Source organism: Faecalibacterium sp. An122 (genome assembly GCF_002160895.1).
GTDB lineage: Bacteria > Bacillota > Clostridia > Oscillospirales > Ruminococcaceae > Faecalibacterium.
Map to the genome: position 1 here is coordinate 344,191 of NZ_NFLL01000001.1, position 84,372 is coordinate 428,562.

Consider the following 84,372-nt stretch of genomic DNA (forward strand, 5'->3'; position numbering starts at 1 on the left):
GCACAAATGCCCCAACTGCGGCGCACCCAACCCCGAATCCGCCACCCGGTGCAGCCACTGCGGTTATCTCTTTGGCAACGGCCAGACTCCCCCGCCCCGGGTGGATGCATCCCGTCAGGCCCAGCAGCCCGCCGGAGGCGGCTTCAACTACGCCCGCCTCTATCAGGAGGCCCAGGGCGGCACCTGGCAGTCCAGCGCAGCCAGCGCCGTGGAGCCCATCGACGGAATTTCCGGGGACGACTGGGCCACCTACATCGGCCCGGCCAGCCCCGCCTACCTGCGGGAATTTGCCCGGATGCAGCGGTACGGCCGCAAGAGCTCGGTCTGTTTCTCGGCCCTTCTGTTCGGCCCGCTGTATTTCTTCTACCGCAAAGCCTGGAAGCCGGCTTTCGCCTTCCTGGCGGTGGATCTGCTCCTGAACCTGCCCGCTCTGCTGGAACTGCTGGTCCTCAGCGAGAGTTCTCTCGCCCCCGCCATCAGCTCCTCCACCCTCATTCTGCTGGCGCAGATTGCATCCATCCTCAGCTTTGTGGTGATGGTTCTCAGCGGCATGTTCGCCAAGTATCTGTACCGCCGCTCCGCAGCGGAGCGCATCCGCCGCATCGAGGCTGAGTTCCCCGAGAAAGCCCAGCGGGAAGCTGTTCTGCGTGCCCAGGGCGGCGTCAGCTGGGCCGCTGTGGTGGGCGTGTTTACCGCAATGGTCGTGGCAGGCGCTCTGTTCAGCCTGCTGCTGGGCCCCAATGTTGAGGCAGTGACTTCTCTGCTGCTGTGATATCCATCCACTCAAATACCGAAGGAGGTCCCTTATGAAAGCCGTCAAAAAAGCTGTCATTCCTGCGGCCGGTCTGGGCACGCGGGTGCTGCCCGCCACCAAAGCCATGCCCAAGGGAATGCTGCCCATTGTAGACAAGCCCGCCATCCAGTATTTGGTGGAGGAGGCGGTCCGCTCCGGCATCACCGACATCCTGATTATTCTCAGCCGCGGCCAGACCATCATCGAAGATCACTTCGACCGCAGCCCCGAGCTGGAGGCCAAACTGGCTGCCCCCGGCAAGGAAAAAATGCTGGAGGAATGCCTCGGCATTGCCAACCTGGCCAACATCTATTTTGTCCGCCAGAAGCAGACCCTCGGTCTGGGCCACGCCGTAAGCATGGCGCAGCCCTTCACCGGAGACGATCCCTTTGTAGTCATCTATGGCGACGATGTCATCGTGGGCGAAGACCCCGTCTGTGCCCAGCTGATCCGCGCCTATGAGGCCTTTGGCCGTCCGGCTGCCGGCGTCTCGGCAGTGCCCTGGGAGGATGTGAGCCGCTATTGCAGCCTCAAGACCACCCCCATCCGGGACAACTACTTCTTTGTGGACGACATGATCGAGAAGCCCAAAAAGGGCCAGGAGTTCAGCAACTACTCCATTCTCGGCCGGGTGCTGCTGACTCCCGAGATCTATCCCCTGCTGGCGGCCACCAAGCCGGGCGCCGGCGGCGAAATCCAGCTGACCGACGCCATGGCTGAATTCGCCCGCACCAAGGGCGGCATGACCGCCGTGGAATTCACCGGCAAGCATTACGACATGGGCAACAAGCTCTGTGTGGTGCAGGCCCAGGTGGAAATGGCCCTTCAGCACCCCGAAATTGGCGAGGCCTTCCGGGCCTACCTCAAGGAGTTCTGCAAGACCCTGTGAGTGCCTGATTCTGTCGCAGATAGACAAAGCCCATCCCCGGGTCAGGGGATGGGCTTTTTTGCTGTCACTGCAAGCCACAGAAAAACGCCGCCCATCGTAAAACGGGCGGCGTTCATTGCTGATTTGCTGATTGTTTTGAACTGGGGTTGTGAGCGATTAGTCGCTGACGTAGGGCATCAGAGCAACGTGACGAGCACGCTTGATGGCCACGGTCAGGGCGCGCTGATGATAAGCGCAGGTGCCGGTCACACGGCGGGGAATGATCTTTGCACGCTCAGAAACATACTTGCGCAGGCGAGCAACATCCTTGTAATCGATCTCGTCAATACGATCGACGCAGAAGCTGCAGACCTTCTTGCGGCCGCGGCGCACGGGACGTGCGGGGCGAGAGCCTTCGTTCTTCTCAAAAGCCATTGCTGGTTTACCTCCTGTTTGAATTTTTCAGTCGAGATGGACGCTCAGAACGGCAGATCGTCGCTGTCGTCGATGACGGCGAAGTCATCGGTATCCCCTGCCGAATAGCTGGGGACCGCCTCAATGGAGGACGGACGGGCAGACGGAGCGTTCGAGCGGGGCTGGCTGGCAGGATATGCCGAGCCGCCTCCATTGGTTCCGGAGTTCTTGGGGCCGCCAAAGTTGATGTTGTTGGCCACGATCTCCACACCAGTGCGGTTGTTGCCGCTCTTGTCCTGGTACTGACGGGTCTGGATGCTGCCCTCAATGATGATCAGGCTGCCCTTCTGGAAGTATTTGCAGACGAAATCCGCCTGCTGGCGCCAGGCCACAACGTCCAGAAAATCGGTCTGACGCTGCTCACTCTGACGAGAGTAGCTGCGGTCGCATGCGATGCGGAACCGCGCCAGATTGATCCCGTTGGTGGTGGTGCGAAGCTCGGGGTCCGCCACCAGGCGGCCCATGATGACAACAACATTCAACATAAGACAGGACTCCTTGTACCCGGTGGAATTAGTCTTCCTTTGCAACGATCAGAGAGCGCATGACACCCTCGGTGATCTTGTACACACGGTCCAGCTCGGCGGGGAAGTCGGGCTCGCTGGTGAAGTTAATCACAGTGTAGACGCCCTCGTTCTCGTCGTTGATGGGGTATGCCAGACGGCGCTTGCCCCACTCGTCGATGGAATCGATCGTGCCGTTGGCCTCGATCAGGGTCTTGAACTTACCGACCAGAGCGGCGGTAGCCTCCTCGTCGAGGGTGGCGGTGGTAATCAGCATGGTTTCGTACTTTGCCATTTTTGTGCACCTCCTTTTGGACTTAAGGGCCTCCAATGAGGCCAAGGATCCGCAAAAGACCTTCTTTCGCGGGGCCGTCTTTACAGACAGCAACTTATTATACCAAGCTCAGGACAAATTGTCAATCACAATTTTCGGATTTTTGGGAATTATTTAAATCAATCCAATAGCGCTCCAGTTCTTCATCCCGGCCCGGCACAAAGACGGTGGATTCATAGACTCCGCCGTTGGCCAGAATGGTCTTTCGGCTGCCCACATTGTCGGTCCGGCAGCTGATCAGAACCTTTTCCAGGCCGATCTGCCGGCAAAACGGCAGGGTGTCCCGCAGCATCCGGGCGGCGTAGCCTTTCCTCCGCTCGGAGGGGCGGACCGAGTAGCCGATATGCCCGCCATAGGCGGCCAGAAAGCCATTGAACCTGTGCCGCACCTGGATGGTGCCCACCATCTTCCCATCCTCCGGCCGAATGTACAAAAACTGGGTGGAGCGCACCCAGTCCACCCCTTCCGGCAAGGGTCCATCGGTGTCCCAGGCCTGGCAGTAACGAACCCAGTCCATGGGGTCTTCCATCCGGCGCAGCGGACCGCAGCCATCCATCCGGCTGCCGGCGTCCAGGCATTCCCGGCGAAAGTCAGCGATGGCCTCAGCATACTCCGGAGCCGGCCGCACCAAAAGCATGGATTTCATCTTCTCCCCTCCCCTGTACGGTCCATTCTAACAGACCACGCCGCAAAAAGCAAGCCCCGCGCCAAAACGCAGGGCTCCCCTTCTTTATAAATAGGATATCTCAGAGCACACGGCCCGCCCCCTGTTCCCGCAGGGTGAGCAGATGGCAGCTGCCCGGGCCAAAAACGCCCTCCATGGCTGCACAATAGCGCTCCAGGCACTCTCTGGGCACAAAGGCCTGAATGGTGCCGGCAAAGCCGCCTCCCTGCATCCGCCATGCCCCGCCGGTTCCTTCCAGCAGATGCTGACTCAGGGCCAGGGCCACCGACAGCTCCTGCCGGGCGGGCGTGGAAGCACAGTAGACGTTCTGACACAGGGCAAATGAGGCATGGCCGCTCTCCCCCACCAAATGCAGAAAGCGGCCGAACTGCCCGGCCCGCAACGCGCGGTCCTCGGCCAGGGTACGGGCGTTTTCCTCAAAGAAATGCATCGCCCGCAGGCAGGCCCGGTCTCCACAGGCTGCCCGCACCTCGGGCAGCCGGGCCCAAAATTCCGCTTCCCGCACTTCGCCCAGCACGTTGCAGCCAAAGCAGGCAGCCACTGCTTCCATCTCATGGCGGATGGCGGCAAATTCTGCGGTCAATTCGCTGTGACTGCCCCGGGTATCGGTGACACAAAGCACCATTCCGTCCGGCATCTGGCCTTTGGCCCGCAGTTTCTCCACCCGGGGCAACGCGGGATCTTCAAAGTCCGCAAAGATGACGCCGCCCAGAGCGCTGGCCAGCTGATCCAGCATCCCGCTGGGCTTGCCGAAATAGATATTCTCTGCATACTGTCCCAGCCGTGCCACCTGAATGGGGGTCAGGCCGCAGTCAAATTCCTCGTTCATCATGGCGCCCATCGCCATTTCAAAGGCCGCCGAGCTGGACAGTCCCGAGCCCCGCAGCACATCGCTGGTAGTATAGGCGTCGTAGCCGCCCACCTGCTTTCCCTGGGTGCGGAACCCTTCCGCCAGGCCGCGGATCAGGCTGGCCGAATGGGTGGACTCCGACGCCTGGGGATTGGGCTCATCCAGATCCACCACGTCCAGCTTGTTGAAGCCCCAGGACTTGACCCGGATATAGTTATCCTCGTTCCGGGCCACCACCCCAACCAGGTCCAGGTTCACCGCCGCCGCCAGGCCATAGCCGTGCTGATGATCGGTGTGATTGCCTCCCAGCTCAGCCCGGCCGGGCGCCGTGTACAAATGCACCTGCCGTCCCGGGCCAAAATAGCGCTCAAAGTCCGTCAGCGCCGCGCACCAGCGCGCTCGCTGCCGGGCCAGTACCGCCTCCGACGAACCATACAAGGTCCGCAGAAGATCGTCCCACACGCCCGCCGCTATTTCCTGCCGCCTCTGTGCGCTTGTCGCCATATGTACCCCCTATCTACGCATCTCACCGTGAAGGCCCGGACGAAAAGCCAGGCCGCAGACCGACTACTTGGATGCAGTGCCTGGCCCAAACAAAAACAACCGGGCCAGGCCCCGGGATCTTGCCTCTATTGTAGCTTACATGGCGGACATTTGCAATTTTATCCGATATCGGGGACATATTTTCGGCGTCAGGTCCAAAGATTCAGATGTACTTTTGTTGAATTTGCGCTGTCATCTATGGTATACTGGTATCATAACCCATCGGCGCGGTCGTTCCGCCCAAAAAGGAGGCTCCCTATGCCGGAAGTTTACAAGCAGTCGTTTAAACAAAATTATACCAACAACGTGGATCTTTCCGTCTTTAACTGCGGCTTGGAGCGCTGTGCACCGGGCCATACCTGGGGGCCCGGCATCCGGGACCACTACCTGATCCACCTGATTCTGGCGGGCAAGGGGACCTTCCAGACCGGCGGAAAAACCTGGGAACTCAGCCCCGGCGACATGTTTTTTGTCCAGCCCAACCAGCTGAACACCTACACCGCCGACATCCAGCAGCCCTGGGAATACTGCTGGGTGGGCTTCAACGGCATCAGTGCTCACAAGCTGGCCGCGCTGCTGCCCTTCTCGGACGAGCAGCCGGTGCACCATACCCAGCACCCGGAGGAAATGTACAGCGCGCTGGACAATATTTTCCGGGCCCGCGGGATGCGGGTGCAGGACGAGACGGCCATGGTGGGCTATCTGTACCTTTTCATCGCCGCCCTGATGGAGGAAACCAGCGAGCGCAAGCCCCACAACACCAACTCCTCCAGCCAGTATGTCCTGAATGCCATCAAGTACATCCAGTTCAACTATTCCCATGATATTTCCATTGACGACGTAGCCAAGAGCGTGGGTGTTTCCCGCAGCCATCTCTACCGTGTCTTTATGAGCAACGTGGGCAAAAGCCCCATCGACTACCTGACCGAATACCGCATCAATGAGGCCTGCAAGCTGCTGCGGGCGGGCACCTTATCCATCGCCGAAGTGGCTATTTCGGTGGGATTTTTCGATCAGTTCTATTTCTCGCGGGTGTTCAAGCGTGCCAAAGGCGTGCCGCCCAGCAAGTATCTGGCCGCACAGCAGGCAGAGGCCCAGTCCTCTGAGACCACCGATCCCGAATAACCGCGTTCAGCCGCCCTAGGAGGAACCATGCCTTTACAGAAAAATCAAATCATCACACTGTCCATCGAGCGGCTGTCCGGCGACGGCAGCGGCGTCGGCCATTGGGAGGGCGAAGCGGTTTTCGTGCCGAACACCGCTCCCGGCGACATCATCCGCGCACGAATCGTCAAAGACTGCAAACGGTATGCCTTCGGCATTGTGGAGAGCATCGAAACCGCCTCTCCCGACCGCATCCCGGTGGACTGCCCTGTGGCAGGGCCCTGCGGCGGGTGCAGCCTGCGGCACCTGAGTTATCAGGCGGAACTCAAGGCCAAGGAGGCCTCGGTAGCGGATGCGTTCCGCCGGATTGGCGGGCTGGATGTCCCCATCCAGCCCATTCTCCCCTCTCCCGAAGTGGACCGCTACCGCAACAAGGTACAGTATCCGGTAGGCCGCGACAAAAACGGGCATCTGTGCATCGGCTTTTATGCCGGGCGCAGTCACCGCATCGTTCCCTGTGAGGACTGCAAACTGCAGCCTTCTGTCCTCAACGAAATCGGCCGCACCCTGTGCAGCCTGCTGGAACAGTACGGCATCCAGCCCTACGATGAAGAAACCGGCAAAGGCCTGGTCCGCCACATCTTCCTGCGGCGCGGCGCCCACAGCGGCCAGATCATGGTTTGTCTAGTCTGCACCCGGCCCAAACTGCCCCACACCGACGAGATGGTGGAACAGCTTTGCGGCCGTTTTGCAGATATCGCCACGATTCTCATCAACGTCAACCGCGAAAAGACCAATGTGATCCTCGGCCTTGAGAATCACATTTTGTATGGGCCGGGCTACATTGAGGACACTTTGTGTCAGGTTCCGGTCCAGCTGGGGCCCCTTTCCTTCTATCAAGTCAATACCCCCGGCGCCGAGCAGCTCTACGCCGTGGCTGCCGCCTATGCCTCCCCCACCCCGGAGGATCTGCTTCTGGATCTCTACTGCGGCATGGGTACCATCGGCTTGTCCATGGCCGACCGCTGTCGGGAGCTGATCGGCGTTGAAATCATCCCCGAAGCCATCGAGAGTGCCAAAACCAACGCCGCCCGCATGGGTGCCGCCATTGCCGCCAAAAGCCGCTTTTTCTGCGGCGACGCCGGTGAAGCGGCCAGCCGCCTGGCCACCGAAGGGCTGGCCCCCGATATTATTGTTGTAGACCCTCCCCGCAAGGGCTGCGACCAGGCCACCCTGTCGGCCATCGTCCAGATGTCTCCCCGGCGTCTGGTCTACGTGAGCTGCAACCCCGCCACCGCTGCCCGCGACGCCGCCATTCTGGCTCAGTCCGGCTACCAGGTAGAAAAAGTGCAGCCGGTGGATATGTTCCCCAGGACGGGGCACGTGGAGACGGTAATTTCCCTTTCCCAACGAAACCCGGATGATCATATTGAGTTCAGCATCGAGCTGGACAATCTGGACACCACTCCTACGGAGACCAAAGCCACCTATCAGGCCATCAAAAACTACGTCAAGGAGCAGACCGGCCTGAACGTCACTCCCCTGTACATCGCCCAGGTCAAGCAGAAGTGTGGGATCACCGAGCGGGAGTGCTACAACAAGCCCAAGTCGGAGAATTCCAAGCAGCCCCAGTGCCCGCCGGAAAAGGAGAAGGCTATTCGGGAAGCGCTGAAGCACTTTCAGATGATTTAACGGCACATTTCAAAGCAAAGCGTCTGTGAACCCTTCCACTCTTACAGGGTATTTCACAGGCGCTTTGTTGCTATGGAGGGATTCTTCCCTAATCTCACAGTATACGAGAGCCAGTGATATAAAAACTTGTACTCTTATCAGGGGCCTTGTTGACTTGATATCCAAAAGATATATCTACACTCAAGGCGTGATCGTAAAGCAATCCCATTTATGTCTCGTTATCCATGCTATAGTAAAACTGTTTCATAAAAACTGACACTATAAGAAAGGAACGCTCTATGACTCATCTTGAAAACCGCTTTGAACAGGAAATGCTCACCATTTACTTCCTCGCCAAAAAAGAGTGCGGCTACAATGCCACAAGGTTTCTGCAATTGGTCAGCGAAAAAGGCGGCCTAGCTGCAGCAAAGCAACTGATCCGAAAAGAAGGCGGCACGGAAGGATTTGCCACTTTGTGGGAACATCACCGTCTGGATTTATCTGTTGAGGCCCACGTGCTCAAACCGGAATATGCGGATCTTTTCACCGAAGAAGAGCGCCGTATCTGCCAGGAACGCCTGGCACAATTCGGTTATAGGCCTGAGCTGTAAAGCCGTTGAACTTGAATTTATATTATATAAAAGGGCCTCGTATGCTTGACAGTCCATCAAATCCTTTTTACACTATAAATATAGTCCGATTAAAACCGGGCCGCGGCTGCTGTACAGCCTACATCTGATACCACGACAAGGAGTCAATTTATGCTTGAAAATGAACTGAAAAACAAAATCAACAGTCTCTGGGAAATCTTCTGGACAGGCGGTATTACCAACCCCCTGGATGTCGTGGAACAGATGACCTATTTGATGTTTATTCACGATCTGGACGCATCCGACAACCAGCGCGCCAAAGAAAGCGCCATGCTGGGCCTGCCTCACAAAAGCATTTTTGACGGTGAGGTTACCATCGGAGAACGGACCATTCCCGGCAATCAGCTGAAATGGTCGGTGTTTCATGATTTTCCCGCCGCACAAATGTACAGCGTCATGCAGGAATGGGTCTTCCCTTTTATTAAGGGTCTGCATTCCGACAAGGACAGCGCCTATGCCAAATACATGGGGGATGCCATTTTCAAAATCCCCACGCCCCTGATGTTGGATAAAATTGTCACCGCCATGGACGGCATCTATGAGGAATCCCATCAGGTTCAGAATGCCGATGTGCGGGGCGATATTTACGAATATCTGCTATCCAAGCTGTCCACCGCCGGCGTCAATGGCCAGTTCCGTACGCCGCGCCATATCATCCGCATGATGGTGGAAATGATGGCCCCTCAGCCGGATGAGATCATTTGCGACCCTGCCTGCGGCACCAGCGGCTTTTTGGTGGAGGCCGGCGCCTATCTCAAAGCGGAACACAAGGCCGATATCTTCTATGACCGTGCTAAAAAGGATCATTACATGAATCATATGTTCCATGGCTACGACATGGACCGCACCATGCTGCGGATCGGCGCCATGAACATGATGACCCACGGCATTGATAACCCGTCCATTGAGTACCGGGACAGTCTGTCCGATCAGAACACCGACCGGGAAGCCTATTCCCTGATTCTGGCCAATCCCCCTTTCAAGGGCAGCCTGGATGCCGATATCGTCTCGGCGGACCTGCTCAAGCTCTGCAAAACCAAAAAGACCGAGCTGCTGTTCCTGGCACTGTTTCTCCGTATGCTCAAGGTGGGCGGCCGGTGCGCCTGCATTGTGCCGGACGGCGTGCTGTTCGGTTCCTCCACCGCCCACAAGGCCATCCGCAAGGAAATCGTCGAAAATCACCGTCTGGAGGCGGTGATTTCGATGCCCAGCGGCGTTTTCAAGCCCTATGCAGGGGTGTCCACCGCCGTTCTGGTGTTCACCAAGACCGGCCACGGCGGCACGGATGACGTTTGGTTCTACGATATGAAGGCCGACGGTTTCTCGCTGGACGACAAGCGCACCGAGACCAAAGAGAATGACATCCCCGACATTGTCCAGCGGTTCCACAACCTGGCGGAGGAGCAGAACCGCGCCCGCACCGAGCAGTCGTTCCTGGTGTCCAAGGCGGAGATTGCCGCCAACGGCTACGACCTGTCCATCAACAAGTACAAGCAGGTGGAGTATGTGCCGGTGGAGTATCCCTCGACGGCCGAAATCATGGCCGACCTGCACGAGTTGGAAATGGACATCACCGCCGGACTGGCAGAACTGGAGGGGATGCTGTGATGGCGAGATTAGGAGATGTTTGCAAGAAAGCGTCATCAAACATAGCACAAAAGGATTTGGAAGGGCATCACGGTAAATATCCCATTTATGGAGCAAGTGGATTTATCTCGAATGTGGATTTTTATCAGCAAGAAGAACCTTATATTGCAGTTGTGAAAGATGGGGCTGGTATTGGACGAGTAATGAAATTGCCCGCAAAATCATCAGTCATCGGAACGCTGCAATATATTATCCCAAATGATACTGTAGATATCCAATATTTGGCTTACGCTATGGAGTACATGAATCTTTCAAAGTATTTCAGTGGTGCAACGATCCCTCATATTTATTTTAAGGATTATCAAAATGAAACACTGCCCCTTCCGTCTCTTAACGAACAGCGCCGCATTGCTGCCACCCTGGACAAAGTCACCGAACTGATCGCCAAGCGCCGCCAGCAGCTGGACAAGCTGGACGAGCTAGTCAAGGCAAAGTTTGTGGAGATGTTTGGGGACTCAGTAATAAATCCCAACGAATTGCCTTCGGTATCCCTTTCCAACCTTGCAAATATTGTATCAGGTATCACGAAAGGCAGAAAAACAAACGGAGAAGAGCTGTTTGAAGTTCCCTATATGGCAGTCTCTAACGTTAAATCCGGCTATATAGATTGGACGACTGTAAAAACAATAGGAGCAACAAAATCAGAAATTGAACAATACCATTTGAAGCCTTTTGATGTTCTCATGACTGAGGGTGGTGATCCTGACAAACTTGGACGCGGTGCGATTATAAAAAATCCCCCCGAAGACTGTATTCATCAAAACCATATTTTTCGAGTACGAGTGGACAGCTCACGTCTTCTGCCTCAGTATTTAGAAGAATATCTACAGCATCCAAAAGCAAAGAAATATTTTCTGGGTTGTGCCAAACAAACAACAGGTATTGCCAGCATCAACATGACACAGCTTCGGAATTTGCCTGTCTTGCTGCCAAGTTTGGAACAGCAAAAGAAGTTTTCTGATTTTGTAGAAAAAACAGATAAAATCAAATCTACTATCAGTTGCAGCCTTGAAAAGCTGAAAATGCTGAAGAAGGCGCTGATGCAGGAATATTTTGGGTGAGGTGTTTATATGCTAGAATGGTTTAATGCGCAAGATTCAACAATAAAAGGTGCAATTATCGGCCTTTGTAGCGCTGTACTAGTTGCAATAATAACAGGTGTTTTTTCACTCTTAGGGAAAAAAAGCGATTCAAAAAAATCATCTACCTATACAGTGAATCAAACTGCCACAGGCCAAAACAATACACAAATAGGTGTACAGAATAATTTTAAGGAGGAAGATAAATGATGGACGGTACAGCAAACTCCAATGTTGAAGTAAACCAAAGAACCGCATTTGGGAGCACAGCAACTCAAATTGGTCAGCAAAACAATTATTATGGCATTTCACCTGACCAAGCTTGTCAAATGGTTGTAGATTTGTTTATGCAAAATTTCCCGAAGCTTCAAGATATTGCAAGAGAAACTGCCGAAATCAGAGCAACAGAGCTTTGCAATGAAGCTATACAAAAAATTTCAAGCCATGGCATTCAAGATTTCAGTTCTTTTGCCGATCCTGATGTTCAATATATTCTATACGAGGCACAAAAAAATTATGCAAGATTTGGAACTTCAGAAATGTTAGAAAATCTTTCTGAATTAATTGCAAAAAGAGTAGAACATAACGACGATCTTGTTTTAAAAGTCGCAATAGACAAAGCCATTGAAATTGCTCCATTACTAAGTCAAGCGCAATTGAATTACTTGTCATTATTGTTTATTTACACTCGGACACAAACAAATACTATAAAAACCATCCAAGACCTTCAAGTGCAGTTTAATTATTATATTTCACTACTTGGAAAGGCAGATTTTAATTCTATATCATATTTAAATATGTTGGGCTGTTTACAACTCGGGTTACACGATATAATCGATCATCTTTCAAAAACTTATGGTTTTCCTAAAAATGAAGTAGAAAAAAATTGTCCAGAATTAATAAAAAATCTATCTGGTGATTATATGCCATCGCATATTGGAGTAATTCTAGCAATCACAAATTTGGAAGTTCAGAATGGTCCTAAATTGAATCCTCAAATATGGGTTAGGTAATGCCTGATGAGGTGGTTTCCATGACAAACTTTGATTTTCTCCTTTCCGACCCGCAGTTCGGCAGCTTTGCCCAGACGGCGGTGCTGGCGGAACGGGTCTTTGCCATCGACCCGGGGACCTGTGCGCTTCACTGCCGCCGGGCGATGGAGTTTGCCGTCAAATGGATGTACTCGGTGGATGAAGATCTGGTCAAGCCCTATGACGACCGGCTGGCCAGCCTGATGAGTACAGAGGAATTCCGCAAGGTGGTGGGCGAAGATTTGCGGCGGCGGATGAACTACATACGCCATATTGGCAACGATACCGCCCACAGTCAAAACCAGGTCACCCGGGATCAGGCTGCCCTCTGCCTGGAAAATCTCTATGATTTCATGGACTTTGTGGCCTGTTGCTACGGCCAGAGCTACACGCCGGGAACGTTTGACCCTGCTCTGCTGGAGGCCAGGCCGGAACCGGCAGCCCCCTCCCCTGCCCCGGCGCCTGAAATGGATCTGGCCGCCCTGATGGCCGAAAACCAGGCTCTGCGCCAGGAACTGACCGCCCGCCGGGCGGCCCAGCAGCCCAGCTACACCCCTAAACCGCTGGAACTGTCCGAGTACAAAACCCGAAAGCTCTATATTGATGTCCTGCTAAAAGATGCCGGATGGACCGAGGGCAAAGACTGGGTCAACGAGGTGGTTCTGCCCGGTATGCCCAACAACGCCGGCGAAGGGCGGGCGGACTATGTCCTGTACGATGATTCCCACCGCCCTATGGCTGTGATCGAAGCAAAACGGACCTGCGTGGACCCGGCCAAGGGCCGCCAGCAGGCCAAGCTGTATGCCGATATCCTGGAGCGGCAGAGCGCCCGCCGGCCGGTGATCTTCCTGACCAACGGCTTTGACATCTATCTCGATGATGGAGTCTGCTCCGAGCGGAAAGTGGCCGCTTTCTATTCCAAGCGGGATCTGGAAAAGCTGTTCAACCTCCGGGCCATGCGGACAAGTCTGTCCTCCATCGAAGTGAACCGCAGCATTGCCGGCCGCTGGTATCAGGAGGGGGCGATCAAAGCCACCTGTCAGGCCTTGCAGCAAAACCGCCGGAAAGCACTGTTGGTCATGGCCACCGGTTCCGGCAAAACCCGCACGGTGATTGCCCTGTGTGATGTTTTACTGCAGCACGGCTGGGTGAAAAACATTTTGTTCCTGGCAGACCGCAATTCGCTGGTAACCCAGGCTAAGCGGAGCTTTGTGAATCTGCTGCCTGACCTGTCGGTCACCAATCTCTGCGAGGAAAAAGACAACTACACCGCCCACTGCGTATTCTCCACCTATCAGACCATGATGAACTGCATCGACACGGTGAAGGACGACCAGGGCAAGCTGTTCACAGTTGGACACTTTGACCTTATGATCTGTGACGAGGCACACCGGTCCATTTATAATAAGTACCGTGATATCTTCAACTATTTTGATGCTCCGCTGGTGGGCCTGACCGCTACCCCAAAAGACGAGATTGACAAAAACACCTATGAGGTGTTTGAACTGCAAAACGGCATTCCCACCTATGGCTATGAACTGGCCCAGGCTGTCAAGGACAAGTTTCTGGTGGATTATCTCTCGGTGGAGAGCAAACTGAAGTTTCTGACGGAAGGCATCGCCTACGATGATCTTTCGCCGGAGGAAAAACAAGAGTATGAGGACACCTTTACCGATGAGGACGGCAATATGCCGGATCGAATTGAGTCCTCTGCCCTGAATGAGTGGCTGTTCAATGAAGATACCATCCGCAAAGCGCTGGCCCTTTTGATGGAGAAGGGCTTGAAAATCGACTACGGCGAAAAACTTGGCAAAACCATTCTCTTTGCCAAGAATCACCGGCATGCCGAGAAAATCCTTGCTGTCTTCAACAAGGAATATCCCCATCTGCCCGGCTATGCCAAGGTCATTGACAACTACATGACCTATGCACAAAGCGCCATCGACGAGTTTTCTGACCCGCAAAAACTGCCCCAGATTGCCATTTCGGTTGATATGCTGGACACCGGTATTGATGTGCCGGAAGTGCTGAATCTGGTCTTTTTCAAAAAGGTTATGAGCAAGGCAAAATTCTGGCAGATGATTGGCCGCGGCACCCGGCTTTGCCCGGCTCTTGTGGACGGCAAAGACAAGGATAAGTTTTATATTTTCGATCTGTGCGGGAACTTCGACTTCTTCCGCATGAAAAAGGACAAGGCTGTTCCTGGACAGATGGCCTTGCAGAGCGCTATTTTCTATTTAAAAGCGCAGATCATCTATAAACTGCAGGACCTGGCTTATCAGACTGCTGACCTGATCCCGTTCCGACAGAAATTGGTGGAAGAAATGCTCGCCAAAGTGCGCGAACTGGACCGGGAAAATTTTGCTGTTCGTCAACATCTGCGATATGTAGACAAATTTTCTGATCCCAACAGCTATCTCGCTCTTAGTTATGAGGACATGCTTCATCTAAAAGAAGAGGTTGCCCCGTTGCTGTTGCCCGACCAGGATGAGGCCAGCGCGGTTCGCTTTGACGCCCTATTATACGGGATTGAGCTAGCCTATCTTATAGGAAAGAAATATACCCGCGCACGCAAAGACCTCCATAAAAAAGTCACTGCCGTGGCCAGCGTCTCCACCATCCCCGAGGTTCGCGCCCAGTCCGAGCTGATGGAAAAAATCCTGCACACCGACTATTTGGATAATGCCGGCATCAATGAGTTTGAGCACATCCGAGAATCTCTCCGGGATCTAATGAAATACCTTCCCCATGACGGCAAAATCTACGATACCAACTTCACTGACAATTTTCTTTCCATCGAATGGAAAGAAGCCGAGCTAGAAAACGACGATCTGAAAAACTACAAAGCCAAAGCGGAATTTTATATTCGGCAGCACCAGGACAACCCTGCGGTTGCAAAGCTTCATTCCAATATTCCCCTGACGGAGCAGGACATTGCTGCGCTGGAAAAGGTTCTCTGGTGCGATATTGGTACACAACAGGATTATGAAGCCGAGTACGGCCAAAAACCCTTGGGTGAGTTCGTCCGCGAAATCGTTGGCATGGATATGAACGCCGCCAAAAACGCATTTGCTGAATATCTGGCCGGCGTTAATTTAGACAGCCGACAAATTTACTTTGTCAATCAAATTGTAGAATACATCGTCAAAAACGGCATCATGAAGGATTTGTCTGTTCTACAGGAACCTCCCTTTACTGATCAGGGAAGCGTTGTCGAGATCTTTACCGATCTGTCCATCTGGGCCAAAGTTAAAACAGCCATTGACCATATCAATGCTAATGCAGCAGCCTAATTAGGCTCTGAATCAACGGTTATGGTTGTCTTTTATAAATTTTTCACTCTCTACAACCATCAAAAAGCCCGGCAGACGATCGTAAACTCGCCTGTCGGGCTGATTTTTATCCTATTATGCCTTTGCCCTCACCTTATTAGTCAACTTTTCCTTTAGGTCATTTTCGAAAGCAAAGACCTCCTGCAAAAGTTGCTCCATGCCGGATAAAAGTGCATCATGATCCAGCGGATCGGGCAGCTGGAAATTACTGGTATGGAAAGGAGTACGCCACTGCCAATCGTTCACTTGGATGGGAGCTGGATAAAATTCGTTGATTTTATCGCACAACTCCAGGAAAGAATCTGGGGCGTTATGGGCATTGATGACAAAATTAATGCGAAGTTCGGCTCCTGTGGGATTGAGCAGCTCATAGAAATAATGGTTGGGTGTGCCCCAGCTGCTAGGGTTCTCCGGCAGGTCAGGCAGAATTCCACTCATGTCAGGGGTAGTAAATCGGATATAGCTGCGGCTGGAGCGGGCCAGATTCACCTGAATATCCTGCCGGTTAACAGCCCATTCCCGCAGGTCACCCACAATTTCCTCCATTTGTTTTTCCTTAGGTGTCAGTGGTTTCAGGATCGGCAGGAAGGCCGAACATAGTTTCTCACTCCACTCAGCATGGAACTTTGCCATCCGAGGCCAATCCTCAGGATGGTTAATGCTGACCCCTATCAAAGAATAACTAATCCAGGACATTTTGTTCTGATCGGCCCTATCCCAGTTCAGGGAAACGCCGACGGCGGACTCTATTTCACTTTTGTGTGCGGCGAGCTTGTCAAAATCCGCTTTGTTTTTGGTGCTATCCGAAGTTCCCAAACAGAAGCTCACACGAGCGCCATCAGCGTTGGCGATGCAAGCAATAGAATCACCGCTTATGCCAAAAAAGCCGGAAAGGCTATTGTAGGTGTTGGGCTTCACTCCGCTGAAGATACCCCGGCGGAGATTCTGTTTCTGAATTATGGGAAGAGCATAGGTCCAGTACCGAAGCCGCAGATCTGAGCGGGCGCTTTCGGCTGCCTGACCGCTGTCTGAATCCCGGAGATAAAAAATTAGGTCGTCGGGGTTCGCCTGATACAGAGCAAACAGTTTCCGTAGCAGACCGAGCTTGGTGGCAGTACTGGTGTTCTTTTCCATGTAGAGATGGTCGTCGATTTTCAGAGGCGTACGGAGTTTGTCAGAGTCAGCACTGACATAGCTGGAAAGATCCGAGTCGCTGTCGCGGGCAATCTGATACAGAACTGACTTATCCTTCTGATGCAAATATTTCGCCATATACTCAAACATATCTGTCCAGCTGGCCGCCGGCTGTTCCACAGTCTGGTAACTATACCTCTGAAGCACACGTCCCGTCAGATCTGCTTCTTCGTCATCCAGTGTGCAGGATTCCAGTTCCTGCTGGGCAGGGTGGTAATCAGTAGAGGGATACGACCAGATATTTCTGGCCTGCTCTACCATTTTCTGATTCCTTTCCTGCAGCTCGGCCAGCCCCCATTGATCTTTTTGGGCGATGCTCTGGTTCATCCGCAGGCCGCTGTTCTTATATCCTTTTTCAGCATCCCGTTTTTCCTGAAAGGTCTTGTTGCTCAAGTCAGGATTGTAGCCGGTCAGGGTTAGATTTGCCAGACGATGGAGCCACTCAGCATGAATTTGCGCATATTGGGGTCCTAGGACTTCGGTCCAGGCAGGAGTTAAATGCTGTGGCATAATGTGTTCAATGGTATACACATTGTTCGCCAGATGATTAAACACATCCTTGGTCTCAACAGTGCCGAAGTTTTCAAACCTCTCAAAGAGATAAGCCTTATATTTGCCTCGCATTTGGTAGACCTGTTTAGCAGACAAAGCGGCGGTAAATTCCTCATCATCCGGAAAACGCCCACTGTCCCGCTTGGACAGAAGCGCATAAATCAGCTTATCCACGTAGCAGTCTGTTGTTCCATCATAGCGCAGAATCTCCCGATTCAGATTCAGGAAAACTTTATTGAGGGCATTGGTGGGAACTTCGCAGATGTTCCGGCGGAACAGATAGTTCTCCACGATCCGAAAGACCTGGTAAACCTCCTGTTCATTGATCTTTCCTATTTTGTTCAACCGTAGCACTTCCATCAGGAAGGGCCGGGTGACAGTAATTTCCAGCCAATTCATCCGAGCCATGCACTGGTCTAGCTGTGCGGCTTCTTTCAAACCACTTTGGCCGGTGAGGAGTTTTTCATACAACCGGGCATACTCAGTCATATCGTTCAGCAGATTTTCTACCGGCTGATTACTCCCTTCGGCATAGCTCTTGAAATCTTGATACACTGCATTCAGTGAAGGTGTCAGCTGCCGCTTGACGCTCAAGTAATCCCGAACAAATGCGCTGACCTTTCCTCTGGTACACTGCTCGATTTTCAGCCAATAGTTGTTATACAGTTTGTCTTGCTCGCGAGGAGGCTGGTTCATCAGGACAAAATTCCGGATTTTATCCCCTTCGTTCAGTGCCAGACCGGTAGAGTTTAGGCTCTCGAAAATCAACTGGGCATTGTCGCCCCGTTCCAAATTAATGCAGATGACTTCCAACCGTCCAATGGCGCTGTAGAGATCATCCACCGACACTTCCTGCTTGCGCAGCATATCACAGAAAAACTGGTAGTTATGGGTCAGATTGGAGGAAAGATCGAAATCCTCTTCCTCACCAAACAGCCGCTTAAAGGCGTCGCTGTCCCCTTTCAGCAGCCGCATTTTGAACTTGTCCTCACCATGGGAGTACTTGGACAACAAGTAGCAATCCTGAATTTCATCGCAGAGGCTCGGGTCACTAGATACAATCTGCTGCTGCGCCAGAAGATTGCGGATGGCCAGTAAAAGCAAACTCACTGTGGTCAATCGCTGCTGGCCATCGATCACATAGTATTCAATTTTGCTGCCATTGCCTTCCACCGAACAGACGATGCTGCCGAAAAAGTGACTGGCCCGGCCTTGACGGGCAACCTTTTTCAAATCTTCATAGAGCTGGCGGCAGTTTTCCTGCTTCCAGTCATATTTGCGCTGATAGACTGGAATCACAAAATATTTTTTTCCGCCATCCATCCATTCCAGCAAATTGGCTTCTGAACCTTTCATGGAAAAGCCCCTTTCTGATTACAGGAATCATCAACAGTTATCTCTATTATATAACTTGAAAAGGTGTTTGTACATGATGGAATGAGAAGTTGTGCTGTTCTGCAAGAAATGTAGACTAGCTCTTGATAAACGATACGGCGGAGTGTGCTTCCTATTTGGGAATGATCCCAGCAAGTAAGGAAAGCCGTGACATAGAAACAGTATCGGTTGGTACAGATGCAACCGGTACTGGGGCTTTGAGTATTCGATCACTTATTTGGAATGCGAAAAGGCCGAGGTGATTCCAAAGAGGGGCTCCCCTCTTTGGCTCTGGGTTTCCAATAGGGGCGAGCAGCATCCCTGTTGGCACACGACTTTGGTTACAAAGTCTAGTGTGTTATACCTTTGTGCAGCAGACGGCAGCTGAGGGGAGCTATCTCGCTCCATTCCCTTGGCGCGAAAGGTGACCTCTACGAGGCAACGTGAGTGACAAAGAAAGGCTGGTAGTTTGTGCCCAAAAGCACAGACTGCCAGCCTTTTGCTGTCTGCGGAACAAAGGTATATAAATCCCCGCCGCAGCGGTCGTTTCAGATATGCGCTATTTTTTCTTTTTTAAATGTTTCTTTCTCTGGGGCATTCTAGGAAATCTTCCCCGCTGAGGAGTCCCGCTTTTCAGCAGCTCCGATTTCCGGCTGATCTGAATCAGCCAATGTTTTTCGGTTTCGGTCAATTTGGCATAAGGCAGTCGCAGTTCCTTGCAGAAAATCTTAATCCACTTCTGATCGCCGCCCTCTGTCCCGGAAAGTTCATCAAGATACTCTTTGAGGGAGACAGCAGAATCATCTGTGGCAGCACTCCCCTGGTCTCTGCTATGAGCCTCTTTCAATTCCTTCAGGATGCGCTCCACGTCTTCGCTGACCACCCGGGCAAAGTATTCATCCTCATCAATTTGAGCTGCCTTTAGGGTCAGTAAGGTATTATCCTCCTTGGGATGGTACTTCTCTATGATAGCTGTTCGGGCAGATTCCAACAAGGTGTTCAGATTACGAATCTGCATCGACACAACACCGTCCACATAGATCTCCATATCTGCCATAAGCCGGGAAAATTCAGGATGAACAATTAGCTCCGAGAGAAGTCGGTTGTTGATCTGCCCGCTGGTCAGGACTTCAATGGCTTGATCGCTCAGATGTAGGTCTGCCAGATTCGTGTCTACATGATCTTTGCTTTCTGTCAGCCCTAGCAGATACCCCATATCTACATGATATAGAGCTGCCAGTTTTTCCAGTGCATTCAGATTGACGTCTGGTTTCCTGTCGTTTTCATAGTTGCTGAGAGTTGACTTGACGATACCGGTCTGTTCGGCCACTTGTTCCAATGTCAGGTTATGCTCTCGCCTTAAATCTGTGAGCCGTTCTCCCGTGGTCAGTTTAATCTGCATCGATTCACCTCCTATTTCTTCCCATTTTATCATAATTTCTTCGTCGAATGGTGTAGAAATGCCTGTTCATCGGTATATTTTGTCTAAAACAGGTATCAATCAATGGTCACATCTTGGTAGACCCAACGGCAGCAAAAAACAGAGTACCTTCGTACTCTGTTCATGCATCTTCGCTGTATTCGATCAGTTGCCCAACATCGACTTTGAGGTACCAGCACAGCTTGCAGATCAGGCCAGCGTCCAAACGTTGGAAGTCATTCCGACAGTAACGGTTGAAATTGGAGCGAGGAATGTCCAGATCTTTGCAGATCTGATTTTTGGAGATGTTGCGTTCTTTCAGAATTCGTTCGATCTGAAAGGTCAATTTTCCATATCCCATGTCTGCACCCCTTTACTTTGATGAGTCAATTATATATAATGAGGCTATATTTAATAACTCACTATAAAGAGACTCACTAAATAATCATTCCCCAAAAAGAAAAGAGGTGGCCGTATGGGAAGGATTTGTACGTTTTTCGGACATCGAGATGCAGAACCTGCTACGCAAAGGCTAAAGCAGCTGATCCGAGAGCTGATTGAGAACCAGGATGTAACCACCTTTTGGTGCGGAGGATATGGGGCATTTGACCTGGCTGCGGCAGAAGCCGTTCACTGCCTGCAAAAAGAATATGAGCATATCAGTCTTATCTTAGTCCTTGCCTATCCCCTGCGGAAGCCGCTTCCTGCTTTGTATGACAGCTCTCTCTACCCACCTTTCTTGGAGGCGGTACCCAAAAAGCTGGCCATTATTAAACGCAACGAATGGATGGCCCAGAACTGCGATATTGCCGTCTGTTTGGTAGACCATTCTCATGGTGGAGCCTATTATGGATACCGGATTGCCCGATGCAACCAAAAAACAATTTATAATCTTGGCGGTCTCGGTACCAGCAATGTCAAAAACAAATGAAATCAATCGGTAATTCCACGCTTTTCCATAAGCGTGGAATTTTTGTTTTCAGAGGCCGTTTTCCAAATTTATGGAAAAATCAAGAAAGCGAAATTTTCCTGCTATAATAGCCTTCGCTGATAAGTGAATGACCGTCCTCACCGCCCAAACCGCGACGACCTCCACCCGGAGCGAGCGCCTGAAAGGGATGGCACAGCGCCCTCAGAAATGAGCGGTTGCCTGTCAGAAGCGATGAGGGAGACCGGCAAAGTCTTTTAAAAAAGGAGGTACGGAACAAAACGTTACGCACCTGGTTGGACCGGCCGAGCTCCAAATCCAAACACAAAAGTAGGTGTACCTCGCAACAGGGTATACCTACTCCTTCTATCAACACGATCCGACGAAGTACCGAATACTTGCCCATAAGGTACTAGAATAGCGAGATACAAATGAATCTTTTTAAAACTGTAAAGGAATCCGTCACTGTCAAGCAGGCTGCAGCCCTGTACGGTCTGCCTACCACGACCACCTGGATGGTTCGATGCCCTTTCCATGAGGACCATACTCCCAGCATGAAGCTGAACGACACCTATTACTACTGCTTCGGCTGCGGCGCCACCGGCGATGTCATCGACCTTACCGCCCAGTTGTTTGGCCTCAGCAGCTTCCAGGCAGCACGGAAGCTGGCCCAGGACTTCGGACTCAGCCCGGACAAGCCCCCATCCGGTGCAATCTCTCTGCCCAAGCCAGCCGCGGCTCCTTCAGACACTCTAAAAGAGGAAATCTTCTACTGTCTCAGGGTCCTTCACGACTACCGCGACCTGCTGACTCAGTGGCAGACAGAGTTCGCTCCCCTCTCCCCGGAGGAACCGCTGGACGAACGTTTTGTAGAGGCTCTGCACATGATGGCCGTTGTAGACGACCTCATTGATTGCCTGGCCTTCGGCCCTGCCTCCAAGAAGGTAGCCGCTGCCAAGCGCCTGCTGGATGGTCAGCTTCTGCCGATGGTCGAATCCCGCCTCAATACCCTGGACAGAGAGGAGGCTGCATGAAGAAAAATAAATACTGGCCCAGCTACAAGGACCCGGTCTGGCTGGAAGAAGGATTCCGGATCAACGAATCTGTTTTCTGTGAAACCTTCATTTCAACCCACAAAATTGTTTTCTGCAATGGTTTCTTTTTTACCGAAGATGGCCGGGTAACGGATGAGATGCCTCTGCGGAGTACCATCTACGCGGAACTGAAGGACTACGCCAGCAACAACGTAGCCCGCAAAGTGGGCAGCATTCTGGACCTTCTGAAGCTCTCCGCCCAGGTGGAGGACTTCCGGCCAGTCACCAACTGCATCCACCTGGCCAATGGTACCTTGAACTTGAACGGCAGTTTTCAGGAGGGTAAACCGGAAGTGGTCCGCAACCGGCTGCCGGTTCGGTACAATCCCAAAGCGACCCAGCCCACTCACTGGCTGCGGTTCCTGTCTGATCTGCTCTACCCGGAAGATATCCCAACCGTCCAGGAATTTATCGGGTACTGCCTCATCCCCAGCAATAAGGGACAGCGGATGATGGTAATCAAGGGACGGGGCGGCGAAGGCAAGAGTCAGATCGGCGTGGTGTTGTCCAGGCTGTTCGGCACCAATATGAAGGACGGCAGCATCGGCAAAATCTCCGAGAACCGTTTTGCTCGGGCCGATCTGGAGCACATCCTGCTCTGTGTGGATGACGATATGCGGATGGAAGCCCTGCGGCAGACCAACTACGTCAAATCCATTGTCACTGCCCAGGGGCAGATGGACCTGGAGCGTAAAGGTAAGCAGAGCTACCAGGGCTGGATGTATGCCCGTCTGCTGGCCTTCAGCAACGGAGATTTGCAAGCCCTGTACGACCGAAGCGACGGCTTCTACCGGCGGCAGCTGGTCCTGACCACCAAGGACAAGCCCGCCGACCGAGTGGATGACCCGGATATCGCCGAAAAGATGGCCGCCGAGGCCGAGGGGATTTTCCTGTGGGCCTTTGAGGGGTTGAAGCGTCTGGTCAGGAACGGCTTCAAGTTTACTGAGAGTGACCGCGCCCGGCAGAACCGGGAGCTGGTCAAGCGGGACAACAACAACTTCTTCGATTTCATGGAGGCCGAGGACTATATCCGGCTCAAGGCAGATGCCTGCATTAGCTCCAAAGACCTCTATACCATTTATAAGATGTGGTGTGAAGAGAACAACCTGGTAGCCCTGAAAGCCCGGAGCTTCAGCGATGCCGTGATTGCCAACCTGAAAAAATACAACCTGGAGCACACCAACAATGTCGCCAACTCGGCAGGCCGCCGCGTATGGGGCTATCTGGGAATTGAGGCACTTGTACGGCCTGAGATGCCCGCTTCCCCCTGGGGATAAAACTGTATATGGGAGAACTTGGCCTTTTCGCTATGTACGTATGTACGAGGCCCGTACAGACGCATCCGGCGAAAGGCTTCAAAGGGCGTAACCGTTTGTTACTCCCTTGAAGTGGTTGTGACCAAATTGGTCACAACCAAGTTAAAACGCTCCAAGTCAGATGGATGTCGTGCTTCGGAGCTGTTGACAAACTCTGAAATCTCGCTTTATCATCTGAACCATGGTACAATAAAGAAAAAACGAGTGTGAAGCGTATGATGAGACGAGACGGCAGCAAACAACTGAAAATGACCTTTTTGACGTTGGAGGAACTGATGCCGGAAAGTCATTTCCTTCGCAATTTGGAGCAGTGTGTGGATTTCAGCTTCATTTACGATATCGTTGAACCGCTATACGCCAAAGTGGGACGACCTTCCGTTGATCCTGTGCTTCTGGTAAAAATGCTCCTTTTGGGATACCTGTACGGTATTCCTTCTGAGCGGAAGCTGGAGCAGGAAGTTCGAATAAATATCGCTTTCCGTTGGTTTCTGGGAATCGACTTTGACGAGCCTGTTCCGGATCATTCTACCGTTTCTCAGCTTCGACGCCGAAAATTCGGGAAGACAACCCTGTTTCAAGATATTTTTGACGAAGTTGTCCGCAAATGTATGGCTGCTGGACTGGTATCAGGAAAGCTTCTGCTGACAGATTCTACACACATTCTTGCAAATGCGGCAAAGGAAAAACGGGAAGTTATCGAGGTTCCAGACACGCCTTCTGAGTATGTGAAAAAGCTGGACCGGGAAGCTCTGGAAGCAGGTCTGCTGGATGAAGCTGTCACATATCCAGAAAAGACCAAAACTATTATTAAGAGTACCACTGATCCGGAATCAGGACTTATGAATCGTCCAGGAAAACCCAACGCTTTCTGTTATCTGAACCACCAGACCAGTGATGCTGAATGTGGTATTATTACAGATGTTTTCGTTACGCCCGGGAATGTCAATGACTGCACACCTCATACCAGTCGACTGGAAACACAGATTGATAAGTTTGGCTTTAAAACAGAAGCCATCTGCGCGGATGCTGGTTATGACAACAGCGAAGTGTATGATGCCATGTTAAAGCGCGGGATTCGAACATATATTCCCAAAAAGAGAAAGCCCAACAATGCTTCTTCTCACACAACTGGCTTTGAACCGGAGGCGTTCAACTACAATTCAGAAAAAGATTTCTATGTCTGTCCACAAGGAAAAATATTGGAATATTCTTGTTATAGCAAGAAAAGCCAAAAGAAGAGATATCTGGCTGCAAAGAAAGACTGCAGCAGCTGTCCATGCCGACAACAGTGCATGGGTAATTCCAAAAATAGCCGCCTCATTGAGCGCCTGATGCATGAAGAAGCCAGGCAGGAGCAGATGAAAAATCTGAACACACCAGAATACTTTGCTGCACTGAGACTGCGGAAGATCTGGTGCGAAGGCAATTTCTCCCACCAGAAATCAGAGCACAATTTAAGGTGGACATACAAACGAGGCATTGAACGAGTAACCGAGCAATGCCTCTTGTCTGCATGCGCTATGAACTTAATACGACTGGTGTGAAGGCCGCAATCCGGCCTTTTTCTTTTGCGTGAAAACCTTCTTCTGAAGGGGCTGATGATCTTTTGGAGCCCTTTTGTCAACAGCTCCGCTTCACGACACCCTCATCCTGCCAGAAAGGGGTCGGCGAGTCACCGACCCATATTTTTATGATTGAAGTGGCTGTTCCCATTTTGGGAACGGCCAAAAACCTATATAAGAGGAAACTCGGCCTTTTTGCTATGTACGTATGTACAAGTTCTGTACGCACGTACATAGCGAAAACCCTAAAACGCACCATATACACGAATCCTTTACGACACTAAAGTGGTTGTGGACATTTTGTCCACAACCACACAGGTTTGTCCGAGTTGTCACGGCGACAACTCGGTTTTGATGGCACTGGACAAAATGTCCAGTGCCACCTCTTCTCGCAAGGAATCTTTAACGGTCTGAAGTAGGTGTGGACAAAATGTCCACATTCTTTTTATTGTATAACCTTTTCGGAAGTGCATCTGCTTTGGTCCGATCCTTGTAATCAAGTGGTCAAAATGGTGTGCACCCCGTCAAGAGGACAACGAAATAAATCAACAAAAATCATCTCAAGCTGCCTTCAAATAAAGGTCATGCTTTTCCATCGGTGTCAAAACGCCAAGGTTACGCTGGAGACGTTTCGTATTGTAATAATGGATATAACTGCGAATCATTTTCACCAGTCCAGTACGATTCGTGAAACGCTTTCCATAATAACGCTCTCGCTTCAAGATGCCCCAAAATCCTTCCATAGGGCCATTGTCAATGCAGCGGCCAACACGAGACATACTTTGTATCATGCCAGCATTGACCAACCGCTGGTAGAAGTATCGGTTGGTATACTGAAATCCACGGTCACTGTGGAAGATAGGATGCGCATCAGGATTGTTCTGGACTGCCTTTGCAAAAGTGTCGAACACAAGTTTGTTGTCGTTTGTATCCCGAATCACAAAGGAAACAATACGTCTGTCATATAAGTCAAGGATGGCGCTCAGATAAACTTTCTTAACTCTGGGACCTTCGTAATACTTGAATTCCGTCACATCTGTCAGCCACTTTTCGTTTGGCTTTTCTGCATGAAATTCCCGGTTCAAAATGTTTTCAGAGTAATGCTGTGGTGTCCTCGCATGTCTAGTGCAGCCTACCGGATGAAACTTAACGGTTGACTGGATTCCAAGACTGCGGCAGATTCGCAGAATGCGTTTGTCGTTGCTGTGGACATTGTGAAAGCGTTCCAGATCATCGTGGATCCGGCGATACCCTTTATCCGGGCTGTCCATGTGAATTTTTTCGATCAGCGAAGCAATATGCTTGTTTTCCTGAAACCTCTGGCTGGAATTTCCCGACTTCCATTTGTAATAGGCAGAAGGAGACACCGACAAGCAGCGGCAGGCTTCCCGAACGGAACCAAGATTGTCTGCCGTGCAGATGTGAATAGCTTCGTACTGCCGTTCCAGATGAAACTGTCTCAGCGATTCCCCCTTTCCAGTTCTTCCACTTTTTTTCGCAGTTCACATTCCAGTTTCAGCAGATGGTTCTCATGCTCCAGTTCTGCGATACGCTTTTCAAGTTCTTCTTCCTTGGAACGAGGCGTTTGAGAGATCTTCCGCTCTCCACGCCGGTCTTCCAGACCTGCTATCCCAAATTTACGGTATTTTCGTACCCACTCATAGACCTGCCGATAAGAGAATCCTCTTTCTCTTGCGATTTGTTCGTAAGGCTTTCCGGCTTCTGTATATTCTTTTACGGCAGCAAGACGCTCATCAATCGTAGATTTTCGTTTTGTCATAAAGAAACCTCCTGAGTCTTTCTTGGAATCTTTATGACCATTATACGACTTTACCCATTGATTGACCAAGTCAGGACTACGAAGATGGTATTTTTCGCAGAGCTTTTGGAGGCTGCCTTTCCCATTCAGATAATCCTTTACGACTTTTTTCTTGATTTCCTCGCTATAAGTCCTCTTGGCATTCGAAGATGCAAATGCTGCAGGCCCATCCATTTTGTACAAGCTGATCCACTTTCGCATTGCAGTGGAAGAAACTCCTGCTCGTCTGGCAGCCTCCCGTCCTCGCATTCGTCCTGCAAGGCATTCCTCAATGAGCCAGATTCTAAACTCTGGATCAATCTCTTTTCGTTTGCTCATTTTAACCCTTTCCCTATTTCAGTGTCTCTGTTATAGGGAGCATATCAAAGTGGTAACTTGATTTTGGTTCAGTTGGTGCTGGACAAAATGTCCAGCATTACTTTTATAATCGAAGCTCATCCACCTACCTAAAAGAAAGGAGTCTGTACTATGCCCGTCATCAATACGATTGAATTGCCAAAAAGGAGGGCCGCCATTGAGCCAACCACAATACGCCATCATGCGCTTCGCCAAATACAAGGGGCCGGAGATCACCAACATCGAGGCCCATAACGAGCGCAGAAAAGAAAAATACGCCAGCAACCCCGATATTGACCTCACCCGCAGCAAGCATAACTTCCACCTAATTGAGCCGTCCCAGCGTTACCGGGCTGAGGCTGAGCGCCAGATCAGCGCCGCTGGATGCCGCACCAGAAAAGACAGCGTTCGGGTGGTGGAAGTCCTGTTCACCGCTACGCCGGAGTTCTTTAAGGGCAAGAAGCTGCCCGAAATCCGGCAGTATTTTGAGGAAGCACTCCGCTTCTTTGAGCAATACCAATCCAGAGAAACTATCATCTCTGCCGTGGTGCATATGGATGAGAAAACAGCCCATATGCACCTTTCTTTTGTCCCCTTGACACCAGACGGACGACTTAGTGCCAAGGAGATTGTAGGCAACAAAAAGAAGCTTACCTGGTGGCAGGACAAGTTCTGGGAACACATGGTTGCTAAATACCCCGACCTGGAGCGCGGCGAGAGTGCAAGCCAGACGGGCCGTGACCACATCCCGCCTCGTATCTTCAAGGAGATGACCCACCTCACCCAGCAGCGCCAGAAGCTGGACCAGCTGCTCACCGGTATCGGCCCCTTGAACGGCAAGAAGCGGGCCGCTGAGATTTCCGAACTGCTGGACGGTTATATCCCGGCCGTGGAGAAAATGAGAACTCAGCTCAAAAAGTACAGTATGGCCTTCACCAGTACCAAGGCCGAGAATGAGAAGCTCAAGAAGAAAAACCAAAAGCTCTCGGAGTCCCTGGAGGAAGCAAACCATGGGAGCGTTCTGAAGAAGTTGGAGGATACCAAGCTCCAGCGGGAGTATCAGGAGGCCCTCGCCGTATTGGAGCGAATTCCGCCGGAAGTTATAGATTCCTACGCCAACCGAGACCTGGACACCTTATCAAAGAAGCGGGGAGGAAGATAACTGTTATGAATAGAGAACAAGAAATGTATTTCGATCAGTGCATGGACTTCCTCGCCCGTATGATTGAAAAATACGGCGACCGGGTCAAGTTCCCTGATGAACCTGAACATGAGTATTCTAATAAGATGGCTCCTGCTGATGGTGAGGCAAATCAGATAGCCGCCTAAAATGTATGTGGGAGGTCACCTATTCATCCCAGTGGCCTCCCACATCTTTATTTTTATCGTCTGTTCGGCAAAAATCTCGATTTTGCTATTGACGGCACAGTTGGGATTATAGTAAAATAAAGTTGGGACAGTTATTTTGACTGTAATTTTCACTCTTGAAACTATGAATCTATAAAATTTATCCCAAATTCAAATCATTTCCACTAGAAATAACACGTCACCCCTCCCCTATTCAGATTCACCACTACGATTGCGAGAGGTACTATCATGAAAACTCACCCCAAATGCTATATCTACACCAGAGTCTCCACAGCCATGCAGGTGGATGGATACAGCCTGGATGCCCAAAAAGAGAAACTCAGGCGGTATGCAGAGTTCCAGGACATGGTGGTTGTCAGCGAATATTCAGATGAGGGCAAATCCGGCAAGAGTGTCGAAGGCCGCCCGGAGTTTCTGAAAATGATCCAAGACATTGAATCGCTCAAAGACCAGGTTTCCTTTGTTCTTGTTTTTAAATTGTCCCGTTTTGGCCGCAACGCCGCAGACGTTCTTACCTATCTGCAAAAAATGCAGGATTGCGGCGTCAACCTGATCTGCGTGGAAGATGGAATCGACAGCTCCAAAGACAGCGGTAAATTGATGATTTCCGTTTTATCTGCGGTCGCCGAGATCGAGCGTGAGAACATTCTCGTGCAGACCATGGAGGGCCGCAAGCAGAAAGCCCGCGAGGGACGCTGGAACGGCGGTTTTGCACCCTATGGGTACAAGCTGGAAAACGGCGAGCTCTCAATCGCCGAAGATGAGGCCGAAGTAATCCGCATCATTTATGACAAATACGTTCACACCACGATGGGCGTATCCAAAATCGCCATCTGGCTGAATTCCCATGGTTACAAAAAGAAAAAGCGTCAGAACAACACACTGGATAGCTTCTCTGCCGCCTTTGTAAGAGGTGTCCTGGAAAACCCGATCTACTGCGGCAAATTGGCTTACGGACGTCGGCACAACGAAAAGCGTCAGGGCACACGGAACCAATACCATATTGTGAAGCAGGAAAAATATATGCTCTACGATGGTATCCACGAGCCCATCGTTTCAGAAGCCGATTGGCACCTGGCAAAACAGAAACGGGAAAACAATGGCGGCAAGAAAGAAAAGACCCACAGCCTGGAGCATGAACACATTCTTTCTGGTCTTCTCTGCTGCCCCGTCTGCGGCGCTGGAATGTATGGCAACGTCAATCGAAAGCGCGGTCCGGACGGGAAGTCGTATCGGGACTATTTCTATTACCAGTGCAAGCACCGCAAAGAAGTCGATGGTCATTCGTGCACCTACAGCAAGCAATGGAGTCAAGATTTCATCAACGATGCAGTGGTGACCGTAATCCAGAATCTGATTCACAACCCCAAATTCTCAAATGCCATCCAGAACAAAATCGGTCAGTCCATTGATACCCGGGAGTTGGAGCAGCAGCTGGATGCACTCCGGAAAAAGCTCCGGCAGCTGAACGGGGCCAAGAATCATATTGGAGATCAGATTGACCACTTGAATTTTGACGATCCACATTATGAGCGTAAGAGCCAGGATCTCCAGGACCGTCAGGATCGCCTTTACGATGAGATGTCAGCCATAGAAAAATCCATCGACGAACTCCAGGCCAGAATCCTAAACGTCCGAAGCCAAAAAATCCGCCGCGATAACATCTACCAGTATCTTGTCTGTTTCGATCAGCTCTACGATGAATTTACAGATGCTGAGAGAAAAGAGTTCATGAAGAGCTTTATCAAACGCGTCGAAATTTTCCCCGAGCAGCAGGCGGATGGCCGGATATTGAAACGCATTGATTTTCGGATTCCAGTCTTCTTTAATGACCAAGAAGTGGATATGTTGGATTGGGACGGAAAATCGATGCATGAGACGGTAATACAACTTTCCAAAGGTTCATTTACTCCCAAAACAGTCCACATGTAATGTGCAGGATTGTCCCAACCATGGAAAAACCCATCCTGAAAACGCTAAAATCTTTTCAAATATCTTCAAACCCTCAGGCAAGACGCCGGGCATGCTTCATAACGGAGCATGTCCGGCGTTTCTTATTGGCGGATTGGGTGTATAATCACTCTCTTTTAAAATTTGCATCCAGTAGAACGCCTTGTACTTGAGCGGTCAGCTTTATCAGGCTGCTCCCAAAATGAATCCTTCCACAAAAGTGTTCGGTGTTCCCCATCTTCTCCTGTCGCCTCATATCACAAAAAATTCTGTTGTCTGCATAGGATCCAAATCGTATTCCCTGCACCCGCCGGGGATATTGATTTGGATCTTAATTTTATCTTAACACGCATCGAAACTCTTTTATTCTTTGATAGTGTTTTGCATGATACGATATCAGTGGCTCACTATGAATCTCACATACCGATATTGCAGGAGAAGATGGATATGGAGAATACACCTCAAACGATGTCAGATTTCTGTCCGGATAAGAAAAGCCCCCTTCCCACCGGAAAGCTGAAAATCTTTTTTGGCTATGCGGCGGGTGTCGGCAAGACCTACGCCATGCTGCAGGCAGCCCACCAGGCTCAAAAAGAGGGTCTTGATGTGGTGGTAGGCTATGTGGAACAGCATGCCAGGCCAGACACGCTCGCCCTTTTGAATGGGCTGGAGATTTTGCCTTGCAGGGAGATGGATTACCGAGGAATCAAGCTGAAAGAATTTGATCTGGACCGGGCGCTCCAACGGAGACCCCAGCTTATTCTGGTGGACGAATTGGCCCACAACAATGCCCAGGGATGCCGGCACACAAAGCGATATCAGGATGTGGAAGAACTGCTCCAGGCCGGAATCAATGTCTACACCACGGTCAACGTACAGCATTTGGAGTCGCTGAACGACCTGGTGTCCTCCATTACGGGCATTGCGGTCCATGAGCGAATCCCGGATCGCGTTTTTGACCGGGCCAATCAGGTCGAACTGGTGGACATTGAACCGGATGAGCTGGTGAAGCGCCTCCAGACCGGAAAAGTGTACCGGGAGCGCCAGGCAAAACAGGCTCTCCAAAACTTTTTCACCTCAGAAAATCTGGCCGCCCTGCGTGAAATCGCCATGCGGCGCACGGCGGACCAGCTAAACCGGACCGCCGTGCAGGAAGGCAAGGAAAAGAGCGCCAAAGCCGGGGAGCACATTTTAATTTGTCTCTCTTCTTCGCCATCCAATGCGAAAGTAATCCGAACCGCTGCACGCATGGCGGAAGCCTTCCACAGTGGATTCACTGCTCTGTTTGTCCAGACGCCAGAGACAAACGAATTGTCCGGCGACAACTTAAAACGCCTGCGCAGCAATCTGCATCTGGCGGAACAGCTTGGCGCGCAGATCTCCACCGTCTATGGAACCGACCCGGCCGTACAAATTGCGGAATATGCCCGCGTCAGCGGCGTGACCAAAATTGTGATGGGCCGGATGAACCACAAGCAAAACCCTGTGACCGGGAAAAAGAGCCTGGCGGACCGGCTGATTGAACTGACGGATTTGGACATTTACATTATTCCGGATCACCAGCCGCTCTACAAAAAGCCCCTCGGAAAGCTCCATATTCCCAAATCACGCTTCACATGGAAAGACGCCTGCATTACACTGGCGGCCCTGGTGCTTTCCTCGATGGCCGGGTTTGCATTCTACCATGCCGGTTTCAGTGAATCCAACATCATCACTGTATACATTTTGGGCGTCCTGATCACAGCGGTATCGACAAACGGTCACTTTTACGGGGCAATGGGTTCCCTTTTAAGTGTTGCCGCCTTCAATTTTCTCTTTACAGAGCCTCGTTTTACCTTCCGCGCCAACGATCCCAACTATCCGGTCACCTTCCTGATTATGCTTTCCTCCAGCATCATTGCCAGTTCTCTGGCCAGCCGGGTCAAAGCGCAGGCCCGCATGGCCGCGCAAAAGAGCTATTACACCGAGCTGCTCCTGGAAAGCAGCCAAAAGCTGCAAAAAGGGCGCACCGAATGGGATTGTCTTCGCCTGACTGCCGAACAGCTGAACCGGCTTTTTGACCGTCCCATCCTCTACGCGTTAAGCCAGCCCGAGCGGGATTTGGCCTTTCGGGTGGAGCCGTCCGATGCGCAGGACGTCTTGGCCGAACTGGGCACCGAAGAAATGGGCGTGGCCAAGTGGGTGCAAAAGAACAACAAATACGCCGGCGCCACCACCAGCACCCTGCCGGACTCCAAATGGCTTTTTCTCTCGGTCAGAGGGACGCAGGGCGTCATGGGAATTGTGGCTGTCCCCGTTGCAGGTTACTCCATCCCCGACGCCTTTGAAAAGAATCTTATGATTGCCATTTTAAACGAGTGCGGCCTAAGCCAGGAACGCATTCGCCTGCAGGAAGAGCGCAGCAAAGCCGCGCCCTGACCAAAAAGCGACTGCAAGACGGCATTTCTGCTCTGGTTGCCTCACAGGGAGCGAGTCCGCTCCCCGCCGGAAGGGATGAAGAAATCTTAATCTCCCGTTAATGTCTCGGTTTCTTCCTTAATCCCTCCTTACTACAAATTGCGGTATTCTATGGACGCAAGACAAATGTTGTATGTCTTGCGGATTCACCCATTTTGAAAGGAGAACGAGCTTATGGCAGACTATATGCTGCTTCGTATAGCTATAATTGGCTTCACCACCGGAATGTTTGCGCTGACGATCTTTGTCGGAAAAATGGCGTATGCAACATGGCACGGTTTCTATCAGCGAAAGGAGCACCGGGGATGATGGATTGCTTGATGATCGGAATCATTCTGGCCGGCTTTGGCGTTGTCAGGCTGCTGGCGAACTGGTGCCAGCGGCATGTCGAATCGGAAGAATAAGAAAGCACAGGAGTTGATCCCCATGATTTTGCTTGGAATAATTGTTCTGCTGCTGGGCGGGTATCTGGTATACGCCCTGGCGCATCCGGATCGGTTTTAAGATCCAGGACACCGTATAGGAGGTTTTTGTATGGTACAGCTGGTCCTGACATTGATCATTTATTTGATCCTTGTTATTCCAGTGGGGCGGTATCTCTATCATATCGCCGCAGGAAAACACACCTTCGCCGACCCCGTCATGGATCGGGTCGACGGGGCCATTTACAAGCTGGGCGGCGTGGACCCCCAAAAGGGCATGAACTGGAAGCAGTACGCCCTGGCCCTGCTGGGCACCAACGCGGTGATGATGGCCATTGGCTATGTGATTCTCCGCATCCAGAGCATCCCCCTTCTGAATCCCAACGGGATGCAAGGCATGAAGTCGGATCTGGCCTTTAACACCATCATCAGTTTTATGACCAACACCAACCTGCAGCACTACTCCGGCGAAAGCGGCCTGAGCTACCTCTCCCAGATGCTGGTCATCATCTTTATGATGTTTGTTTCTGCGGCCAGCGGCTATGCCGCCTGTGTCGCATTCATCCGCGGCCTGGCCGGCAAGACCAAGGATCACGTAGGCAACTTCTTTGCCGACATGGTTCGCATCACCACCCGCGTGCTGCTTCCCTTCTCCCTGGTGGGCGGGCTACTGCTGGTATGGCAGGGCGTGCCGCAAAACTTCTCGGAGAACGTCGTGGTGCAAACCCTGGAGGGCACATATCAGGTTCTGGGAATGGGGCCGGTGGCGGCGCTTGAAATCATCAAGCACCTGGGCACCAACGGCGGCGGCTTCTTTGGCGCCAACTCCGCCACCCCCATGGAGAACCCCACCATCCTGTCCAACCTGATCGAGCTGTATTCCATGATGCTGCTGCCCGGCGCCTGCGTCATTACCTTTGGCAAGATGGTGGGCGACGGATGTCTCCAGCATCAGAAGACCCCGGCCCAGGAAAATATGCTGCCTGCCCATCCGGAGGGCCTCACCGCCCGGCTGTTTGGAAAAGAAGGCCGCAGCATCTTTTTGGCCATGGGAATCTTGTTCCTAGCTGGCCTGAGTCTTTGCTACTGGTCCGAGCTGCAGGGCAATCCGGCTCTGGCGGAGATCGGCCTCAGCCAGTCCGCAGGCAGCATGGAGGGCAAGGAAGTCCGCTTCGGCATCGCTCAGTCTGCTCTGTTCACCACCGTAACCACCTCCTTCACCACAGGCACCGTCAACAACATGCACGACACCCTGACGTCGCTGGGCGGCATGGTGCCCATGCTGCACATGATGCTCAACTGTGTCTTTGGCGGCAAGGGCGTGGGCCTCATGAACATGATTCTGTACGCCATCCTGGCAGTGTTCATTTGCGGGCTGATGGTGGGCCGCACCCCCGAGTATCTCGGCAAAAAGATCGAGGGGCGTGAAATGAAGCTGACGGCACTGGCCATCATCATCCATCCCCTGCTGATCCTGTCCTTCACCGCCCTGGCGGTGGCGACATCCGCCGGGCAGGCCGGCGTCACCAATCCCGGTTTCCACGGCCTGAGCCAGATTCTATATGAATACGCATCCTCTGCGGCGAACAACGGCTCCGGCTTTGAAGGGCTGGCGGACAACACCTATTTCTGGAACATCACCACCGGCATCGTCATGTTCCTGGGGCGGTATCTGCCCATCGTGATTCAACTGGCCATCGCAGGCTCCCTGATGAAGAAAAACTATATCAACGAGTCTGCCGGCACGCTGCAAACCAGCACGGTGAGCTTTGCCGTGATTCTTGTGTTCGTGGTGTATATCTTTGCCGCGCTGACCTTCTTCCCGGCGCTGGCTCTGGGCCCCATTGCCGAGCATTTGACCCTCTGGGGCTAAGGAGGATCTTGGTAATATGAGCAAGAAACAAAACAAAAAGCTGCTGACCGGTGAAATCCTCAAGCAGGCGCTCATCGGCTCGGTTAAAAAGCTGGATCCCCGGTATATGATCAAAAATCCGGTGATGTTCGTCGTGGAAACCGGCTTCTTCATTACGCTGCTGCTGACCATCATGCCGGGGCTGTTCGGCGAGGGCGATACCGGCCTGCGTACTTACAACTTGATTGTTTCCGTCATTCTGCTGATTACAGTACTGTTCGCCAATTTTGCAGAATCCGTGGCGGAGGGCCGGGGCAAAGCCCAGGCCGCCAGCCTGAAAAAGACCCAGAAGGACACCCAAGCTCATCTGCTGTGTCCGGACGGCAGCGAGACCCTGGTTTCCTCCAGCGAACTGAAAAAGGGCGATATCCTGATGGTATCGGCCGGAGAGGTCATTCCCGGCGACGGCGAGGTCGTCGAGGGCATTGCCTCGGTGGATGAGTCGGCCATCACCGGCGAATCCGCCCCCGTCGTCCGTGAGAGCGGCGGCGACTTCTGCTCGGTGACCGGCGGCACCACGGTGGTGTCCGACTGGCTGAAAATCCGGATCACTTCCGATCCCGGCAACAGCTTTCTGGACCGCATGATCGCCCTGGTGGAAGGCGCTTCCCGGAAAAAGACCCCCAACGAAATCGCCTTGAGCACCCTTCTGGTCTCCCTGACCATCATCTTCCTGATTGTCATTGTCACCCTGTACCCCATCGGAATGTATTGCGGGGTTCAGCTGCCGCTGTCCACCCTGATCGCCCTGATGGTTTGTCTGATTCCCACCACCATCGGCGGCCTGCTGTCCGCCATCGGCATCGCCGGTATGGACCGCGTCACCCGGTTCAATGTGATCGCCATGTCCGGCAAGGCCGTGGAGGCCTGTGGCGACGTGGACACCATGATTCTGGACAAAACGGGCACCATCACCTTTGGCAACCGTCTGGCTGCCGACTTCTTCCCCGTGGAGGGGGCAAGCCGCAGCGAGCTGATTCGCTGTGCAGCTCTGACCAGTCTTCACGACGAGACCCCCGAGGGAAAATCCACGCTGGAGCTGGCTCGCCGTCTGGGAGACAACAGCCAGGAGATTCCCGGTTCTTCCTTTGTAGAGTTCACCGCCCAGACCCGCATGAGCGGCGTGGACCTGCCCGACGGCACCCGGGTCCGCAAGGGCGCTTCGGACGCCATCGAGCAGTATATTACGGCGCAGGGCGGAAAAGTCCCTGCTGACCTGCGCACCCATGTAGAAAAGGTTTCTTCTCTGGGCGGCACGCCCCTGGTCGTGTGCCAGAACAACCAGATTCTGGGCGTTATTTACCTGAAAGACACCGTCAAGCCCGGCATGGCAGAGCGTTTTGAGCGTCTGCGCGCCATCGGCATCAAAACCATCATGTGCACCGGCGACAATCCCCTGACCGCAGCCACCATTGCAAAGGAAGCCGGGGTGGACGGTTTTATTGCCGAGTGCAAGCCCGAGGACAAGATCCGCGTCATCAAAAAAGAGCAGGCCGAGGGCAAAATCGTTGCCATGACCGGCGACGGCACCAACGACGCCCCCGCCCTTGCCCAGGCCAACGTGGGCCTGGCCATGAATTCCGGCACCACTGCGGCCAAGGAAGCCGCCAACATGGTGGATCTGGACTCTGACCCCACCAAGATTCTGGAAGTGGTGGAGATCGGCAAGCAGCTGCTCATCACCCGCGGCTCCCTCACCACCTTCTCCATTGCAAACGACATCGCAAAGTATTTCGCGATCATTCCCGCCATGTTTATGGCGGCCATTCCCCAGCTGGGCGTCCTGAACATCATGCACCTGAGCACCCAGAACAGCGCCATCCTGTCGGCCCTGATTTTCAATGCAATCATCATTCCCTGCCTGATTCCTCTGGCCATGAAGGGCGTCAAGTACCGCCCCATGTCTTCCGGCAAAATGCTGGCCCGGAACATGATGATCTACGGTCTGGGCGGTGTGGTCACCCCCTTTATCGGCATCAAAATCATCGACACCATGATTGCCCCTGTCCTGACCACACTGGGCATCTGAGGAGGTTCCTTACTATGAACGAAGCAACTCATAAGAACGCATTTTTTCATGGTCTGCGCCAGTCTCTGACGGTGACATTGATCTTGCTGCTGCTCTGCGGCTTTGTGTTTCCGGTCCTGCTCAGCGGGATTTCTGCGGTCCTCTTTCCCAGCCAGGCCAATGGCAGTCTGGTCTATTCCTACGGCCAGGCGGTGGGGTCCGCCCATGTGGGCCAGGAGTTCACCAAGCCCTATTTCATGAAAGGGCGCCCTTCCGCTTACCACTACAACACCTACTACCAGGACGAACAGGGCAACCGGTACTACAGTGACGGCACCCCGTTCGCCGGGATTGGTTCCGGTTCCAACAACTACGCGCCCTCCAATCCCGCATTGACCCAGCGGGTCGAGGCTGACATCGAGGCCTTCCTGGAGGCCAACCCGGACGTGAAACGGGAGGACATTCCCGCCGACCTGATGACCGCTTCCGGCTCTGGTCTGGACCCCCATATCACGCCCGCGGCGGCCCGCATTCAGATTCCTGCTCTGGCGGCCGCTTCCGGCCTGAGCGAGGAGGAACTGGAGCAGATTGTGGAGGACAACACAGAGGGAAAACTGCTGGGTATTTTTGGCGAAGAAACCGTAAACGTTCTCGGCGTAAATCTGGACATTGCCAAAGCAATGGGCCTTGCGTAATCCCCCTCCCCTGCGGATTTCCCGGCATAGCGCACAAACCATATCCTGTGATGCAAAAAGGTCACCGGCTCTCCTGTACATCAGGCGGGCCGGCGGCCTTTTATTTGGTTTTAATCCCATCCCGGCAATCTTTTCTCCAGTTTTAGTCCCTGTGCGCTATGATAGAGCCGTAAGGAGGAGATCGATATGTTCACACGTATAAAACGCATCTCTTGTTGTGAAAGCCGGATGGACGCCCGGATTGAAAATTTCCTGCTCTGGCACCAGGGGTTTAAGCTGTTCCTGATCTATATTGGACTGCCCCTTTTCACAATGGCCGCGGTTTGTGTATGCACCACCGCTGCTGCCCTGTCCCTGGCGTTCCTGTTCGGCTGGATGTGATTGGTTCAAGAAAGCATTCAGGCCGGAATTGAGGTACTCCCTGGCAGCCCATCCCCCAAGCAGCCGCAGCCCAGCGGTAGTTCCCAGTCTTAATGCCATCTTAATGTCTGCCTTAACAGATTAACGCCCCCTTTAGATGAGACATGGATAATGAGGCTATAAAGAAGGTAGGAAGACGCGGCCGAAATCCGGCGAACAGAACGCAGGTCGTCCGGCATAACATCGATTTCCTGCCTTGAAATCGAAATGAATTCGCCAACTCTTTAGGCAATCCGCTTAAAAGTGTGTTATAATACACCGGAGCGAAAGGAGGGCGGGACCATGGATGCCCCCACATTATCCGATCGAGTCACAGTCAAAGCACCCGGCAAACTCACCATTTTTGCCAGCTATTTTTCCGGCACCGGAAAAACCCACGCCATGCTGGAAGCCGCCAGAACAGCAAAGCAGGAAGGGCGGGACGTGGTGATCGGCCTGCTGTCCTGCGATGCATGGCCGTCTGTTCAAGCAGGGGCCGAAGGTTTTGAAATGGTGCGCTGCAAGACCGTCACCCAGGACGGGCGCACAGAATCCGAAATCGATCTGGACGCCTGCATCCAAAGGCTGCCGCAGCTGATCCTGATCGATGACCTGTCCCACACCAACCGGGGCGAATCCCGCCACCGGAAGCGCTACCAGGATATCGAGGAACTGCTGATCGCGGGCATCGACGTCTATACGACGCTGGACGTGCAGCACATTGAAAGCATCCAGGACACCGTTGTCTCCATTCTGGGCTCTTCCATCTCCGAACGCATCCCCGACCATGTATTTGACCGGGCATCACGGGTGGAATTCATCGACATGGACCCGGAAAGGCTCCAGCAGCGTCTGCTGGAGCACAAAAAGGGCCAGCTGCTTTCCGGCTATTCCCTCTCCCAGTTGAGCGCGCTTCGGGAAATTGGCCTGCGCCGCTGCGCAGACCGGGCCGCTCTGTACACCCAGGCGGGGCAAAACGGGACGGGATATCGTTCCCACGAACATATTCTGGTGTGCCTCTCCTCTGCTCCGTCCAACGAGAAAATCATCCGCACCGCCGCGCGGATGGCCTGCGCTTTCAAATGTGAGTTTACCGCGCTGTTTGTGGAAACAAAGGACTTTCAGTGGATGTCTCCGCCGGACAAAGAGCGCCTGCGCGCCAACATACATCTGGCGCAGCAGCTGGGCGCATCCGTTGAGACCGTATACGGCGATGATGTGGCCTATCAAATCTCCGAATTTTCCCATTTGTCAGGGGTCACGAAAATTGTGCTGGGCCGCAGCGGCTTCCCTTCCCGGCCCTTGTTCCGCAAAGCATCCCTAACCGACCGGCTGATTGAGCTCACGCCGGAGCTGGATATCCACATTATTCCCGACAATGGAATGAACCATTTGTTCGCCACCCGGCATCGGGAGATTATGCATCTGCCGCCCTTGTCCCTTCTGGACCTGCTCAAAAGCGGGCTGATCCTTGTCTCGGCCACCCTCATCGGCTTTTTGTTCTATCATCTGGGCTTCACCGACGCCAATATCATCACCCTTTATATTTTGGGCGTCATGCTGGTTTCCGTATCCACAAAGAGCTCCATCTGCAGCTTTTTTGCATCCATTTTCAGCGTGCTCACCTTCAATTTCTTTTTCACCGACCCCAGATTTTCCCTGCACGCCTATGACAGCGGTTACCCGGTCACCTTTCTTGTGATGTTCCTGGCTTCCCTGCTTACCGGCTCACTGGCCTCCAAGCTGAAATCCCACGCCAAGCGGTCGGCCCAGGTTGCATGGCGCACAAAGCTCCTCTTTGAAACCAACCAGAATCTCCAGAAGGCCCGGACGCAGGAGGAAATTCTCTCGGTCACAGCAAAACAGCTGCTAAAGATCTTCCAGCGCGACATCATCGTATATCGCATCAAAGAAGAGAACCTTACAGCGCCGGACATCTTCCTTGTGGACGACACCGCTTCGTCCGATTGTTACACCTCGGAAAAGGAACGCGAGGTGGCGCAATGGGTGGTGACCAACAACAAAAGGGCCGGCGCGGGAACCGAAACCCTTTCCGACGCCCGCTGCACCTATCTGTCGGTTCGAAAAGGAGATCGGGTCTATGGGGTGGTGGGCATTGCCGCCTCGGACAAACCGCTGGATTCCTTTGAGACCAGTGTTCTCCTCTCGGTTCTGGGCGAATGTGCGCTGGCCCTTGAAAACCAAAAGAACCTGGAGGAAAAAGAAGCGGCTGCGGTTCTGGCCAAAAACGAACAGCTCCGCGCCAATTTGCTTCGGTCCATTTCGCACGACCTGCGCACCCCGCTTACTTCGATCTCCGGAAACGCCAGCAACCTGCTCTCCAACGGGGATCTGTTTGACGCCAAGACCAAAAAGCAGATGTACACCGACATTTACGACGACGCCATGTGGCTCATCAATCTGGTGGAAAATCTGCTGTCTGTCAGCCGGCTGGAAGAAGGGCGGATGAATCTGCATGTATCCACCGAACTGATGGACGAAGTCGTCGCGGAAGCGCTGCGCCACATCAACCGGAAAAGTGCAGAATATCACCTGCATGTGCAAAACAGCGATGAATACCTTTTGGCGCAAATCGATGCCAAGCTGATAGTTCAGGTTCTCATCAACATCATCGATAACGCCATCAAGTACACGCCGGCGGGATCCGACATCGACATTGGATGGGAGCGCAAAGGGAGTTTTATTTACATTTCGGTTGCAGACAACGGGCCTGGCATTCCCGACCAGGCCAAGCCGCATATCTTCGACATGTTTTATACGGTATCCAATCAAATCGCGGACAGCCGACGCAGCATGGGACTGGGCCTGGCACTGTGCAAATCCATCGTCAACGCACATGGAGGAGAAATCACCGTGGCCGATCACCTGCCCCATGGATCCGTCTTTACATTTTCTGTGCCAGCCGGGGAGGTAGAACTGCATGAATAAACCTTTGATTCTGGTGGTTGAGGACGACACACCCGTCCGCAACCTGATTACCACAACCTTAAAAGCCCACGAGTACCGTTTTTTGACTGCGGCGAACGGAGAGTCCGCGGTTCTGGAGGCCTCCTCCCACAACCCTGAAATCATTCTGCTGGACCTGGGCCTGCCGGATATGGACGGCGTGGAAGTGATTCACAAAGTGCGTTCCTGGTCCAATGTGCCCATCATTGTCATCAGCGCCCGGAGCGAGGACACCGACAAAATCGAGGCGCTGGACGCCGGCGCGGATGATTATCTGACCAAGCCCTTTTCTGTGGAAGAACTGCTCGCAAGGCTGCGGGTAACCCAGCGGCGGCTGGCTGCCCTGCAGGTTGGGTCCGCCAACACTGAGTCCGTCTTTACCAACGGCAAGTTAAAGGTGGACTATGCGGCGGGCTGCGCCTTTCTGGATGGGCAGGAGCTTCACTTGACCCCCAGCGAATATAAGCTGCTCTGTCTGCTGTGCAAAAATGTAGGGAAAGTCCTGACCCACACCTATATCACACAGCAGATCTGGGGAAGAAGCTGGGACAACGATGTGGCTTCGCTGCGTGTATTTATGGCCACCCTGCGCAAGAAGCTGGAAAAAGAGCCGGGTTCCCCCCAATACATCCAGACGCACATTGGCGTCGGATACCGCATGATGAAAGTCGAGCCCTGCGAAAAAACCGACAACGGAGAAAACTAAACCATGATTCAAACGAGAAATACAGACAGCGCATTTTCGCTTTTATTTTCTGTCCCTACGGTATTTTCCGAGCATCTCACCAAGCACGAGGACAACCAACTTCGGGACAAGTACGATCACAATTCCTTTATCTATTCGGGCCAGCCCTCTCTGGAAGAATTCCAAAGAGCCCTGGCCTATCAAAAGGCCCGCGGAGATTCCTTTATCAAGCTGGAAGGCTACGAGCCTCTGGAACACACCTTTGGAATGGAGCAGGAAGAAACCCTGACCATGGTTCTGCCCGGGGATGTGGATTTTTCTTCCTGGAAGGTCAATCCCGACATCACCATCCAGGCGCCGGACTTTGCCCAGCTGGAACAGCACGAGCTGAAATATTACGGCCCCCTGTACGGGGAGGATTTCACTGTGCGGAACAACCGGCGTCTCCGGGAAAAGCTGACCTACCATGGGGCCTATCTGGGCGGCAAGCTGGTGGGCTCCTGCTATACTTATTCTGCTGGCGGATACACCTGCATGGACAGCCTGGTGGTGGATGAAGACTACCGCCATCGGTACATCGCCACCACATTGATCAAATACCTTGCCGAAACCGCCCGCCGTGAAGGCAATGTCCTCTACCTCCACGCTGACCCGGAGGACACCCCCAAAGACATGTATGCCCGGATGGGATTCCAGACCACCGACACCGTCTACGAATACCTCTGCACCGATTTCAGCACTCTCAAACTGGACTGAAAACGCCATTTCAAATTGCCTGACCTCTGCAAAGGGGTCAGGCTTTTTTGCTGATTCAGCGAAAGAATGGCTCATAAACACCCCCGTTTTCCGGGCTGCCGGCGGCGCTTTCTCTTGCGCCGGGGCTGCAAAGCTGTTACAATAAAACACGGCCGCTTTACTCAAAGAAAGGAATGGTTTCATGTATCACATTGCGCTTTGTGACGATACGCCGGAAGATATCCAGTTGATTCTCGTCATAGTGCAGCGCTGGGCTGCGGCCCGCGGCGCAGAAATCCAGACGCAGACCTTCTCCTCCGCTGAGAACTTTTTGTTTCACTATGCGGAGGACAAACAGTACGACATCCTTCTTCTGGATGTGGAAATGGGCGAAATGGACGGAGTTTCCCTGGCCAAGCGGCTGCGCCAGGCCAAAGACCCGGTCCAGATCGTCTTTATCACCGGCTATTCCGACTACATCGCCGAAGGGTATGAAGTATCGGCCCTCCACTATTTAATGAAGCCGGTCCGGGAAGAAAAGCTGATGGACGTCCTGGACCGGGCCGCCCAGCGGCTGCAAGTGGAGGAGCGGGCCCTGTTCCTGAAACTGGAGGGCGAAATGGTCCGGGTGGCTCTGCGGGATATCCGCTATCTTGAGGTGCAGCAAAATTATGTCACCATCCACGCCGGGCAGGACTACACCCTCAAAAGCACTCTGGCCAAGCTGGCAGAGGAGCTGGACGAGCGGTTCTTTCAGCTGGGGCGCTCCTATATCGTCAATCTCCACTTTGTGCAGAGGGTGACGCGGCAGGAAGCCATTTTGCAGGACGGCGCACGCATTCCCCTGCCCCGCGGCTACTATGACAAGATCAACCGCGCCATCATTGAGAGGTGCTGAATATGTCTTTCCTGTCCAAATTCTTTCAGAGGCGGATGAACCGCCAGGTGGAAGCCTATCAGCGGGAACTGCTGGAGACCCATTACGCCGAGGTCAACAATATGTACCATCAGATGCGGGGCTGGCGGCACGACTACCGCAACCACATCCAGACCATGAAGGCCTATGCGGCCGCCGGGGACTGGGAGGCCATAAAAAACTACCTGGACCTGCTGGACACCGACCTGAACACGGTGGATACCGTCATCAAGACCGGCAACGCCATGGCGGACGCCATCCTGAACAGCAAAATCTCTCTGGCCAAGTCCAAGGACATCCAGGTGCACGCTGACGCTCATATTCCCTATGCCCTGCCCATCTCGGAAATCGACCTGTGCGTCATTCTGGGCAATCTGTTTGATAATGCCATCGAGGCCAGTCTCCCCCTGCCCCCGGAACAGCGGCTGATCCGGGTGTATATGGACACCAAAGGCAATCAGCTCTACATCTCCTTTACCAATTTCACCGCCGGGAAAAAGCAGAAGAAGCTGGGCGGCCTTTTTGCCACCACCAAACAGGAAGCCGGCCATGGCTTCGGGCTGGTGCGGATGGATGCCGTTGTGGAGCGGATGGGCGGATATCTGAGCCGCAACAGCGAGGACGGCGCCTTCTCTACCGAGATCCTGCTGCCGCTGGATTGCAATTCGTCCCCCAAAAACGACAGTTCGTCCCCCAAGTGACCCGCTTCGGCGGGTCTTTTGTTATACTTTGGGCGTGAGGTGAAACAAGATGACACAGACAAATCAAACCAAGAAAAAGCCCGCCTACAGCGTCGGGCAGAATGTCCGGTTTATGATCGGATGGGCCTGGCGGACCCACAAAAGAGTCCTGTGGCTCTGCCTGGCAGTGGCCGGGCTGTCGCTGGGCCTCAATCTGGCCCAGCTGTTTATTGCCCCCATGGTGCTGGCCCGTGTGGAGCAGCATGCTCCCTTGTCCCAGCTGCTGGAAACCATCGGGCTGTTTGCCCTGACGCTGGTGGCGCTGAACGGCCTGCTGGGCTATCTGAAACAGATTAGCACCTCCGGCCGGCTCGGCGTACGGCTCGCCGTGATCGACGCCATCAACCAGAAAGCCTGCACCACGTCCTATCCCAACACACGGGATCCTGCGGTCCTCCGGCTTCTGGAGAAGGCTGCAGATGCATGCGGCGCCAGCGCCCGCCCGGCGGAACACGTCTGGGAGACGCTGACGCAACTTCTGCTCAATGTGTCCGGCTTTGGTGTTTATCTGGCCCTGGTGTCGGGGCTGAATCTGGCCCTGGTTCTGACGGTCGCCGCTACCACCGCGGTGGGCTTTTTTGTCAGCCGCCGGATCAACGAGTGGGGCTACCGTCACCGGGAAGAAGAGGCCTCCTATCAAAAGAAAATCCAATACGTCCGGGACAAGGCTGAATCCATCCATCTGGCCAAGGACATCCGCATTTTTGGCCTGCGCGACTGGGTGGACGCCCTCTACCGGAGCACCCTGCGGCTGTATACCGCCTTCATCGGCCGGCGGGAGCGGATCTACACCGCCGCCTGCGCGGTGGACGCCCTGCTGACATTGGCCCGCAACGGCATCGCTTACGTCTACCTGATCCATCTAACGCTGGCCGAGGGGCTCCCGGCCTCCCAGTTTTTGCTCTATTTCTCGGCCTTCAGCGCCTTTTCTACCTGGGTGACCGGCATTCTGCAGCAGGCTTCCACCCTGCGGCAGGAGAGCCTGGACCTGTCCATCATTCAGGAATTTCTCCATCTGCCTGAGCCGTTCCGGTTCAAGGGCGGCAGGCCCATCCCCCAGACCGATGCCTACGAGCTGCGGCTGGACCATGTTACCTTCCGCTACCCCGGCACCGACCGGGTGATTCTCCACGACATCGACCTGACCATCCATCCCGGCGAAAAGATCGCCGTAGTGGGCCTCAACGGCGCGGGCAAAACCACCCTGGTCAAGCTGCTCTGCGGTTTCTATGACCCCGACGAGGGTCGGGTGCTGCTGAACGGCATCGACATCCGGGAGTTCAACCGCCCCGACTACTACCGTCTGTTCTCCACCGTCTTTCAGGAGAGTTCCATCCTGGACATCACCGTGGCCGAGACGGTGGCCCAGGATGTGGACCATATCGACATGGACCGGGTCAAAGACTGCATCGCCAAGGCAGGTCTCACCGAAAAGATCGCGTCCCTGCCCCAGGGGTACGAGACCCATATCGGCAAAAACGTCTATCTGGACGGGGTGGAATTTTCCGGCGGCCAGACCCAACGTCTGATGCTGGCCCGGGCCCTCTACAAAGACGGGCCTTTCCTGGTTCTGGATGAACCCACCGCGGCTTTGGACCCCATTGCCGAGAACGACATTTATCAGAAATACAACGAAATGACCGTCGGCAAGTCCTCGGTGTTCATCTCTCACCGGTTGGCCTCCACCCGCTTCTGCGACCGAATCCTGTTCGTGAAGGACGGCGTCATCGCCGAAGAGGGCACCCACGACCAGCTGCTGAAAAAAGGCGGCAGCTATGCCAAGCTGTTCGACATCCAAGCGCGGTATTATCAGGAAGGGAGGGATTTGGATGACATCCAAATCTGAGAAAATCACCCTGCAGGAAGCGGTTTCCCTGCACATCCGGGCAGCCCGGGATGTCCGGCCCTACTGTCCCGGCGTCTTTGCCGCCACGGCGGCCCACGCTGTGGTCAGCGCCCTCGGACCCTACGCCACCGTGTACCTGTCGGCCCGGATCATCAATGAGCTGGCGGGGGCCCGGCGGCCCGAAGTCCTCTGGCCGCTGGTGGGTGTCACGCTGGCGGTTGGCGCGGGGCTGGTGCTTCTGACCGGCATCCTGCTCCACTGGAAGAACGCCGCGCAGGAGCGATACAGCCAGGGTAAAGAGAAGCTTCTCACCGACAAGATGCTCTCCATGGACTTTGCCGACGTGGATGACGCCCGGACCCACGCCCTCCTCTCCCAGATCCGTCAGAACATCCTGTGGGGCGGCTGGGGCTTCCCGATGCTGCTGGAGGTCTTTGATGAGATCGTCCGGGGCGCGGCGGGCGTGGTGGGCGCCATCGCGCTGACGGTCAGCCTGTTCACCCTGCCGGTGCCCGCCTCCGCGGGCAGGCTGACCATCCTGAACCATCCCCTTTTCGTCGCCCTGCTGCTGACGGTTCTGGTCGGCGTGGTCATTCTGGCCCCGATGTGCAAGAACCGGGCCAACGAACACATCGTTTCGATGGCCGACAGCATGACCTTTGTGAACCGGATTTTTCATGTCTTCGGGCTTCTCTCCAACGACAAGGAAAACAGTCTGGACATTCGGATGTACGAGCAGCAGAAGCTTTCCTCCCACTACTTCCGCAACAACCCGCTCTTTCAGCCGGGCAGCGAAATCTTTCGCCGGATGGACGGCCCCATCGGCGGCTGGACGGCGCTCGGCTCCGCCCTCAGCGCTGTGCTGACCGGCCTGGTCTATGTCTTTGTATGTCTGAAAGCCTGGGCCGGAGCTTTTGGTGTCGGTTCCATAACCCAGTATGTGGGGGCGGTCACTGCCCTGAGCACCAGCCTTTCCACCCTGGTGGAGAACGTGGGCATCCTGCAGAGCAACACCGTCTTTATGCGGACCATCTATCAGTTCCTGGATATCCCCAACCAGATGTATCAGGGCACCCTCACCACCGAAAAGCGCTCTGACCGTCAATACGACGTGGAGTTCCGGGATGTGTCCTTCAAGTACCCCGGCTCGGACCAGTGGGCTCTGCGCCACGTGAACATGAAGTTCAAAGTGGGCGAGCGGATGGCCGTCGTAGGCGAAAACGGCAGCGGCAAAACCACCTTCATCAAGCTTCTGTGCCGTCTGTACGATCCCCAGGAGGGCGAAATCCTTCTGAACGGCATCGACATCCGCAAATACAACTACAGAGACTACATAAACCTGTTCTCGGTGGTGTTCCAGGACTTCCAGCTGCTGGCCCAGCCTCTGGGGGATAACGTGGCCGGTTCCCAGACCTACGACCGTCCTAAGGTCCGGCAGGCACTGATCGACGCCGGTTTCGGCGACCGCCTGAACAGCCTGCCCCAGGGCCTCGACACCATGCTGTTCAAGGAGTTCGCCGAAGACGGCGTGGATGTATCGGGCGGCGAGGCGCAAAAAATTGCCATCGCCCGGGCCCTCTACAAAAACGCCCCCTTCATCATTCTGGATGAACCCACCGCGGCCCTGGACCCCATCGCTGAGGCGGAGATTTACGCCAAGTTCAACGACATCGCCGGGGACAAGACCGCAGTCTACATCAGCCACCGGCTGTCCTCCTGCAAGTTCTGTGATGAGATCGCCGTCTTTGACCATGGCCAGGTGATTCAGCAGGGCACCCACGACAGCCTGCTGGCCGACGAGGGCGGCAAGTATTACGCCCTCTGGATGGCCCAGGCCCAATACTATACCGAATAACCAAAAGGCTGGCAGCCGATGCAAAGTGCATCCACTGTCAGCCTTTGGTGTTTTCAGGTTTGCGGGTGAGTTTCGCTGTCCCCTGCGGCCTGCTGCTCAGTCAGGCAGCGGTGGTACTCCTCCAAAAGGGAGTCCAGGGTAATCCCCTCCATGGCCTGGCGGACCGAATCCTCAATCTTTTGATAAGGAGCGCGAAGCACCGTACGGATATTCTGCGCCACCGGGCAGGGCCGTTCCTGACAGGGGTGAATTCCAATCAGACAGGACAGGCCGTCGGGCTTGAGGGCGCGGTAAATCTGGTACAGCGTGATGTCCGCTGGGTCCCGGCACAGTTCTGCGCCGCCAGTGCCCCGGGCCACCGAGATCAGCCCCGCCTTTTTCAGGGCGCTGATGACGGTCCGGATCACCACCGGATTGCAGCCGGTGCTCTGGGCCAGCAGGGCGCTGGTCACCCGCGCTTTTCCCTTTGCCTCATGAATGAATATCAGGCAATGCACTGCAATGGAGCACTTGATACTGATCTGCATGGTTCTCCCCCTCGGATTGTGGAATGCGAGATGTAAAGATTGACTTTACATCCAGCTGGTGGTACACTGGACAAGGTCAGATGTAACGGTTTCCTTTACATCCTATTGTAATCCATCTTTTCAAAAATGCAACCGGGAATATTCCCCCAAAGAGAGAAGGACAGTCATGAACATCACTGAATTGTATTTCAGCCCCACCGGCGGCACCCAGAAAGCCGCCGATCTTTTCACCCAGGCTCTGGCTGGCCAGGTGCAGACCGTGGATCTGTGCGACAGCCGTGCAGACTTCAGCGCAGTTTCCCTGTCGGCCGAGGATTTGGCCGTCATTGCGGTGCCGTCCTATGGCGGACGGGTCCCTGCGGTGGCTATCCAGCGCCTGTCCGCCGTCCACTGCAACGGCGCAGCCGCCGTTCTGATGGTGGTATACGGAAACCGCGCCTTTGAGGACACCATGGTGGAGCTGGAGGACGCTGCCAAGGCGGCCGGGTTCCATGTGGTGGCAGGCGTTGCGGCGGTGGCTGAGCACTCCATCGCCCGGCAGTTTGCTGCAGGCCGTCCCGACGCACAGGACACCGCCCAGCTGGCTGCCTTTGCGGCACAGGTTCAGGAAAAGCTGGCCGCAGGCCGCACCACCGAGCCAGCTATCCCCGGCAACCGCCCCTACAAGAAGGCGGGCGGCTCGGGTATGGTACCCAAGCCCACCAAGGACTGTGCCAGCTGCGGCCTCTGCGCCCAGAGCTGCCCTGTCCAGGCCATTGACCCGGCCAATCCTCAGAAGGTGGACAGTCACGCCTGCATCTCCTGTATGCGGTGTGTCGCGGTCTGCCCCCACGGCGCGCGGAAGCTCAATCCGGTGATGCTGGCCGCCGCCAACACCATGTTGAAAAAGGTCTGCTCGGACCGCAAGGAAAACGAGCTGTTCCTCTAAGAAGCTCTTCCCTGTCGTCCCGGCAGCGGACTGCGCGGGCCTCTTTTCAAAGAGGAGGTCCGGTGCTATACTGATGACAGTTTACTGAATCATCCGGGAGGACAGGTTATGAAACGTAGGATTGTATACGGCAGCGAATACGGAACCACCCGCCGCTATGCGGAAGCCTGTTCCGCCCGGACCGGCATCCCGGCGGCGGACTACCGGTCCGCCCCGGATCTGGGCAGCTGCGACCAGGTGATCTATTTTGGCGGCCTGTATGCAGGTGGCGTCTGCGGACTGAAGAAAACCATCAAGTCCCTGTCCCCCAGCGTCCAGCTGATCCTGGTGACGGTGGGGCTGGCAGATGTGTCCGACCCCGAGAACATACGCAGCATTCGCGCATCCATCCAGAAACAGGTCCCGGCGGAGCTTCTCCGCCGCACCCAAATTTTTCATCTGCGGGGCGGGATTGATTACTCCAGACTGGGCTTCAAGCACAAAACCATGATGACCCTCCTCTACAACAAGGTAAAGAATCTCCCGCCGGAAAAACGGAACGCCGAGACCCAGGCCCTCATCGACACCTTCAACCAGAAGGTCGACTTTGTGGACCTGAATGCTCTTGACCCCATTGTGGAGGCTCTGGGCTGAATTCCCGGTCCGCCGCAGGCATTCCCATCAAACCAAACCAGCAGGTCACCTGGCCTGCTGGTTTCTTTTTATGTCTGGCTGTTTTCTGCGCGGTTTTGATTGGTTTTGAATGATTGTTCTATCTTTTAGGGGATGTGATGCTTTTTTCAGGAAATCTTTGTGAAGTTTTACGATTGATTTTGATTGACTTTGACTGTTTTTGGTGCTATACTCAGCTCAGGCAAGCAAAACAGTTCACGCTCACCCACCCATCCAATCACAATCCGCCAAACCCGCTCAAGCAAGGACACGGGGCGCGATTTAGAAAGGAGCATTCAGATGTTAGCGGAAGAACGGTTTGACAATATTCTCAAAATCCTGGCCCAGCGGAGGTCAGTGACGGTGCAGGAGCTGTGCGACGCGCTGGACGCCAGCGAATCCACCATCCGGCGGGACCTGGTGCTGCTCAGCCAGCAGGGCCGTCTCAACCGGGTTCACGGAGGCGCCACCCTGCCGGACAACGCTTTCCTGACCAACGAGGAGAGCATGGCCGCCAAAGAGCATCAGGCCGTCGCCCAAAAGCAGAGCATCGGCCAGATGGCCGCCGGATTCATCCAGGCCGACGACTTCGTCTTTGTGGATGCAGGCAGCACCACCCTGCAGCTGATCTGCGCCCTGCAGGGTCAGGGGCTGCGGGCCACCTTCGTCACCAACGGCATCGCCCACGCCCGCCTGCTGGCCCAAAAGGGATGCAGGGTCTACACTCTGGGCGGCCAGGTCCGCCCCAACACCGAGGCAGTGGTGGGAACAGCGGCCATGTCCAGCGTGGGGCGCTACAACTTCACAAAAGCGTTCATGGGCGCCAACGGCGTCTCACTGGACCGCGGGTTCACCACCCCCGACGTGGAAGAAGCCGCCCTCAAGACTCTGGCCATCAGCCGGTCCATGGAGAGCTGGTTTCTGGTGGACGACTCCAAATTCGGCAAGATTTACTCCGCCGTCATCTGTGAGCTCACCGACGCGGCCATCGTGACCAACCGCCTTCCCAACGAAAAATACCGCCGGTACGTCCTGATCAAAGAGAGCGACGCGTCCGAACAAATCATTTCTCAGGAAAAGGAGAGTCAAGTATGATCTATACGGTTACCTTCAATCCGGCCATTGACTATGTGGTTCACCTGCCCGGCAGCCTGGAACTGGACGCCGTCAACCGCACCGTTCAGGAGGAATATCTCTTCGGCGGCAAGGGCATCAACGTCTCCAGCGTACTGCGGGCTCTGGACTGCGAAAACACCGCTCTGGGCTTTGTGGCCGGGCCCACCGGCCGCTGGCTGGAGGACGGTCTGCGGGATCAGGGAGTCCGCACTGACTTCATTCACCTGACCGAAGGCGTCACCCGCATCAACGTCAAGATCAAGGCCTCGGAGGAGACCGAGATCAACGGCATGGGTCCCCAGATCGGCGAGGCCGACATGGAGCAGCTCTACGCCAAGCTGGACTTCCTGAAGGCCGGGGACGCCCTGGTTCTGGCGGGCAGCATCCCCTCTTGCCTGGCCGGCGACACCTACGAAAAGATCATGGCCCGTCTGGACGGGCGCGGGGTTCGGATTGTGGTGGATGCCACCCGGGATCTGCTGGTGAACGTCCTGAAATACAAGCCGTTCCTCATCAAGCCCAACAACCACGAGCTGGGTGAAATCTTCGGCCGGGAACTGACCACCGATGCCGAAATCATCGCCTGCGCAGCCCTGCTCCAGAGCCGCGGCGCCCGGAATGTTCTGGTGAGCATGGCCGGAGACGGCGCCCTGCTGCTGGACGAAAACGGCAACACCCACCGGATGGGCGTACCCAAGGGCAAGGTCCTGAACAGCGTGGGCGCCGGAGACAGCATGGTGGCCGGATTCCTGGCGGGCTATCTGCAAAAGGGCGATTACGAGTGGGCCCTGCGGCTGGGCACTGCCGCAGGCAGCGCCACCGCCTTTTCGCTGGGTCTGGCCACCCGAGAAAAAATCGACGCTCTGCTGAACGAGTTCTGAGAAAACCGTTTTGATCACAAGAGAAAGGAAGAAGATTTCTATGCGGATTACCGAACTGTTTTCTGTTCAGGCCATCGCTCTGGACAGCACGGCAGCCGATCAGGCTGCGGTGATCGACCAGCTGGTGGAGCTGCAGTGCAACCACGGCAACATCACCGACAAGGCCGCCTACAAGGCCGCCATCTATGCCCGTGAAAAGGAAGCCTCCACCTACGTGGACAACGGCATCACCGTTCCCCACGCCAAGGCTGTCTGCGTCACCCGGCCCAGCCTGGCTGTCCTGCGGCTGAGCAATCCGGTGCAGTACAACCCCGAGGACGACAGCAAGAGCGACCTGTTCTTCATGATTGCCGCCCCCGAAAACGGCAGCCTCCATGTGGATATGCTGGCCCGCATGATGCAGATGCTGATGCACGAGGATTTCGTGGAGCAGCTGCGGGCCGCCAAGACCCCCCAGGAATTCCTGGACTGCATCGACGCTCAGGAGCAGCAGCAGTTTGGCTCTGAGAGCTTCACCCAGGAGAAAATCGCCCCGCAGGGCTACCGAATTCTGGCCGTGACCGCCTGCCCCACCGGCATCGCTCACACCTACATGGCCGCTGAGGCTCTGGTCAAGGCCGGCGACAAGCTGGGCCTGCCCTGCAAGGTGGAAACCAACGGCTCGGGCGGCGCCAAGAACCTCTTGACCGCCGACGAGATCACCGCCTGCGACGGCATCATCGTGGCCGCCGACAAGAACGTGGAGACTGCCCGCTTTGACGGCAAACCGGTTCTGTTCACCCGGGTGGACGACGGCATCCACAAACCCGAAGAACTGATTCAGCGGATCGAGAGCGGCGAAGTGCCTGTCTTTCACGCCAAGGGCGGCAAGCCTGCCGCCGAGGCCGCCGGCAGCGACAGCCTGGGCCACACCGTCTACAAGCATCTGATGAACGGCGTCTCCCACATGCTTCCCTTCGTGGTGGGCGGCGGCATCCTGATCGCGCTGGCCTTCCTGTTTGATGATTTCTCCATCGACCCCGCCAACTTCGGCATGAACACCCCGCTGGCCGCCTTCTTCAAGACGGTGGGCAACGCGGCCTTCAGCTACATGCTCCCCATCCTGTCGGCCTACATCGCCATGTCCATCGCCGACCGTCCGGGTCTGGCCGTCGGTTTCGTGGGCGGCGTTCTTGCCATGAACGGCACCAGCTTCTCCGGTCTGATGGAAGGCAGCACCACCGGTATCTCGGGCGGCTTCCTGGCAGCTCTGCTGGCTGGTTTCGTGGCCGGCTATCTGGTCAAGTTCCTGGAAAACATCACCGAAAAGCTCCCCAGCAGTGTGGACGGCATCCGTCCCATGCTGATCTATCCCCTGGGCGGCATGCTGGTCATGGGCGTGGTTATGTGCGCCATCAACCCCATCATGGGCTTTATCAATGAGGCCATCGCCGCCTGGCTGAACACCATGGGCGGCACCTCCAAGGTCCTGCTGGGTGCCATCTGCGGCGGCATGATGAGCATTGATATGGGTGGCCCCTTCAACAAGGCTGCTTACGTCTTTGGCACCGCAGCCCTCTCCTCCGGCACCTACGATGTCATGGCCGCCGTCATGGTGGGCGGCATGGTTCCTCCCATTGCCATCGCCCTGTCCACCACCTTCTGCCCCAAGAAGTGGACCCGTGAGGAGCGCAAGAACGGTTTCGTCAACTACATCATGGGCCTGTGCTTCATCTCGGAGGGCGCGATCCCCTTCGCAGCCACCGATCCTCTCCGCGTCCTGCCCAGCTGCGTCATCGGCTCGGCGGTCGCAGGTGCTCTCTCGATGCTCTTCGGCTGCACCCTGCGGGCTCCTCACGGCGGTATCTTCGTCTTCCCCGTGGTGGGCAATGCCCTGCTGTATGTGGTGGCTCTGGCTGCCGGCAGTGTTGTGGGCGCTCTCCTGCTGAGCCTGCTCAAGAAGCCGGTTCAAGAGTAATTCCGCGGCACATCCCCAAGCAATTCTCCCTTCTTATATTCCTATATTCCCAGCCCAAAGGACCGGCGCAAGCCGGTCCTTTGCCTTTTCCATCCATCATAAAAACCGCCCGCAGCTGCTTGCTTTTTGCAGCGCGGGCGGTTTCTTTTTTGTTTGATTCAAGGAATGTTTCTGTTCCGGTCAGGCCATCTCAAGCTGGATGATATCGGGGTCGCTGTCGGCTTCTCTGGACGACTTTTTGGCGGTCTGGGCTGCAGCCGATCCATGGACGAGGGCCGGGTCCAGAATGGCGCCGGTCTTGAGGATTTGTCCGCTGGCCGCCAGGCGCTGATGCAGATCCAGAGAGAACTGCGTACTGAGGCCTTTCCGGTCCAAAAGGCGGCGGAATTTCAGCAGTGTGGAGGCATCCGGCACCCCGCTGTCCAGGAAATCCACCCCCATAAAACTGCGCATGGCATAGCTGTCATAGATGGTCTCCTCTACAGCTGCCGCCGAAAGCTGAAACCAGTTCTGCAAAAGATACATCCGCAGCATCTTTTCGATGCCCATGGGCGGACGGCCACGATGGCCCGGCGGATAGTAGGGCTCCACAGCCGCCACCCATTCCTCCCAGGGAATCAGGCCGTTCATGGTCTCGAGGAATTTTTCCCGCCGGGTGCTTTTCTTTCGCCTGCTGTATTCCAGATCGCTGAACGTCAACTGCGCCATTTTGCCTTCCTCCGCCGTCGCTTTTTCTTATTATACTACAAATTTCGCCTTGTGGGCAGAGGAATTTCACCTTTTTACAAGAAAATGCGTCAGAGCTCCACGGCGCCGAGGCTTTCACCCATTGGTGCAGCACCTTCGTTCTTGCGGAAAATGTCCAGGGTATGGTGGGACCACCCCACCATGTCCGGGCGCTCACAGATTGTAAGGTGATAGTCCAGGTACAGCCGGTACACGTCCTCATCCATTGTCTCTATGGTCTCCCGCATAAAATGGCTCAGCCCATCGGCTGCAGCAAAGGCCAGCTGTGTGACGGGCAATTCTGACCGCAGAGCGTCAATGTCCTCTTTTCGGTAAAGCTGAAAAATATCCTTTGGCCGGGAAAACGTTTGAAACGTGACCGGGTTTGTCAAACCCTCGGCGATGAGATCCTGGATTTTTCCCCGAACAAACCCCGTAGACAACAGGGCCGGGTCCGCCATGCAATAGGCCGCAAACAGGACGCCGCCGGGTCTGGTCACGCGCACGGCCTCCCGCAAGGCTTTGCGCTGATCCTCCGGTTCAAACAAGTGATACATGGGTCCCAAGATTAGGGTCAGATCATAGACGTTGTCCTCCAGCCACGACAGGTCGGTGGCGTCGCCCTGCCGAATGGTCACCGGTTCCCCCTCCTGGGTGTTTTGGCGAAACTGCTGGATGTTGTACTCTATCAGCTCCACAGCGTCCACAGAATAGCCCTGCCGCGCCAGCGCATGGCTGTACCGGCCAGTCCCTGCACCCAACTCCAATATACGCATACCTGGTTTCAGGAAGAGCTGGATATAGTGCATGGTTGTGACATATTCCACCTTCCCGCAGCGGGATGCAAGGCGGGCTTCCTCGTCGTAGCTTTGATAGAAATCCTGTAATTCTCTCTTGGCATCCATCGCTCAGGCTCTCCGTGTCTTACCGCAGATCAGTCCCGGCCAGCGTTCCAGCTGCGGGCGGCGATGCGGAAAAACTTGGTCATCAGCGGGATATAAGTCACCCAAAAGACCAGGCTGCAGAGGATACGGACCGGTGTCTTTGCCTTGGCGGTCAGGCAGCTGCCCACCAGAACGCCCATGGAGAACAGACAGAATTTCAGAGCGGCAAGCATTCTCCAATCGGATTCCTGAATGTACTGGTCAGCGAGTGCAAAAAACTTTTTCATGATGACAACCTCCTTTGAAGAAACTCTATACCATGAGCGCCGATTTCGCGCCCACAACAGCTGTTTCAGGTCAGATGCTCCAGCAGCGCTTTGCATCCCTCCTCGATATCCCGATAGGCAATATCAAAGCGGTCGCTGTACCACGGGTCGGCCACATCGCCGCCCCGGCCGGTATAATCCATCAGCTTGCGGACCTTCCCTTCCGGGTCCGCCCCCAGAATGCGCATCATATTGCGGATGTTGTTTTCATCCATGCCGATCAGGAGATCGTAGTGGTTATAATCCGCTTTTGTCAGCTGTACCGCCCGTTTGCCTGCGCAGCCTATCCCATGTTTGGCCAGTTCTTCCCTGGCCGGCGGATAGACCGGGTTGCCGACACCATTCCATATTTCCTCCCGGCTGGTAGCACAGGAGGCCACTTCAAACTCCTCTGCTCTGCCACCTTTTTGGACAAGGTCTTTGAAGATGAACTCCGCCATGGGGCTTCTGCAAATGTTGCCGTGGCAAACGAACAGGATTTTGGTCATAGACAGATAACTCCTTTAAATCGTCACGCTTCTTCTTAAACACTCGATTCTGCATTATTTTTGCTCAAACAAGATGAAGCAGCTTAGAACTTTCCCCAACTATCTTTTTAAATCTTTCCGGATTTTCTTGTGTTTCTTTCTGGCTTATCAAGTCGCCAGCTGTACACATTTTGCCCTTTGCCATCTTTGTCAAGATAGCAAAATCGATACACCCTTACGTTGATATTCGCCGTCCCGCAACATTCGATTGCGGCGGTCGCGCCTCTTTTCACTCATTGAAATCTCTCCTTCACAGGGCGAACCAAACTTGCACCTTTATCATATCACAAGTCTGGCTCATCGTACAAGCTTAGCAAGGAAGGATTCCTCGTCTGTTTTTAGGTGATCAAAGTGCTGTCGCCTGGTCTAAATAGCCTTCGAATTTTTCCCTCTTAATTAAAGCGCGATTCCCGTTCATAACGCAGAAATCGTCGTTAGGGTGCTCATCAATCAGTGTCCGAAGCTTATTTTCTCCAATGTGATAGTACCCGGCGGCTTCTACAATGGTCAATGGATATCGGCGCCAAACAGGAATAGCTCCAGTACTCTTTCTGGATGATTCATTTTTTATATTTTCCATAACACACCATATTTCCAATCGTTCTTCTAAGTCATTTGCAGACTGATTTTGAGCGCCGTTTCAATTCGACTTATTTCTTCCTCTCGCAGCAGCACCACCAGCCTCTCCCCGCCCTACTCAGAATCCACATTGGGTTCCAGACGATCAGCGGGTTGATAACCACCCCATCTGCCAGGATATTTTCCTCCAACTGTTTCCGCTCTTCTTCCCGCAGGGGCGAATTTTTGCCTGCAAACTCCGGGCCAATGGTGAGATGCTGCAACATAGGGCGGGTGCTATCCCGGTAAGCCGCAGCAGGTTGGATGTAGTAGTCGAAACCATAGCGGGTGTGGCAGTAAGTACAGACATTCTTGGTCTGCTGATGTACAACCTTAACATATATGCTTTTTTAGTACGGGGATCGTCAGGCTAAAGCGCTTTTGATTCTCCTAATGTTATTCTTGGCTTATTTCAGCAGCAACTTATTTTTTGAATTGACTTGCTTTTCCATCCAGCTTCGGTATAATATCAATAAAGACTATTTTTGAATTTTGTACTTTATCAAGGTGGTGACGGCTTATGGCACGGAAAGCCTATTCAGAACAGGAGCGGGAGCAGGTAAAAGAGGCCTTGATGGTCGCTGTACTCCAATGTATTGTGGGCCGGGGTCTGATCCACAGCAGCATTGAAACTTTGTGCCGAAAAACAGGTATCTCCAAAACCTTTTTCTACAGTCTCTTTGCCTCCAAGGAGGAACTGGTGTGCCAAGCCCTGCGATATCAGCAGCCCCGGCTGCTGGATTACGCGCGGCATCTGATGAAAGATCCATCCCTCAGTTGGCGGGCAGGAGTGGAGACATTCCTGAAAAATTGCTGCTATGGAGCCAAAAGTGGGGTTGCCATTTTGTCCATTGAGGAAGAACAGCAGGTTTACCGCTGCCTTTCCGAAGAGAATTTCCAGGCATTCCGGCGGGATCAGACTGTTTTTTATGGCAACCTGCTCTCTATCTTTGGCCTCCCGGCAGACAGCATAGACCCCCGTCTGTTTGGCAATCTGGCTCTAGCCATGATGATGGTCCACAAGGCCATCCCCGACACCATGCCCTTTCTTTTCCCGGAAGTGGCGGAGGAGATGGTGGACTTCCAGGTCAAGGCTCTAGTGGATGAGATGCAGCATATCAAAGAGAATATGCCTCGGGTAGAACAAGATGATTAGAGTTCAATCTCCATGTCTAAACGGACACAAAACAACAGAATACTCTCAGTCGTACAAGGAACGCTGCCCTCGGACAAATGTCCTTGGTTTTGTGCGGCCTTTTCGCGCCCTGTGTCAGTCTGCCCCAATGGCAGGCTGATGCGGGGCGTTTCTTTTATTTCAAAAGTTAGAGCTGATACTGGACGGTGCATTGTATCTCTGCTGTACCAGCAAACATGAGAGGAGAGCATTACATGAGTCTACCAAAACGAAATAGTGCGGACGGACGCTGTCACTGGATGAATCCCGAGGTACAGGAAGAACTGCAACCGCTCTTTGACCAGTGCATCCAGGATGCGTCAGAAAGTTGTGGAAGCAGCGCCGGAGGAACTGAAGGAACGGTATCCGGAAATTTTTCAATAGGATGACAGGAGGATTCGGATGAGTGAAGTAAGTTACTTAAATGTACCTTCCATGATGGCTGCCATCCAAAGCGGCGACATAAAGGCGCTTGGTTCCCTGCTTCATGCAGGGCACTCTCCCAATGAACCGCAGTGCTATCAAGTCATGATTGGAGAGTGGCCCCGGGATGGCGAAGCCTTTCCGCTGGAACTGGCTGTGCTGGAAAATCGGATGGACATGGTGCAGCTCCTGATCGAATCCGGAGCAGATTTGACCCATAACCCAGAAGAATCACTTTATGGCTCCCTGCGCAGCCAAGATCTGACCCTATTTTCCTTTTTGGTAGATGCGGGAGTCAAAATCCCCGCAGGGCAAAGGGATATATGCAGGCTGTTTCTCCACTTGGTGGATCGGCATGAGCCTAACGTGCTCCCCATTTTGGAAAGGCTGGACATGGATTTGAAACAATACGGCGGTGAAGCCCTGCGCAGCATGGCAAGCCATGGGAATCAGCTGCTGGTGGAGTATCTGATTCAAAACGGGGCGGACATTAACTATCACAAGCCAGATATGGTGTTTCCTTACGCTTCCACACCTGTCACAGAAGCGGCACGGCACAACGATTTTTCTATGGTGCGCTGGCTTGTGGAGCAGGGTGCAGACATCACCATCCCGGATAAATACGGCGACCGGCCCTACACCGTGGCAGTGAAGAACAAAAATCAGGAAATGGCCGCCTACTTAAAAGCTCTGGAGCCGGAGAAATGGCACAACGAACAGGAAAAAGCACGTCAGCTCATACCTTACAAGTTGCCTGCCAAGCTGGTGGAATACTTAAAGACCGGCCCCTTGCGTCTGGAATTTCCGGAGTGGGAGCTGGTGAAATGGGCAGAACTTTATCCCTACATGGATATTCAGGAGATGACCTGGAAACGAAAAAAGCTGCTCTCCCTCATGGCGAAGATGGACAACTATAGCGATTACCTGCTGCTGTGGAACCCCAGGGACAAAAAACTTTGGTATCTGGACATCGAGCATAAGGAGTTTCATCCGTTAGCCAAATGGGAGGAATTTATCGCTGCTCCCGGAAAATATCTCAATGGAATGATTGAGGGCGAGTTTGAGGAATAAGGAGAGAACGCAATGTTTGAGGAATTCTATCAAAAATACGAGACTGAGGAGCAGGAAGTGATTGCCCTGATTCGCAAGTGCATTGGGGCTGGGTGCCATAAGGGTGACAGCGGCAACTTTTGGGACATGACCGCCATGACACTGGGCATGGTGTTCTGCAACACCGGCAAGGTCAGCATCAAAGAAGGCCGGCTGGAGTGGCCGGTTACGGAAGCGGAACGCAACAGTGAAAAAGGCTGGGGACGTTTGCAGCCAGGGCAGATTTGCCGTCTGAAGGTGCGCAGATTGCTGGATGGGTTGGTACCTGAACATACCACTCCGGATCAGTTTAACAGCTGGGCTGTTATAGATGTACTGGAGCCTTCTGTCCCCTGCCCTCCGTTGGAGGCAGTATGGGAGGAATACCAGAAGCCCGTGAACATTAAGGATGAAGTCCTGGGAACTCTGAAGCTGAACCGGGATTTTGGGCTGCTGGATGGCGAAATCTTGTGGAACGGAGAGAAAGTTTCCCTTGCTCTAGAAATTGACCTGGAGGACGAAGAAACCTGGGATACCGCCCGCAGCTTTGCCCGCAAAGTTATGGCATCCTGCGAAAGCTGGGACAAGTCCATGCGGGAATTTGCGGCAAAGGAACTGACCGAGTCGGCCAATGAGTGGCTGGCAGATGACGATGAGAAGGAAAATGCGGATCCTATTACAGAAGAAGTATCTGCCCAGCGCATTACTTTGTCAGAATTGGTCCTTACTTACGAGGGTGACCTTACAGCCTATTTTGATGATGACGATATGTTCTGGGGACACACTGTTGAGGTCGGCGGATCTCTGGAAAATGGGATAGAGCGTGCCAATATTGCGGGATAACGGTTGCATAAGACATACAATCTGATATTTGAATGCGAAAGGAGAAATCACAATGAAAGCATTTGACCCGAATTACAAACTGCTGGACGAGATGTACCAGGATGATTACTATCCAGTTTTTCTGGTGGACCAGGTAAAGTCCCAGCTCCAGAAGGTTATCGACCTGCTGGAGAGCGGCGAAACCGACACCGAAGTGATACAGAAAAATCTGGACGAGGCGGTCTGCGGCATCAATAACCTCCAGGACGAATTTTACGAGAACGACAGCGAGATTGAAACGGTGGCCCGAGATTGTATTGGAGACACCGTTGCCTACATTCTGGAGTGGTTCGGTATCCCGATTGATATGGAGGAGGCCATCCGGGAACGGGACTGGTGATTTTTCAGTGCTTTGACCACATGGCTGTCGCTATGATGTGGGAATTGGGAAAAGGAGAAACTACCTATCCTCCAAGCCAGAACAAGTGCTGCTGGTTCTGGAACGGTGCGGTATCAAGTCAGACTTGCTGTGAGGTGCGCTGCTATGAACGAAAATCTATTTCGTCCACAATTTGACCGATTGAAACGGTCTGATAAGCTCCGGCTGATGCAGGCTCTGGCAACTCGTTATCATTTGACATTCAAGGAACTGTATGCCTTTTCCCGCTGGGGGCAGAGCTGCACCACCGGTGTATTTGAAAAGTCGGGCCGGGAGTTTGTCTTTGTCCCAGGCGATACCGTGACGCTTGGTTGGGAGGGCTTTGCCCAAGGGATGGACAAGGCTAATCTAGAGGAACTGGCGGGTCTTTTTGCAGAAATCGAATATGAGGGCACTGCGGAGGATTTTCTAAGGCAAGGCATGGCCCCGGTACGCCAGGTGACCATCGGCCCCATGCTGGTGGGCCGCAAGCTTGAAGAAATCGGCTGGGAAAGCGTCCCCATAAACGACCCTCGCATTGCCGCCCACCCAGACTGGCTGGATGCGTTGCAGAAGTTTGCGGACCGGGACGGCCAGAGCCTTGAGATCCACGAGACGATCCGCTTTGAACGCAATGGCGATGCCTGGCAGGCGTGGCTGTGCCATCCGGTGACCTATCCAAAATTTCTGCTATCCCTGGTATGGGAGCTGGCAGCCACCCTCCCCACACCGGACGAGTGGGCCTATCTGTGCGGGGGCGGATGCCGCACCCTGTTTCCCTGGGGGGATGGGCTGGATCATTCTATGCATCTGCACCATTTCGAAAGTGAGGAAGATCAGGGCAAGCCATACGACATGGAACAGCCCAATTTCTTTGGTCTATCCATCGCCTACGACCCCTACAAGCGGGAGCTGGTAGATGGAAAAACATTGACCACCTGCGGCGGTGATGGGGGCTGCAACATCTGCGGCGGTATGGGTCCTCTGCTTGGATATATGCCCTGTTCCCCCCACTGCAAACCGGAGGTTTGGGAGGACAACGAGATCCACAATGACTATGATTTTTTCCGCCCGGTGATCCGGGTGGATCGGGAAATAAAATTTCAATAAAACCAGGAGGATACAACCATGGGATTTTTCAGCAAACTGTTTCAAGGCCCACAGACTGACATGGAAAAAAGCAACACAAACCGGCAGAAGATCCGCCAGATGTTCCGCCAGGCGGTGGAAAATGGCGACTCTTACCGGCTTATTGTGGGTTACACCGAAGATGTCAGCCGCTTCAACTATGGTTTTGTCCACGGCAGCAAAACCAAAATCGGCAACCTCATTGTCGGGTGGAACCAGGATACTCAGACCATTGTGGTTCTCCCCACCGTACCGGATCTTTCCGGCTGCGGTGGCCCCGTCTGTTACCGCCGGGATGAAATTCACAAGGCATACCGCAACAAATACCCCACCGACGCCTTCATCATTTATCCTGACCGTGGCAGCTATATTGCTATCAATGCCTATGAGTGGCTGGACGACGAAAGCCTCTATATCTATCTGGAACAGAAGGAAGAACTGGAAGCATTCACAGCCTTCTTTGTGAATCAGTTCGCCAAAAAGTAAGACCGCCGTCAAAAAAGGCGATGCTGAAAAGGAGAATTTCGTATGGAACTGCTGAAACAATGCCAGCTGTGGTTCGAACAGAATGAAGTTCAGAAGATCATTGACACCCTGGAAGCCCTCCCCGCCGGAGAGCGCACACCGGAACTGGACAGTGAACTGGCCAAGGCCTACATTTCTATTGCCGAAATCGGAGCGGCAGGACATCCCCTCTACCAAAAAGCCCTGGACCTGCTCCAGCCCCACGAGGAGGAACTGGGTGAGGACCACTGCTGGAATTACCGGATGGCTTCGGCCTATTACTATCTGGATGAGGAAGGCCCCGCCCTGCGTTACTTTGAGCGAGCCCTGAAAGCCCGCCCCGGCGATCAGGACACCCAGCAGTATATCGACGCCTGTCGCCATTGTCTGGCCCTGCCCCGGTTTGACAAAAACTTCCGAGAAAGGACGCAGGAAGCCTGGGCCGCTTTTGCCCAGATTGAGGCCGAGCTGCGTCAAATCATGGATACTGACGAAACACACCAGCGCGGCGAAGAACTGATTGAAAAATGCGGAAACGCGCTCAAGACCGCTCTGTGTGATACTGCCTTTGAGCTAGGATTCAATGGCGAAATGTATGAACTGGTTCTCAGCCCGGAGGGTCTTCGGTCCCGCCTGTTTCCGCTGGTGTATTTCCAGCAGCAGGCACCGGCATCGGTGCTGGAACACTGGATTGTCCGGGTGGGCCGCCAGCCCTGTGAGGGCTTTATGCTGCGGGCCGGAGACATCGAAATCCGGGCCGAGGATGTCCAGATGTGGGTGGAACTCACCGACAATCAGCAGGTAAACCTGGTTCTTTCCTTTGAGAAGCTGAAGGGCCTTCTGCAGGAGGACGCCGACCGGGTGTGGTGGGCCCTCTCGATGCTGGTGGATCAAACCATCGGAGAAGTTTCCGCCATCGCCTTTGTTGCTGGGTTTGATGTTTATGCTCAGCCGAAAGATGAACCGGCCAAGCTCCTTTCCGAACTGCCGGAGCTGCTGCACTCCATGGGCTTTACCCTCTGGCGGGACGGCAGCGACTATCTGGAAAACCGTTATCTCACCTATGAGCTGAAACCGGTGCAGGACCCCGATGCCGACTGGCGGCTGGATGTCTATACTGGAAGCTGCCGGCTGCCGGTGCTTATCAACGACTATATGTCCGCCCGCAGTGATGTGATGGACGAATATCATCGGGACGGCATCGCGGCAGGGTTCTTCTGCTATCCCCTGTCCGGTTTTACCGGTGAGGAGCGAATCAAAACCATTCTGGAGTTCCGAGATGATCTGCGGGATGCTATTCTGCGGGAGGCAGGAGAGGAAGCCGTAACCTTCCTGGGTGGCGCTACCGGACTGTATCACGGTTATCTGGATTTTATCGCCTGGGATTTGCCCGCTGTGCTGACAGCGGCGCAGGCGTTCTTTGAAGAAAGCGGCCTGCCCTATGCCCACTTCCACACCTTCCGGCGGGATGTGGGCGGCGTGCCGCTGCTGGACGAAGAAGAACCAGAGCCTGATATTCATGATGACACCGGTTCCCTTCTTTCAGCTGAGGACATCCAAACCCTGGCATCCTTTGACGATGGGGTGTCCGGCTACTTCGGAAAAATGCTCCGCTGGCTGGAAGACTTCATCAAAAACGGCGTGGAAGAAAGAAGATTCAGCGAAAAACAGGCCCGCCAAGATTTGCAGATTGCTCTTTGGTATGCCTACGCCTGCAACAACCTGAACGACTATATCCACTACTACCGTGCTGCGGAATGGATGAAAGATTCCGAGCAAAATGCCGCAGGCTGCGGCACCTGGTACTATCGCTATTCGGTGGCCCTGATGTACTGCGGCAGGCTGGAAGAAGCACTGTACTATGCAGAACAAGGCGCCAAGGAGGAACCCGGCTACCCCTGGATCTGGCTGCAACTAGGCAAGCTGCGGGCTCACTTTGGAGACAAGGCCGGCGCGCTGGACGCTGTACAGCAGGGGCTGTCGGTGGAGCCGGGAGATTATGAATTCCTGACTTTGAAAAAGGAAATCGAGGCAGGGGCATCCATCGAGCAGATGGTGTATCACTGGATCAATGCAGACGCCGACCAGGCCCTCCAGCAGAGGCTGGATCAGGATGCAGACGACAAGGAACTGTCAGCCAACTGTATTCGGGTGGATCAGGCGGGCCTCGCCGCCTTTTACGAGCTATTCCACCCGGAACGCTATGGCTATCAGAAAAATGCCCCTTGCTGCGACTTACACTATCCGGTGCAGGGGCACCCGGTGGAACTCTCTTTCCGGATGAACGAAGCCGGGCTCTCCAAACTGGGTATCGATTGGCTGCAGCAGCTGAAAGAGCATTTGGACCGCGGCGCATGGCTGACCCACACCCCCGAAGGGGAACCGGAAGGAACCCTGGCGGCGGTCTTTGTGGACCAGACTCGCCGCATCGGGCTTTTCTATCAGCAGCCTGGAGAGGATCAATATTTTCAGATTTTCCTGAATCCAGACGGCACAAAGTCGGATGCCTTCTGGTCCTCAAGAAAAAACAGTGAGCCGGAAGTTTATTCGGGGGATGAGATGTCTGCGATAGAGCAGCACATCAAAAATACCTTTGGTGCCTTTGAGAATGTGTTCCATGAGCTGGTTTCTCCTGACATCCATGTAGACATCTGCGTTATTCCGCCTTCTGAGGAGCGAGACTATTACACGCTGGTGACGATGGGTATGGGTGCTCACCGGATGAATGTGCCCCAGGAACTGGCGGAATACAAGCTGGAGCGAGCGGAGCTGGCCATTGCTCTGCCGCCCGACTGGAAACTGGATGAGGAATCCCTGAAGGAGGAACAGTGGTACTGGCCCATCGGCCTCTTGAAAGTGCTGGCCCGCCTGCCCATTGCAGAGGACACCTGGCTGGGCTTTGGCCACACCATGGACAAGCAGTCCCCCTTTGCAGAGGACACGGAACTCTGTGCCGCCATCCTCGTCGGTCCGCAAGATGTTGTCTGGAACGGCGGCGAAGTCTGCACTTTGCCGAGCGGCGAGGATGTTAACTTCTACCAGGTGATCCCCCTCTACCGGGACGAAATGGAGTACAAGCTGGCCCACGATGCAGATGCCCTGCTGGACAAAATGGCGGACGTCAGCTTTGTGGTAGACCCCAACCGCCGGGATGTCCTTACCAGATGAAATGGAAATCCGATGCGGGAAAGAAGAAATTGCCGAAACTCAGCAGGTTCCCCGGTATGGGACTCTGATCTAAAATTTCTGTAAACAGACTGCGGCTGCGCGTTTTGCAAACGCTTTCTCCGGCCCCGCCGTCTATCTTATGTGTATGGTCCAGGGCCGGACTTGTACGAAATACAAAAAGAAAAGAGCCGGGTTTAATAACATGAAAGGTGATGAAGATGATCTCCATCCGTTATGCCATTCTCTATCGATTTTAAATGCGTGTCTATGCCATCCTCCATCTTCTACCCCAGGTTGTTCAGCGTCAATGGGAGGATATAAGAAATGAAATCTCTAAAAATAGTCTGTGCTGTGCTCATTGGCATAATAGCAGCAACTACAGCGGGTTGTTCTCTGGAAGTTGCATCTGATGTGCCGTCACAAGCGGTATCCTCTATACCTTTAGAAACTGAGAACGCTTCCGAATCCGAAAATCAAATTCAGCTTTACAGCTCTCCTTCTGCATTTTTGGATGAGGAACAATACGCACTTTTTGAAAAAGCGCAGAATATGGAGTATCCTCTCTGCGGGTTATCTGACAATTTAGGCATTTTACAATACAAGATCGAGGACGCGCCTTGTTTTGTGCCCTTGACCCAGAATACCCCTTCCTGCATGGAACAGAATGGGCACTTTTATAAGCTCTATCAAAATACATATCAGGAATTTGATGATTTTGTCCATTCTATTTTTACAGACCATTTTCTATTACAGGACTCCCTTACCCAAAAGTTCATTGACAGCGATGGCTGTCTAGCAGTATGTGATGACTTCGATTTAGAACAGATTCCTTATTATACCGGATATGTGTCTGACTTGTATCCCGATGATTTTTGTCCGCAGCAGTATTATTTGGTGGATAGCAGCACTTCCCAAGTGGACTTTGTCATGGTCGCCTACTACGATTCCCATGAAACCTATGACAATCACGAAACGTATTCCTATGAAGCCATGGAGAAGGTTGAATATCTGGTCCGAATGCTAAAAACAGAGAGCGGCTGGCGGATCGATGAGTATCATTCACCGGAGCTTGGCTAATACAAAAGCCGCCGCCTTTCAGTGCGTTCGCCCAGCACTCTGAAAGACGGCGGCTCCATTTTCATCTCCTGCCGTGGAAATACTTGTGAATTTGCCTGACCATCGGAGTTTCGGCCTCACCCGCCAATCCACATCTGCGCTGAAATTCCTTTGCGCAGCGCACGCCGTTTGGGATGGTTCTCACTTGCTCCGCAGGTACTTGATGCACGCCGTAATGACTGCAATGTGAAAAACAAATGCAGCAGTATTGGACAATACCGTCAGCACGAAACCAACCGCAACAAAACTCATAACGCCCGCCTCCTTGCTTCATTGGAAATGTCAAACAACAAGAGCTCAATGATAGCTCTCACACAGCATGTCAGCAGATGCCGGGCCATTCCGCCCGAAAACCTGCGCTTTGCTTTTCCCAGGTTACGGCCGGGCAACGGCTCCGCTGCTCCAGTTGAAGATCCCCGCCTCACTGGAATAGGCGGCCTCCACATTCTTGTAAGAAGTATGGCCCAGGGCAGCCTGGACGATGAGTTCATGGGCCGTCATATCTTCCAGGGAAACGCTGCCCACAACGTTGCTCACCGTCAGCTGTCCGGAGGCGGTGACGTTCTTGACCACCACGCCGCCGACGGCGCCGTCGATCTCAGCGTTCCCAATCTGGGAGTCCCGCACAGTTACCTGACCGACAGCGCTGGCGGTGTTCAGCTGATCCGCCTGGATGCCGCTGAGCTCCACCGTGTTGACAGCGGATTCCGCCGTCAGCTGGGAAGCCTTCACCCCCTCCACCGAAAGGGTGCCCACCGCCAACGCCACCGAGAGTTCCTGGTACTGCTTTTGGGGCAGGGTGATGACCAGATCATGATCGGGCCGTCCGGAAACGGTTTTGCCGTCCATCCTAATCTTAAACGGGGACATGTTCTTCCCTTCGAATTCCTCCGTCGTTGTCTGGATGCTCAGCAGGCCATCCTCCACCGAAATGGTGTAGAGGGGCTTTTCGGTGGTGTCGGCGTAGTCCACCGTGATGTGGTCGGTGTCGGCGGTGCGGATGGTGACATTGGAGATCGCATCCTCTATGCTGATCCGGTCGATCTGCTGGGCCGTCTGGAACTGACGGGGCACAAGGTCGGCGTTTTCTTCTGCCGGGGGCGCAGCAAAGCCGCACAGCAGACCGGCGCAAAGCAGACCACAAAGCACTCTGGATACCCATTTCGTTTTCATCGACATGATACTTCCTTTCAGATTTTCTCTGTCTTTTTATTTGAGCCCGACTGCGGCATGCAGCCAGTTTGATCCATACCAATAGCTCCACTCCCGGTACATCAAAAAACCTGCAATCACCAGGAGCACAAGGCCGAGCACCATCCGCCATTCCATGCTTTTGATTTCATGGTCCAGAAAAAGATACTGCTCCCCTGTATGATTCACCTTGTTGTGACGGGAAAGCAGAACGAAAAACAACAAATGCATCCCCACAAGGAAAAACAGAACAATCAGCCTGTATCCCAACGGGGTCAGCGCCTGAAAGAAAAAGACGATACCCAAAACAACGTTTGCTACAACTTTGTGATAGCCTTCCTGAAAAGGGCAGCCCTTTTGGTAGCATCCATAGATGATTTTCAGATTCCAGACCGTGCAGGCAAGCAGAAACAATCCATAAAAAATCAGAAACGCCCCATACGCCTTTTCCGTCAGCTGTTCCATGAAACGACCTCCTCTTCCACCGGGATCCAAAGCGGCAGATCGGGTTTTCGTGACTTCTTGCTCGTCAGTCAGTTGCTTCAGCTTGCAAAATCAATGTCAACTATGCCAGTGTCCAGAGCCAGCTTCATTACCTTGCTGCCGGAAACAGTACGGGATGTCAGATTGCTAATGCCGTGCTCCATAGACTGTTCAATGGTATAATCGCTACTGCTCCCCAGCACGCTGCCCGTGATTTTGCCGGTTTCCACTTTGAAATCATATTCCAGGGAATCTGTATCATCCAGCGTGATATATCCCTTGTCAAGTTCTGCATCAAGACGATTTGATTTGGTCTGCGAAAGTTCGGCATAGCCGGCCTTTAACTGGATAGAAATATTTTGGGAAGAAAGCGAATCCAACTCAGCACATCCATTGGACGCATTGGTAATCGTGATGGATTCATATTGCTTTTGGGGCACCGTTATTTCCAGACGATACTCATCCTCACTTGAAAAACGCGAAGCCTGAATGGTTTGACCGGTCTTGTGGCTGGTTTTGGTAATAGTAACTGCTTCGCGTGGATTTTCTTTCAGTTTATCAATCACCAGCGTTCCATCCTTGACGTAAATGTCATATAACTTTTCCTCGGACGTGTCAGCGTAGCTGACCCGGATCTGGTCGCTCTCCCCCAGGCGAATGGTCACAGAAGCATTGTTTTCCTGGATGCAGATGGAGGTAATCTCTTCCGAAGTGGAAAACAGCCGCCTGACGGCCTGTACCTTCTCGGCTGCTGATGAAGGCAGGCTGATGCCTCCCATCACACCAAAGAGCATCACCGCGGAAATAAAAGATGCGAAGTGCTTTGACATACTGGTATCTCCTTTCTCAGGTTTTGGTCTGGTTGATATTTATGACACGGCGATGCCGTGTACCGTCCAGGATCAAACAGGCTGCTCACCGACAGGAACACGATATTGGCCGCAGTCTACTCTGTTTTGATCAGAGCCGGGATCTTTCTCCCTGGCCCCGGATATTCTTAGAAGTAGAAGCCTCGGCTTTCCCTGAAAAACAGGGTTCTGTCCGACCTTAGCTCGGACACAAGGAAAATCCGGGCTGAAGGAGCAGGACAATTTTTACCCCAGGGAAAACGCACGACTTCTGTTTTATATCATACCATAGTTTCCCATCATTTGGCATTTTTTGCAGCAAAAAGGCGGTAAAAGACGCAAACTGACTGTATGGGGATTTATCCCTATCCGCCCTTGTCTTTTTTCGGCTTACAATGGAACAAAAAACCGGCCTGCCGCTCCACTTGACAAGCTGGAGAAATCTGTGATATGAAAGAAACAGGAGGGATCAACTGTGAACTTTGTTGTTTGTGATGACGACCTGCGCTTTGCAGAAAGGTTTGCGCACCGCGTCCGGGATTTATGCGCCGAGCACAACTGGGAATGCTGCTGTCAGTGCGTGGATGGCCGGGCGCTGCTGGAGATGGATTTTTCTGCCATCGACGCTTTGTTTTTGGACATTGAAATGCCCGGCATCAACGGCCTGGATATTGCCAGTCAATTAAGGTCAAAATACGAAAACCTGATTCTTGTCTTTGTCACCGGATTCATCGAATATGCCCCCTCCGGCTACAAAGTGCAGGCTTTCCGTTATCTGCTGAAAACCAAAGTTGACCAGGAACTTCCCGAGTGTCTGGAGGATATGCATCAAAAGCTTCATGCCGACCGGGAGTCGATCTCACTTAAAACACCGGAAGGTAAAATTTGCGTACGACTGTCGTCCGTTGTCTATTTGGAAGGAACCCACAAAAGATGCACTCTGGCTCACCTGGATCAGATGGGCAAACCCGCCTGCATCCAGTGCAGCGGAACCCTGTCCTCCTATGCAAGCCAGCTGGACCACAAAGGATTTTTGAAAATCCAGCGCAGTTACCTTGTCAATATGCGCTACATCGAAAAAATATCAAATTATAAAGTCTTTCTCAAAACAAAAGAAATTTTAACCATGTCGAGACTCCGTTTCAATGAGAACCGCCAGAAATTCCTTCTGTGGAAGACGGAACATCTATGATCCAGAACGATAGTTTGATCAAGCTTGTTCCAACCCTTTTGGAAGGGTTGGCCTTATTTTATCTGGCAGGGCACATCTTCGCAGCAAAAGTCAGCCGGGCCAGGCGGTATCTGGCAAACATCTGCTTTTATCTGCTGGACTTCTGTATCGTTTTCCTTTTTCAGGACGGGCCATATATACCATTTATCAAGATTGCGATGATTTGCCTTCTGATTGTAGCATGGGCCAGATATGTCTATCGTGTTCCCATCCTCAACGGAATCTTCCTTGCCATCTTCCAGTATTCCTACTGGGCCGTTACCGATCTGCTCTTTGTGTCGATCGCTTCCATGATCTGGGGTGAGCTGACCAATATGCTGCAAAACCACTATCTGCCGTATCTGGTCATCAAGACGGCGGAACTGGTGCTCATTGTGGTGTTCTGCCACATCTTCCGTCGGCGTCAGGATATTTCCTGGCAGAGCAGCATGCGGATGCTGGCCTTTCCGGTGTGCATCCTGGGGGTTGTGTTTTATCTAGCTTCCATTGCGGTGGAATCTCCCTTGTATGCAGCCAGATTGCTGAACTGTATCCTGTTCCTGCTGATCGCAGATATCGGTTCCATCTATCTCCTGGGATATCTGGAAGAGCTGCAGTCCAGGGCCGAATTTGATCGTTCTTTCCGGCAGAATTTGCAGATGGTTCACCAGAATGTGGATTCCTGGAAAGATGCCTATCTGGAGCAGCGAAGCTATACCCACGACTTTCAAAATAAGCTGGCTGTTCTGCAGGGCCTTGCCAACCAGGCCGGGACGCCTGCCGAACTGCAGGCCTATCTGGATGAGCTGTTGCAGAATCAGCCCTCCTGTGCCTATTGTCTGGATACCCATCGGCCTGTAGCCGACGTCCTGCTGAGTCAGAAGCAGGCCCTGGCCAAGAGCTGCGGCATCCGGATGAAAATGAATCTGGATGATTTATCCGCATTCCCCTTGTCGGATGACGAGCTGGTGATCATCTTTTCCAATCTTCTGGACAATGCGGTGGAAGCATGCCGCAAAATACCGGATTCCCAGCAGCGCTGGATTCACTTCAAGGCAAAGGTGGAAGGCTCTACCGGCTATCTCTATGTGGAAAACTCCACCCAGGAACCGGTAAAAATCATCGACAACCGCATTGTTGCTTCCCGCAGGCACGATTCCCAGCTGCATGGATTCGGGTTAAAAAATGTGCTTTACGTGCTGAATCAAAACCACGGCGTCTATCATCTCAGCTATCACGAGGACACTCATTCGTTTCGCTTTGCTGCGCAGATTTGAAACGACGGCTTCAAGCCCTCTTTCCTTCCCATTTATACATTTATACTGGAACCTGCCCTGGTACAGAGCGCTGTTCCATGGCTTCTACAGGAAGTACCATTTGCTCTATCCATAGAAAAACCGGCAGTCTGTGCACAGAGAGGCTCAAACTGCCGGCTTTTCTTTGATTTCTGCGGCCTGTCAGGCAATGACAGATGCAGGCGTTAACTCGTACACATGATCGAACTGAGCTTTGCGCTCGTCGCTCAGGTAATGGCTGATGAGGATCAGGGTCAGGTCGGGGTTGGACAGCAGACTCTTCTCCACGATGTCAGCGTTCTTCTGGTCCAGGGCGCTGGTGCCTTTGTCCACAAGCAGGATGTTGCGGTTATGGATCAGAGCACGGGCGATAGCCACACGCTGTTTCTGGCCGCCCGAAAGGGCGCTGCCTTCTTCGCCCACCGGCGTATCCAGCCCCTGGGGCATATTGACAAGGTCACCTGCCAGGGCGCTGTCACGCAGTGCCTTTTCCATCTGCTCGTCGGTAAAGTGCTCACCCAGGGTAATGTTCTCACGGATGGTGGTATTGAACAGGAACACATTCTGTTCGATGTAGCTCATTTTCTGCTGGAGCTGCTCGGGCGTGTAATCCCGCACATCTCTCTCGTCATAAAGGACCTTGCCCTGGTAGCCGGGCAGCCAGCCCAGAAGAATCTTCAGCAGGGTGCTCTTGCCGCAGCCAGAGGGGCCGGTGAGAGCGTATTTGCCGCCCTTCTTGAATTCCGCGTTCATGTGAACCAGGATCGGCTTCTTTTCATCGTAGCCGAAAGAGACATCCTTGACCGTAATGCCTTCCTGCAGGGCAGGCAGGCCAAAATCAGGAAGCTGTGCCTCGCCGGCATGGACGGTAATCTTATCGAAATAGGGCTTGCTGGCCGAGAAGGACACTGCAAGTTTGGACACCTGGTTCAGTCCATTGTACACGCCAGCGCAGATGGTGCCGGTGCCCATAAAGGTGGCCAGAGGAATCATATCATTGAGGATCAGGACACCCAGCAGGATGACAACGGCCACCTGGCAGACGGCGCTGACATAGGCCAGACCACAGCCGATGCCGTCCTTGTTGATGGTCAGTTTGTACTTGGCCTGCTCCATGCTGTCGCTGGCTGCATCGACTCCGCTGGTAAACCGTTCATCCTTGCCAAAGAAGCGAAGCACATCGTAGCCTGCCAGCAGATCCTTGATTTTACTGACGCTGTCAGCCTGGCTGGCGGCACAGGCTGTGCCAACGGTTCCCAACCGTTGGCTGAACAGACGAGGAACGAAGATCATAACCAATGCGATGACCAGAGAAATCACCAGAAGCAGCCAATGAATGGATGCCAGTGCAACGATACCGAACACCACCTGTGCCGCAGAACCCATGATGGTGAAAAACGGAGTCCAGGCCATCTGCTCAATCTGGTTCACGTCGTTGGTAAACTGAGAGAGGTACTCGCCGCTCTCCTGCTTATGATACTCCTGATGGGTCTTGTGCAGCAGGCCCGCTGCCATATCCCGGCGCAAAGCATTGTTCATCCGGCGCACGGCCCGGCCCTGGAAGAAGGTCTCTGCAATCAAACAAAGGACCACGGCCAGCCAGGTCAGCAGAAGAAGAATGATCCGAATGGTGAAAGCCCGCAGATCACCGTCCAGCAGGCCCTGGGTAACCTGAATCTGTACCAGACTGGTGCAGACCTGCAAACCATAGGCAACAACCATACAGATGGAGGCCGCTGTAACAGCGGGCCAGCACTTTTTGAGATAATACTTCATGATTTCCACCTCTTCTGTGATCGTTCCATCTGTCTCTATGAACAGTGGATTGTGTTCTTTGCTCTTTCTGGTTCAAATTGTAGCACGCGGGATGAGGAATGAACATATCGTTTTGTGTTAGTGAATTGCCAAGCCCAATTTTTTTCAAAATCAGGCTCGGGTATGGTATAATAGCCATGAACAGGCTATTTGATCAAGAAGTGCGCGCGATGCACGGATTGGTTTTTGTCCGCCCCGGCGGACATAGTATAACGGAAGTCATTCATAGCGGAGGAGGAAACACAGCCTTGAAAAACGTCTTTCTGGGAGAATACATCAAGCAACGACGGCTGGACCTGGGACTGACCCAGGAACAGCTCTGCGAGGGCATCTGCAAACCCATGACCCTCTCCCGGCTGGAAAACGGCAAACAGACACCCAGCCGCAACCGGATCAATGTCCTGCTGCAGCGGCTGGGCCTGCCGGATGACCGCTATTTTGCTCTGCTGAGTAAAAATGAACTGGAGATGGAAGCGCTGAAAAAGGAGATCTCAGCTTGCGGGGTAACTGCAAAGACATCCGATGGTTTTGAAAAGCTCGCACAGCTTGAAAAAATGACAGACCCGGACGATCAAATCGCCAGGCAATATATTTTAAGTTTTAAAGTTTTGCTCGGACGCCTGGATGGTCGATACACGCCCAAAGAACAGATTGACCTGCTGATGCAGGCCATCCGGCTGACGGTCCCCCGCTTTGAGCTGGATCAGATCGAACAGTTTCTTTATTCGAGAGACGAAATTACAATGGTCAACCAAATCGGCCTTGCCTATTCCGATGACGGCCAAAATGAAAAAGCAGCTGAGATTTACGCCCAGCTGCTGCGGTATGTGCGCAAACATTTTCAGGAGACCATCACTTCCATTGGGGTTTTGCCGTTGATTCTTTATAATTACGCACGCGTTCTGGATTTGTGCGGTCGCTATGAGGAAGGCGCAGAGCTTGCACAGGAATGCAGGAAAGCCTGCATTCAATATGGGCATTATCAGGAACTGCCCCGGTGTCTGGAAATTGAAGCGGAATGCCGGCATTTTATGGGAGACGATAAAAGCAGCAGAGAACTGTACTACCAATCCTATTATCTGTGTAAGGTGATTGGCTATCAGGTTGGACTGGATGTTGTCATAAAGGAAGCCAAGGAATACCTGGGCATTACATTTGAAGATTAGAACTCCGTAGTCCCCAAACCTTTCAGCTCCGAGTATTATCTTTCTTCTTAGCCATATCAAAACGTAACATAGGTTCAGCTGCAAAACAAAGATCTGCTGCCAACCCATTAACTCAAACTTTGGGTTGTCGGCAGAATGAAAAAAGATCGGCTTGTCCGCCGTAAAAAATCCAACATAGCTTCCCCTTTCTCCATTAGCCACAGAAAAAGAGCACCCTGGTTCTAAGATGAATCAAGGTGCTCTTTTCAAATGGATTCAATTCGTGCAGCAATAAAATGGAGTTATTTCTGCCATGTATCCCCCTATGTTTATGCCTTCTATCAGCAAGTTTGGCACTCCAAAAAGATCAGCAAGATGTTGGCAAGCAAAACCCTATAGCGCAAAAAGAATTTTATCTAGGTTGTTTTTTGATTTGAGGCAAATTCTGTTGTGGCAGGCGAACAGGATTTTCACCATCTCTTTCCCACCTCTTTAAATTATGATTCTACGCCATTTTTGCATTTATTAGTGGTATGATCGTGCAAAAATTTTCAATCTGTGCCCAAAAATGCAGTGCTGGTTCGTTTACAAGACAAAGAGAAATCTCTGGCCAAAATCAGCGGTATATGGCACAATAGATACAGCACCACATTTCCAGCAGATCGACTTGCAAAACGACACCGCCATACAACCCGGAAGGTGATAAAGATGAAATCCAGCCATTGCGACGATTCTTACCTGTTTCAAATCAGTTCCTATGATATCAGCCGCCTTCTGCCCCAGGTGAGCAAAGCACTTGAAAAAAGGTCAGAATATCTTTCCCGGCAGCGCTATCCCAACATGTGGCGTCACATTGACCGCCTTCCCTCCCCCTCTCAAAGACCCAGTCGGAGCCGGCTGCGCACCAGACTGTTCAGTGTCCTCTGTCTGGCGGCGGGGGTGATTCTGGTTGTGCCCGGTCTTATGGAGCCAAAGGAACTGTTGGTTCCCTTGGTGGCAGGCGCAGCCGCCATTGTACTGGGTATCAGCGGATTATGGGCAACCAGAAAGAACCGTGAAAAGCCATTTGACCGCTCAGCCAGGCTGCTTCTGGAAGGGAAAGATCAAACTCCGGAAAGTCCTGTTCCTGCTGTGTCTTTCTCGGATCAGGGAATGACCCTTTCAGAAAAAGGCAAGACAGAGTTTGTACCATACAGTGACTTTGAATCTGCATGGGAAACGGAAGACACTCTGCTTCTTGTGTTCGGGCAGCGCGTCACCCTTTTGCAGAAGCAGGATTTGGTACAAGGCAATGTTGCCAGCCTGTCCCGGCTGCTTTCTGAAAAAGTCACAACATACCAGTTCATGGATTGATTTCCATAGAAACAAAGATTCCACCGATAAAGAGAGGTTGAAACCAAATGGCACTCGCCTATCAAGCATTTTTGAAGAAAGGCATTGATCTGGCCCCCTTGGGTTGGGAGACCAATGGAATGTTCATTCCTTATTTCTGTACCCCAAAGGGAGCCAAGGTTCTTGGCTGGGCCGGTGTGGATGGAATCCACTACTGCATCATCCGCGGTTTTGGGGATATGATCTTTGCAGTCAGCCCGATGAACGTCGGAGATTATGTACATCCCATTGCCCGAAATTTTGAGGATCTGCTGCGGTTGCTTCTGTCCTGCACGGATATGGCCGCTCTGGAACAATGTTATGCATGGGATGAGGAACAATACAAAGCCTTCCTCATGGATTGTCCTGCGACACCAGATCAGCAGGCCGTGCTGGATGCCATCCGGTCAAAAACCAGCCTTGAACCAATGGAAGACGCCTTTCACTATGTAAAGAAACTCCAGGCAGAGTTCGATCTTTCTGCTATTCCTTATACCGAGGATTACTATGACGAGGACATGACCCCACCGTGCCAAAGGAAGCTCCTCAGTGGAAAGTAACCTTTGACGGCAGCTTCTGGGGCCATCCGAAGGGCCAGCGGCCCGGCAAAGAAATCGCCGTAAATATGCAGTTTGATTGGGCCGGGCGGCACTTGATCATCCCATCTGTTTATTCCTGCTCCAAAGGACTGGTGGTTGATTTCTGTATGCGAGTCGAGCCTGCGGACATCCTTGCCTTCATGGACAAGTGGCATCTGTGTGCAGATGCTGACGAAGAGCAGTTCACCCGGGAACAGCGGATGCAGATGGAGCTGGACAATCCCATGTGTATGGATTTCCGTCCAATCCTTCGGCTGAACGGCAAAGAGCTCCGTTTTTCCCATGGCTGCGAAGTGTCATACATTCCCTGTCTGCCAGGCAGATCTGCGGCCGAGGCAGAGCAGGATTCCAAGCAGGCGATTGCCCACTATCAGCTCGACACAGCGTTCGGATGGGTCATCCACCGCTTCAGCTATCCCTGGGCAACCAGGAAAAAGCCTGAGATCAAGCACCTGTCGGTAACCATGGTACAGCAGGAGGTTTCCATTCCCGGCCCGCATTTCCAGGTGGAAAAGCCAGGCGACACCTTCTCTTTCATTTACCCTGAAGGAGGTACGGAATACACCCTGACGGTACAGGAATACGAGAAGCAGGTTCTGGAAACCAGCCGGATGATGCAGGATATGGAGCATCCCACCCATTATTATTTTATGAGTTATACGGTCACGCCGGAATTTTCGGGTGGCGATCTGGATGTAGCGGACTGCTCCAACGGGGATCGCCCCAGACCAAAACCTTGCTCGAGCAAACCATTTGAACCTACCGTCCTCAACGATGCTCTTGTGATCGGCATCATCGGCGGATCCGATGGTCCCACTGCCATCGTATGCGGACAGCCTGCCGCCCAGGGCAAACTTGGCGCTGCCTGCTCCAGCCTGCATTTTGATCCCGTTGATCGTGTGGAATGGAGGCTCGTCTTCCATGAAAAGCGATACCAAGACAAAACCTTCGACATACAAACCGGATCCATGGCTGCCCCGGCCAAAAAGTCAGACTGATTTATCTGAAGAGATGTCCCATGAAAAACACAGCCATCTGGTTTGCAGTGTTGTCAGGGGTGATTCTTGCAATCACAATGCCGGCCATGGGAATCGGGAGTCTATCAGAGGTGAAATAGATAATTACTGCGATCCTCTCGATCGGACAGGTACAAGTCGGTGAAACCTGGCTGGCCGGATGGCTGTTGTGTGCTGTACTTTGCTTTGTGTTTTTATTGATCCGGGAAACCAGTCAGACACGCGCATCCGTTAAATATATTGTTTTCTGGTTTCTTGCTGCTGAATGTTCCAACGATTTGATCTGGGCAGCTGTCTACTACGGTAACCCCAGATCCATTCATTAAGACATTGCTGCTGTCTATGGCCTCATTCTATGGCCCTTCCTGGTTGTTTGGTGCTGCCCAGCGCCTTTCCAACGACCTAAACATCGGATGTTTTGCCAGTCACAATCAGATTGGGAAAAGAGTACTCTCCTTTCCTCATAAAGAACAAAGCGGCTCTAAACCCGAGGTTTAAAGCCGCCCTTTTCGTAAATTTCTATGTTGTTGGAACTTCTTGTCCTTTTTCGAGTTCACAGGTATACCATTCATCACCGACCGAACGAAATCCCATGGACAAGAACATTTTCTGACTTTGTGTATTGAATGAATAAATTCGTGCTTTGGCCTCTTTCAGCCCTTTTTCCTTGGCCAGCTCCATAATGTTCTTCACGCACCGCCGGCCTATATGCTGGTTCTGGTATTCCTTACAGACTACGATTGCAATCTCGCCGTCAGATCTCAAGGTAACATCTCCAACGAGGCATCCCCTATATTCAATATAATAGCAGTCTCCATGGGTGGACAGATAGCGGTACATCGCCCTCAGCTTATGAATGTTTCATATTAGGAAAACACACTGCCAGAAATGATGTGGCGGGCATCAGCCCGCCGCGGCGGGAATTTCAGAAATGGTAATTTCAATGTTAATTTCAATGTATTCGGCAATTCTGCGAAATTCGTCAGCAAACTTAAATTTCACGCTGATATTGCCATTTTCGTAAACCTTGATGTAGTTGACAAGATCAATGAGGATTTCCCGGTTGAGCGTTTCAATGCTCTGGTGTTTCTTAAAGGCCACCAGCGCCGGATGCTCACTGTCAACGCCGTTTGCCAGTTCTGCCCGTTCAGCGGTCAACCGTTCCAGCACATCGGAGAGTGTGCTCACTTGCCGTTCATAGTCGGCCTTCATAGTCCGGTAGTCCTGCTGGGTAATTTCCCCGTCTTTCCAGTCTTGATAAAGAGACTGTTTGTATCGGGTAATTTTCGCCAGTTCCTTTTCCTTTGCGGCAATCAGATCGTCCAGTCGGAATGACTGGCTTTTTTTGACTGGAGCCGAATTGATGCGGGCAAGTATCTCCGAATAGGAAACAGCCAAATGTACCTGTTGACGGACGGCAAACAGGACGGCGGCCTCCAGCCGCTCATGCTTGATTGAGTGCATGGAGCAGGCGGCCCGGGAGCGGTATTTGTAGGTAGAGCAGGCGTAATACACATTTTTCCCGCTCTGGCTCCGTGTAATGGATTTTCCGCAATCTGCACAGCGGAGAAAACCGCTAAACAGATGTAGCTCCTTTTTCCGTGGGGCCGTCCGGGTATCCCGCTTCAATAGGGCTTGCACCTTTTCAAAGGTTTCACGGTCTATAATCGCCTCGTGGGTATCGGCCACCCGCACCCATTCATCCTCCGGCACAGCCTCAATTTCATGTACCTTATAGCTTTTCACACGGCGGCGGCCCTGTACCAAATCCCCGGTATAAATAGGGTTGGTAAGAATGTTTGTAAGCACCCGATCCCCCCACATGGGATTGTCAGATACAGCGCACGAATATGGCAGACCTTTATTTTTTCGGTAGCTTGTCGGGCTGGGAATGCCGTGGTCGTTTAGGTGGTAGACGATAGCCCGTCTTGTTTCACCTTGCAAAGTCATGTTATAAATGAGCTTTACAATCTCGGCGGCCTCGGGATCGACAATCAACTGGTGTTTGTCTTTTGGATCTTTTATATAGCCGTAGGGGGCAAAGGAGCCGATGTACTGGCCGTTGCGCCGCTTATAGTCAAACACCTGGCGGATCTTCTTTGAAGTCTGATAGCAGTATTGATCATTCATTACATTTGTAATCGGAACAATAATGCTGGAAACGCTGTCCGGGTTGAGGTAGCTGTCCACATTTTCAGCAAGACTGATAAAACGGACACCCATCTGCACAAACAGGTTATCAATCAGACTTCCCGCATCACTGTAATTCCGGGCAAAACGGGAAAGGTCTTTTACCACAACACAGTTGATTTTCCCGCTCATTACATCGGCCAGGAGCCGCTGGAAATTTTCGCGGTTGGCATCCGTCCCTGTGTGTCCATCGTCCACATATTCGGAAACGCTTTCAAATTCCTCAATGTGCTTTTGATAAAAGTCATTCAGCAGGTCGCGCTGGTTTTTAACGCTGTTGCTATCGTCTTTTCCTTTTTTCAAATCTTCTTTGGAAAGCCGGATATATTCGCCCAGCCGCCAGCGCCGGATCGTATAAGAGGGAGAGAAACTCTGTTGAAACCCTCTGTTTTTTGTTCGTGACATTGTTCCTCCTTCCCTATCACATTACACTTATATTATAACTCTGTCCCATAGGGACAACAAGGATGGCTCCGCCTCGGGACACTTTGTCTCAAAGCTGGGGCGGGCCGCAGCCGAAGTCACAGCCCGCTTTTTTGCCGGATCAAATAGTCCGTCAAGGTGTCCTGCAAAGACGGCCCACCTTCCGCAAATTCAATTTTTACACCGACTCCGCCGATGTTGAAGCAGTACAGGTTTTTGGCAACTTGCAAAAACCTTATGACGCGCTCTTTGTGGGAAAGAGTGTTATCAAAGGTCATACCGCTCACATCGGGCAGAGACTCGGGGGAGACTGCGCCAATATCAACGCTTTTCATTCGTTCCAGTTCCTGTGCGGTTAATTTCACGGTAAAACCTCCTTTGTTCAGATTGATAAACGCCTCCCGGTTGTCCTGTGGGGAAACGCGAAAAGGCGGCACCGCATAAGTGCCGCCCTTTGGCCTGTCCTCACATCGGGACACAATGTCTCGAAGTTAATAGGGGCCGTTTTCGTAATGGTGCTGGGCCTCGTCCAGCGTTTTGAAGTCAAATACATAGTGAAGCTCACCGACAACGCGCCGGATGTCCTCGGGGGAAAAACCGCAGTTTTCCATCGCATAGATCACATATCCCCGGCAGGCGTTGTTGCTCCACGGCTCGACCAGCATAGCGGCCAATACGGGATCGTATTTCATTTTCTAATTCCCCCTTTGATAAAATTTAGGGAACGCCGCGCCCATTTCCTTGACCTGTCCAAAGACAACTATACTCGGCGCGGCGCCCCCTCGCAGACGAGAGGGCGGCCCGGAGGGACAGGCGGCCAGCCTGTCCACTGCCGGATCGTGGCCGTGGGATGGCCCGGCCCACTTGCGGCGCTGGTGTTGTTCGCTCATTTTCCTTTGGGAAAAGTCACCGCGCACCCACCGCCTGGCTCCCTGGATTGCGCTCGGGGCCGCCCTTGTTCATCTGCGGAGAAAAGAAAACCTCCTCTCATAAACCGAGACATTTTTGGATGATATTCGGACTGGTTCAGCGGGATTTTTTCAAATGTTTTTTCATGTTTTCCAAACCACGCTCCACAGCCCGCCGCACCGCGCTTTCGTGAACACCTTCCGCTTCAGCTACTTCAGAATAGGTCTTGCCAAGAATGACACAGGCATCTACACGGCGGCCCTGGGCTTCGGGCAGAGAGTTAAGCGCGTTCCACAGACGGATAAAGAGTTCCATCCGCTCCAAGAGCTCCTGGGGCGTAGGTTCATGCAAACAGGCCGAGTATTCAATCCCGTCCTCACAGTCCAGGGAATACTGCGCCTTGTGCCGGGAGAGCCGCCGCTGATAAGCCATCTCATGGCGGGCATCAGCCAAAAATACTTCGGCCACCTCGTCAGAAACCTCGATAAACTGATCCTGCGTGTACCAATAATAAAAATCTTTCAGATTGATGGTAGTCATTATAAACCTCCGTTTCGGTGTTGGGTGAACGAGTGACCGAAACGGGGACTGGCGGAGAGCGGCACCCAGGGGAGCCGCTCCGCACCTCTGGACAAAGTGTCCAGAAGTCGGACAAACAAAATGCGCCTGCGCGACACAAGGCCACACAAGCGCACGAAATTATACATTCATTTATGTACTGCCAAATTGCACATCCACCGCCGGACTGATCCTGTTCGGGGGATGAGCTTTTTTTGACAGGTTAGGGGGATGGAAAAGAGAAAAGGACACGGCGATACCTCCCGGACACCGCCGTATCCTTAAAAAAGGGCGACTTTAACACACCCCCCGTATTCTAATTTTTCAAAAAGAAAACGGCGGCTTGAAATTTGTTATTTCAAAACCGCCGTAAGGCTACTGTATTTTGTTTTGGCGCGTGATGATCCAGCCGCCGAAACAACGGTTTTTTTATTATCCCGTTGGGCGGTAAATCTTGTATGAGGTTTAGAAAAGTCAGAAAACTTCTATCTGTCCAGGATAATTCATTCCCTTTTCAATAAGAGGCCCTTTAGCTCCCATTGTAAAAGCGATGTCGCTACTACGAATGGACATTAACCGATCACCGGCTTTAAGATTAAGAAATTTCAGCGTTTTTTGGGGTAGCTGCACTGTTCCTTCTTTGGATAATGGAAGCCATGCATAGCTTCTTCCCTTATATGGAATAAACTGACCCGCACTACTTGAATGTTCCCCTGTCAATCCCGGCAAATCATCTATGATGTGCTTTAATTTTGAAGATGCTAACATCCTTTGATTTGTGACGCAAAAACCGCCAGTTATTTTACTACCAGTGAAAATAATGATTTCCGGTTCACTGGTCAAATTGTATTCAGATAGCGCCATTGTCGGAAAATGCATTGTCCCTTCTGCTCCTATTACCGACCATCCAAATACATATTTCCCGCCTTTGTTTAATTGCGGCATAGTTTTCCTCCTTTACATTCCTTGCTTTTACTGATATACTAAAGTTAATATGTAATTGTAGTACTCTATATATAGAGTACTACAATTCAAGACTAATGTCAAGGGAGTAAAACTATGCTTACGAAAACGGCAACTATTATTTTAGGGATAATCCAAAAACATCCAGTTAATGCGTATGAACTTATCAAAATGCTATCGCGCTTTCAATTAAAAGATTGGTATGATATTGCAGACTCCACAGTTTATGCAACACTTAAATCCTTAGAAAAAAAACAATATATCACTGGCAGAGTACAAAAAGATGGAAATATGCCTGATAAAACAGTCTATTCGCTAACCGATGCTGGCACGAAAGAATGGAATACAGCTATTAAATTTTTTCTTACTCATTTTGATTACGATCTTATTCCATTTATGATTGCGAGCTTTTTTGCCGAAAGTATTGGAGTAGGCGAAGCTATAAAGTGTTTGGAAGAACGCCTTGATTATTTGAAAAAAAATAGCAAAGGGCTTACAAGGCAAATAGAAGAATTGGAGGTGGAAAAGGATATTCCGTATTATGTCATCGGAAATGTGCAGCACAATGCGCTTATTGTTGAAACTGAAATCACAGTTACACAACAAATGATCGCCAAATATAAAAGCAGGCTTTTCGATCAATAATATGAAATAAAATACTACTTCAAGTCAAATTGCATTTCGTTCTCATAGGCTCACCCGAAATGTAGAATAATATAGGGTGATATGAGAATGTACCAATACGACAAACATCTTGATTTTCACGCCCTGGGCCGTGAGATCAAACGAAAACGGGAGGCAAAGGGCTGGACGCAGGAGTACCTGGCTCAGCTTGTGGATCGCACCCCGCGCTCCATCATGTATATGGAAAACCGGGGCCAGAAACCAAGCCTCAATGTTTTTTACCAGCTTGTCACCGTGCTGGAGATTTCCGTGGATCAATTCTTTTTCCCGGACAAGCTCAACGGAGAGAGCACCTGCCGGAAACAGATAGATGTCATGCTTAATTCAATGGACGAAAAAGAGCTGACCGTAATGAAATACACAGCAGAGGGACTGCAAAAAGCCCGCGAAACGGAGGATGCGTAAGAAAAGCGTGTACCTCCGTTTTTTTGCGCCATTTTCGGGGCTTGCACAAAACGGTTATACCGAAAGTTGGATTATCCCGAATCTTCAGAAAAAACCGCTTATTCACCAGCTTTTTATAAAAAGATTCGGGATAACTTTTCCATACTTTTAAGACACTTCCGCTGGGATTG

78 protein-coding genes and 1 pseudogene (1 of these 79 only partly in view) are annotated in these 84,372 nt (G+C 52.9%); 51 read left to right on the top strand and 28 right to left on the bottom strand.

What is annotated here, in order from left to right:
• Positions 1–772: the 3' portion of an RING finger protein gene (locus tag B5E67_RS01600; RefSeq protein WP_087382100.1), read on the top strand. 188 nt of this gene lie to the left of the window's left edge; 772 of the gene's 960 nt are visible here — the last part of the coding sequence; its start codon lies off the left edge, out of view; it ends in the stop codon at positions 770–772.
• A 34-nt stretch (positions 773–806) separates the two neighbouring features.
• Positions 807–1,682 carry a UTP--glucose-1-phosphate uridylyltransferase gene (locus B5E67_RS01605; RefSeq protein WP_087382103.1) on the top strand — a complete coding sequence of 292 codons (876 nt, stop codon included), beginning with the start codon at positions 807–809 and terminating at the stop codon, positions 1,680–1,682.
• A 156-nt stretch (positions 1,683–1,838) separates the two neighbouring features.
• On the opposite strand, the gene rpsR is transcribed toward B5E67_RS01605, so the two are convergent.
• The 5 genes from rpsR to B5E67_RS01630 form a co-directional block, all read right to left on the bottom strand.
• Complete coding sequence (gene rpsR / locus B5E67_RS01610) at positions 1,839–2,096, bottom strand: 30S ribosomal protein S18 (protein WP_087228743.1); 258 nt, start codon at positions 2,094–2,096, stop codon at positions 1,839–1,841.
• Between the two features lie 44 nt (positions 2,097–2,140).
• Positions 2,141–2,620: a single-stranded DNA-binding protein gene (locus tag B5E67_RS01615; RefSeq protein WP_087245859.1), complete on the bottom strand. Its 480-nt coding sequence runs from the start codon at positions 2,618–2,620 to the stop codon at positions 2,141–2,143.
• Positions 2,621–2,648: 28 nt separating this feature from the next.
• Positions 2,649–2,933 carry a 30S ribosomal protein S6 gene (rpsF, locus tag B5E67_RS01620; RefSeq protein WP_087245861.1) on the bottom strand — a complete coding sequence of 95 codons (285 nt, stop codon included), beginning with the start codon at positions 2,931–2,933 and terminating at the stop codon, positions 2,649–2,651.
• Between the two features lie 121 nt (positions 2,934–3,054).
• Positions 3,055–3,618 carry a GNAT family N-acetyltransferase gene (locus tag B5E67_RS01625; RefSeq protein ID WP_087382107.1) on the bottom strand — a complete coding sequence of 188 codons (564 nt, stop codon included), beginning with the start codon at positions 3,616–3,618 and terminating at the stop codon, positions 3,055–3,057.
• 100 nt (positions 3,619–3,718) lie between these two features.
• A complete protein-coding gene (locus B5E67_RS01630) occupies positions 3,719–5,011 on the bottom strand; it encodes a galactokinase family protein (RefSeq protein WP_087382110.1) in 1,293 nt (430 codons plus the stop codon).
• Positions 5,012–5,308: 297 nt separating this feature from the next.
• Between B5E67_RS01630 and B5E67_RS01635 the strand changes: the two genes are divergently transcribed.
• The 8 genes from B5E67_RS01635 to B5E67_RS01660 all read left to right on the top strand — a co-directional run bounded on the left by B5E67_RS01635 (position 5,309) and on the right by B5E67_RS01660 (position 15,525).
• Complete coding sequence (locus B5E67_RS01635; RefSeq protein ID WP_087382113.1) at positions 5,309–6,175, top strand: AraC family transcriptional regulator; 867 nt, start codon at positions 5,309–5,311, stop codon at positions 6,173–6,175.
• 27 nt (positions 6,176–6,202) lie between these two features.
• Positions 6,203–7,846 (top strand): 23S rRNA (uracil(1939)-C(5))-methyltransferase RlmD, encoded by a 1,644-nt coding sequence (gene rlmD / locus B5E67_RS01640; RefSeq protein WP_087382116.1) that lies wholly within the window; start codon positions 6,203–6,205, stop codon positions 7,844–7,846.
• Positions 7,847–8,124: 278 nt separating this feature from the next.
• Positions 8,125–8,436: a hypothetical protein gene (locus B5E67_RS01645; RefSeq protein WP_087382119.1), complete on the top strand. Its 312-nt coding sequence runs from the start codon at positions 8,125–8,127 to the stop codon at positions 8,434–8,436.
• Between the two features lie 150 nt (positions 8,437–8,586).
• A complete protein-coding gene (locus B5E67_RS01650) occupies positions 8,587–10,083 on the top strand; it encodes a class I SAM-dependent DNA methyltransferase (protein WP_087382122.1) in 1,497 nt (498 codons plus the stop codon).
• Entirely contained in the window at positions 10,083–11,183 is a 1,101-nt protein-coding gene (locus B5E67_RS01655) for a restriction endonuclease subunit S (RefSeq protein ID WP_087382126.1), read from the top strand. The genes B5E67_RS01650 and B5E67_RS01655 overlap by 1 nt, the downstream gene beginning before the upstream one ends.
• A gap of 9 nt (positions 11,184–11,192) precedes the next feature.
• Positions 11,193–11,411: a hypothetical protein gene (locus B5E67_RS15365; protein ID WP_143405364.1), complete on the top strand. Its 219-nt coding sequence runs from the start codon at positions 11,193–11,195 to the stop codon at positions 11,409–11,411.
• Entirely contained in the window at positions 11,408–12,214 is an 807-nt protein-coding gene (locus B5E67_RS15370; protein ID WP_143405365.1) for an LPO_1073/Vpar_1526 family protein, read from the top strand. Before B5E67_RS15365 ends, B5E67_RS15370 begins: the two co-directional genes overlap by 4 nt.
• A gap of 20 nt (positions 12,215–12,234) precedes the next feature.
• On the top strand, positions 12,235–15,525 hold the full coding sequence (locus tag B5E67_RS01660; RefSeq protein WP_087382128.1) for a DEAD/DEAH box helicase family protein: 3,291 nt from the start codon (positions 12,235–12,237) through the stop codon (positions 15,523–15,525).
• 114 nt (positions 15,526–15,639) lie between these two features.
• Here the strand turns inward: B5E67_RS01660 and B5E67_RS01665 are convergent, their stop codons facing one another.
• The 3 genes from B5E67_RS01665 to B5E67_RS01675 all read right to left on the bottom strand — a co-directional run bounded on the left by B5E67_RS01665 (position 15,640) and on the right by B5E67_RS01675 (position 20,465).
• Complete coding sequence (locus tag B5E67_RS01665) at positions 15,640–18,666, bottom strand: DUF4268 domain-containing protein (protein ID WP_087382131.1); 3,027 nt, start codon at positions 18,664–18,666, stop codon at positions 15,640–15,642.
• 577 nt (positions 18,667–19,243) lie between these two features.
• Complete coding sequence (locus tag B5E67_RS01670; RefSeq protein WP_158098834.1) at positions 19,244–20,086, bottom strand: helix-turn-helix transcriptional regulator; 843 nt, start codon at positions 20,084–20,086, stop codon at positions 19,244–19,246.
• Positions 20,087–20,246: 160 nt separating this feature from the next.
• Positions 20,247–20,465: a helix-turn-helix transcriptional regulator gene (locus tag B5E67_RS01675; RefSeq protein ID WP_087382136.1), complete on the bottom strand. Its 219-nt coding sequence runs from the start codon at positions 20,463–20,465 to the stop codon at positions 20,247–20,249.
• 114 nt (positions 20,466–20,579) lie between these two features.
• On the opposite strand from B5E67_RS01675, the gene B5E67_RS01680 reads away from it, so the two are divergent.
• From B5E67_RS01680 to B5E67_RS01695, 4 genes are all read left to right on the top strand, one after another.
• Positions 20,580–21,035, top strand: a complete 456-nt coding sequence (locus B5E67_RS01680; RefSeq protein WP_087382139.1) for a hypothetical protein — start codon at positions 20,580–20,582, stop codon at positions 21,033–21,035.
• 428 nt (positions 21,036–21,463) lie between these two features.
• Complete coding sequence (locus tag B5E67_RS01685; RefSeq protein ID WP_087382142.1) at positions 21,464–22,066, top strand: CHC2 zinc finger domain-containing protein; 603 nt, start codon at positions 21,464–21,466, stop codon at positions 22,064–22,066.
• Positions 22,063–23,403: a phage/plasmid primase, P4 family gene (locus B5E67_RS01690; RefSeq protein WP_087382145.1), complete on the top strand. Its 1,341-nt coding sequence runs from the start codon at positions 22,063–22,065 to the stop codon at positions 23,401–23,403. Before B5E67_RS01685 ends, B5E67_RS01690 begins: the two co-directional genes overlap by 4 nt.
• 254 nt (positions 23,404–23,657) lie before the next feature.
• Complete coding sequence (locus B5E67_RS01695; protein ID WP_143405366.1) at positions 23,658–24,986, top strand: transposase; 1,329 nt, start codon at positions 23,658–23,660, stop codon at positions 24,984–24,986.
• A gap of 578 nt (positions 24,987–25,564) precedes the next feature.
• Here B5E67_RS01695 and B5E67_RS01700 read toward each other — a convergent pair.
• Together B5E67_RS01700 and B5E67_RS01705 are read right to left on the bottom strand one after the other, a co-directional pair.
• Complete coding sequence (locus B5E67_RS01700) at positions 25,565–26,467, bottom strand: IS3 family transposase (protein ID WP_143405367.1); 903 nt, start codon at positions 26,465–26,467, stop codon at positions 25,565–25,567.
• The gene (locus B5E67_RS01705) at positions 26,464–27,141 is read right to left on the bottom strand and encodes a helix-turn-helix domain-containing protein (protein ID WP_087382154.1); all 678 of its coding nucleotides are present in this window, start codon (positions 27,139–27,141) and stop codon (positions 26,464–26,466) included. The genes B5E67_RS01700 and B5E67_RS01705 overlap by 4 nt, the downstream gene beginning before the upstream one ends.
• Positions 27,142–27,337: 196 nt before the next feature.
• Between B5E67_RS01705 and mobV the strand changes: the two genes are divergently transcribed.
• From mobV to B5E67_RS01780, 16 genes are all read left to right on the top strand, one after another.
• The gene (gene mobV, locus B5E67_RS01710; RefSeq protein ID WP_087382157.1) at positions 27,338–28,321 is read left to right on the top strand and encodes a MobV family relaxase; all 984 of its coding nucleotides are present in this window, start codon (positions 27,338–27,340) and stop codon (positions 28,319–28,321) included.
• Positions 28,322–28,326: 5 nt separating this feature from the next.
• Complete coding sequence (locus tag B5E67_RS15565; protein ID WP_158098835.1) at positions 28,327–28,488, top strand: hypothetical protein; 162 nt, start codon at positions 28,327–28,329, stop codon at positions 28,486–28,488.
• A 267-nt stretch (positions 28,489–28,755) separates the two neighbouring features.
• Positions 28,756–30,459 (top strand): recombinase family protein, encoded by a 1,704-nt coding sequence (locus B5E67_RS01715; RefSeq protein WP_087382160.1) that lies wholly within the window; start codon positions 28,756–28,758, stop codon positions 30,457–30,459.
• A 465-nt stretch (positions 30,460–30,924) separates the two neighbouring features.
• A complete protein-coding gene (locus B5E67_RS01720) occupies positions 30,925–32,895 on the top strand; it encodes a DUF4118 domain-containing protein (RefSeq protein WP_242956706.1) in 1,971 nt (656 codons plus the stop codon).
• Positions 32,896–33,108: 213 nt separating this feature from the next.
• Positions 33,109–33,243, top strand: coding sequence for a hypothetical protein (locus B5E67_RS16015; protein WP_275539310.1), 135 nt, complete (start codon positions 33,109–33,111; stop codon positions 33,241–33,243).
• Between the two features lie 225 nt (positions 33,244–33,468).
• Positions 33,469–35,229 (top strand): potassium-transporting ATPase subunit KdpA, encoded by a 1,761-nt coding sequence (locus tag B5E67_RS01730; protein WP_087382167.1) that lies wholly within the window; start codon positions 33,469–33,471, stop codon positions 35,227–35,229.
• Between the two features lie 16 nt (positions 35,230–35,245).
• Entirely contained in the window at positions 35,246–37,297 is a 2,052-nt protein-coding gene (gene kdpB / locus B5E67_RS01735) for a potassium-transporting ATPase subunit KdpB (protein ID WP_087382169.1), read from the top strand.
• A gap of 14 nt (positions 37,298–37,311) precedes the next feature.
• Complete coding sequence (gene kdpC / locus B5E67_RS01740) at positions 37,312–37,971, top strand: potassium-transporting ATPase subunit KdpC (RefSeq protein WP_087382171.1); 660 nt, start codon at positions 37,312–37,314, stop codon at positions 37,969–37,971.
• Between the two features lie 186 nt (positions 37,972–38,157).
• On the top strand, positions 38,158–38,352 hold the full coding sequence (locus tag B5E67_RS01745) for a hypothetical protein (RefSeq protein WP_087382175.1): 195 nt from the start codon (positions 38,158–38,160) through the stop codon (positions 38,350–38,352).
• 321 nt (positions 38,353–38,673) lie between these two features.
• Positions 38,674–41,319: a sensor histidine kinase KdpD gene (locus tag B5E67_RS01750; protein WP_087382178.1), complete on the top strand. Its 2,646-nt coding sequence runs from the start codon at positions 38,674–38,676 to the stop codon at positions 41,317–41,319.
• The gene (locus B5E67_RS01755) at positions 41,312–42,043 is read left to right on the top strand and encodes a response regulator transcription factor (protein WP_087382181.1); all 732 of its coding nucleotides are present in this window, start codon (positions 41,312–41,314) and stop codon (positions 42,041–42,043) included. The genes B5E67_RS01750 and B5E67_RS01755 overlap by 8 nt, the downstream gene beginning before the upstream one ends.
• A 3-nt stretch (positions 42,044–42,046) precedes the next feature.
• Positions 42,047–42,778 carry a GNAT family N-acetyltransferase gene (locus tag B5E67_RS01760; RefSeq protein WP_087382184.1) on the top strand — a complete coding sequence of 244 codons (732 nt, stop codon included), beginning with the start codon at positions 42,047–42,049 and terminating at the stop codon, positions 42,776–42,778.
• 181 nt (positions 42,779–42,959) lie between these two features.
• Positions 42,960–43,655 (top strand): LytTR family DNA-binding domain-containing protein, encoded by a 696-nt coding sequence (locus B5E67_RS01765; RefSeq protein WP_087382188.1) that lies wholly within the window; start codon positions 42,960–42,962, stop codon positions 43,653–43,655.
• A 2-nt stretch (positions 43,656–43,657) separates the two neighbouring features.
• The gene (locus tag B5E67_RS01770; protein ID WP_087246988.1) at positions 43,658–44,374 is read left to right on the top strand and encodes a GHKL domain-containing protein; all 717 of its coding nucleotides are present in this window, start codon (positions 43,658–43,660) and stop codon (positions 44,372–44,374) included.
• A gap of 49 nt (positions 44,375–44,423) precedes the next feature.
• Positions 44,424–46,259: an ABC transporter ATP-binding protein gene (locus tag B5E67_RS01775; protein WP_087382191.1), complete on the top strand. Its 1,836-nt coding sequence runs from the start codon at positions 44,424–44,426 to the stop codon at positions 46,257–46,259.
• Positions 46,243–48,114: an ABC transporter ATP-binding protein gene (locus B5E67_RS01780; RefSeq protein WP_204246509.1), complete on the top strand. Its 1,872-nt coding sequence runs from the start codon at positions 46,243–46,245 to the stop codon at positions 48,112–48,114. The genes B5E67_RS01775 and B5E67_RS01780 overlap by 17 nt, the downstream gene beginning before the upstream one ends.
• A 53-nt stretch (positions 48,115–48,167) precedes the next feature.
• Here the strand turns inward: B5E67_RS01780 and B5E67_RS01785 are convergent, their stop codons facing one another.
• Positions 48,168–48,641 (bottom strand): Rrf2 family transcriptional regulator, encoded by a 474-nt coding sequence (locus B5E67_RS01785; RefSeq protein ID WP_087382197.1) that lies wholly within the window; start codon positions 48,639–48,641, stop codon positions 48,168–48,170.
• A gap of 166 nt (positions 48,642–48,807) precedes the next feature.
• Here B5E67_RS01785 and B5E67_RS01790 point away from each other — a divergent pair, with 166 nt between their 5' ends.
• The 5 genes from B5E67_RS01790 to B5E67_RS01810 all read left to right on the top strand — a co-directional run bounded on the left by B5E67_RS01790 (position 48,808) and on the right by B5E67_RS01810 (position 54,174).
• Positions 48,808–49,569 (top strand): 4Fe-4S binding protein, encoded by a 762-nt coding sequence (locus tag B5E67_RS01790; RefSeq protein ID WP_087382200.1) that lies wholly within the window; start codon positions 48,808–48,810, stop codon positions 49,567–49,569.
• Positions 49,570–49,677: 108 nt separating this feature from the next.
• On the top strand, positions 49,678–50,202 hold the full coding sequence (locus B5E67_RS01795; protein ID WP_087382203.1) for a flavodoxin domain-containing protein: 525 nt from the start codon (positions 49,678–49,680) through the stop codon (positions 50,200–50,202).
• A 318-nt stretch (positions 50,203–50,520) separates the two neighbouring features.
• Entirely contained in the window at positions 50,521–51,315 is a 795-nt protein-coding gene (locus B5E67_RS01800) for a DeoR/GlpR family DNA-binding transcription regulator (protein WP_087247001.1), read from the top strand.
• A complete protein-coding gene (pfkB, locus tag B5E67_RS01805) occupies positions 51,312–52,217 on the top strand; it encodes a 1-phosphofructokinase (RefSeq protein WP_087382207.1) in 906 nt (301 codons plus the stop codon). Before B5E67_RS01800 ends, pfkB begins: the two co-directional genes overlap by 4 nt.
• 40 nt (positions 52,218–52,257) lie before the next feature.
• On the top strand, positions 52,258–54,174 hold the full coding sequence (locus B5E67_RS01810) for a fructose-specific PTS transporter subunit EIIC (protein WP_087382210.1): 1,917 nt from the start codon (positions 52,258–52,260) through the stop codon (positions 54,172–54,174).
• A 180-nt stretch (positions 54,175–54,354) separates the two neighbouring features.
• Here B5E67_RS01810 and B5E67_RS01815 read toward each other — a convergent pair whose 3' ends face one another.
• The 6 genes and pseudogenes from B5E67_RS01815 to B5E67_RS01835 form a co-directional block, all read right to left on the bottom strand.
• Positions 54,355–54,882, bottom strand: coding sequence for a transposase (locus tag B5E67_RS01815; protein ID WP_087382214.1), 528 nt, complete (start codon positions 54,880–54,882; stop codon positions 54,355–54,357).
• Between the two features lie 89 nt (positions 54,883–54,971).
• Positions 54,972–55,805 carry a class I SAM-dependent methyltransferase gene (locus B5E67_RS01820; protein WP_087382217.1) on the bottom strand — a complete coding sequence of 278 codons (834 nt, stop codon included), beginning with the start codon at positions 55,803–55,805 and terminating at the stop codon, positions 54,972–54,974.
• A gap of 29 nt (positions 55,806–55,834) precedes the next feature.
• Positions 55,835–56,071 (bottom strand): hypothetical protein, encoded by a 237-nt coding sequence (locus tag B5E67_RS01825; protein ID WP_087382220.1) that lies wholly within the window; start codon positions 56,069–56,071, stop codon positions 55,835–55,837.
• 65 nt (positions 56,072–56,136) lie between these two features.
• Positions 56,137–56,598: a low molecular weight protein-tyrosine-phosphatase gene (locus B5E67_RS01830; protein ID WP_087382223.1), complete on the bottom strand. Its 462-nt coding sequence runs from the start codon at positions 56,596–56,598 to the stop codon at positions 56,137–56,139.
• A gap of 149 nt (positions 56,599–56,747) precedes the next feature.
• A pseudogene (locus B5E67_RS15375) lies at positions 56,748–56,874 on the bottom strand (integrase DNA-binding domain-containing protein); the annotation flags it as partial.
• A 109-nt stretch (positions 56,875–56,983) separates the two neighbouring features.
• Entirely contained in the window at positions 56,984–57,217 is a 234-nt protein-coding gene (locus B5E67_RS01835; protein WP_087382226.1) for an excisionase, read from the bottom strand.
• 558 nt (positions 57,218–57,775) lie between these two features.
• On the opposite strand from B5E67_RS01835, the gene B5E67_RS01845 reads away from it, so the two are divergent.
• The 7 genes from B5E67_RS01845 to B5E67_RS16075 all read left to right on the top strand — a co-directional run bounded on the left by B5E67_RS01845 (position 57,776) and on the right by B5E67_RS16075 (position 65,981).
• Complete coding sequence (locus B5E67_RS01845) at positions 57,776–58,411, top strand: TetR/AcrR family transcriptional regulator (RefSeq protein WP_087382232.1); 636 nt, start codon at positions 57,776–57,778, stop codon at positions 58,409–58,411.
• A 420-nt stretch (positions 58,412–58,831) separates the two neighbouring features.
• On the top strand, positions 58,832–59,923 hold the full coding sequence (locus B5E67_RS01850; RefSeq protein ID WP_204246510.1) for an ankyrin repeat domain-containing protein: 1,092 nt from the start codon (positions 58,832–58,834) through the stop codon (positions 59,921–59,923).
• Between the two features lie 12 nt (positions 59,924–59,935).
• The gene (locus B5E67_RS01855; protein ID WP_087382235.1) at positions 59,936–60,784 is read left to right on the top strand and encodes a DUF2262 domain-containing protein; all 849 of its coding nucleotides are present in this window, start codon (positions 59,936–59,938) and stop codon (positions 60,782–60,784) included.
• Between the two features lie 52 nt (positions 60,785–60,836).
• Positions 60,837–61,163 (top strand): DUF5713 family protein, encoded by a 327-nt coding sequence (locus B5E67_RS01860; protein WP_087382239.1) that lies wholly within the window; start codon positions 60,837–60,839, stop codon positions 61,161–61,163.
• 144 nt (positions 61,164–61,307) lie between these two features.
• Positions 61,308–62,291: a hypothetical protein gene (locus B5E67_RS01865; RefSeq protein ID WP_087382243.1), complete on the top strand. Its 984-nt coding sequence runs from the start codon at positions 61,308–61,310 to the stop codon at positions 62,289–62,291.
• 18 nt (positions 62,292–62,309) lie between these two features.
• Positions 62,310–62,795 (top strand): hypothetical protein, encoded by a 486-nt coding sequence (locus B5E67_RS01870; RefSeq protein WP_087382250.1) that lies wholly within the window; start codon positions 62,310–62,312, stop codon positions 62,793–62,795.
• Between the two features lie 42 nt (positions 62,796–62,837).
• Positions 62,838–65,981, top strand: a complete 3,144-nt coding sequence (locus B5E67_RS16075) for a suppressor of fused domain protein (protein ID WP_343286507.1) — start codon at positions 62,838–62,840, stop codon at positions 65,979–65,981.
• Here the strand turns inward: B5E67_RS16075 and B5E67_RS01880 are convergent.
• Positions 65,971–66,210, bottom strand: a complete 240-nt coding sequence (locus B5E67_RS01880; RefSeq protein ID WP_087382252.1) for a hypothetical protein — start codon at positions 66,208–66,210, stop codon at positions 65,971–65,973. The genes B5E67_RS16075 and B5E67_RS01880 overlap by 11 nt on opposite strands.
• A gap of 95 nt (positions 66,211–66,305) precedes the next feature.
• Here B5E67_RS01880 and B5E67_RS01885 point away from each other — a divergent pair, with 95 nt between their 5' ends.
• A complete protein-coding gene (locus tag B5E67_RS01885; RefSeq protein ID WP_087382255.1) occupies positions 66,306–67,058 on the top strand; it encodes a hypothetical protein in 753 nt (250 codons plus the stop codon).
• 414 nt (positions 67,059–67,472) lie between these two features.
• On the opposite strand, the gene B5E67_RS01890 is transcribed toward B5E67_RS01885, so the two are convergent.
• The 3 genes from B5E67_RS01890 to B5E67_RS01900 all read right to left on the bottom strand — a co-directional run bounded on the left by B5E67_RS01890 (position 67,473) and on the right by B5E67_RS01900 (position 69,601).
• Positions 67,473–68,270, bottom strand: coding sequence for a DUF4097 family beta strand repeat-containing protein (locus tag B5E67_RS01890; protein ID WP_158098836.1), 798 nt, complete (start codon positions 68,268–68,270; stop codon positions 67,473–67,475).
• 36 nt (positions 68,271–68,306) lie between these two features.
• Positions 68,307–68,753 carry a hypothetical protein gene (locus tag B5E67_RS01895; RefSeq protein WP_087382261.1) on the bottom strand — a complete coding sequence of 149 codons (447 nt, stop codon included), beginning with the start codon at positions 68,751–68,753 and terminating at the stop codon, positions 68,307–68,309.
• Positions 68,754–68,830: 77 nt separating this feature from the next.
• The gene (locus tag B5E67_RS01900; RefSeq protein ID WP_087382264.1) at positions 68,831–69,601 is read right to left on the bottom strand and encodes a DUF4097 family beta strand repeat-containing protein; all 771 of its coding nucleotides are present in this window, start codon (positions 69,599–69,601) and stop codon (positions 68,831–68,833) included.
• 493 nt (positions 69,602–70,094) lie between these two features.
• Between B5E67_RS01900 and B5E67_RS01905 the strand changes: the two genes are divergently transcribed.
• Both B5E67_RS01905 and B5E67_RS01910 read left to right on the top strand, forming a co-directional pair.
• Positions 70,095–70,811: a LytTR family DNA-binding domain-containing protein gene (locus B5E67_RS01905; RefSeq protein WP_087382267.1), complete on the top strand. Its 717-nt coding sequence runs from the start codon at positions 70,095–70,097 to the stop codon at positions 70,809–70,811.
• Between the two features lie 197 nt (positions 70,812–71,008).
• Positions 71,009–72,106 (top strand): GHKL domain-containing protein, encoded by a 1,098-nt coding sequence (locus B5E67_RS01910; RefSeq protein WP_158098837.1) that lies wholly within the window; start codon positions 71,009–71,011, stop codon positions 72,104–72,106.
• Positions 72,107–72,286: 180 nt separating this feature from the next.
• Here the strand turns inward: B5E67_RS01910 and B5E67_RS01915 are convergent, their stop codons facing one another.
• Positions 72,287–73,900, bottom strand: coding sequence for an ABC transporter ATP-binding protein (locus B5E67_RS01915; RefSeq protein WP_087382274.1), 1,614 nt, complete (start codon positions 73,898–73,900; stop codon positions 72,287–72,289).
• Positions 73,901–74,187: 287 nt separating this feature from the next.
• Here B5E67_RS01915 and B5E67_RS01920 point away from each other — a divergent pair, with 287 nt between their 5' ends.
• From B5E67_RS01920 to B5E67_RS01930, 4 genes are all read left to right on the top strand, one after another.
• Positions 74,188–75,105 (top strand): helix-turn-helix domain-containing protein, encoded by a 918-nt coding sequence (locus B5E67_RS01920; protein ID WP_158098838.1) that lies wholly within the window; start codon positions 74,188–74,190, stop codon positions 75,103–75,105.
• 687 nt (positions 75,106–75,792) lie between these two features.
• Complete coding sequence (locus B5E67_RS01925; protein ID WP_087382280.1) at positions 75,793–76,437, top strand: YcxB family protein; 645 nt, start codon at positions 75,793–75,795, stop codon at positions 76,435–76,437.
• Between the two features lie 47 nt (positions 76,438–76,484).
• On the top strand, positions 76,485–77,015 hold the full coding sequence (locus tag B5E67_RS15800; RefSeq protein ID WP_242956707.1) for a hypothetical protein: 531 nt from the start codon (positions 76,485–76,487) through the stop codon (positions 77,013–77,015).
• Positions 76,985–78,052, top strand: a complete 1,068-nt coding sequence (locus B5E67_RS01930) for a sodium ion-translocating decarboxylase subunit beta (protein ID WP_242956708.1) — start codon at positions 76,985–76,987, stop codon at positions 78,050–78,052. The genes B5E67_RS15800 and B5E67_RS01930 overlap by 31 nt, the downstream gene beginning before the upstream one ends.
• 537 nt (positions 78,053–78,589) lie before the next feature.
• On the opposite strand, the gene B5E67_RS01935 is transcribed toward B5E67_RS01930, so the two are convergent.
• From B5E67_RS01935 to B5E67_RS01960, 6 genes are all read right to left on the bottom strand, one after another.
• On the bottom strand, positions 78,590–78,910 hold the full coding sequence (locus tag B5E67_RS01935) for a GNAT family N-acetyltransferase (RefSeq protein WP_087382283.1): 321 nt from the start codon (positions 78,908–78,910) through the stop codon (positions 78,590–78,592).
• Between the two features lie 63 nt (positions 78,911–78,973).
• Positions 78,974–80,665, bottom strand: a complete 1,692-nt coding sequence (locus tag B5E67_RS01940; RefSeq protein WP_087382287.1) for a recombinase family protein — start codon at positions 80,663–80,665, stop codon at positions 78,974–78,976.
• Between the two features lie 116 nt (positions 80,666–80,781).
• On the bottom strand, positions 80,782–81,048 hold the full coding sequence (locus B5E67_RS01945) for a DUF6870 family protein (protein ID WP_087382290.1): 267 nt from the start codon (positions 81,046–81,048) through the stop codon (positions 80,782–80,784).
• Between the two features lie 126 nt (positions 81,049–81,174).
• On the bottom strand, positions 81,175–81,375 hold the full coding sequence (locus B5E67_RS01950; protein ID WP_087382293.1) for a hypothetical protein: 201 nt from the start codon (positions 81,373–81,375) through the stop codon (positions 81,175–81,177).
• A 334-nt stretch (positions 81,376–81,709) separates the two neighbouring features.
• Positions 81,710–82,132, bottom strand: coding sequence for a sigma-70 family RNA polymerase sigma factor (locus B5E67_RS01955; RefSeq protein ID WP_087382297.1), 423 nt, complete (start codon positions 82,130–82,132; stop codon positions 81,710–81,712).
• A 492-nt stretch (positions 82,133–82,624) separates the two neighbouring features.
• Positions 82,625–83,095 carry a hypothetical protein gene (locus tag B5E67_RS01960; protein WP_087382300.1) on the bottom strand — a complete coding sequence of 157 codons (471 nt, stop codon included), beginning with the start codon at positions 83,093–83,095 and terminating at the stop codon, positions 82,625–82,627.
• A gap of 114 nt (positions 83,096–83,209) precedes the next feature.
• On the opposite strand from B5E67_RS01960, the gene B5E67_RS01965 reads away from it, so the two are divergent.
• Both B5E67_RS01965 and B5E67_RS01970 read left to right on the top strand, forming a co-directional pair.
• Complete coding sequence (locus B5E67_RS01965; protein WP_087382303.1) at positions 83,210–83,758, top strand: PadR family transcriptional regulator; 549 nt, start codon at positions 83,210–83,212, stop codon at positions 83,756–83,758.
• An 87-nt stretch (positions 83,759–83,845) separates the two neighbouring features.
• Positions 83,846–84,202 (top strand): helix-turn-helix transcriptional regulator, encoded by a 357-nt coding sequence (locus B5E67_RS01970; protein ID WP_087382306.1) that lies wholly within the window; start codon positions 83,846–83,848, stop codon positions 84,200–84,202.
• Positions 84,203–84,372 lie beyond the last annotated feature (170 nt).

Bases quoted from the DNA above. Each gene is read 5' to 3' on its own strand.
- B5E67_RS01605 (WP_087382103.1), top strand. From the start codon at position 807: ATGAAAGCCGTCAAAAAAGCTGTCATTCCTGCGGCCGGTCTGGGCACG.
- rpsR (WP_087228743.1), bottom strand. From the start codon at position 2,096: ATGGCTTTTGAGAAGAACGAAGGCTCTCGCCCCGCACGTCCCGTGCGC.
- B5E67_RS01615 (WP_087245859.1), bottom strand. From the start codon at position 2,620: ATGTTGAATGTTGTTGTCATCATGGGCCGCCTGGTGGCGGACCCCGAG.
- rpsF (WP_087245861.1), bottom strand. From the start codon at position 2,933: ATGGCAAAGTACGAAACCATGCTGATTACCACCGCCACCCTCGACGAG.
- B5E67_RS01625 (WP_087382107.1), bottom strand. From the start codon at position 3,618: ATGAAATCCATGCTTTTGGTGCGGCCGGCTCCGGAGTATGCTGAGGCC.
- B5E67_RS01630 (WP_087382110.1), bottom strand. From the start codon at position 5,011: ATGGCGACAAGCGCACAGAGGCGGCAGGAAATAGCGGCGGGCGTGTGG.
- B5E67_RS01635 (WP_087382113.1), top strand. From the start codon at position 5,309: ATGCCGGAAGTTTACAAGCAGTCGTTTAAACAAAATTATACCAACAAC.
- rlmD (WP_087382116.1), top strand. From the start codon at position 6,203: ATGCCTTTACAGAAAAATCAAATCATCACACTGTCCATCGAGCGGCTG.
- B5E67_RS01645 (WP_087382119.1), top strand. From the start codon at position 8,125: ATGACTCATCTTGAAAACCGCTTTGAACAGGAAATGCTCACCATTTAC.
- B5E67_RS01650 (WP_087382122.1), top strand. From the start codon at position 8,587: ATGCTTGAAAATGAACTGAAAAACAAAATCAACAGTCTCTGGGAAATC.
- B5E67_RS01655 (WP_087382126.1), top strand. From the start codon at position 10,083: ATGGCGAGATTAGGAGATGTTTGCAAGAAAGCGTCATCAAACATAGCA.
- B5E67_RS15365 (WP_143405364.1), top strand. From the start codon at position 11,193: ATGCTAGAATGGTTTAATGCGCAAGATTCAACAATAAAAGGTGCAATT.
- B5E67_RS15370 (WP_143405365.1), top strand. From the start codon at position 11,408: ATGATGGACGGTACAGCAAACTCCAATGTTGAAGTAAACCAAAGAACC.
- B5E67_RS01660 (WP_087382128.1), top strand. From the start codon at position 12,235: ATGACAAACTTTGATTTTCTCCTTTCCGACCCGCAGTTCGGCAGCTTT.
- B5E67_RS01665 (WP_087382131.1), bottom strand. From the start codon at position 18,666: ATGAAAGGTTCAGAAGCCAATTTGCTGGAATGGATGGATGGCGGAAAA.
- B5E67_RS01670 (WP_158098834.1), bottom strand. From the start codon at position 20,086: ATGCAGATTAAACTGACCACGGGAGAACGGCTCACAGATTTAAGGCGA.
- B5E67_RS01675 (WP_087382136.1), bottom strand. From the start codon at position 20,465: ATGGGATATGGAAAATTGACCTTTCAGATCGAACGAATTCTGAAAGAA.
- B5E67_RS01680 (WP_087382139.1), top strand. From the start codon at position 20,580: ATGGGAAGGATTTGTACGTTTTTCGGACATCGAGATGCAGAACCTGCT.
- B5E67_RS01685 (WP_087382142.1), top strand. From the start codon at position 21,464: ATGAATCTTTTTAAAACTGTAAAGGAATCCGTCACTGTCAAGCAGGCT.
- B5E67_RS01690 (WP_087382145.1), top strand. From the start codon at position 22,063: ATGAAGAAAAATAAATACTGGCCCAGCTACAAGGACCCGGTCTGGCTG.
- B5E67_RS01695 (WP_143405366.1), top strand. From the start codon at position 23,658: ATGATGAGACGAGACGGCAGCAAACAACTGAAAATGACCTTTTTGACG.
- B5E67_RS01705 (WP_087382154.1), bottom strand. From the start codon at position 27,141: ATGAGCAAACGAAAAGAGATTGATCCAGAGTTTAGAATCTGGCTCATT.
- B5E67_RS15565 (WP_158098835.1), top strand. From the start codon at position 28,327: ATGAATAGAGAACAAGAAATGTATTTCGATCAGTGCATGGACTTCCTC.
- B5E67_RS01715 (WP_087382160.1), top strand. From the start codon at position 28,756: ATGAAAACTCACCCCAAATGCTATATCTACACCAGAGTCTCCACAGCC.
- B5E67_RS01720 (WP_242956706.1), top strand. From the start codon at position 30,925: ATGGAGAATACACCTCAAACGATGTCAGATTTCTGTCCGGATAAGAAA.
- B5E67_RS16015 (WP_275539310.1), top strand. From the start codon at position 33,109: ATGGCAGACTATATGCTGCTTCGTATAGCTATAATTGGCTTCACCACC.
- B5E67_RS01730 (WP_087382167.1), top strand. From the start codon at position 33,469: ATGGTACAGCTGGTCCTGACATTGATCATTTATTTGATCCTTGTTATT.
- kdpB (WP_087382169.1), top strand. From the start codon at position 35,246: ATGAGCAAGAAACAAAACAAAAAGCTGCTGACCGGTGAAATCCTCAAG.
- kdpC (WP_087382171.1), top strand. From the start codon at position 37,312: ATGAACGAAGCAACTCATAAGAACGCATTTTTTCATGGTCTGCGCCAG.
- B5E67_RS01745 (WP_087382175.1), top strand. From the start codon at position 38,158: ATGTTCACACGTATAAAACGCATCTCTTGTTGTGAAAGCCGGATGGAC.
- B5E67_RS01750 (WP_087382178.1), top strand. From the start codon at position 38,674: ATGGATGCCCCCACATTATCCGATCGAGTCACAGTCAAAGCACCCGGC.
- B5E67_RS01755 (WP_087382181.1), top strand. From the start codon at position 41,312: ATGAATAAACCTTTGATTCTGGTGGTTGAGGACGACACACCCGTCCGC.
- B5E67_RS01760 (WP_087382184.1), top strand. From the start codon at position 42,047: ATGATTCAAACGAGAAATACAGACAGCGCATTTTCGCTTTTATTTTCT.
- B5E67_RS01765 (WP_087382188.1), top strand. From the start codon at position 42,960: ATGTATCACATTGCGCTTTGTGACGATACGCCGGAAGATATCCAGTTG.
- B5E67_RS01770 (WP_087246988.1), top strand. From the start codon at position 43,658: ATGTCTTTCCTGTCCAAATTCTTTCAGAGGCGGATGAACCGCCAGGTG.
- B5E67_RS01775 (WP_087382191.1), top strand. From the start codon at position 44,424: ATGACACAGACAAATCAAACCAAGAAAAAGCCCGCCTACAGCGTCGGG.
- B5E67_RS01780 (WP_204246509.1), top strand. From the start codon at position 46,243: ATGACATCCAAATCTGAGAAAATCACCCTGCAGGAAGCGGTTTCCCTG.
- B5E67_RS01785 (WP_087382197.1), bottom strand. From the start codon at position 48,641: ATGCAGATCAGTATCAAGTGCTCCATTGCAGTGCATTGCCTGATATTC.
- B5E67_RS01790 (WP_087382200.1), top strand. From the start codon at position 48,808: ATGAACATCACTGAATTGTATTTCAGCCCCACCGGCGGCACCCAGAAA.
- B5E67_RS01795 (WP_087382203.1), top strand. From the start codon at position 49,678: ATGAAACGTAGGATTGTATACGGCAGCGAATACGGAACCACCCGCCGC.
- B5E67_RS01800 (WP_087247001.1), top strand. From the start codon at position 50,521: ATGTTAGCGGAAGAACGGTTTGACAATATTCTCAAAATCCTGGCCCAG.
- pfkB (WP_087382207.1), top strand. From the start codon at position 51,312: ATGATCTATACGGTTACCTTCAATCCGGCCATTGACTATGTGGTTCAC.
- B5E67_RS01810 (WP_087382210.1), top strand. From the start codon at position 52,258: ATGCGGATTACCGAACTGTTTTCTGTTCAGGCCATCGCTCTGGACAGC.
- B5E67_RS01815 (WP_087382214.1), bottom strand. From the start codon at position 54,882: ATGGCGCAGTTGACGTTCAGCGATCTGGAATACAGCAGGCGAAAGAAA.
- B5E67_RS01820 (WP_087382217.1), bottom strand. From the start codon at position 55,805: ATGGATGCCAAGAGAGAATTACAGGATTTCTATCAAAGCTACGACGAG.
- B5E67_RS01825 (WP_087382220.1), bottom strand. From the start codon at position 56,071: ATGAAAAAGTTTTTTGCACTCGCTGACCAGTACATTCAGGAATCCGAT.
- B5E67_RS01830 (WP_087382223.1), bottom strand. From the start codon at position 56,598: ATGACCAAAATCCTGTTCGTTTGCCACGGCAACATTTGCAGAAGCCCC.
- B5E67_RS01835 (WP_087382226.1), bottom strand. From the start codon at position 57,217: ATGGAAAATATAAAAAATGAATCATCCAGAAAGAGTACTGGAGCTATT.
- B5E67_RS01845 (WP_087382232.1), top strand. From the start codon at position 57,776: ATGGCACGGAAAGCCTATTCAGAACAGGAGCGGGAGCAGGTAAAAGAG.
- B5E67_RS01850 (WP_204246510.1), top strand. From the start codon at position 58,832: ATGAGTGAAGTAAGTTACTTAAATGTACCTTCCATGATGGCTGCCATC.
- B5E67_RS01855 (WP_087382235.1), top strand. From the start codon at position 59,936: ATGTTTGAGGAATTCTATCAAAAATACGAGACTGAGGAGCAGGAAGTG.
- B5E67_RS01860 (WP_087382239.1), top strand. From the start codon at position 60,837: ATGAAAGCATTTGACCCGAATTACAAACTGCTGGACGAGATGTACCAG.
- B5E67_RS01865 (WP_087382243.1), top strand. From the start codon at position 61,308: ATGAACGAAAATCTATTTCGTCCACAATTTGACCGATTGAAACGGTCT.
- B5E67_RS01870 (WP_087382250.1), top strand. From the start codon at position 62,310: ATGGGATTTTTCAGCAAACTGTTTCAAGGCCCACAGACTGACATGGAA.
- B5E67_RS16075 (WP_343286507.1), top strand. From the start codon at position 62,838: ATGGAACTGCTGAAACAATGCCAGCTGTGGTTCGAACAGAATGAAGTT.
- B5E67_RS01880 (WP_087382252.1), bottom strand. From the start codon at position 66,210: ATGGAGATCATCTTCATCACCTTTCATGTTATTAAACCCGGCTCTTTT.
- B5E67_RS01885 (WP_087382255.1), top strand. From the start codon at position 66,306: ATGAAATCTCTAAAAATAGTCTGTGCTGTGCTCATTGGCATAATAGCA.
- B5E67_RS01890 (WP_158098836.1), bottom strand. From the start codon at position 68,270: ATGAAAACGAAATGGGTATCCAGAGTGCTTTGTGGTCTGCTTTGCGCC.
- B5E67_RS01895 (WP_087382261.1), bottom strand. From the start codon at position 68,753: ATGGAACAGCTGACGGAAAAGGCGTATGGGGCGTTTCTGATTTTTTAT.
- B5E67_RS01900 (WP_087382264.1), bottom strand. From the start codon at position 69,601: ATGTCAAAGCACTTCGCATCTTTTATTTCCGCGGTGATGCTCTTTGGT.
- B5E67_RS01910 (WP_158098837.1), top strand. From the start codon at position 71,009: ATGATTTGCCTTCTGATTGTAGCATGGGCCAGATATGTCTATCGTGTT.
- B5E67_RS01915 (WP_087382274.1), bottom strand. From the start codon at position 73,900: ATGAAGTATTATCTCAAAAAGTGCTGGCCCGCTGTTACAGCGGCCTCC.
- B5E67_RS01925 (WP_087382280.1), top strand. From the start codon at position 75,793: ATGAAATCCAGCCATTGCGACGATTCTTACCTGTTTCAAATCAGTTCC.
- B5E67_RS15800 (WP_242956707.1), top strand. From the start codon at position 76,485: ATGGCACTCGCCTATCAAGCATTTTTGAAGAAAGGCATTGATCTGGCC.
- B5E67_RS01935 (WP_087382283.1), bottom strand. From the start codon at position 78,910: ATGTACCGCTATCTGTCCACCCATGGAGACTGCTATTATATTGAATAT.
- B5E67_RS01940 (WP_087382287.1), bottom strand. From the start codon at position 80,665: ATGTCACGAACAAAAAACAGAGGGTTTCAACAGAGTTTCTCTCCCTCT.
- B5E67_RS01950 (WP_087382293.1), bottom strand. From the start codon at position 81,375: ATGAAATACGATCCCGTATTGGCCGCTATGCTGGTCGAGCCGTGGAGC.
- B5E67_RS01955 (WP_087382297.1), bottom strand. From the start codon at position 82,132: ATGACTACCATCAATCTGAAAGATTTTTATTATTGGTACACGCAGGAT.
- B5E67_RS01960 (WP_087382300.1), bottom strand. From the start codon at position 83,095: ATGCCGCAATTAAACAAAGGCGGGAAATATGTATTTGGATGGTCGGTA.
- B5E67_RS01965 (WP_087382303.1), top strand. From the start codon at position 83,210: ATGCTTACGAAAACGGCAACTATTATTTTAGGGATAATCCAAAAACAT.
- B5E67_RS01970 (WP_087382306.1), top strand. From the start codon at position 83,846: ATGTACCAATACGACAAACATCTTGATTTTCACGCCCTGGGCCGTGAG.